81 protein-coding genes and 1 pseudogene (1 of these 82 cut by a window edge) are annotated in these 96,233 nt (G+C 71.3%); 46 read left to right on the plus strand and 36 right to left on the minus strand.

Annotated features, from left to right (window positions below; translation table 11 throughout):
• A protein-coding gene (locus ABTZ59_RS19445; RefSeq protein WP_351403228.1) for a DUF2510 domain-containing protein crosses the window boundary here: on the plus strand, positions 1–196 show its 3' end. Its footprint begins 836 nt before the window's first position; only the last 196 of its 1,032 coding nucleotides appear in the window; the start codon falls outside the window, past its left edge; its stop codon occupies positions 194–196.
• Positions 197–264: 68 nt separating this feature from the next.
• On the opposite strand, the gene ABTZ59_RS19450 is transcribed toward ABTZ59_RS19445, so the two are convergent.
• The gene (locus ABTZ59_RS19450) at positions 265–804 is read right to left on the minus strand and encodes a cupin domain-containing protein (RefSeq protein WP_503003149.1); all 540 of its coding nucleotides are present in this window, start codon (positions 802–804) and stop codon (positions 265–267) included.
• A gap of 181 nt (positions 805–985) precedes the next feature.
• Here ABTZ59_RS19450 and ABTZ59_RS19455 point away from each other — a divergent pair, with 181 nt between their 5' ends.
• The 12 genes and pseudogenes from ABTZ59_RS19455 to ABTZ59_RS19510 all read left to right on the plus strand — a co-directional run bounded on the left by ABTZ59_RS19455 (position 986) and on the right by ABTZ59_RS19510 (position 14,202).
• Positions 986–1,507 (plus strand): RrF2 family transcriptional regulator, encoded by a 522-nt coding sequence (locus tag ABTZ59_RS19455; RefSeq protein WP_351403234.1) that lies wholly within the window; start codon positions 986–988, stop codon positions 1,505–1,507.
• Positions 1,504–2,526 (plus strand): DsbA family oxidoreductase, encoded by a 1,023-nt coding sequence (locus ABTZ59_RS19460; RefSeq protein ID WP_351403238.1) that lies wholly within the window; start codon positions 1,504–1,506, stop codon positions 2,524–2,526. The genes ABTZ59_RS19455 and ABTZ59_RS19460 overlap by 4 nt, the downstream gene beginning before the upstream one ends.
• Positions 2,527–3,150: 624 nt before the next feature.
• Positions 3,151–4,782, plus strand: a complete 1,632-nt coding sequence (locus ABTZ59_RS19465) for an ABC transporter substrate-binding protein (protein ID WP_351403243.1) — start codon at positions 3,151–3,153, stop codon at positions 4,780–4,782.
• Entirely contained in the window at positions 4,779–5,846 is a 1,068-nt protein-coding gene (locus ABTZ59_RS19470) for an ABC transporter permease (protein ID WP_351403252.1), read from the plus strand. Before ABTZ59_RS19465 ends, ABTZ59_RS19470 begins: the two co-directional genes overlap by 4 nt.
• Positions 5,843–6,727, plus strand: a pseudogene (locus ABTZ59_RS19475) (ABC transporter permease); the annotation flags it as partial. The gene ABTZ59_RS19470 and the pseudogene ABTZ59_RS19475, both read left to right, overlap by 4 nt.
• 166 nt (positions 6,728–6,893) lie before the next feature.
• On the plus strand, positions 6,894–8,096 hold the full coding sequence (locus tag ABTZ59_RS19480) for an ABC transporter ATP-binding protein (protein WP_503003152.1): 1,203 nt from the start codon (positions 6,894–6,896) through the stop codon (positions 8,094–8,096).
• Positions 8,093–9,160 carry an ABC transporter ATP-binding protein gene (locus ABTZ59_RS19485; RefSeq protein WP_351403272.1) on the plus strand — a complete coding sequence of 356 codons (1,068 nt, stop codon included), beginning with the start codon at positions 8,093–8,095 and terminating at the stop codon, positions 9,158–9,160. Before ABTZ59_RS19480 ends, ABTZ59_RS19485 begins: the two co-directional genes overlap by 4 nt.
• A gap of 51 nt (positions 9,161–9,211) precedes the next feature.
• Positions 9,212–10,426, plus strand: coding sequence for an acyl-CoA dehydrogenase family protein (locus tag ABTZ59_RS19490; RefSeq protein WP_351403278.1), 1,215 nt, complete (start codon positions 9,212–9,214; stop codon positions 10,424–10,426).
• Between the two features lie 142 nt (positions 10,427–10,568).
• Positions 10,569–11,720, plus strand: coding sequence for an LLM class flavin-dependent oxidoreductase (locus ABTZ59_RS19495; protein ID WP_351403812.1), 1,152 nt, complete (start codon positions 10,569–10,571; stop codon positions 11,718–11,720).
• 101 nt (positions 11,721–11,821) lie between these two features.
• The gene (locus ABTZ59_RS19500; RefSeq protein WP_351403285.1) at positions 11,822–12,322 is read left to right on the plus strand and encodes a flavin reductase family protein; all 501 of its coding nucleotides are present in this window, start codon (positions 11,822–11,824) and stop codon (positions 12,320–12,322) included.
• A gap of 192 nt (positions 12,323–12,514) precedes the next feature.
• Positions 12,515–13,261, plus strand: coding sequence for an RNA polymerase sigma factor (locus ABTZ59_RS19505; RefSeq protein WP_503003155.1), 747 nt, complete (start codon positions 12,515–12,517; stop codon positions 13,259–13,261).
• The gene (locus tag ABTZ59_RS19510; RefSeq protein WP_351403290.1) at positions 13,261–14,202 is read left to right on the plus strand and encodes a CU044_5270 family protein; all 942 of its coding nucleotides are present in this window, start codon (positions 13,261–13,263) and stop codon (positions 14,200–14,202) included. The genes ABTZ59_RS19505 and ABTZ59_RS19510 overlap by 1 nt, the downstream gene beginning before the upstream one ends.
• A gap of 67 nt (positions 14,203–14,269) precedes the next feature.
• Here the strand turns inward: ABTZ59_RS19510 and ABTZ59_RS19515 are convergent, their stop codons facing one another.
• Positions 14,270–15,349 carry an alpha/beta fold hydrolase gene (locus tag ABTZ59_RS19515; protein ID WP_351403300.1) on the minus strand — a complete coding sequence of 360 codons (1,080 nt, stop codon included), beginning with the start codon at positions 15,347–15,349 and terminating at the stop codon, positions 14,270–14,272.
• 291 nt (positions 15,350–15,640) lie between these two features.
• On the opposite strand from ABTZ59_RS19515, the gene ABTZ59_RS19520 reads away from it, so the two are divergent.
• Together ABTZ59_RS19520 and ABTZ59_RS19525 are read left to right on the plus strand one after the other, a co-directional pair.
• Positions 15,641–16,609 carry an SDR family NAD(P)-dependent oxidoreductase gene (locus ABTZ59_RS19520; RefSeq protein ID WP_351403307.1) on the plus strand — a complete coding sequence of 323 codons (969 nt, stop codon included), beginning with the start codon at positions 15,641–15,643 and terminating at the stop codon, positions 16,607–16,609.
• A 122-nt stretch (positions 16,610–16,731) separates the two neighbouring features.
• A complete protein-coding gene (locus ABTZ59_RS19525) occupies positions 16,732–17,562 on the plus strand; it encodes an aldo/keto reductase (RefSeq protein WP_351403312.1) in 831 nt (276 codons plus the stop codon).
• An 83-nt stretch (positions 17,563–17,645) separates the two neighbouring features.
• Here ABTZ59_RS19525 and hypE read toward each other — a convergent pair whose 3' ends face one another.
• The 6 genes from hypE to ABTZ59_RS19555 form a co-directional block, all read right to left on the minus strand.
• Positions 17,646–18,635 (minus strand): hydrogenase expression/formation protein HypE, encoded by a 990-nt coding sequence (gene hypE / locus ABTZ59_RS19530; RefSeq protein WP_351403833.1) that lies wholly within the window; start codon positions 18,633–18,635, stop codon positions 17,646–17,648.
• Between the two features lie 118 nt (positions 18,636–18,753).
• Positions 18,754–19,896, minus strand: a complete 1,143-nt coding sequence (gene hypD / locus ABTZ59_RS19535) for a hydrogenase formation protein HypD (RefSeq protein ID WP_351403318.1) — start codon at positions 19,894–19,896, stop codon at positions 18,754–18,756.
• A 72-nt stretch (positions 19,897–19,968) separates the two neighbouring features.
• On the minus strand, positions 19,969–20,328 hold the full coding sequence (locus tag ABTZ59_RS19540) for a HypC/HybG/HupF family hydrogenase formation chaperone (RefSeq protein ID WP_351403323.1): 360 nt from the start codon (positions 20,326–20,328) through the stop codon (positions 19,969–19,971).
• A 61-nt stretch (positions 20,329–20,389) separates the two neighbouring features.
• Positions 20,390–22,846: a carbamoyltransferase HypF gene (gene hypF / locus ABTZ59_RS19545; protein WP_351403331.1), complete on the minus strand. Its 2,457-nt coding sequence runs from the start codon at positions 22,844–22,846 to the stop codon at positions 20,390–20,392.
• Positions 22,843–23,712 carry a hydrogenase nickel incorporation protein HypB gene (gene hypB, locus ABTZ59_RS19550; RefSeq protein WP_351403336.1) on the minus strand — a complete coding sequence of 290 codons (870 nt, stop codon included), beginning with the start codon at positions 23,710–23,712 and terminating at the stop codon, positions 22,843–22,845. The genes hypF and hypB overlap by 4 nt, the downstream gene beginning before the upstream one ends.
• On the minus strand, positions 23,696–24,118 hold the full coding sequence (locus ABTZ59_RS19555) for a hydrogenase maturation nickel metallochaperone HypA/HybF (protein WP_351403340.1): 423 nt from the start codon (positions 24,116–24,118) through the stop codon (positions 23,696–23,698). The genes hypB and ABTZ59_RS19555 overlap by 17 nt, the downstream gene beginning before the upstream one ends.
• Before the next feature lie 149 nt (positions 24,119–24,267).
• Between ABTZ59_RS19555 and ABTZ59_RS19560 the strand changes: the two genes are divergently transcribed.
• Positions 24,268–24,666, plus strand: coding sequence for a helix-turn-helix transcriptional regulator (locus ABTZ59_RS19560; RefSeq protein ID WP_351403343.1), 399 nt, complete (start codon positions 24,268–24,270; stop codon positions 24,664–24,666).
• A gap of 52 nt (positions 24,667–24,718) precedes the next feature.
• Here the strand turns inward: ABTZ59_RS19560 and ABTZ59_RS19565 are convergent, their stop codons facing one another.
• The 8 genes from ABTZ59_RS19565 to ABTZ59_RS19600 form a co-directional block, all read right to left on the minus strand.
• The gene (locus ABTZ59_RS19565) at positions 24,719–24,877 is read right to left on the minus strand and encodes a DUF6893 family small protein (protein WP_351403347.1); all 159 of its coding nucleotides are present in this window, start codon (positions 24,875–24,877) and stop codon (positions 24,719–24,721) included.
• A gap of 5 nt (positions 24,878–24,882) precedes the next feature.
• Positions 24,883–25,449: a hydrogenase maturation protease gene (locus tag ABTZ59_RS19570; protein WP_351403353.1), complete on the minus strand. Its 567-nt coding sequence runs from the start codon at positions 25,447–25,449 to the stop codon at positions 24,883–24,885.
• A gap of 1 nt (position 25,450) precedes the next feature.
• On the minus strand, positions 25,451–27,052 hold the full coding sequence (locus ABTZ59_RS19575) for a hypothetical protein (protein ID WP_351403357.1): 1,602 nt from the start codon (positions 27,050–27,052) through the stop codon (positions 25,451–25,453).
• On the minus strand, positions 27,049–27,687 hold the full coding sequence (locus ABTZ59_RS19580; RefSeq protein ID WP_351403364.1) for a DUF6084 family protein: 639 nt from the start codon (positions 27,685–27,687) through the stop codon (positions 27,049–27,051). Before ABTZ59_RS19580 ends, ABTZ59_RS19575 begins: the two co-directional genes overlap by 4 nt.
• Positions 27,684–28,430 (minus strand): DUF5947 family protein, encoded by a 747-nt coding sequence (locus tag ABTZ59_RS19585; protein WP_351403368.1) that lies wholly within the window; start codon positions 28,428–28,430, stop codon positions 27,684–27,686. Before ABTZ59_RS19585 ends, ABTZ59_RS19580 begins: the two co-directional genes overlap by 4 nt.
• The gene (locus tag ABTZ59_RS19590; RefSeq protein WP_351403376.1) at positions 28,427–29,380 is read right to left on the minus strand and encodes a NifU-related iron-sulfur-binding protein; all 954 of its coding nucleotides are present in this window, start codon (positions 29,378–29,380) and stop codon (positions 28,427–28,429) included. Before ABTZ59_RS19590 ends, ABTZ59_RS19585 begins: the two co-directional genes overlap by 4 nt.
• A 52-nt stretch (positions 29,381–29,432) precedes the next feature.
• Entirely contained in the window at positions 29,433–31,217 is a 1,785-nt protein-coding gene (locus ABTZ59_RS19595) for a nickel-dependent hydrogenase large subunit (RefSeq protein WP_351403383.1), read from the minus strand.
• A 153-nt stretch (positions 31,218–31,370) separates the two neighbouring features.
• The gene (locus tag ABTZ59_RS19600) at positions 31,371–32,459 is read right to left on the minus strand and encodes an NADH-quinone oxidoreductase subunit B family protein (protein WP_249950459.1); all 1,089 of its coding nucleotides are present in this window, start codon (positions 32,457–32,459) and stop codon (positions 31,371–31,373) included.
• A gap of 319 nt (positions 32,460–32,778) precedes the next feature.
• On the opposite strand from ABTZ59_RS19600, the gene ABTZ59_RS19605 reads away from it, so the two are divergent.
• The gene (locus tag ABTZ59_RS19605; RefSeq protein ID WP_351403390.1) at positions 32,779–34,359 is read left to right on the plus strand and encodes a substrate-binding domain-containing protein; all 1,581 of its coding nucleotides are present in this window, start codon (positions 32,779–32,781) and stop codon (positions 34,357–34,359) included.
• Here ABTZ59_RS19605 and ABTZ59_RS19610 read toward each other — a convergent pair.
• Both ABTZ59_RS19610 and ABTZ59_RS19615 read right to left on the minus strand, forming a co-directional pair.
• Positions 34,353–34,604 (minus strand): hypothetical protein, encoded by a 252-nt coding sequence (locus ABTZ59_RS19610; RefSeq protein ID WP_351403395.1) that lies wholly within the window; start codon positions 34,602–34,604, stop codon positions 34,353–34,355. The genes ABTZ59_RS19605 and ABTZ59_RS19610 overlap by 7 nt on opposite strands.
• Positions 34,605–34,620: 16 nt before the next feature.
• On the minus strand, positions 34,621–35,766 hold the full coding sequence (locus ABTZ59_RS19615; protein WP_351403402.1) for an inorganic phosphate transporter: 1,146 nt from the start codon (positions 35,764–35,766) through the stop codon (positions 34,621–34,623).
• A gap of 391 nt (positions 35,767–36,157) precedes the next feature.
• On the opposite strand from ABTZ59_RS19615, the gene ABTZ59_RS19620 reads away from it, so the two are divergent.
• The 4 genes from ABTZ59_RS19620 to ABTZ59_RS19635 all read left to right on the plus strand — a co-directional run bounded on the left by ABTZ59_RS19620 (position 36,158) and on the right by ABTZ59_RS19635 (position 44,766).
• Positions 36,158–39,058: a carbohydrate-binding protein gene (locus tag ABTZ59_RS19620; RefSeq protein WP_351403407.1), complete on the plus strand. Its 2,901-nt coding sequence runs from the start codon at positions 36,158–36,160 to the stop codon at positions 39,056–39,058.
• A 20-nt stretch (positions 39,059–39,078) separates the two neighbouring features.
• Positions 39,079–41,811, plus strand: a complete 2,733-nt coding sequence (locus tag ABTZ59_RS19625; protein ID WP_351403415.1) for a ThuA domain-containing protein — start codon at positions 39,079–39,081, stop codon at positions 41,809–41,811.
• Positions 41,812–41,980: 169 nt separating this feature from the next.
• Positions 41,981–43,408 (plus strand): polyprenol phosphomannose-dependent alpha 1,6 mannosyltransferase MptB, encoded by a 1,428-nt coding sequence (mptB, locus tag ABTZ59_RS19630; RefSeq protein WP_351403424.1) that lies wholly within the window; start codon positions 41,981–41,983, stop codon positions 43,406–43,408.
• The gene (locus ABTZ59_RS19635; RefSeq protein WP_351403434.1) at positions 43,405–44,766 is read left to right on the plus strand and encodes a glycosyltransferase 87 family protein; all 1,362 of its coding nucleotides are present in this window, start codon (positions 43,405–43,407) and stop codon (positions 44,764–44,766) included. The genes mptB and ABTZ59_RS19635 overlap by 4 nt, the downstream gene beginning before the upstream one ends.
• Here ABTZ59_RS19635 and ABTZ59_RS19640 read toward each other — a convergent pair.
• On the minus strand, positions 44,678–45,982 hold the full coding sequence (locus ABTZ59_RS19640; protein WP_351403441.1) for a PP2C family protein-serine/threonine phosphatase: 1,305 nt from the start codon (positions 45,980–45,982) through the stop codon (positions 44,678–44,680). The genes ABTZ59_RS19635 and ABTZ59_RS19640 overlap by 89 nt on opposite strands.
• A gap of 322 nt (positions 45,983–46,304) precedes the next feature.
• Between ABTZ59_RS19640 and ABTZ59_RS19645 the strand changes: the two genes are divergently transcribed.
• Positions 46,305–46,958: a DUF4232 domain-containing protein gene (locus ABTZ59_RS19645; protein ID WP_351403447.1), complete on the plus strand. Its 654-nt coding sequence runs from the start codon at positions 46,305–46,307 to the stop codon at positions 46,956–46,958.
• Between the two features lie 47 nt (positions 46,959–47,005).
• On the opposite strand, the gene ABTZ59_RS19650 is transcribed toward ABTZ59_RS19645, so the two are convergent.
• On the minus strand, positions 47,006–48,433 hold the full coding sequence (locus ABTZ59_RS19650) for a CAP domain-containing protein (protein ID WP_351403455.1): 1,428 nt from the start codon (positions 48,431–48,433) through the stop codon (positions 47,006–47,008).
• 192 nt (positions 48,434–48,625) lie between these two features.
• Between ABTZ59_RS19650 and ABTZ59_RS19655 the strand changes: the two genes are divergently transcribed.
• A complete protein-coding gene (locus ABTZ59_RS19655) occupies positions 48,626–49,495 on the plus strand; it encodes an aldo/keto reductase (protein WP_351403461.1) in 870 nt (289 codons plus the stop codon).
• 67 nt (positions 49,496–49,562) lie between these two features.
• On the opposite strand, the gene ABTZ59_RS19660 is transcribed toward ABTZ59_RS19655, so the two are convergent.
• On the minus strand, positions 49,563–50,600 hold the full coding sequence (locus ABTZ59_RS19660) for a ferric reductase-like transmembrane domain-containing protein (RefSeq protein WP_351403469.1): 1,038 nt from the start codon (positions 50,598–50,600) through the stop codon (positions 49,563–49,565).
• Between the two features lie 156 nt (positions 50,601–50,756).
• On the opposite strand from ABTZ59_RS19660, the gene ABTZ59_RS19665 reads away from it, so the two are divergent.
• Together ABTZ59_RS19665 and ABTZ59_RS19670 are read left to right on the plus strand one after the other, a co-directional pair.
• The gene (locus ABTZ59_RS19665) at positions 50,757–51,431 is read left to right on the plus strand and encodes a hypothetical protein (RefSeq protein WP_351403479.1); all 675 of its coding nucleotides are present in this window, start codon (positions 50,757–50,759) and stop codon (positions 51,429–51,431) included.
• A gap of 243 nt (positions 51,432–51,674) precedes the next feature.
• Complete coding sequence (locus ABTZ59_RS19670; RefSeq protein WP_351403483.1) at positions 51,675–52,301, plus strand: sigma-70 family RNA polymerase sigma factor; 627 nt, start codon at positions 51,675–51,677, stop codon at positions 52,299–52,301.
• A gap of 24 nt (positions 52,302–52,325) precedes the next feature.
• Here the strand turns inward: ABTZ59_RS19670 and ABTZ59_RS19675 are convergent, their stop codons facing one another.
• From ABTZ59_RS19675 to ABTZ59_RS19690, 4 genes are read right to left on the minus strand one after another with little or no spacing between them, the layout of a single operon-like run.
• Entirely contained in the window at positions 52,326–53,693 is a 1,368-nt protein-coding gene (locus ABTZ59_RS19675; RefSeq protein WP_351403490.1) for an MFS transporter, read from the minus strand.
• Positions 53,680–54,912 (minus strand): ATP-grasp domain-containing protein, encoded by a 1,233-nt coding sequence (locus tag ABTZ59_RS19680; RefSeq protein ID WP_351403493.1) that lies wholly within the window; start codon positions 54,910–54,912, stop codon positions 53,680–53,682. The genes ABTZ59_RS19675 and ABTZ59_RS19680 overlap by 14 nt, the downstream gene beginning before the upstream one ends.
• On the minus strand, positions 54,909–55,934 hold the full coding sequence (locus ABTZ59_RS19685) for a pyridoxal-phosphate dependent enzyme (RefSeq protein ID WP_351403838.1): 1,026 nt from the start codon (positions 55,932–55,934) through the stop codon (positions 54,909–54,911). Before ABTZ59_RS19685 ends, ABTZ59_RS19680 begins: the two co-directional genes overlap by 4 nt.
• 35 nt (positions 55,935–55,969) lie before the next feature.
• On the minus strand, positions 55,970–56,710 hold the full coding sequence (locus tag ABTZ59_RS19690) for a class I SAM-dependent methyltransferase (protein WP_351403498.1): 741 nt from the start codon (positions 56,708–56,710) through the stop codon (positions 55,970–55,972).
• A gap of 126 nt (positions 56,711–56,836) precedes the next feature.
• Between ABTZ59_RS19690 and ABTZ59_RS19695 the strand changes: the two genes are divergently transcribed.
• Positions 56,837–57,154: a DUF6191 domain-containing protein gene (locus tag ABTZ59_RS19695; RefSeq protein WP_351403504.1), complete on the plus strand. Its 318-nt coding sequence runs from the start codon at positions 56,837–56,839 to the stop codon at positions 57,152–57,154.
• A 25-nt stretch (positions 57,155–57,179) separates the two neighbouring features.
• Here the strand turns inward: ABTZ59_RS19695 and ABTZ59_RS19700 are convergent, their stop codons facing one another.
• From ABTZ59_RS19700 to ABTZ59_RS19740, 9 genes are all read right to left on the minus strand, one after another.
• Entirely contained in the window at positions 57,180–57,872 is a 693-nt protein-coding gene (locus ABTZ59_RS19700; protein WP_351403511.1) for an NADPH-dependent F420 reductase, read from the minus strand.
• Between the two features lie 127 nt (positions 57,873–57,999).
• Positions 58,000–59,220, minus strand: coding sequence for a sialidase family protein (locus ABTZ59_RS19705; RefSeq protein ID WP_351403847.1), 1,221 nt, complete (start codon positions 59,218–59,220; stop codon positions 58,000–58,002).
• Positions 59,221–59,222: 2 nt separating this feature from the next.
• Positions 59,223–60,020, minus strand: a complete 798-nt coding sequence (locus ABTZ59_RS19710) for an HpcH/HpaI aldolase family protein (protein ID WP_351403520.1) — start codon at positions 60,018–60,020, stop codon at positions 59,223–59,225.
• 100 nt (positions 60,021–60,120) lie between these two features.
• Positions 60,121–61,101, minus strand: coding sequence for an aldo/keto reductase (locus ABTZ59_RS19715; protein ID WP_351403527.1), 981 nt, complete (start codon positions 61,099–61,101; stop codon positions 60,121–60,123).
• The gene (locus ABTZ59_RS19720) at positions 61,098–62,009 is read right to left on the minus strand and encodes an ATP-binding cassette domain-containing protein (RefSeq protein ID WP_351403536.1); all 912 of its coding nucleotides are present in this window, start codon (positions 62,007–62,009) and stop codon (positions 61,098–61,100) included. Before ABTZ59_RS19720 ends, ABTZ59_RS19715 begins: the two co-directional genes overlap by 4 nt.
• Entirely contained in the window at positions 62,006–62,881 is an 876-nt protein-coding gene (locus tag ABTZ59_RS19725; protein WP_351403546.1) for an ABC transporter ATP-binding protein, read from the minus strand. Before ABTZ59_RS19725 ends, ABTZ59_RS19720 begins: the two co-directional genes overlap by 4 nt.
• A 3-nt stretch (positions 62,882–62,884) precedes the next feature.
• Positions 62,885–63,877, minus strand: a complete 993-nt coding sequence (locus ABTZ59_RS19730; protein WP_351403556.1) for an ABC transporter permease — start codon at positions 63,875–63,877, stop codon at positions 62,885–62,887.
• Positions 63,878–63,880: 3 nt separating this feature from the next.
• A complete protein-coding gene (locus ABTZ59_RS19735) occupies positions 63,881–64,810 on the minus strand; it encodes an ABC transporter permease (RefSeq protein WP_351403564.1) in 930 nt (309 codons plus the stop codon).
• A gap of 3 nt (positions 64,811–64,813) precedes the next feature.
• The gene (locus ABTZ59_RS19740) at positions 64,814–66,436 is read right to left on the minus strand and encodes an ABC transporter substrate-binding protein (RefSeq protein WP_351403583.1); all 1,623 of its coding nucleotides are present in this window, start codon (positions 66,434–66,436) and stop codon (positions 64,814–64,816) included.
• Positions 66,437–66,665: 229 nt separating this feature from the next.
• Between ABTZ59_RS19740 and ABTZ59_RS19745 the strand changes: the two genes are divergently transcribed.
• The 13 genes from ABTZ59_RS19745 to ABTZ59_RS19805 all read left to right on the plus strand — a co-directional run bounded on the left by ABTZ59_RS19745 (position 66,666) and on the right by ABTZ59_RS19805 (position 87,162).
• The gene (locus tag ABTZ59_RS19745) at positions 66,666–67,982 is read left to right on the plus strand and encodes a four-carbon acid sugar kinase family protein (RefSeq protein ID WP_351403595.1); all 1,317 of its coding nucleotides are present in this window, start codon (positions 66,666–66,668) and stop codon (positions 67,980–67,982) included.
• On the plus strand, positions 67,979–69,037 hold the full coding sequence (pdxA, locus tag ABTZ59_RS19750) for a 4-hydroxythreonine-4-phosphate dehydrogenase PdxA (RefSeq protein ID WP_351403604.1): 1,059 nt from the start codon (positions 67,979–67,981) through the stop codon (positions 69,035–69,037). Before ABTZ59_RS19745 ends, pdxA begins: the two co-directional genes overlap by 4 nt.
• A 34-nt stretch (positions 69,038–69,071) precedes the next feature.
• On the plus strand, positions 69,072–69,902 hold the full coding sequence (locus tag ABTZ59_RS19755) for a DeoR/GlpR family DNA-binding transcription regulator (RefSeq protein WP_351403609.1): 831 nt from the start codon (positions 69,072–69,074) through the stop codon (positions 69,900–69,902).
• A 505-nt stretch (positions 69,903–70,407) separates the two neighbouring features.
• Entirely contained in the window at positions 70,408–72,246 is a 1,839-nt protein-coding gene (locus ABTZ59_RS19760) for an AfsR/SARP family transcriptional regulator (RefSeq protein WP_351403616.1), read from the plus strand.
• Between the two features lie 65 nt (positions 72,247–72,311).
• Complete coding sequence (locus ABTZ59_RS19765) at positions 72,312–74,591, plus strand: TOMM precursor leader peptide-binding protein (RefSeq protein WP_351403624.1); 2,280 nt, start codon at positions 72,312–72,314, stop codon at positions 74,589–74,591.
• Positions 74,581–76,605, plus strand: a complete 2,025-nt coding sequence (locus ABTZ59_RS19770; RefSeq protein WP_503003168.1) for a TOMM precursor leader peptide-binding protein — start codon at positions 74,581–74,583, stop codon at positions 76,603–76,605. The genes ABTZ59_RS19765 and ABTZ59_RS19770 overlap by 11 nt, the downstream gene beginning before the upstream one ends.
• 87 nt (positions 76,606–76,692) lie before the next feature.
• Entirely contained in the window at positions 76,693–78,342 is a 1,650-nt protein-coding gene (locus ABTZ59_RS19775; protein ID WP_351403632.1) for a SagB/ThcOx family dehydrogenase, read from the plus strand.
• A gap of 20 nt (positions 78,343–78,362) precedes the next feature.
• Positions 78,363–81,173, plus strand: coding sequence for a lantibiotic dehydratase (locus ABTZ59_RS19780; protein ID WP_351403639.1), 2,811 nt, complete (start codon positions 78,363–78,365; stop codon positions 81,171–81,173).
• Positions 81,161–82,297: a lantibiotic dehydratase C-terminal domain-containing protein gene (locus ABTZ59_RS19785; protein WP_351403654.1), complete on the plus strand. Its 1,137-nt coding sequence runs from the start codon at positions 81,161–81,163 to the stop codon at positions 82,295–82,297. The genes ABTZ59_RS19780 and ABTZ59_RS19785 overlap by 13 nt, the downstream gene beginning before the upstream one ends.
• Positions 82,294–83,409 (plus strand): zinc metalloprotease, encoded by a 1,116-nt coding sequence (locus tag ABTZ59_RS19790; protein WP_351403657.1) that lies wholly within the window; start codon positions 82,294–82,296, stop codon positions 83,407–83,409. Before ABTZ59_RS19785 ends, ABTZ59_RS19790 begins: the two co-directional genes overlap by 4 nt.
• A 29-nt stretch (positions 83,410–83,438) precedes the next feature.
• Positions 83,439–84,458 (plus strand): ABC transporter ATP-binding protein, encoded by a 1,020-nt coding sequence (locus ABTZ59_RS19795; RefSeq protein WP_351403666.1) that lies wholly within the window; start codon positions 83,439–83,441, stop codon positions 84,456–84,458.
• Positions 84,455–85,210, plus strand: a complete 756-nt coding sequence (locus ABTZ59_RS19800) for an ABC transporter permease (protein ID WP_351403677.1) — start codon at positions 84,455–84,457, stop codon at positions 85,208–85,210. Before ABTZ59_RS19795 ends, ABTZ59_RS19800 begins: the two co-directional genes overlap by 4 nt.
• On the plus strand, positions 85,207–87,162 hold the full coding sequence (locus ABTZ59_RS19805; protein WP_351403686.1) for a TOMM precursor leader peptide-binding protein: 1,956 nt from the start codon (positions 85,207–85,209) through the stop codon (positions 87,160–87,162). Before ABTZ59_RS19800 ends, ABTZ59_RS19805 begins: the two co-directional genes overlap by 4 nt.
• A gap of 86 nt (positions 87,163–87,248) precedes the next feature.
• On the opposite strand, the gene ABTZ59_RS19810 is transcribed toward ABTZ59_RS19805, so the two are convergent.
• Positions 87,249–87,425, minus strand: coding sequence for a thiazolylpeptide-type bacteriocin (locus ABTZ59_RS19810; RefSeq protein WP_249950498.1), 177 nt, complete (start codon positions 87,423–87,425; stop codon positions 87,249–87,251).
• Between the two features lie 168 nt (positions 87,426–87,593).
• On the opposite strand from ABTZ59_RS19810, the gene ABTZ59_RS19815 reads away from it, so the two are divergent.
• Entirely contained in the window at positions 87,594–88,889 is a 1,296-nt protein-coding gene (locus ABTZ59_RS19815) for an amidohydrolase (protein WP_503003172.1), read from the plus strand.
• A gap of 33 nt (positions 88,890–88,922) precedes the next feature.
• Here ABTZ59_RS19815 and ABTZ59_RS19820 read toward each other — a convergent pair whose 3' ends face one another.
• Complete coding sequence (locus tag ABTZ59_RS19820) at positions 88,923–89,693, minus strand: FadR/GntR family transcriptional regulator (RefSeq protein WP_351403704.1); 771 nt, start codon at positions 89,691–89,693, stop codon at positions 88,923–88,925.
• 266 nt (positions 89,694–89,959) lie between these two features.
• On the opposite strand from ABTZ59_RS19820, the gene ABTZ59_RS19825 reads away from it, so the two are divergent.
• Genes ABTZ59_RS19825 through ABTZ59_RS19850 form a run of 6 tightly spaced genes read left to right on the plus strand, consistent with a single transcriptional unit; the run spans position 89,960 to position 96,032 of the window.
• Positions 89,960–91,333, plus strand: coding sequence for an MFS transporter (locus ABTZ59_RS19825; RefSeq protein WP_351403713.1), 1,374 nt, complete (start codon positions 89,960–89,962; stop codon positions 91,331–91,333).
• Position 91,334: 1 nt separating this feature from the next.
• Positions 91,335–93,062, plus strand: a complete 1,728-nt coding sequence (locus ABTZ59_RS19830) for a dihydroxyacetone kinase family protein (protein ID WP_351403722.1) — start codon at positions 91,335–91,337, stop codon at positions 93,060–93,062.
• A gap of 27 nt (positions 93,063–93,089) precedes the next feature.
• Positions 93,090–93,590 (plus strand): ribose-5-phosphate isomerase, encoded by a 501-nt coding sequence (locus ABTZ59_RS19835; RefSeq protein WP_351403730.1) that lies wholly within the window; start codon positions 93,090–93,092, stop codon positions 93,588–93,590.
• Positions 93,590–94,375, plus strand: coding sequence for a triose-phosphate isomerase family protein (locus tag ABTZ59_RS19840; protein WP_351403736.1), 786 nt, complete (start codon positions 93,590–93,592; stop codon positions 94,373–94,375). Before ABTZ59_RS19835 ends, ABTZ59_RS19840 begins: the two co-directional genes overlap by 1 nt.
• Positions 94,375–95,175: a sugar phosphate isomerase/epimerase family protein gene (locus ABTZ59_RS19845; RefSeq protein ID WP_351403744.1), complete on the plus strand. Its 801-nt coding sequence runs from the start codon at positions 94,375–94,377 to the stop codon at positions 95,173–95,175. The genes ABTZ59_RS19840 and ABTZ59_RS19845 overlap by 1 nt, the downstream gene beginning before the upstream one ends.
• Positions 95,175–96,032 carry a phosphogluconate dehydrogenase C-terminal domain-containing protein gene (locus ABTZ59_RS19850; protein ID WP_351403752.1) on the plus strand — a complete coding sequence of 286 codons (858 nt, stop codon included), beginning with the start codon at positions 95,175–95,177 and terminating at the stop codon, positions 96,030–96,032. Before ABTZ59_RS19845 ends, ABTZ59_RS19850 begins: the two co-directional genes overlap by 1 nt.
• Positions 96,033–96,233: the final 201 nt, after the last annotated feature.

Here is a 96,233-nt window from a genome sequence, read left to right on the forward strand (position 1 = left end):
CACGAGCAAGGGGGACGACGGCTATGTGCAGTCGCTCGCCTTCACCTCGCCGACATCACCGGAGCTGATGGTCCTCGTACGCTCCGGATTCGATGTCAACGACAAGGCACCGAAGCTGACCGTCATGGACGAGATCACCAAGGGGATCAAGGCGGCGGCGGGCACCGGTTCGGGAGGCAGCGGCCAGGGGGTCTGACCGCCGACGTCCACGCTTCCGCACCGGGCGGGCCGCTCCGAGCGGCCCGCCCGGTGCCGGCTTGCGCGTCAGTTCCTGGGCCGGCTCGCGTCCGGGTCGCGGCCCAGGACGTAGAGCTCGGGCAGATTGACCACGATCGCCTCCTGCGTGCTGCGGGCGATCACCACCACGGCCTCGTCGTCCGGGCTGGGGTTCTCCTCACGATGCGGGACGTACGACGGTACGAAAATGTAGTCACCGGGCGAGGTACGGATCCGGATCTCTTCCGGCGTACCGCTGGAGTCGTCCAGGAACACGAACTCCGGGTGCCCCTTCACCACATGGATCGCCGTCTCGGAGGCGCCATGGTGGTGGTTGGAGGACGCGGTGTCGGGCGCCACATGTGTCTGGCCCATCCAGATGCGCTCCGAGCCGACGGTGGATCCGCTGATCGCGGCGAAGCGCCGCATGCCACCTGTCTGCGCGGTATCGCCGTCGAGCGCGTCCGCACGGATGTGATGCAGCCGCGCGCGCAGCGGCAACGCACCGCGCGCCGTACCGTGTTCATCGTCGTGGTCCTGGTCCGGAAGGTCGGGATGGAACGCGTCGTGCTCGGTGTGCGAGGCCATGGAGATCCTGCTCTTCGGTGCCGCGGGCCGCGGGGGTGTGGTCCCGGCGCCGACCGTAGAGAGCGCGGCGAATGGATGTCAAGATGTGTCCATTACCGCCGAGCAGGCCGTTCCCGGTTGCCGGCCGGTGCTTCAGCGGATGTTCGAGCAGGCAGGGAACCCCCTCGGGAGAAGGTCGCACATGCAGATCTCGGCGAAGGCGGACTACGCGGTGAGGTCGCTCGTAGAACTCGCCGCCGACAGCGGACGACCCCTCACCTGTGAGGGCATCGCCTCCTCCCAGGACATCCCGTTCCGCTTCCTCAAATCGGTCTTCCGCGATCTGCGGCAAGCCGGTCTGGTCCGCAGCCGGCGGGGCTGTGAAGGGGGTTACTGGATCGGCCGCGACCCGGCCGCGATCAGTGTCGCCGAGGTCATGACGGCGGTGGACGGGGAATTCCTCACCCTGCGCGGCGCGCGCCCCGACACGCTGACATACCCCGGCGCGGCCCAAGGACTGCCGGACCTGTGGCGCGCCGTCGAGGCCGCCGCGCAGGCGGTGCTCGGGCGTACCACCATCGCGGAACTCGCCACGAAGGGGGCGCGGGAGGACGGCGCGGGCCGGGAGCCGACTCGGGAGCCGCGTCGGGAGCCGGGTCAGGAGCCGGGCAGCGAAGGCGGTCCGGCGCGCGATGTCTCCCCGACCGTATCCGCGTCCGCATGACGCCGGATGAGGTGATCCGCGAGACGCCGGAGTCGGTCCGGGTGGCTTCCGACACGATCCGTGCCACTCCTCGTGCGGACCGGCCGCTGGTCTCGGTCACCGAGTTCACCGACCCGGCCTGCCCCTGGGCCTGGGGCTCCGAGCCGGTGTTCCGGCTGCTGAGACTCACGCTCGGATCGCGCGCCCACTGGCGGCCCGTCTTCGGCATCCTCTTCGACGAGGACGACGACCCGGCCCCCGACCCGGCGGCCGAGGCCCGCTGGTACGAGCGGTTCATCCGCGAGGTCACGGTCCACACGGACGCGCCCTGCGCACCGAGGCTGCGCTGGCTGACCCGGTCCAGCCTGCCCGCCTCGCTCGCCGCCAAGGCCGCCGGGTCCCAGGGCCCCGAGGTCGCCGAGCGGGTGCTGCGCCGACTGCGGGAGAGCACGTTCGTCCTGGGGGCACCCGCCGACACTCCGGACGGAATCCGCGGTGTGGTACGGGGCGTACCGGGCCTGGACAGTGACCGCTTGCTGCGCGAACTGGCCGCCCGGGAGACCAGGGACGCGGTACGCGCCGACTGGGCCGAGACTCGTCGGCCTATCCCGGAAGTGCTCGGCCTCGAAGGGCCGGGACCGCATCCCGGCGGTGCCAAGGAGGCCGGGGACCACCGCCGTTACGCGCTGCCGACGCTGCTGTTCGACGGTCCGGGCGGCCGGGTGTGCGTACCAGGTTGGCAGCCCCCGGAGACTTATCTCGAAGCCGCTCGTACGGCGGCCGGGGACCGGCTCCCCCTCACCCCCGTACGCCTCCCCGCCGCGGCCGCGCTGGAGCGCTGGCGCAGTCTGACGGGACCCGAACTCGCCCTGCTCACCGAGGAGTCGACGGCCCCCGCCGAGGCCGTGCGCGTCGACACCGGGCATGGCCCGCTGTGGCTGCATCCTGACGAGGCGCATGCCCGTGAGCAGTCCTCGTTCGCGGTGAAAGCGCAGGTCGCCGGGGTCTCGGACGATGAGACACCAAGAGGTGTCCATTGACAGCGCCTCGCGGGACCGTGAGGATACTGGGCATGCGTTCGATGCATCCTGCCGTGGTCTGCCGCTACGTGGATTACCTGCGTACCTCCAGCGCCCTCTGTCGCTGACCGACCTGTCGAGGCCGGCCTTCCGAGGCCCTCGGCACCCCGGCCCTGCCCCGCTCCCCGGCGGCGCCCCCCGGTAACCCCGGGACACGCGACCGCGTGATGGGCCGGGGACGTACGCCGGTTTCCTCCGCCGGGCCCGTCGTCCTTCCTCGTCCGGGACTCTTTCGTCCGGGACTCTTTCGTCCGGCGCCCGGCCGGTGGCACTTCGCTCCGAGAACGGACTCTCCCGAGTCGCCGTACCCGCCCCGATGCCGCGGCGGTGCACGGCGTCGCCGCTCGTGCGCCACCGCGCCCCCGGCCCGCCCGCGCCGACCAGCGCGCCGCGCAACTCCCCTGACTCCATGGTCCGTTGCCCGGCCGCTTGCGGGTGGCCGTTTCTGTCCGACGCGGGCCCTCCCCGCCCTCCGCCCGTGTCCCGCCCGCTCCTCTCCCGTTTCGCCGGGGCCTCGCCCAGGCGTCCCACGGCCCCGCCCGCGTACCCGAGTGCACCGGTACGGCCCAGAAAGGTGGCGCACCCATGCCGATCCTCCGCACCCCTTCCACCACCGCCGGCGCGGACCGCCCGGCCACCGCACCGCCGTCCGCTCCGCCGTCCGGTTCCGGCCCCGGCACCGATCCAGGCCCCGCCCCCGGCCTCGGACGGCGGTCGTTCCTCGGACTCTCGCTCGGCGCGGGCGCCGCACTCGCCCTCACCGCCTGCGCAGGCGGCACCACCTCGTCGGCCGGCGCTCAGGGTGCCACCCTCAAATGGGGCTGGAACCTGACGACTTCCTGGGATCCGGTCACCTCCTCCGCCGGCTGGGACGTGCACTCCCTCTCCCTCGTCTACTCGGGGCTCACCACACTCGACCAGGCCGGGAACGCCGTTCCCGCCCTGGCCACCTCATGGAAGTACAACGCCGAGGGCACCGTCGTCACCTTCGCCCTCCGCCAGGGGCAGAAGTTCAGCGATGGCACCCCGATCGACGCCACCGCCGTGAAGAAGAGCCTCGAACGCGGCCGGGACCACGAGAAGTCTCTGGTCGCCTCGCAACTCGTCGGCGTCGAGCGGATCACGGCCGTCGACGCCCGCACCGTCGAACTGCGGCTCACCGAGCCCGACTTCCAGATACCGCTGCTCCTCGCCGGGAAGACCGGGATGATCGTCAACCCGAAGGTCTTCGAGAGCGACGCCGCGAGCCTCGCCACGGAGCCGGCCGGCTCCGGGCCGTACACCCTGGTCTCGTACGTCCAGAACTCGAAGGCCGTGCTGCGCCGCAACCCGGACTACTGGGACGCCGGCCGTGTCAAGATCGAGAACTTTGAGCTCTATCCGCTCCCCGAGCCGTCGACGGTGGTCGCCGCTCTCACCTCGGGGCAGTACAACGTGGCGCAGATACCCGGCCGTCAGGTGGAGGCGGCCAAGGCCGCGGGCCTGGAGGTCCAGGTCATCCCCTCCATGGTGGTGGCCGTGCTCGATGTCCATATCGGCAAGGAGCCCTACACCAACCCCGATGTGGTCCTGGCGCTGAAGTACGCCATCGACCGCGAGGAACTGGTCAGGACCGCGTCCTTCGGGCATGGCGACGCCACCCGTCAGCCGTTCCCCCAGGGCTACGCGGGCCATGACGACGCCCTGGACGAGCTCTACCCGTACGACCCCGAGAAGGCGCGGGAGCTGCTGGCGAAGGCGGGCCATGCCGATGGGCTGGAGATCACGCTGTCCGCCCAGAACGCCGAGGGCGTACCGGAGCTGATCCAGGCTCAGCTGAAGAAGGTCGGCATCACCGCCACGATCGAGACCGTCCCGGCGGCCCGCGCCACCCAACTCGTCTATGTCCAGCGGAGCAAGGCGCTCTACGTCGACCAGTTCGCCGGGCGCGAGTCCGCCACCCAGGGCTTCCAGGTGCTCTTCGGCAAGGAGGGCCTGATGAACCCGGGCCGTACCACCTCGCCGGAGCTGGAGAAGGCGCTCGACGAGGTCCGCCGCACGCCGCTGGACGCGCCCGACTATCCGGCCGTTCTCCAAAAAGCCACCGGGATCGCCGTACGGACCATGCCGAATGTCTTCCTCTACACCACGCCGCGCATCCTGGCGCGCAATCCCAAGGTCTCCGAGATCCCCGCGTACACCGTCGTCCAGCGGTTCGAGGGGGTCACCGTCTCATGACCGCGCCCGTACTGGCGGGGCCGTCGCGCCCCGCGCGGCTCGCGCGCGGGGGCGCCGTACGCCGACGGCTCGCCGGGGCGCCCCGGCCGCTCGGCCGGCTGCTCCTCACCACCGCCACGGTCTTCGTAGGAGCCTCGCTCCTCACCTTCGCCCTCGGTGCCCTGTCCGACGCCAATCCGGCCGCGGCCGTGCTCGGCGACCAGGCGACCCCGGCCGATATCGCCCGTATGGAGGCGCGGTTCGGCCTGGACCGGCCGCTGTACGCGCAGTATCTGAGCTGGCTCGGCCACGCGCTCACCGGCGATCTCGGGGTCTCGTGGTTCACCGGCGTCCCCGTCGCGGACAGCGTCGCGCAGGCGCTGCCGGTGGATCTGTCCATCGCGGGGCTTGCCCTGCTGCTCGCCGTACTGATCGGCGGTGGGGCCGGTATCGCCGCCGCGCTGAACAGCGGCGGACGGATCGACCGGGCCGTTACGCTCGTCTGCTCGGTCCTCGCCACACTGCCGCCCTTCCTCATCGGGATCGTGCTGATCGTCGTCTTCGCGGTGCAGCTCGGCGCACTGCCCACCGGCGGGTACGTACCGCTCGGGCAGAGCCCGGGGGAGTGGCTGCGGTACGCGCTGCTCCCCGCGTTCGCCCTCAGCCTGGACGCGGCCGCGTCCCTCGCCCGGCAGCTGCGGACCTCGCTCGTCGGGGCCCTGCGCGAGAACTATGTGACCGGCGCCGAGATGCGTGGTTTCTCGGCGCGGCGCGTGCTGTTCGGCCATGTCCTGCGCAACGCGGCGGGACCCGCGCTCTCCGTCCTCGGGGTGAGCGTGCCCGTGATCCTGGGCGGCGCGGTGGTCACCGAGAAGATCTTCAATCTGCCGGGAATCGCCCAGTTGTCGCTCCAGTCCGCCGAGCAGCACGACATCCCCGTCATCCAGGGAACGCTGCTGGTGACCGTCGCCGTCGTGCTCGTCGCCAACATCGGTGTCAACGCGGCGCTCAGCGCGCTCAACCCGGCGGCCCGCGGGGGCGCGGGCGGCGGCCGTGGCGCCGCCGCGGAAGGCGGGGCGTCATGAGAACCCTTCGCCGCACCTGGCGGCTGCCCTCGGCCCGGATCTCGCTGGCCGTGCTGGCCCTCGTCGGGCTGCTGGCGGTCGCGGGCGGCGCCCTCGCCCCGCACGATCCGCTGGCCCAGCACCCGGTGGACATGCTGCACGGACCCAGCGCCGCGCACCCGCTCGGGACCGACTACCTGGGACGTGATGTCCTCAGCAGGCTCCTGGCGGGCACGGGAAGTTCGATCGTCGGCGCCCTGGAGGCCGTCGGGGCGGCGATGCTGATCGGAATCGTGCCCGGGATCGCCTCCGTATGGCTCGGCAGGACCGTCGAATGGACGGCGCAGCGAGCCGCGGACACCTTGATGATCATGCCGTTCACGGTCTTCGCGATCGCCGTGGTCGGCGCGCTGGGCAACGGTATGCACCAGGCGATGCTGGCGCTGGGCGTGCTCTTCGCCCCGCTGTACTTCCGGGTGACGCGCGCGGCGGTGCTGGGCCTGAAGCAGGCTCAGTACGTCGAGGCGGCGGAGCTGATGGGCGCGAGCCGCTGGTGGATCCTGCGCACCCATGTCTGGGGCAAGATCCTGCCCACGGTGGCCGTCACGACGGCCCAGGCCGTCGGACAGGCGCTGCTGGTGGTCGCGTCCCTGACCTTCCTGGGGCTGGGTGTCCAGCCGCCCGCGCCGACCTGGGGCGGGATGCTCGCGTCCGACCTGGGTTATCTGGCGCAGCAGCCCTGGGCGCCGCTGATCCCGGGCGCCGCGATCATGATCACGGTCGGCGCTCTGAACATTCTCGCGGACGCGATACGCGACAGCGGCGCGGCGGCCGGCGATCCCCGGGTGCCGGCCCGGGCCCCGTCCCTCGGGACAGCGGCTCCGGTGCCGTCGGTGGGGGCGGCGGCTCCGGTCCCGGTCGCGCTACCGCATCAAGTCCCGCAGCGGGAGGGCGAGTTGACCGACGCATCGACCGACGAATCGACCGGTGAGTTGACCGACCCCGCCGCCTTCCCGGCGGGCCCCGCTCCCCGTACCACCCATGGCCACTCGGAGGAGGTCGAGCAGCGTGTCACCACTGGCTGACCACGACACGCCGCCCGTCGCGGTGTCAGGACCGGTCGACCCCGTACTGACCGTCGACGGGCTCGATGTCACCGTCCCCGGCGGAGCGCACGCCGTCCGGGACGTGTCCTTCACCCTCACGCGTGGCGAAGCCGTCGGGCTCGTGGGGGAGTCCGGCAGCGGGAAGAGCCTGACCTGCCGGTCCGCACTCGGTGTGCTGCCCGCCGGATGCGCGGTGTCGGGCGGCCGTATCACCCTGGGCGCCAACGGCACCGAACCGGCCGCCGATCTCACCGCGTTCACCCGTAAGCAGTGGAACGCGGTGCGCGGCAGCAGGATCGGCGCCGTGTTCCAGGACCCCGCCTCCTATCTCAACCCCTCGCTCACCGTGGGACGCCAGCTCGCCGAGCAACTGCGGGTGGTAGGCGGGCTCTCCCGTACGGACGGGCGCGGCCGAGCCGTCGAGCTGTTCGCCGCCGTCGGACTGCACCGCCCCGAGGAGGTCTTCCACCAGTATCCGCACGAGCTGTCGGGCGGGATGCTCCAGCGCGTGCTGATCGCCGTCGCCGTGTCCTGCGCACCCGAACTCCTCATCGCGGACGAGGCCACCACCGCCCTCGATGTGGTCATCCAGGCGGAGATCCTCGAACTCCTCCAGCGCCTGCGGGCCGAACAGGGCCTCGCCCTGCTCCTCGTCACCCATGACCTGGCCGTGGTCGCCGAGAGCTGCGACCGCGTCCTCGTGATGTACGCGGGCGAGATCGTCGAGGACGGTCCGACCGCCGAGGTGCTCGCCGCGCCCGCGCATCCGTACACCGAGGCGCTGCTGCGGGTCGCGTCGATCGGTGCGTGGGGACGCCGTGAGCTGGACATCATCCCCGGCCGGCCACCGGAGACCGGCGCCGTACTGCCCGGCTGCCGGTTCGCCGACCGCTGCGCCCACGCCGCCGCCCGGTGCACCGAGGGGCCCATCGCCCGCTACGCGCTGGACGACGGACACGGGGCCCGTTGCCTGCGCCCCGCCGGACTGCTGGACGAAGCGCCGCCCACGCGCCCCGGGGGCGACGGATCTCCCGCGGATGCCACAGCATCCGCCACCGCCACCACTGCCGCCACCGCCACCACTGCCGCCACCGCCACCACTGCCGCCACCGCCACCGCTTCCGCCTCCACACCCGAACCCACGTCGGAAGGAGCCTCCGCATGACCACCGTCCTGGGCCGGGACCTCACCACCCGGAAGGCAGAACCGGCCGCGTCACCAGGAGATCGGGCACCGCTGCTGGAAATCAGCACACTGACCGTGTCGTACGGCCGCCGGGCCACTGCGCTGCGGCGCGCCGGCACCACGCGGGTGCTTTCCGGCGTCGATCTCACCGTACGTACGGGCGAGATCCTCGGGATCATCGGCGAGACCGGCTCGGGCAAGACCACCCTGGCCCGTGCCACGGTCGCTCTGGTACGGCCAGAGGCGGGCAGCATTGCCTTCGAGGGCACCGATCTGGCCCGGCTCACCCGTCGTGAGCTGCGGGAGTTTCGGCGTACGGGACGGGTGCAGTTCATGTTCCAGGACCCGCTACGGTCCCAGGACCCGGAGTTGACGGTACGCCGGACAGTGGCTGAGCCACTCGCCGCCGTCGGCGCGCTCACCCGCCGGGAACGGGCCGAGCGTGCCGACGAGGCGCTGGCGCTGGTGGGGCTGGACGCGCAGGCGCTGGGATCGCGTATCCCCGGGCAGCTCTCCGGCGGCCAGCGGCAACGGGTCTCACTCGCCCGCGCCATCGTCACCCGGCCACGCCTGCTGCTCAGCGACGAGCCGGTCAGCGCGCTGGACGCCTCCAACCGCAATCTCGTACTGGGCCTGCTCGACCGACTCCGCCGTGAGCTGGGCCTCGCCGTCGTCGTCATCTCCCACGACCTCAGCTCGCTGGCGGGGATCGCGGACCGGGTCGCCGTCCTCTTTCGCGGACGTCTCGTGGAACAGGGCCCCATCGGTGCGGTACTTGAGCGTCCCCGGCATCCGTACACCGCGCTGCTCACCGCATCCGCGCCGAGCGTACGCGGTGAACACCGGCTGCCGCCCGCCCAGTTGAGGCCCGCGCCGGAGCGCGAGCCATGGCCGGACGACGAGGGCTGTGTCTTCGCGCCACGCTGCCGCTTCGCGGGACCGGAGTGCCGGGACGAGCCGCGTCCCGCCGCCGTCATGGGGGCCGGGCGGTCCCACGCCGTGGCCTGCCACCGCGCCGACGGCTGGCGAGCCCTGCTCGGCTGACCGACGCGGGAGACCCACCCCGCGATGCCTCCCGGAAGGAGAGCCACCCCCGTGGACGCGGAACCACCCCACGACCATCGAGTTCGCGCGCTGCCGCCCCTGGACCTCGGCCGGCTCCCCGCCCTCACCACCTCACTCGCCGCCCGTGCGGCCGAACACGACCGCGACGCCTCCTTCCCGGCCGAGGGGTTCGTTCTCGCCCGGGAGGCCGGGCTGCTCACCGCCACCGTGGCGGTCCGGCACGCCGGACCCGGGGCCGGACTCGCCGACACCGTTCGCATCCTGCGCGCGCTCGGGGCAGGGGACCCGGCCGTCGCGCTGGTCACCGCCATGACGCTGTTCACGCATGCCGCGGAGGCCCGCACCCCGGGCTGGCCGCCCACCGCGTACGCCGCGCTGCTCGACGAGGCGGCGACCGGAGTGGCCCTGGTCAACTCGCTGCGCGTGGAGACGCAGTTGGGCAGCCCGGTACGCGGCGGACTGCCCGCCACCACCGCCCGGCGCGAGTGCGGTGACTGGCTGCTGACCGGACGGAAGATCTACTCGACCGGCGCCGTCGGGCTCAGCCGCATGCTGGTCTTCGCGCGGACGGACGAGGACCCCGTACGTGTCGGTACCTTCATCGTGCGCGCCGGCAGCCCGGGGCTGACCATCGAACCGACCTGGGACCATGTCGGACTGCGCGCCAGCCGAAGCGACGATGTCGTCCTCGACTCCGTACCCGTACCGGTCGACGATGTCATCGCGCTCGACGAACCCGGCGATATCCCGGGCGCCCGGCCCGACGTGGAGACCGGCGCCTGGAACGCACTCGGGCTGACCGCCCTCTATCTGGGCATCGCGGGCGCGGCCAGGGACTGGCTCACCGGCTCTCTGCACGAGCGGGTCCCGACCGCGCTCGGGGCGCCACTGGCCACCCTGCCCAGGTTCCAGAGCGCGGTCGGCGAGATCGAGGCCGCTCTCCTGGGGGCGAACACGCTGGTCGACGCGGTGGCCGGGCGGATCGACGACGGCGACCCGGAGGCCGCGGAGCAGGCCGGCGCCATCAAGGTGCTCGGCACCCGCGCCGCCATCACGGCCGTCGAACAGGCCGTCGCGCTCACCGGCAATCACGGCCTCACCCGCGCCAACCCGCTCCAGCGGCACTACCGCGACGTGCTGTGCGCGCGGGTGCACACACCACAGGACGACTCCGTACTGCTCACCACCGGCCGCGCGGCGCTCGCCCGCGCGCTCGACCGCCGGTCCGCATCGAAAGGCGACTGAACCCATGCCGGATCCGACCGCACCATTCGCCCCCACGGTCCCCGCCACTCCCGAGTCCCCCGCCGCTCCTGTGGCGGCTTCCGCCCCGGTGATCCCCGCCGCCCCCCAGGGCCCGAACCCTCACGGCGTCGAGTTCATCGGCATGATCGGAACCCAGGACGCCTCCGAGGCCAGGCCGCCCAGCGGGCCCGTCATCGACCGTGATTACACGGACCGGTTCGCCCGCGCCCACGAGGACGCCGGCTTCGACCGGATCCTCATCGGCTACAGCTCAAGCAGGCCCGACGGCGCGCAGGTCGCCGCCTATGTCGCCGCCAGGACCGAGCGCCTCGGTCTGCTCGTCGCCCACCGACCCGGCTTCATCGCGCCGACGCTCGCGGCCCGTTCCTTCGCCACGCTCGATCAGTTCAGTGGTGGACGCGTCGCCGTGCACACCATCACCGGCGGCAACGACACCGAGCAGCGCAGGGACGGCGACTACCTGGACAAGGAGGAGCGCTACGACCGCACCGACGAGTATCTGTCCATCCTGCGCCGTGCCTGGTCGTCCGCCGAACCCTTCAGCCACGAGGGGCGTCATTACCGCTTCGAGGGGTATGGGTCCGAGGTCCTGCCCTGCCACCCGTCGGGCATCCCGCTCTACTTCGGTGGCTCCTCCGAGGCCGCCTATCGGGTGGGCGGCAAGCACGCGGACACCTTCGCGCTGTGGGGTGAGCCGCTCGCCGAGACCGCCGAGCAGATCGCGTCCGTGCGCGCGGCGGCCGTCGCCGCCGGGCGCACCGCACCCCCGGGTATCAGCGTGTCCTTCCGCCCGATTCTCGGCGCCACCGAGGACCTGGCCTGGGAGCGGGCGCACCGCATCCTGGCCACCATCAAGTCCGGTGCCGGACGGCCCTTCTTCGACCAGGCGCGCCACCACCAGGGGCAGAGCGGTCCGGCCGACGCCGGCCCCGCCAACGTCGGTTCGCAGCGGCTGCTCGCCGCGGCGGCCAAGGGCGACCTCCATGACCGCGCGCTGTGGACGCCGACAGCCACCGCCACCGGAGCGGGTGGCAACACCACGGCCCTTGTCGGTACCCCGGAGACCGTCGCGCGTGCGCTGCTCGACTATGTCGACATCGGTGCGACCACGCTGCTCATCCGTGGGTACGACCCGCTGGACGACGCGGTCGAGTACGGGCGCGAGCTGATCCCGCTCGTCCGTCAGGAACTCGCCCACCGCGGGACCAACGCGGCGGCCTCGCCGGTCGCGTCGTCCGCCCGGCCCGCTGACGCGCTCGGCAGCCACCGATGACCGAGCTGTTCGACCCGGCCGGCACCGCCCGGTCCGTGGCCGGGCCCGATCCCCACCGTCGAGACGGGCGACCTGTGACCATACGGATGAAGGGAAGCGGCATGACCATGTCCGCGGAACGCGGCGCGGCCACCGACGAGATACTGCGCCGCACGCTGCGGCGGCACGCGGCCGGGGTCACCGTGATCACGGTTCCAGGGCCGGCCGGCTTCACCGCGACCTCGTTCACCTCGGTCTCGCTGGAACCGGCGCTGGTCTCCTTCTGCCTCGGTCTCACGGCCTCCACGCTCGACGCCGTACAGCGCGCCGACCGCTTCGCCGTCCATGTGCTCGGCACCGAGAACACCACGCTCGCCCGGCAGTTCGCGCGCAGCGGCATCGACCGGTTCGCGGGGGTCCCCTGGACGGCGGACCATGACGGACTGCCACTGCTTCAGGGCGTTCCGGCCTGGCTCAGCGCCCGGGTGACACTGCGTCAACGCATCGGTGATCATGTCCTGGTGGTCGGCGAGGTCGAGTCGGGCGGCGGTCATGGCGAGGGGCAGGCGCTGGTGCACCACAACGGCGCGTTCGCCGCGCCGGTGGCGCTTCCACCGAACTGAATCCTGTCCGGCGGCCCATGGGCGTGCTGCCCACGGCCGTGCCGGTTGCCCGGATGTTCTCCGTGGCGGCCGGAGCGCGGAGTTGTGTCCGCCTTCCGGCCCTCACGGGGCGTCACGTTTTTGACGTTCACTGTTCAACTGGCCGACACCCACTCTGCCTGAAAACGTCCGTATGTGCGTATGGCATGAATCATGGCAACGCAGGACCGGAATCGGACAGAGACAGATGTGAACCATTCGCCCCGCGCCCGCATACGCGCCGGCGACCCGGCCGAATTCGGGCGGCTATTCGAAGATTACGCCGGAATCGTCTATCGCTATGCCATGCGCGTAACCGGTGACTGGGCCACCGCCGAGGATGTCGTGTCGCTGACCTTTCTGGAGGCGTGGAGGCTGCGCGAAAGGGTGCACCCCGAGGGGGAGAGCCTGCGTCCCTGGCTGCTCGGAATCGCCACCAATGTCCTGCGCAACAGCGCCCGCACAGCCAGACGCCATGACCTCGCGCTCGCCCGGCTCCCGGAACCGGAAGCCGTACCGGACTTCGCGGAAGGTCTGGCCGCCCGGCTGGCCGACAGCGAGGAACTGGCCGCCGCGCAGGTGGCGTTGGGCGGGCTCCGGCGTGCGGAGCGGGAGGTTTTCGCCCTGTGTGTCTGGGAAGGGCTCGACCACGCGGCCGTCGCCAAGGCACTTGGGGTGGCCGTCGGCACCGTACGCTCCCGGCTCTCCCGCGCCCGCGGGCGGCTCCGGCAACTCACCGAAGCGGAACTGCGCCGCAGCAGAGCCCAGCACCTTGGAGCCAAGGACAGCAGAGCCCACAGCGGCAGAGGCGAAAGCGGCAGACGCGACAGCGGCAGAAAGGATACGCAACGCTCCTCCTCCCGCGGACAGTTCATAGAGAGCCGCACTTCGGCGGTCGCGTCGGCACAGGAAGGAAATTGATGAGTTCCTTCTCGCGATGGCGGTCCCACGCCGGGCATGAGGAATCCTTTCCGCTCCCCCCGGCGCCACAATGCGAGGAACTCTCCGCCGAGCGGCGGAATCTCCTCAAGCAGCGTTTCTTGCGACAAATCACCCGGGAATCCGCGCCCGAGCCCTCACCCGTACGACCGGACCGTTCTGCCCGGCATCGGCCGGCCGGCCTCGTGGCCGCCCCCGCTCTGCTCGTCGCCGCCCTGGCCACGGTGACCACCCTCACGGGCGTGTTCCGCGGCTCCGCGGCCGACCACCACGAAGCGGTGCGGCTGCTGGACCGTATCGCCCTGGTGGCCGCCGAGCGCCCGGCCAGGACGGTGCGCGACGAGCAGTACGTGTACACGAGGATCAAGGGCTCGTGGCCGGTGTCGGACGAGGGCACGGACGTCTTCATCCGTGAGGACTGGATCGCGGTGGACGGCGAGCGGAACGGCCTCGCCCGGCAGGTGTTCGAACCGGGAAGCCCTTCGCTGGACTCCCGTCGCCCTGACGGGAGGATGGTGCTCGGCAAGGACCCCGAAAAGACCACTTACCGTGAGCTGGAGGCCCTTCCCACCGACCCGGACGCCCTGCTGGAGAAGATCGAGAAGGACACCGAGGGGCAGGGCCCGACCCCCGGCCAGGCGGTCTTCGAGGCCATCGCCGAGATGCTCCCGCAGTCGACCCTCCGGCCCGAGCTGAACGCGGCGCTGTACCGGGCGACCGCCAAGATCCCCGGGGTTGTCGTCAGACAGGGCGCCATCGACGCCGCGGGACGGTATGGAATCGGCCTCGCCTTCCACACGGACGGCGACGACGTCGTCTGGGTCTTCGACAAGGACCGGCTGACCTATCTCGGTACGAACAAGGTCGCGCTCCTCGACGTGGGCATCGCCGACGCGACCGACCAGCGGCCCCTCTCCCGCTGAGGGGCGGATCCACCCGCGCCTCCGCACCCCGATCTCGGTCCCTCCCCAACGGCCGGGGGTATCGGGCTCAGGACGTGGCGCTCGCACGGCGACCGGCGGCTCCAGTGGCTCCGGCTCCGCCGACCCCTCCGGCCCCGCCGACCCCTCCGGCCCCTCCCGCGGCTCCAGTTGCTCCGACGGCCGTGCCCAGCGTCTCCGGCCTGCTGGCGTACGGCAGTTCGTCGAGCGGCAGGTCGGTGCAGAACCGCGCCATGAGGTCGGCGAAGTCCGCGATCCGCTCCACCGGAGCCAGATGGTCGGTCTCGTCGATGGTCAGGAATCGCGCCTCGGGAAGCTGCGCGGCCACCTCACGTCCCATGGCGGGCGTGCACAGCGTGTCGTGTTCACCGGTCACCACCAGGCTCGGCACGGCGGGTACCGGCTCCGGCCGGTACCACTCGTGCCGCATCAGCCGGGTGTTGTGCTCCGCGGACTTCTTGAGCTGTTCGGGGTCCTGCCCGGCGATCTGCTGGTACACCAGCCGGGACACGGCGGCGTGCTTGCGTACCCGGCCCGTGCCGGGCGGCGACATGAAACGGTCGGCCAGCTCACGGGCGATGGTCTCCGTCTCACCACGGTCGATCATGACGGACCAGCGCTCCATCGCCGCCGCGTAGTCCGCCGGGATCCGGGTGGTCATCCCGACCAGCAGCAGCCGGGCGAGCATCCCCGGATAGTGCTGGGCGAAGCGCAGACCGACCGCGCCGCCGTAGCAGGCCGCGACCAGATTGACGCGCGGTACGTCGAGCGCGGTGAGCAGATGGCGGACGGTCGCGGCGAGGAAGTCGACGCCGTAGTGCGCGGGCAGGAAGTCGGCCGTTCCGTACCCCGGCAGATCCACGGTGATCACCTGGCCCAGCGGAGCGAGCCACTTCTCGTGCCGTACCCAGGAGTGGCGGTCCTGGGACGAGCCGCCCAGCACGAGAAGGGGCTCGGTGAGCGCGGTGCCGTGATCGACGATGCGGCAGGTGTAGCGGAAGCCGTCGAACGTCAGATCGCGCTCGTCGACCGGGCCGTCGGGACCGCCTTCCTCGGCCGGCTGCTCCGGGATCAGCTGAGGGACCAGGGGCGAGTCCTGCTCCTGGGCGAGAACGGCATCGATGGGCATGGATCACTCCAGAGCTACGGAACGGACAAGAACGTCCCTGCCTAGCAGTTGACCCGGCCCGTTCACGTATCGCTGACCCGATCGTGGGCGGTTCGCGCCCCACTGCCCGCTGGTGGATTCGACAGTCGCTCAGCAGCACGGCGAATCGGCGCCCCGGCGGGTGCGCCCACGGCCCGTGGGGGCATCCCGGCATCGCCGACTTCCCGGACAAACCCGTCGCCGGGGTGAACCTTACGAGGTCCGGCCGGTGCTCTTGACTTCGAGTGCGCTCCAATTCGTAGCCTTTCGGTCATGACAACCCCACAGCACACGATCGGATCCGGTTTCGGAGCCCGCAGCACCACCCAGGACGTGCTGCGCGGCATCGACCTCAGCGGCGACCTCGCCGTCGTCACCGGCGGATACTCGGGCCTCGGCCTGGAGACCACCCGCGCCCTCACCGGCGCCGGGGCCCATGTCGTGGTGCCCGCCCGGCGACGCGAGATCGCCGAGAAGGCGCTCGACGGCATCGACGGCGTCGAGGTCGACGAACTCGACCTCGCCGATCTCGACAGCGTCCGCCGGTTCGCCGAGCGCTTCCTCGCCTCGGACCGCTCCATCGACATCGTCATCAACAACGCGGCGGTCATGGCCTGCCCCGAGACCCGGATCGGCCCCGGCTGGGAGGCGCAGTTCGCGACCAACCACCTCGGTCACTTCGCGCTGGTGAACAGGCTCTGGCCGGCGATCGTCCCGGGCGGCGCCCGGGTCATCTCCCTCTCCTCGTCCGCCCACCGCAATTCACCCATCCGGTGGGACGACATGTGGTTCGCGCACGACTACGACAAGTGGCAGGCCTACGGCCAGGCGAAGACCGCCAACGCGCTGTTCGCCCTGGAACTGGACGCGCTCGGCCGGGACTCCGGCGTACGGGCGTTCTCGGTGCACCCCGGCGGCATCCTCACCCCGTTGCAGCGCCATCTCCCCAAGGCGGAAATGGTCGCCGCCGGCTGGATCGACGAGGCGGGAAACGCGGTGAACCCCGTGTTCAAGACCGTGGAGCAGGGCGCCGCCACCCAGGTGTGGGCGGCGACCTCCCCCCAGCTGGCGGGCGCGGGCGGCGTGTACTGCGAGGACTGCGACATCGCCGAGCCCGCCTCCGAGGACGTCTCGGTGCCCGGTGGCGTACGCGCCTACGCGACCGACCCCGACCAGGCGAAGCGCCTGTGGCGGCTCTCGGCCGAGCTGACCGGAGTCAACGCGTTCGCGGCGACCGCGTGAGCGGACTCCTCCGCCGCAGGGACCCGCTCCGTCTCACCGGCCGACCCCGGCCCGTCGCGCCCGGCGTCCCGCCCCGTGCCAGGCCGGGCGGACCGGGACCCGCGAGTGAAAGCGAGAGATCTGTGATCAGGACCCCGGTGCACACGCTCAATGACGGCACCGCTCTGCCGGCTGTCGGCCTCGGCACCTATCCGCTCGACGACGAAGCGAGCGAGAAGGCCGTCGTCGGCGCGCTGGCGCTCGGTTACCGGCTGATCGACACCGCGCTGAACTACTGCAACGAGACCGGCACTGGACGGGGTGTCGCGCGCGCCGGGGTGCCCCGCGAGGACATCGTCGTCACCACCAAGCTGCCGGGTCGGCACCACGGTTACGAGGAGACCCTCGCGTCCTTCGAGGAGTCCCGCGCCGAGCTGGGCCTCGACTACGTGGATCTCTATCTCATCCACTGGCCGCTGCCGCGCGTGGACAAGTACGTCGATTCCTGGAAGGCGATGATCAAGCTCCGGGAGGACGGGCTCGTCCGGTCCATCGGGGTCTCCAACTTCACCGCCGCGCACATCGAGCGCCTGGAGGCGGAGACCGGTGTCCTGCCCTCCGTCAACCAGATCGAGATGCATCCCGCCCTTCCCCAGGAGGAACTGCGCGCCTGGCACACCGCCAAGGGGATCCGTACCGAGAGCTGGAGTCCGCTCGGGCAAGGCAGCCGGCTGCTGAAGGACCGGGAGACCGCGGCGATCGCCGAAGAGCACGGCGTCACCCCGGCGCAAGTGGTGCTGCGCTGGCACACCCAGCTCGGCGCCGTACCCATCCCGAAGTCCGCGGACCCCGGCCGTCAGCGGGAGAATCTGGACATCTTCGGGTTCGAGCTGACGGCCGGTGAACTGGCCAGGATCTCGGCCGGTCCGCATCGCAGGCTCGGTGGCGATCCGGAGCACCACGAGGAGTTCTGACGGTCGGCGCGCGCCGCGACACGTTCTGCCGGTCGGCGCACGCGCCGCTGCCCGGTCCCGCCGTGTGCGGGCAGCGGCGCGCGTCAGCAGATACGGGGGAGTTGCTCGCCCAGCGGCGTGTCCACCACCCGGGTGCCGCCCAGACCCGTGCTCGCCACGACCATGCCGGGGTGGTCCGTCGTGCACGTGCCGATCGCCACCGCCCCACGGCCCCGTGGATGTGCTCGCATCGCCGCCAGCACCTCGTCGGCGTGGGCCGGCGGTACGAACGCCACGAGTTTGCCCTCGTTGGCGACATACAGAGGATCGAGGCCCAGGAAGGCACACGCGTTGGCGACGGAGTCCGGCACCGGAAGGGCCCGTTCCCGCAGGGTGATGCCCACCCCCGCCGCCGACGCGATCTCGTTGAGCGAGGTCGCGAGCCCGCCGCGGGTCGGATCCCGCAGTACGTGCAGATCGCGGCAGACGTTCAGCATGGCCTGGACGAGCGAGGCGAGCGGCGCCGTGTCGCTCACGATCTCCACCCCGAACTCCAGACCCTCCCGGACGCTCATGATCGCCACGCCGTGCTCACCGATCGGACCGCTGACGATGATCACATCACCGGGCGCGGCACGCCGTGGACGGATGTCGATCCCGTCGGGGATCAGCCCGATGCCCGCCGTGTTGATGAAGATGCCGTCGCCGTGTCCCGCGTCCACGACCTTGGTGTCGCCCGTGGCGATGACCACCCCCGCGGCCCTGGCGGCGGCTCCGAGCGCCTCGGCCACCCGGCCGACCGTGGCGAGTTCGACCCCCTCCTCCAGAATGAACCCGCAGGACAGATAGGCGGGCACGGCGCCCATCATGGCCAGGTCGTTGACCGTCCCGTTGACCGCGAGATCGCCGATGCCGCCGCCGGGAAAGAACAGCGGACGCACGACATACGAGTCGGTGGAGAAGGCGAGACGCGCTCCGCCGAGGCTGACGGTCGCGGCATCGCCCAGCTCCGCGAGGACATCGCCGCCGAACGCCGGCGCGAAGAGATGCTCGACGAGTTCGGCCGAGAGCTGTCCGCCTCCACCGTGCCCCATGACGACCTTCGCGTGGTCACGGAGCGGGGCGGGACAGGTCCACCCGGAGAAGTCGGCGGGGGCGGGCGGCGCTTCGGGCAGGACGGTGTCCGCCTCGCTCAGCCGGAGCCCGGTCGTCTCAGCCAAGGGAAGTCACCTCTTCGCGCGTACCGGCGGTGCCCGCCGCGTCCGGTGTCGCCAGCCTGCGGTACAGGAAGTACGCGGCGCAGGCGCCCTCGCTCGACACCATCGTCGCGCCGAGCGGATTGCGCGGGGTGCAGGTCGTGCCGAACGCCTCGCACTCATGCGGTTTGATCAGCCCCTGAAGCACCTCACCACTGCGGCACTCGGTGGATTCCTCGGTATGCATCCCCGTCACCGAGAAGCGGTGCTCCGCGTCGTACTGCCGGTACGCGGGGGACAGCCGCCAGCCGCTGGCCGGGATCATCCCGATACCGCGCCAGGCCCGGTCGGTGACCTCGAAGACATCGGCCAGCATGGCACGCGCGGCCGGACTGCCCTCCGCCTGGACCGCGCGTGGGTAGGCGTTCTCGACGGTGTGCTCGCCGGCCTCCAGCTGGCGTACGGCGCGCCGGATGCCCTCCAGGATGTCCAGCGGCTCGAAGCCGGTCACCACGATGGGGACGCGGTGCCGCTCGGCGAGCTCGGGGTACTCACCGAGCCCCATCACCGTGCAGACGTGACCGGCGGCGAGAAACGCCTGCACCCGGCAGTCGGGCGAGTTCATGATGGCGTCGATCGCCGGGGGCACCCGGACGTGCGAGACCAGCAGGCTGAAGTTCGCGACGCCGAGCTTCCTGGCCTGGTAGACCGTCATGGCGTTGGGCGGGGCCGTGGTCTCGAACCCGATCCCGAAGAAGACCACCTGACGGTCCGGATTCCGCTGGGCGATCCTGAGCGCGTCGAGCGGGGAGTACACGACCCGTACGTCCCCGCCCTCGCTCTTGACCTTGAACAGATCGCGGCCACTGCCGGGCACCCGCAGCATGTCGCCGAACGAACAGAAGATCACATCGGGCCGGGAGGCGATCTCCAGCGCCTTGTCGATGGTGTCCAGGGGGGTCACACAGACCGGGCAGCCGGGGCCGTGGATGAGTTCGATGCCCTCGGGGAGCAACTGGTCGATGCCATGGCGGATGATCGAGTGGGTCTGGCCGCCGCAGACCTCCATCAGCGCCCAGGGGCGGGTGGCGGTGGCATGGATGTCGTCGAAGAGGCGCCGGGCCAGTTCGGGATCGCTGAATTCGTCAAGATACTTCATCTCATGGTCTCTTCCGTCAGGGCTCAGGGCTCAGGGCTCAGGAATGGGGGTTCAGCACGTGGCACTCGGCGTTCAGGGCCGCGGACCGAGGGGATCGGGGACCGCGGAGCCGGCCCCCGGTGACCCGGGGGACGGTGGAGCCCCGGCGGGACGCTCGGCCCCCGCCTCCCGCGCGGCCCGTCCCCACGCATCGCCGAACTCCTCCTCCAGAACGCCCAGATTCTCGAAGAGCCGCAGCGTCCGCCGCGCTGATTCCTCGTCGAGCCGCTGGAGCGCGAAGCCGACATGGACGATCGCGTAGTCACCGACCTTCATCTCCGGCACATACTCCAGACAGACATCCTTGATGACGCCGCCGAAGTCGACCTGGGCCATCCGGGTTCCTTCGCGCTCCTCGATCTCCAGCACTCTGCCGGGCACGGCAAGGCACATCGCTCCTCCTTCACGTCAAGCGGTGGTCAACGGGCCATCGGCCCAAAACCCGGCCGATGGCTCAGTTCGTCGTCCGGGCGGCGATCATCAACTGGCCGAGCGCCAGCCCGCCGTCGTTCGGTGGCACCGTGCGGTGCCGCAGTACGGTGAATCCGTCGCGCTCAAGACGCTGCGCACAGCCGCTGGTCAGCAGGGCGTTGCAGAACACCCCGCCGGTCAGCGCGACGGTGGTCAGGCCGGTACGCTCACGGGCCGCCCGGCACACCTCGTGCGCCAGCGATACCACCGCGCCATGGAACCGGGCGGCCACCGTGCTCGCGTCCGCGCCCGCCCGCAGGTCCTCGACTGCGGCGGCCAGTACCGGCGCGGGGTCGGCAGGCAGCGGCGCGTCCCCGGACCTCGCAGCGGCGGGCAGAGCGAACCGGTAGCCGGAGGACCGTATGTCCCCGGCCGCCGTCAGCGCCGCGTGCTCCAGCTCCATGGCCGCCTGGGCCTCGTACTCCACGCGGTGGCACACCCCGGCGAGCGACGCGACGGCGTCGAACAACCGCCCCATGCTGGAGGTGGGTACGCAGCTGATCCCCCGGTCGAGCTGACGCTCCAGCAGCCGCCGTTCGGCGGGCGGGCACGCGGCGACACACGGCAGCTCCTCGGACCACGGCAGACCCGCCGCCCGCAAATGGGAGAGCGCCATGCGGTACGGGTTGCGTACGGCCGCGTCGCCGCCGGGCAGCGGCACATACGCCAGATGCGCGAACCGCCGGAAGCCGTCGTAGTCCGCGATCAGCACCTCGCCGCCCCACACGGCGCCGTCGTCGCCGTAACCGGTGCCGTCGAAGGCGACACCGATCACCGGCGTCGAGCCGTCCAGACCGTGTTCGGCCATCGTGGACGCCACATGCGCGTGATGGTGCTGGACGCGGCGCACCGGGCGGCCCTCCGCGCGGCGCTCCGCCCACTGGCCGGAGCGGTAGCCGGGGTGCCTGTCCGCCACGAGTACCCGAGGGGTGACCGACGCCAGCTCCGAGAGCTGGTCCACCGCGCTCTCGAAGGCGGTCAGCGTCGCCAGGTCGTCCATGTCGCCGACATGGGCCGACAGCCACGCGTACCGGCCCTCCGCGACACAGAAGGTGTTCTTCAGGTCCCCGCCGACCGCGAGTGCCGGTTCCACCGGGACGGGCAGGGTGACCGGAAGCGGCGCGTAGCCGCGGGAGCGCCGTACGGGAAGCTCCTGGCGCGCGCAGATCCGGACCACGGAGTCGTCGCACGGCACCCGCACCGGCCGGTCGTGCGTCAGCCAGGCGTCCGCGAGGCCGTCCAGCCGGATCAGCGCCTCCTCGTCATCGGTGACGATGGGTTCGCCGGAGCGGTTGCCGCTGGTCATCACGAGCACCGGCGGGCCCGCCGGATCGCCGGGCAGACCCAGCAGCAGATGGTGCACGGGCGTGTAGGGCAACAGCACCCCGAGGTCGGGACTGCCGGGCGCGACACCGTCCGTGACGAGTGACCAGGACCGTGACCCGGTTCGGGCCGTGCCGTGCGACCCGGGCCCCGAGCTGTCACGGCGCCGCAGCAGGACGACGGGCCGGCGCCTGCCCAGCAGCAGATCGCGCTCCAGCGGGCTCGTGAAGACGAGACGATCCACCGTCTCCAGCGAGCCGGCCATCACCGCGAACGGCTTCGCGCCACGGTTCTTGCGGGTGCGCAGCGTCTGTACGGCGGAGGGATCGGAGGCGTCGCAGGCGAGGTGATAGCCGCCGAGCCCCTTCACCGCCACGATCGCTCCCGCCGCCAGGAGCCGGCGCGCCCCGGCCAGCGCGTCCTCACCGGTCGGTGGCGTGCCGGTGGATCCCCGGGTGATCAGGGTGAGCCGGGGACCGCACGAATGGCAGGCGACCGGCTGGGCGTGAAAGCGCCGGTCGGCGGGGTCCGCGTATTCGCGCGCGCAGTCGGCGCAGAGCGGGAACGCGGCCATGGTGGTCTGCGCCCGGTCGTAGGGGAGCCCGGTCACCATGGTGAACCGGGGGCCGCAGTGGGTGCAGCTGATGAACGGATGGCGGTAGCGGCGGTCGCCCGGGTCCACCAGTTCGGACAGACAGTCGTCACAGGTCGCGATGTCGGGGGAGACGAGGGTACGGCCGCCGCCGCCCGCCGAGGGACGGATGGCGAACCCGCTGCCCCCCGCCGTCGGTACGGTACGGAGCTGGACGGATTCGACGAGGGCCAGCGGGGGAGCGTCGCTGGCGAGCCGCTGACAGAACGCCGTGACATCGGGGCCCGCCCCCTCCACCTCCGTCTCCACACCGTCCGCGTTGTTCGTGACCCAGCCCGTCAGGCCCAGTTCACTGGCGAGCGCGTATACGAACGGCCGGAAGCCGACGCCCTGGACGACACCGCGTACGACGACACGGCGGCGTTCGAGGGGAGCGACGGGGGTGTCGGTGCCGATACCCGCGTCGGTGTCGGCACCCGCGTCGGTGTCGGCACCCGCGTCGGTGTCGGTGACGGGTCGGCTCATGGCGTGTCTGCCGCTCCGGCGACCGGGAGGGAGGCCGCGGCGGGGTGTTCATGGGAAGGCCGGCCCCCGTGCGCGGCCTCGTGTCCGCGTCCGTCCCCGTCGTGCACGTGCCCGTTCTCGTGCTCGTTGTGCGTATGGCCGTCCTCGTCGCCGTGATGGTGGTGCAGATATCGTTCGTGCTGGTGCGCGAGTACGGGCCGGTGTACGGGAGCCCCGTCGGCGACCCGGAGGATGAGGGCCAGCAGTTCGTCCACCCCCGCGCCGGTACGCGCCGAGGTCTCCAGCACCGGCACGCCGGGGTTCACCTGCCGCACATTGCGGTGGAACGTCGCCGCGTCGAACTCGACCGCCTCGGCGATATCCGTCTTGGTGATGACCACGAGATGGGCCAGGCCGAACGCCGTCGGGTACTTGAGCGGCTTGTCCTCGCCCTCGGTGACGGAGCCCAGTACGATCCGCAGGCTCTCCCCGAGGTCGTAGGAGGCGGGACAGACCAGGTTGCCGACGTTCTCCACGAAGAGCACCCGGGTGTCCCGCGGCAGCCAGCCGTCCAGACGTTCCCGGAGCATCCCGGCCTCCAGATGGCACAGTCCGTCCGTGAGCACCTGCTTGACCGGCGCCCCGGCGCGGGCGAGCCGCCGCGCGTCGTTCTCGGTGGCCAGATCGGCGGTCACCGCGGCGACGGCGACGCCCCGGGCGACGGCACGGGCGAGCAGCAGCTCCAACAGCGCCGTCTTGCCGCTGCCCGGACTGGACAGCATATTCACCTCCGCCGTTCCACGGGCGGCGAGATGCTCACGCAACTCCGCGGCGCCGGCATCGTTCTTGGCCAGCACGGCTTGGCGCAGATCAACCACTCGGCACATGGGTTGCCTCCTCGGGCGTATCCCGATCGTCACCGCTGACCGCGCTCGGCGCATCCGAGGGATCAGTGAGGACGACCTCGGCGATCTCCAGCTCCCGTCCCGACAGCAGTTCGCCGAGCGGGCGCGCGCACTCGGCGCACCACAGCATCGGCGGCATGCCGGTGTCACTCTCCCGGCCGCAGCCTCCACAACGAGCGCGGCCCGGGACGGTCTCCATCTCCAGCCGGGCCCCGGCGAGTACGGTCCCCTCGCTCGCCAGCCCGAAGGAGAACCGGAGCGCCTCCGGCACCACACCGGCCAGCTCGCCGATCCTCAGCCGCAGCGAGGTGACGTGACCGCCGCCGTTGGTACGGACGGCCTCCTCCACCTGGGCGACCACGGCGGTGGCGATGGACAGTTCATGCACGGCTCTCACCTCGTCAAGGAGTCCCGTCCGGCCCGGCGGGGCCCCGGTCGCGCCGCCGGCGACGGCTGGCCCGGTCGGACCGGGCTGGTTAGCGTGGGAAGGGGCCACTCACCGCACCGTCGCACGGCCACCCGCAGGAGATCGCCGCCATGACGACGCACGACACCGAACGCCGGGCTCTGATGACCCCCGTCATCCTGCTGCTGCTGTCCGAACGGCCCGGACACGGATACGAACTGACCCAGCGGCTCGGCGCGTTCGGCTGGGCCGAGGCCGAATCCGCGCATGTGTACCGGCTGCTGCGCGGCATGGAGAGATGCGGCCAGATCTCCTCCCAATGGCGGGCGTCGGCCTCCGGGCCGGCCCGCCGCGAGTACGAGATCACCGCGGCCGGGTCGATGAGTCTGGCGCTGTGGTTCGTCCGGTTGGGGGAACTGCACAGCTCGCTCCATCTGTTCCTGGAGCGCTACATCCAGCTGAACGGCCCGGATCTCGCCGGGAGCGACGTCGGAGCACGGCCGCTGTCCGGGCACCCGCCCGCTCACTGACCCGCCCGCTCACTGACCCGCCCACTCACTGACCCGCCCGCCGGCCGGTTCGTCACATGCGCCGCATGCGCAGATAGCGGCGCAGGTCGGGCACGGATTTCGCCGTCTCGTACGCCACTGCGGCCATGACCACCCCGGTGCAGACCCACAACCAGGTCAGGTCGGCGTCCTTGGTGTGGTCCATCCCCTTCATCGGACGCGTCGAGTGCATGGAACTCATCTCCTTCGGTGTGCCGTGCTGGGGACCGCGCCCGGCGGGCGCCGTACGAGGTCGAGTACGAGGTCCGCCGCCGGTCCGACGGCGGCGGCCACCGGCTCGCTCAGCCCGATGCCCTCCTCGGCCGAGAGCGGCTGGCAGCCGACCACCTGCACATGCTCGGGGAGGGTGCCGCCCGCCCCGGCGTGCAGATCCCTGACCAGCCTGAGCACCGCCGCCGGGTCCATCCCGTGCCCGTCCAGTCGGGCGGGCGGTGCCCCTTCCGGTGCGGTGTCCGCCGGGTCCACCTCGATCACATAGACCGTTCCCGGGGGAGCGCCGCGGTCGACGGTGTCGACCAGGACGAGTCTGCGGTAGCCGTCCAGCAGCCGGTAGGCCAGATGGACCCCCCGGATGCCCGCGTCCATGAGATCGACGCCGGGCGGCAGCGGCCGGCCGGTCAGCCTGCGGACGGCCTCGACGCCGAACCCGTCGTCGCCGAGGAAGACATTGCCGATGCCCGCGATCAGGGTCCTGCCCTGCGAACTGTCCGGCAGCGGTACGGAGACGGAGTCCGTGGTGGCCATGTCAGCCCCTTCCTTCGCCGTCCGTCGCGGGCGCCCGGGCGGGCTCCGGCACGGGATTGGCCAGGGGATCCGGCAGGGCATCCGGCACGGCTTCCACCAGGGGTTCCACCTCGTCGGGGCGGAAGTAGAGGAACCGGCCCTGCTCGCGCCGTACATCGGTGCCCGGATCCCCGTCCACGGTGACCGCGATATGGGTCTCGCCGTCGAAGTCCTCCAGCACCGCCTCGACCGTCGCCGGGCGCCCCGCGAGGAAGATGTCCTGGGCGTCGGACCTGCGCTGTCCCGGCTGGAGCAGCACCCTGCTCCCGGCGGCGAGGACCTGTCCGTCAACGGTGACCGCGCCCTTGCCCGGCGCCGATGCCGCGTCCTGGGCGGGGTCCCACCAGGGCAGTCCTGGGCCGGTGGGCAGCCGGAGCCCGGTGGTGGGGGACAGGGCGGACGGCGGCATGACGGCCAGATCGATACCGGGGTCGTCCGAGGACAGCGCCCCGCCGGGGACGTCACCGGCCGTGGTACGCGCGGCCGGACCCCTCGTCAACTCGCCGGTCACCTCGCGCAGTCCGCGGATCGCGCCGTGCAGCCGCTCCCACACCTCGGCCGGCATACCGTCCACCAGATCGATCACCTCGGCGGCGCGGGCATCCGTCCCGCGCGCCTCGCGCTTCTCCCGTTCGGTGAGCGCGGCCGTACGCAGCGAGAGGATCTCGTCGATCTCGGTGGCGTCGTAGAGCGGACCCGGACTCTCCGCCGCGACCTCGGGATGGTCGTCGAGGATGATCGGCGACGACAGCATGACCTCGTCCCGGCCCTCCCCGCGGGCGAGCGCCGGCCAGGTGTGTTCATTACGGCAGGTACGCGCCGCCGGCCGGGCCCACTCCGGCGGATCGGCCATCGACAGGAACCGTCCGCCCGGCAGCCCCAGCAGCAGATGCGCCCCGATCAGGCTGTGCGGCAGGGCGGATTCACGATCGTCCCGCTCGCGCGGGCCGGGTGCCCAGGTGGACACATTGTGTACGGTCGCGGTCAGCCGCAGCGCCCCGTAGGGACCGGGCAGCGGCTCGGTGGTGAGCCGGATCTCGCCCGCCAGCGGCCGGCTGTGGCGTACCAGACGTCCGACGACCCGGGCCGCGCCGCCGTGCACCGGCTCGTGCTCCACCCCGCCCGGCAGCTCGAACCGCAGCGTGTGCCCCTCCCCGGTGAGCCGGCCGAGCGGTACGTCGAGTTCGACGCGCTCCTCCTCGCCCTCGTCCCAGGGCACCAGCACCCGGTCGGGCAGGTCGAGTTCGGCCACCTCGGTCCAGCTCTCGCCGTCCGGCGACAGGCGCTCGACCGAACGGCGGCGCACATGGAGGAAGCGCAGCTCCACGAGGAGCCGGTCGGCGCCGCGGGGCTCCAGGAGGCATTCCGTACGCTGCCAGGCGTGCTCCCCGTTCGCGTCGCCCCAGGCCGGCGGCACCAACACGCCGAACTGCCAGCGCAGTTGGTTCTTCCGAGCGGAGGCGCGGTACGGATACAGCACATACCCCTCGAACAGCAGCGCGTCCGCGACCCGGCGGGCCTCGGTGAAGCCCGCCGTCACCCGGTCCGCGGCGTTCCCGGTCATGGCTGCCCTCCTTCGGCGGTGCGCAGCAGCTCCTCGAAGACCCGTTCCCAGGAGGGCAGGGCCCGCCGTGAGCGATAGCGGCGCAGGGATTCCAGACAGTCGTCACGCACCCGCAGCCAGCCCGAGCCGGGGAAGTACTGCTCGATCATGTTCTGCCAGACCTTGACCGGCAGCCGGAAGGCGGTCTCCTTGTGCCAGGGGACCGGCTCCGCCGTGAAGCCGCGCTCACCGGTGAAGACCGTGCCGGAGAACAGCAGCAGGAGTGGGATCTCACCGTCCGCGAGGGCACGGAAGTACTTGGCGGACGCCACCTCCATGTCGTACGTACAGGCCACCGGCAGCTCGATCTCGGTGGCGCCCGTGAAGCCAGGCACGGTCACCGACGCATGGGCGAACTGGAGTGGTTTGAGGGTGCTGCTCCACCGGTCGGGCTCGCCGAAGAGATCGCCGAGCATCTCCATCTCGGCCGGGGTGTAACGCCGTTGGACGGGCTCGATCCGGAGCTGGCAGCGCAGCGCCAGGGCGTGCACCCGCGCCCCGTCGGCCGCCTCGATCCGCAGCCGGAACAGCAGGGTCGGGCCGGCGCCGTACGGCTCCGGCCGTACATCGAGACAGGAGAACTCCAGCTCGGTCATGGGCCGTCCTCCTCCTGGGCCGGCGGGCGGGCCTTGGCCCGGACCCGGGCGAAGAACTCCGTCAGATCCGCGCGTGCCTCGGCGCCGCCGTCGAACCCCTGCCAGTGCAGCCGCATCCGGCCCACCAGCTCGTAACAGGCGTCGATGGGCACCAGATAGCAGTCACCCGGGCCCAGCCCCTCCGCGTCGCGCTCGCGCCGGATCAGCAACGCCTCGGTGTCCGGCCGCAGCAGCGCCGCCAGCCGGCTGTGGCCGAGCACATCGCGCCAGGTCCCCGGATCCAGCTCGCTCTCCGTGGCGCCCGCGGGGCTGGGGTAGAACGCGGCCGGCCGGTCCAGCGCGGAGTTGCGGAAGAAGAAGGCGAGACCGACCGGGATCTGGAGCCGGTTCCAGCTCTCCTCGTCCAGGGTGAAGTCCGGGTCCTTCAGATACCGGTCGGGCACCGCGCGGAAATGGCCCGCCCCCGCGCCCGGCCGGGTGAACAGCAGATAGCAGCCGGTGCAGGCGCACATCAGTGACCGCTTACGGGTGTCGACCAGATGCCGGTGCTCACCGGACAGCGGCTCGGCGCACAGCTCGCAGCGTTCCCGCGCGGGCGGCGGGCGGCGGGTGAACCCGCGCAGCCCGGCCGGGGCCGACCGGGCGCCCGGTCCGTCGAGGGGCCGCGGTCTCGCGCCCCGCCCTCCCGTGGTCTGCTCCGCTGTGCCGGGGGCGCCCCCGGCCGCGGCGCGCCGGGCCGTCATGTCCCCGTCCCCAGCAGGATGCCCGGCAGCGCCACCCGTACGGAGCCGTTCTCCTCCAGCAGCGGTACGGGCTCCAGATGGCCGCGCTCGCCCAGTCCGGCCCGCCGGATGTCGTACTCCGCCGCGCAGGACGGACAGCGCAGCCGTTCGCCGTCCACCCTCGCCCCGCCCAGCCGGCCCGCACAGCCGGGACAGTGGTCGCGGTACGCGTACAGATTGCCGGGCAGCCGGATGAGCAGCAACGGGATGGTGCCCGCGCTCTCGTACACGGTGGACTCGCCGTCGGCGAGAGCCGGCAGCCGCGTCAGCGACTGCCACTCGGCCGCCGCGCCCGTCGGCGGGATGCCGTCGGCCGGCACCGCGCGTTCGGGGGTGTCACCGGTCGGCGCGTCCGGGGGCCGGGTCGTGATCTGGAGGAGCCTCGTCCGCGGCTGTTCCTCCGTCACGCCCTCCACCTCCACCGTCGAGATCTCGGGGACGCGCCGGGCCACGGCCTCCTCGATCGTCCAGCGCACGGTCTGGGCGGAGGACGGACAGCCGTCACAGCTGCCCCGCAGCCGCAGCCGGAGGGTGAGTCCGTCCGCTCCCTCGTCACCCTCCGGGTCGATCCCGGCGATGTCCACATCGCCCGCGTGCGACCCCAGATACGGGCGGACCTCGTCCAGTGCCCGCCCCACCCGGGTCAGCGTGTCCTCGGGGTGGAGGTCGTGCAGCACCAGCAGTCCGCCGACGAGTTCGTCACCGCCGAGCAGGGTCAGCGGGTCGGTGCCCTCCGGCGCGTCGCGCAGCAGCTCGACGACACGGGCCAGCCCGCACCCGTAGAACTCGACGATGCTGTGCACGAGTTCGTCCGCGAGATCGCGCCCCGCGGGCCCCATCGATCTGCCGAGATCATCGAGCAGCGCGGCGATATGCTCACCCGTCTGCCGCTCCTTGGCCGTTGCTGCCATGTCACGGTGCCTTTCCTCCGCTGGGACGGCCCTCGGGGTGGATCCGGGTGGCTCAGCCGGCGAGCCCGCTGAGCCCGGTGGGCATATGTGTCTCCTGGATGGTCCTGCCACCGCCGACGTACATATGGACGCCGCACGGCAGACACGGGTCGAAGCTGCGCACCGCCCGCATGATGTCGATGCCCTTGAAGGAGTCCGGGGGGTTCTCCTCGAAGATCGGGGTGTTCTGCACCGCGTCCTCGTACGGGCCCGGTGTGCCGTAGGAGTCACGCACGCTGGCGTTCCACGGAGTGGGCGGGTACGGGTGGTAGTTGGCGATCTTGCCGTCCCTGATCACCATGTGGTGGGAGAGCACACCGCGTACCGCCTCGCTGAAGCCGACGCCGATCGACTCGTCCGGTACGTCGAAGCTCTCCCAGGTCTGGGTGTGACCGGTGCGGACCTCCTCCATCGCCCGCTCGGCGAAGTGCAGCGCGCAGGCGGCGGCGTAGGCCTGGAAGTAGGTGCGCGCGCGGTTGCGCTCCAGCGCGTTGCTCCACTGGGGGATCCGCCACTCGAAGGTGGTCTCCGGCTTGGTCATGGTGCGCGGCAGATTGATCTCGACGCTGTGTCCGGTCGACCGCACGTAGCCGAAGTCGACCAGTCCCGACAGGGCGGTGGACCAGAGCCGGGCGAGGGGGCCGCCGCCGGTGTCCAGGGCGAGGTGCTGCGTACCGTCGAACCAGCGCGGCGACATCACCCAGCTGTACTTGTCCTCGAAGTTCCGCTTCTGCGGTGCGGGGATGGTGTGCTGGTTCCACGGATGGCGTTCGTCCACCGGGTTGCCCAGCGGGTCGCGCTCGACGAACTTCTCCTGGCCCGCCCAGTCGTCGTAGTACGAGCTGCCGAGCAGGATCCGGATGCCGAGGTTGATGTCGACGAGATCGTTGGTGATGAGCTTGCCGTCGACGATGATGCCCGGTGTGACGAACATGCGCCGTCCCCAGTCGGACATGTTCCGGTAGGTGAAGTCGCAGTGCTCCGGGTCGTTGAACGCGCCCCAGCAGCCCAGCAGCACCCGCCGCCGGCCGACCTCCTCGTACCCGGGCAGCGCCTCGTAGAAGAAGTCGAACAGATCGTCGTGGAGCGGGACGACGCGCTTCATGAACTCCACGTAGCGCGTCAGCCGGGTCAGATAGTCCGTGAACAGCTGGATGGTGGCCACGGTTCCGACGCCGCCGGGGTAGAGCGTGGAGGGGTGGACATGCCGCCCCTCCATCAGACAGAACATCTCCCGGGTCTCCCGGCTGACCTGGAGCGCCTCACGGTAGAACTCGCCCTCCAGCGGGTTGAGCGAGCGCATGATGTCCGCGATGGTGCGGTAGCCGTGGTCGCCCGCGTGGGGGGCCTCGGTGCGCTCGGCGAGCTCCAGGACGCCGGGGTTGGTCTCGCGGACCATCTTCTCGCAGTAGTCCACCCCGACCAGGTTCTCCTGGAAGATGTTGTGGTCGAACATGTACTCCGCGGCCTCGCCGAGGTTGATGATCCACTCGCCGAGGTGCGGGGGCTTCACGCCGTACGCCATGTTCTGCGTGTACACCGAGCAGGTCGCGTGGTTGTCGCCGCAGATGCCGCAGATCCGGCTGGTGATGAAGTGCGCGTCCCGGGGGTCCTTGCCCCGCATGAAGACGCTGTAGCCGCGGAAGACGGACGAGGTGCTGTAGCACTCGGCCACCCGCTTCTGCTTGAAGTCGATCTTCGTGTGGATACCGAGGCTGCCCACGATCCGGGTGATCGGATCCCAGGACATCTCCATCAGGCCGTTGCTGTCCTTGGCTCGCTTCGTCGTCGGCGCCATGGGGTGCGCACCTTTCCTCAACGGTGGGGGGAACGGATCACCACGGGGTGGGACCACGAGGTGGGACCACGGGGATGGATCGCGGGGCTCGCGGGGATGGATCGCGGGGTTCGCGGGACTCGACCACGGGGCTGGTTCACCACGCGGAGGGGTTCACCACGGGGGCTGGTAGCCGGTCAGGACCTTGTCGCCCTTGCGCCGCCACTTCGGTTCCTTGTCGACGGTCCTGGCCGTGACTCCGCGCAGCTTGCGGATGACCTTGCCGTAGGCCCCGCTGGCCGCCGCCGACACATGGCCGCCCGGTGGCTCGTCCATGAAGGGCATGAACTTGTCCGGGAAGCCGGGCATCGTGCAGGCGATACAGATGCCGCCGACATTGGGGCAGCCGCCGACGCCGTTGATCCAGCCGCGCTTGGGGACATTGCACTTGACGACCGGGCCCCAGCAGCCCAGTTTCACCAGACACTGCGGTGAGCCGTACTCGGTCGCGAACTGGCCCTGCTCGTAGTAGCCGGCCCGGTCGCATCCCTCGTGGACGGTCGCGCCGAACAGCCAGGTCGGGCGCAGTTGTTCGTCGAGCGGGATCATCGGCGCGGATCCGGCGGCCTGGTAGAGCAGATACAGCAGAGTCTCCGAGGCGTTGTCCGGGTGGACCGGACAGCCGGGGATGCAGACGATCGGGATGCCCGCCCCGGACTTCCAGTCCCAGCCCAGATAGTCGGGCACCCCCATCGCACCGGTGGGGTTGCCCTCCATGGCGTGGATGCCGCCGTACGTGGCGCAGGTGCCGATGGCCACGACCGCCAGCGCCTTGGGGGCGAGCCGGTCGATCCACTCACTGGTGGTGATCGGCTGCCCGGTCTCGGGATCGTCGCCGAATCCACACCAATAGCCTTCGCGCTTGATCGATTCATTCGGAATGGATCCCTCGATGACGAGCACGAAGGGTTCGATCTCCCCGCGGTCCGCCTTGAAGAACCATTCGACGAAATTGTCGGCGCCCTGCACGGGGCCGCACTCGAAATCGATCAGGGGCCAGTGCACCGCCACCTTGGGCAGTCCGGGAAGGGCGCCGAGGGCGATTTCCTCGATGCTCGGCTGGCTGGCCGCGGTGAGTGATACGGAGTCCCCGTCGCAGCTCAGACCCGCGTTGATCCAGAGGATATGGACCGTCGGGTCTTCTGTCTCGTTCTCTCCGCCGGGAGTCGCGTTGCCCTCGGAGACCGGTGTGGCGGTATCCATCATCCCCTCCTCGCGGGAATCGGGGTGAGGCCTCCGGGGAGGGGTACGCACAGGAATGGCGAGCCTCTCCCACGAGCCTCCCCCCATGGATAACCGCAAAGGGGGGCTTTGGGTAAGTGCGGGATGGACCTATGAATCGTTCCGCGAACGCGCCCACATGAGGACCGGGTCTTCGCCGCCCCGCTGAACCTTTGGTGAACGAGGACACACGGAGCAGCGAAGTGGGCGGCCCGTCGCCCACGGCGACCGTACGGTGACCGGACGATTTCATCATCGGTCGCTTGTTCGAGTCCGGGTTTTTCGAGGGGGGCGCACGGCCATGGAATGGCTCAGCGCGGAAAACATCATCGCTATCGGTACCGCGGTCCTCGGTATCGTCGCTTCACTGGGGGTGCTCTGGTACGAGCGGCGCGTACCACGGCGCACCCGCATCGGCTACCGGGTCCAGCTGGACACCCCGGTGAGCAGCGCCGAGCGCACCGGCCGGGCCGGGGTCAGGCTCGGCCTCTTCCAGGACAACCCGCAGCTCTCCGACGCCACACTCGTCCTGCTGCGCATCGAGAACGACGGCTCCCAGAGCATCGCGGACGCCGACTACACCGGACGCGAACTCCACGGTCTGACAGCGGAGTTCACCTCCCGCACGATCCGGGGCATCGCGGTCACCGCACCGGGCGGAGCCGACCATCTGCTCGACCACTTCACCCCGTCCGCCGGGCTGCGCTACGCCGACGACAGCGTCTATCTGCCCCGGGTGCCGCTCAACCGCGGCCAGTACTTCAAACTGCTCGTCCTGCTCACCGGGGGTCAGGTCGGCGACGCGATACAGGTCACCGGCGGCATCAGGGACGGCGGGATCTACCCGAACCGCGGTATGACGCCCGACGACGCCCTGCCCGTGTTCAGCAGGGCCTCCCGGCTGATCATCGTGCTGCTGACCGTCTGTGTGGTCGCGCTCGCCTCGATCATCGTCGTACGCGACGACGTCCGGCCGCCGATGGGGTGCGCGACGGGCGAGCTGACCATCACCGGCTCCACCGCTTTCAACCTGGTCGCCCAGGAACTCGCGGACAAGTACGAGAAGGACTGCGCCGGTTCCACCGTGCGCGTCGACTCGCACAGCAGTCGCGAGGGCATCCAGGAGCTCAACGAGCGCGGCGCCGCCGCGAAGGGCGGGTCACCCGCGCTCATCGCCCTCTCCGACGGCCCCAAGACCGACGGCTTTCCCCGGCTGCGGGAGAACCCGGTCGCCGTCTCCGTCTACACCCTGGTCGTCAACGACTCGGTCGAGCTGCCCGGTCTGACGGCCGATCAGGTGCGCCGCGTCTACCGCGGTGACCTCACGCGATGGAACGCGCCCGAGCTCGGCGGTCCCGATCTGCCCATTATCCTCGCCAGCCGGAAATCCGGCTCGGGGACCCGTGACATCTTCCAGCGCACCGTGCTCGGCGGTGAGTTCGAGCAGGCCGTCTCCTCGGCCGACTGCCGCCGGAAGGACGACGGGCGCGCCCGGGTCTTCCGCTGCGAACTGGACAGGACGGACCGGGTCCTGTCCACCGTGGCCGCCACTCCGGGGGCCATCGGGTACACCGAGCTGCGCTCGGGCAGCATGCCGAAGGGGCTGCATCCGCTGAGTCTGGACGGACAGTACGCCTCCGTGGACACCATCGCCGACAGTACCTATTCGTTCCGGGAGATCGAGTACGCGTACACCTACGGGAATCCGCCCGCCGATTCCCTTGTGTCCAGCTTCCTCAACTATCTGCTGCGCGGCAGCGGCCAGGACGTGGTCCGTACGCATGGCCATCTGCCGTGCTCCTCGCCCAAGGGGCAGAGCGTCTGCGTCGGCGTACCCCCGGGCGAGGACGCGGGCGGCGCCTCGGGCGGGGCCGCTCAGTGAAACTGAGGGACGATCAGATAGAGCCCGTACGCGACCGCCGCCGCGCAGGCGAGGAAGCAGAGCGCGGCGACGGCCTTCGCCCCCGCGGTCGGCGGACGGACCCGGGCCCCGTCCCTGGGCCGCACGCCGTTCACGTCCCGTGGTGTCAGGGCACGCACGCCCAGTGAGAAGACGATCACGACCCCCACGGTGGCGCCGATGCTGACGAGGGCCACTTCCCCGAGGTCGTTCCAGTTCACAGCCATGCGGTCCCTGCTCCCTTCAGGCCTTCGCCCTGGCGGCTCCCGAGCGGACGGTCACGGTGCGCTCCTCGTTGACATTGCCCGGAGTGACGGGATGCCGCCGGGAGACGATCACGATGAAGACGGCCACGGCCGCGGCGGCCAGGGCGATGACGATGGTGCCGATGGTTCCGCCGTGGACGACCATCACGGCGGCGAGCGCGCCGACGGCCGCCGCGGCCGGCAGGGTGATGCACCAGGCGATGAGCATCCGCCCCGCGATTCCCCAGCGGACCTCGGCCAGCCGCCGGCCGAGGCCCGCGCCGAGGATCGCACCTGAGCAGACCTGGGTGGTGGAGAGGGCGAAGCCCAGATGGGCGGAGGTGAGGATCACGGTCGTGGCGGACGACTCGGCGGCGAACCCCTGGGGGGCGCGGATATCGGTGAGGCCCCGGCCCATGGTCCTGATGATCCGCCAGCCGCCGAGATAGGTACCGAGGGCGATGGCCAGCCCGGCCGAGCCGATCACCCAGAGCGGTGGTCCCGAGCCCGGCGCCAGCGCCCCCACGGAGATCAGGGTGAGAGTGATGACGCCCATGGTCTTCTGGGCGTCATTGGTGCCGTGCGCCAGCGAGACCATCGAGGCGGAGACGACCTGCCCCAGCCGGAACCCCCGGTCGACGGAGGCGCCCCGGCCCCGGACGGTCAGCCGGTAGGCGAAATAGGTGGCCGCGAGGGCGGCGATCCCGGCCACCACCGGTGAGGCGACCGCCGGAAGAACGATCTTCTCGATCACCTCGTCGAAATGTACGGCGTCGCGCCCCGCGCCCACCCACACGGCGCCGATCAGCCCCCCGAACAGCGCGTGCGAGGAACTGGAGGGCAGTCCGAGCAGCCAGGTGGTGAGATTCCACAGAATGGCACCGATCAGCCCGGCGAAGACCATGCCCGGCGTGACCAGGGCGTCGTTCACGATGCCGCCGGAGATCGTTCTGGCGACTTCGGTGGAGAGGAACGCGCCCGCGAGATTCAGTACACCGCTGATCAGTACGGCGACCTTGGGGCGCAGCGCTCCGGTGGCGATCGAGGTCGCCATCGCGTTCGCGGTGTCATGGAATCCGTTGGTGAAGTCGAACGCCAGAGCGGTCAAGATCACCACCGTCACAAGAAAAGTGATGTGGTCCATTCATCGCATACAAGCGCAGATGCCGGTGTCCGGACGCCGGGGGGAGCGAGGACACCAGGCGCTTCCTCCCAAAGGATGAGTGGATCAGCCACTTCCCGCCGTGCGCCGAGGGGGGCGCCCGGGGGCGTGCCCGAACGGGCTCCCGGGGCGCGACCGGGATTTTGACACGGCCTTGACAAATTATGGCGGCGTTGCCAGCATGCAAAACTCTCGCGAGTTTTCGCAATCCGTCGATGCCGCACCGAAACACTCCGCCAGAACGATTCCACTGCACCACGGGTGACGGGACATCACCCGCGCACGCAGGCTTCGCACCCAGTGAGACGGCAGCGTGGTTTCGCGTGCCCGCATGCCTGGCTCACGCCCCCCACCAGGTCAGGAAGGAAGCTCCATGTCTGGACCGTCAGCACTGTCAGGGCCGCCGAAACGGAGGCGGACATGGTCGAGATGGCTCACCGCTCTCGCGTTGATCGTCGCGGGCGGTGCCGTCACAGGACCCGCCGCGGGCGCCCCCGCCCCCGACTCCGCCGCCATGGCGGCCGCCGCGCCCGCCGCCCCCGCGGTCATTCCGCCCGGCGACTACCAGCAGGTGCAACTGGCGCTCGGGCCAGCCGAGTTGGGCGAGGCCATGTCGCTCGCGGTGCTGCCGGACCGCGCGGTCGTGCATACCGCTCGCGACGGCACGGTGCGATTCACCGACGCCGCGGGCAACACCAAGACGGCCGGGAAGCTCGACGTCTACACCCATGACGAGGAAGGGCTCCAGGGCATAGCCGCCGACCCCGGCTTCTCCTCCAACCGCTATCTCTACCTGTACTACTCACCCAAGCTGAACACCCCTGGCGGCGACGCCCCGGTCACCGGCTCGGCCGCCTCCTTCGAGCCGTGGAAGGGCCATCTCAATCTCTCCCGGTTCACCCTGAAGACCGACGGCACCCTCGATATGGCCAGCGAGAAGGTCGTCCTCGAAGTGCCCAACGACCGCGGCCAGTGCTGCCACGTCGGCGGGGACATCGACTTCGACGCCGCCGGGAACCTCTATCTGACCACCGGTGACGACACCAACCCGTTCGAGTCGAGCGGCTACTCACCGATCGACGAACGGACCGACCGCAACCCGCAGTTCGACGCCCAGCGCTCCTCCGGCAACACCAACGACCTGCGCGGCAAGGTCCTCAGGATCAAGCCGACGGCCGCCGGCGGCTACACGATCCCGGCCGGGAACCTCTTCGCCCCCGGTACCGCGCAGACCCGCCCCGAGATCTACGCGATGGGCTTCCGCAACCCCTTCCGGATGTCGGTCGACAAGGCCACCGGGATCGTCTACCTCGGCGACTACGGACCCGACGCCGGAGGCACCGACGGGGGCGGGCGGGGACCCAGCGGTCAGGTCGAGTTCAACCGCATCACCGCACCCGGCAACTACGGCTGGCCGTACTGCACCGGCACGAACACCGCCGCCGAGACCTACGGCGAGTACACCTTCCCGAGCGGTCCCACCGGGGCGAAGTACAACTGCGCCGGAGGCCCGGCCAACAACTCCTTCCGCAACACGGGCCAGGCCACGCTGCCCCCGGCCAAGCCGAGCTGGATCAGGTACGGCGGCGACGCCGGCTCCCCGCCCGAGTTCGGCGGCGGCTCCGAATCACCCATGGGCGGACCGGTCTACCGCTACGACGCGAATCTGAACTCAAGTGTGAAGTTCCCGCAGTCCCTCGACGGCCGCTTCTTCGCCGGTGAGTACGGCCGCAAGTGGATCAAGGCCATCGAGGTGAAGGCCGACGGATCCCCCGGCGTCATCGAGGCCTTCCCCTGGACCGGCACCCAGGTCATGGACCAGGCCTTCGGCCCGGACGGCGCGCTGTATGTGCTCGACTACGGCACCGGCGCCGGTAACCAGGCCCTCTATCGCGTCGAATACCTGGCCGGCAGCAACCGCAATCCGGTCGCCGTCGCGGCGGCGGACAAGACCTCCGGGCCCACCCCCCTGACCGTCGCGTTCTCCTCGCAGGGCAGCTCCGACCCCGAGGGCAAGGCCCTCACCTACGCCTGGGACTTCGGCGACGGCTCCACCTCCACCCAGGCCAACCCCTCCCACACCTACACCACCAAGGGGACCTTCCGGCCGACGCTGACGGTCAAGGACCCGGAGGGGCTCACCGGCTCGGCGAGCCTGGTGGTGACGGCGGGCAACACCGCGCCGACCGTCAATCTCACCGTCCCCAAGGACGGTGAGCTGTTCTCCTTCGGTGACACCGTGCCCTTCACCGTCACCGTCACCGACCCCGAGGACGGTGCCATCGACTGCGCGAAGGTCAAGGTCACCTATCTCCTGGGCCATGACGAGCACCGTCACGCGATCACCTCGAAGAACGGCTGCACCGGCACGATCGCGGTGCCGACCGACGGTGAGCACGACAGCGCCGCCAATATCTACGGTGTCTTCGACGCCGAGTACACCGACACGGCGGGACTGACCACACACAGCGCCCGTATCCTCCAGCCCCGCCACCGGCAGGCCGAGCACTTCTCGGCCCAGTCCGGCATCCAGGTGGCCGCGCACGGCCCCGCCGAGGGCGGCAACACCGTCGGCTTCACCGACAACGGCGACTGGATCTCCTTCAAGCCCTACGCGGTGGGGAACGCCAACAAGATCACGGCCCGGGTCTCCTCCGCCGGCCCCGGCGGCACGATCGAGGTACGTACCGGATCGGCCACCGGCACGCTGCTCGGCACGGTGACCGTACCGAACACCGGCGGCTGGGAGACCTTCACCGACGTCTCCGCCAATCTGACCAACGCACCGGCCGGGACAACGGAGTTGTTCCTCGTCTTCAAGGGACCCACGGGACAGGGCAACCTCTTCGACGTGGACGCCTTCACCTTCGCCACCGGCACCGGTGCCACCAGCCAGACGGTGGAGGGGGAGTCGTACACCTCGTCCCAGGGCGTCCAGATCGCCGACCATGCCCCGGCCAGCGGCGGCAAGACGCTCGGCTACATCGACAACGGTGACTGGGCGGGATACGCGTCCGTGCCGACGGCCGGGACCAAGACCTTCAGCGCGAAGGTCTCCTCGGGCGGCGCGGGCGGCACCATCCAGATTCGCTCCGGTTCGGCGACGGGCGCACTGCTCGGCTCCGTCGCCGTCCAGCCCACCGGCGGCTGGGAGACCTTCACCACCGTCTCCACCGCCCTGACCGGTACCGCCGCCTCCGGAGCGCTGTTCCTCTCCTTCACCGGCGGCGCGGGCTCCCTGTTCGACATCGACACCCTCACCCTCACCAAGTGAAGTGCCGGAAAGGGACCGTGATGTTCCGTCAACCCCCACGCCGACCGTCCGCCGGCCGACGCCGGATACCGTCGGCTCTCGCCTCGGCCCTCGTGGCCACCCTCGCCCTCATCGGGGCGTTCCTGACACCGGCCGTCACCGCGCAGGCCGCCGACCCCGCCTACAAGGTGCTCGTCTTCTCCAAGACGGCGGGCTTCCGGCACGACTCCATTCCGGCCGGTACCCAGGCAATCCGTGATATCGGTGCGGCCAACAACTTCACGGTGACGGCCACCGAGGACGCCGCCGCCTTCACCCAGGCCAATCTGGCTCAGTTCAAGACGGTGGTGTTCCTCAGCACCACCGGCGACGTACTCAACGACGTCCAGCAGTCGGCCCTCCAGTCGTACCTCGACGGTGGCGGCGGCTATGTCGGCGTGCACGCGGCGGCCGACACCGAGTACGGCTGGCCGCAGTACGAGGGGATCGTCGGCGCCTGGTTCAAGAGCCACCCGGCGATCCAGCAGGCCACGCTGAAGACCGAGGACCGGGCCCACGCGGCCACCGCCCACCTCGGGCAGACCTGGTCCAGGACCGACGAGTGGTACAACTACCGGACCAATCCCCGTGCCAACGTGCGTGTGCTGCAAAGTCTCGACGAAAGCAGCTACAGCGGCGGGGAGATGAGCGGCGACCACCCCATCACCTGGTGCCACCCCCAGGGCAACGGCCGGTCGTTCTACACCGGTCTCGGCCACACCGCCGAGTCCTACGCCGACCCCGCCTTCCGCTCCCTGCTCCTGGGCGGAATCCGGTACGCGGCGGGCTTCGCGAAGGCCGACTGCCGGGCGGAGAGCGGCTACACCCCGATCTACAACGGCTCCACCACCGGCTGGTCGCAGGCCGGTCCCGGCAGCTTCACCAACACCGACGCCACCCTCACCTCGACGGGCGGCATGGGGCTGTTCTGGTACCGCGCGAAGGAGTACAACGCGTACTCCCTCAAGCTCGACTGGAAGATGCAGGGAGACGACAACTCCGGTGTCTTCGTGGGCTTCCCCGCCTCCGACGACCCCAACTCGGCGGTGAACCAGGGGTACGAGATCCAGATCGACGCCACCGACACCGCCGACAGAACTACGGGCGCGGTCTACGGCTTCAAGTCGGCGGACATCGCCGCCAGGGACGGCGCGCTCAACCCGCCGGGGGAATGGAACGGCTACGAGATCCGGGTGGAGGGGGAGCGGCTCCAGGTCTTCCTCAACGGCGTGAAGATCAATGACTTCACCAACACCGACCCCGCCCGGTCCCTGGCGCAGGGCTACATCGGCATCCAGAACCACGGCGCCGGCGACGATGTGTCCTTCCGCAACATCCGGATCAAGGAACTCGGCGGCACCGGCACACCTCCGTCGACCTTCGAGGGCGAGTCGTACACCTCGTCCTTCGGGGTGCAGCCCGCCGACCACGCCTCCGCCAGCGGAGGCAGGACCCTCGGCTATATCGAGAACGGCGACTGGGCCGGCTACGCACAGGCATCGCTCACCGGGACCAGGACGTTCACCGCGAAGGTCTCCTCGGGCGGTACGGGCGGCACCATCCAGGTCCGCTCCGGATCAGCCACCGGACCAGTGCTCGGCTCACTGGCCGTACCGAACACCGGCGGCTGGGAGAACTTCCGTACCGTCTCCACCACACTGACCGGCACCCCGACCGGACCGGTCTTCCTCACCTTCACCGGCGGGGCCGGCTCCCTCTTCGACATCGACACCTTCACCCTGGAGAAGCAGGCGGTGACCGCCGCCCTGTCGTCCAATGTGCATCTCTTCTACTACCCGTGGTACGGCAGCCCCGTGAAGAACGGCGGCTACCGCCACTGGCAGCAGGGCGGCCGTACCCCGCCGCAGGACATCGGCGCCGACCTCTACCCGAAGCTGGGGGCGTACGACTCCGGTGACTTCGCCGGGGCCGTCGCCCAGCACATGCGCTGGATCAAGCAGTCGGGCGCCGGTGTCCTCGTCTACAGCTGGTGGGGGAGGGGCGGTTACGAGGACACCCTCGCCAAGGGCGTGCTGGACGCCGCCCAGCAGCAGGGTGTCAAGGTGGCCTGGCACATCGAGCCGTACGCGGGGCGCACCGCGGCCTCCGTCGTCTCCGACATCCAGTACCTCAACTCCACCTACGGAAGCCATCCCGCCTACTACCGCGACGCCGAACACAACAATCGCCCGGCCTTCTACATCTTCGAGAGCCTGAAGATCACGGACTGGGCCGCACTCGACCAGGTCACCCAGAACAACACGGTCCTGGCGCAGACCACCGACACCTCCAAGATCGCGCACTTCTCGGGCCTCTACACCTACGACGGCATCGCGGGCGCCACCGCCCCCGGCTGGAAGCAGGCCGGTGACTACGCCAAGGCCAACGGTCTGATCTGGGCGCCCTCGGTGGCACCCGGCTATATCGACGATCGCGCGGTACCGGGCAACACCACCCCCACGGTCGGCCGGGACAACGGCGCGGCCTACGACAAGCAGTGGAACAACGCGCTCGACCCGGCCATCGGCGGATCGCCCACCTGGGTCTCCGTCACCTCCTTCAACGAGTGGCACGAGGGCAGTTCGATCGAGCCCGCGGCCGCCAACCCGCCCGCCGGTTTCGGTTACCAGACCTTCTCCGGCGCGTACGGGAAGACCGGGGCCGAGGCGGAGACCGTCTATCTCGACCGCACGAAGTACTGGGTGGGCCAGTTCGACGCACGGCGCGTGCGCTGACGCCGTGACCGGCTGATCCGTCACCCGCTGCCCGCCGCGCGGCGGACACCGTACGGGCCCCGGCATCCCGCCGGGGCCCGTACCGGCTTAAGACAGCGGCTATTCGCCTGCCACCCGGCCGTGGTGATCACGTCGTCTTCCGGCCACCCCCTCCTGCGAGCCTCCACAAATGCTCGCCCTGAACGCTGATGTGGACCCGAACCGATGCCGGACGCTGGGGCTCGCGGGGTCCGTCGCGCTCACCGTCGGCGGGCTGACCGCGGGCGCGCTGCCGGTACGCGACGCGCTGCTGCCCTCCTCGGGCCGGGCCGCCCTGGGCGTGCTCTTCGCGTACTTCGGTCTCGTCCTGCTGATCGCGGCCTGGTGGTGGCTGGGCCGCGCGGTACGCCGGCCCCGCCCGCCCGCTCCCCGGGAACTGCTGGTGACGCTCGCGATCTGGGCGGCGCCCCTGCTGATCGGACCGCCCCTGTTCAGCCGCGACGTGTACAGCTATCTCGCGCAGGGCGCGATGGTCGACGCGCGGATCGATGTGTACACCCATGGGCCCGCGCAGCTGGGCGGCCCGCTCGCCACCGAGGTCGCGCCCGTATGGCAGCACACCCCCGCGCCATACGGCCCGGTCTTCCTCGCCATCGCCGCCAAGGCGTCCGATCTCGCCCATGTCGACATGTCCGCCGGGGTGTTCGGCATGCGGCTGGTCGCGCTGCTCGGGGTCGCGCTGATGATCGTCTTTCTGCCGCTGCTCGCCGATCGCTGCGGCGTCGACCGGTCCGCCGCGCTCTGGCTCGGCGCGCTCAACCCCCTCGTACTGCTGCATCTCATCGCGGGAGCCCACAATGACGCCCTCATGCTGGGCCTGCTGGGCGCCGGACTCGTGGCGGCTCTCGGCGGCTGGCCGGCCAGGGCCGCGGTCCTTGTCGCGCTCGCCGCGCTGGTGAAGGCGCCCGCGGCGCTGGGGCTGCTCGCGGTGGCCGCGCTGTGGTCGGGCCGGCTCACCGGCCGGGCGCCCACGGTCAGAGCCGCCGCCCTCACCTGCGTCATCGCCCTGGCCACCACCGCCGTGGTGACGGCCGCGACCGGCACCGGCTACGGCTGGCTCAGCACGCTGTCCACCCCCGTATCCCCCGACAACTGGTCACTGACCAGCGCGCTCGGCAGGCTCAGCGGTGCGCTGCTGGACGCCGTGGGCAGCGGACTCGCCGACCGGGCCGTACCGGCGTGGCGCATGTTCGGTCTGCTGGCCACCGCCGCGGCCCTGCTGGTCCTCTGGCTGCGCCGGGTCCCCTTGGGGCCCGTCTACGCGCTGGCGCTGAGCCTGCTCGCGGTCTTCGCGCTCGGCCCGGCCTTCCGACCGTGGTACGCGCTGTGGGGGCTGTTCCTGATCGCCGCCGCCGCGCCCGAAGGACGGGTACGGCGCTGGGCGGCGGGCGGCAGCGGAGTCCTCGCCCTCGCCTTGTTGCCCAGCGGATCCCCACCCGACGCCATGCAACTGACACTCGCCGTGGGCGGCGGCGCGCTCGCCCTGATCGCGCTGTACTGGATGTTCGAGATGTCCGGCTCCGGCACGGTCCACTCCCGGACGCGGGTGGCGTCATGAGGCGGCCGCGCTCCATCCTGACCGGCACCGGCGGACGGCCGGCTCTCGCGGCGCTCCTCGTCGTGGCCACCGCCGTCTTCCTGGCCACCGTTCCCCTGCACCGCGGCTTCTTCGACGTCGGTGTCTACTACGGCACGGTCAACGACTGGATCCACCAGGAAGGCCGGATCTACGACTATCTCCGGCCCGGTACGCACTACGGCTTCACCTATCCGCCCTTCGCCGCCGTCGTCATGCTGCCGATGGCGCTGGTCTCCTGGCATGTGGCCATCGCCATCAGCACCGTGCTGAGCGTCGTGGCCTCGGTGCTGCTGCTGCGCTGGCTGGCCACTCCGGCCGTGCGGCGCCTGGTCGGGCAAGGCGTGGAACCGGGCCGTGACGGAGAGCCGGCGCGACGGGAGCGACGACCGTGGTTCGTGTTCGTCGTGGCCGGGTGTCTGTTCGCCCTCTTCGAGCCGGTCCGCGACACCTTCAGCTTCGGCCAGGTCAATCTGCTGCTCGTCGCGCTTGTCTTCGCCGACGCGCGGCTGCTCGCCACCGGGCGCGGCCGGTACGCGGGCATCGGCATCGGGCTGGCCACCGCGATCAAGCTCACGCCCGCGCTGTTCATCGGCTATCTGCTGGTCACCGGCCGTCGACGGCAGGCCGCGGTGGCGACGGGTACGGCCGGCGCGGCCACCCTGCTCGCCGCCCTGGTCGACCCCGGCGCCTCCCGGGCCTTCTGGACCGGCGCCCTGTGGGACACCGACCGGGTCGGCTCGCTCAGCTATGTCTCCAATCAGTCGCTGCAAGGTGTCCTGGCCCGGCTCCAGCCGGAGCATCCGAGCCGACTGGTGTGGCTGATCTGCGTCCTGGCCGTCCTCGCCGTCTGGGCGTACCGCTCCCGCGCGGCGGTGCGCGACGGCGACGACAGGACCGGATTCGCCCTGACCGGCCTCGCCGCCTGCCTGGTCTCTCCCGTCACCTGGGTGCACCACCTGGTCTGGCTGGTGCCGGCCCTGCTCATCCTGACGGACTCCGCACTGAGCAGGAACCCGGGCGAGCGCAGGCGCTCACTCGCGGTGTGCGCCGCGCTGTATGTCGTCCTGTGCAGCAGCGTCGTCTGGCTGTGGCGATGGGACTCGACCGGCCTGGACGCGTTCCTCGGCGCCAACATCTATGTCTGGATCACCCTCGGCCTGCTGTTCGTGGTCGCGAGCCCGGAGAGGAGCGCGCGATCCGCGGCCGCGCCGGGTGCCGGACGGCTGCCCGGGGCCACGGCCGCCGTCGTCACCGACGGGGTGGCCGCCACTCGATCAGCAGGAGTGTGGCGTCGTCGCGCAGTTGATCCTTCTGGTGATCCAGGATCGAGTGGATGATCCGGCGCAGCGTCTCGGGGGCCCGCTCACCGGCCGCCGCCCCCCGGATGATGGAGTCGGTGAAGCGGCGGAGCCCGAGCCGGCCTCCGCCCTCGACCCTCGCCTCTGTCACGCCGTCCGTGTACAGCAGCACCCGGTCGCCGGGTTCGAGCGGCATTTCGTAGGCCGCGCGCGGAGCCGTGGAGAACTGCGCGGGCAGCCCCATCGGAGGCTGCTCGGGCCGCTCAAGCGCCGCGTCGAGCACCCGCTGCCCCCGGATGAGCAGCGGCGGCGGATGGCCGCAGTTGCACCAGCGCAGGAGCCCGTCCGCCAGGTCCAGCTGCGTGATGACGCCGGTGCAGTACTGGTCGGGCAGCCACTGGCCGAGCGCCTGGTCGATGGTGTCGACCAGCTTGGGCAGGTCGGCTCCCGCGCGGCGGGCGTTGCGGCAGCCCGCCACGGCCACGGTGGTGGTCAGCCCGGAGGCCAGATTGTGGCCCATGGCGTCGAAGATCGCGGCGTGCAGGGTCGACTTGGTCAGTGAGTGATCGAAGGCGTCACCGCCGATGTGGTACGCGGGCTCCAGCACCGCGGTCGACACGGCGTGGTCGTTGCCGATGGTCCGCGGCGGCAGCAGAGCGCGCAGCATCTCCGCGGGCAGATCCATGGGTTCGGTACGTGACCGTCGCGCGATGCTGTCGCTGTAGGCGCGCTTCGAGGTGATCGCCATCGCGAGCACGGACGCGAGCATGCGACAGCGGCGCAGCCGGGTGGGGTCGAGCGCCACCGTCCGGATACCGAGGATGCCGAGCCGCTCCGCTCCGTCGACCAGCGGCAGCCAGGCCATGAGCCCTCCCTCGGGGCTCTCCTCGACACGGAGATCGATTGTGCGATAGGCCCACCCCGCGGTCGAGGTGTCCACCGCGATGGTGGACAGTCCATGCGTCAGCGGGGTCAGATACCGCTGCTGGAGGTCGACGAGATAGATGACGATGTTCTCCACGCCGAGCAGCGGCGCGCACCGGTCGACCAGGACGGGCAGATCCATCGGCGCCACGGTGTGGACCTCGGCGAGCAGCGTGTGGAGCAGTCGCTCCGTGGCGGCGGGTACGTCGCCGGGCGTGGGAACGGGAGCGGGCGTGGACGTGTGCGCCGGCGCGCGAGCGGGCGGGTTCACGAACGGGGGCACGGCCGCGAGTGCGGGATCGTCGCCGGGGGCGGGGGATCCGGTCGCCATCGCCGATCACCTCCTCCTCTGAAGTCTCACACCGCCACCGTGGTTCCGCCCGGCCGGACAGGGCGGGGATCCCGTGCCGGATCCGGTGCCGGATCCCGTGCCCCGGCCTCGGACAAGAGCGCTCCCCGCTTTTCCGGGTATACGTACGAGGGGCCCGACGGGCATACGCGCGAGCGATGGGCAGGTGAGCAGGGTGTCCGATCACTTCCGGATCTTCAGGACGGCGTCCCAGGAGCGGGGCCGGGACGAGGACAAGATCGCTGAGGGGGAAACGGGCAGGTCACGACCGGCGCGAGCCGGAAGGGCATGGCGGCGCGGCGCCATGGCGGCATCCATAGGGCTGCTGGCCGTCGCGACCGCGGCGTGCGGCGGCGGTGGCGGCTCCGGCGGATCCCCGGCGTCGGCCCCCGAGGGCTCCGGCGGACCCGCCTCCTCGGCCCCGTCCGCGGCCGCCCCTGTGGAGAGCGGCGGGGACGGGGCCCCGAGTGGGACCAGCGCGCCGCCCTCGTCCATGGCCCCGGTCCAGTCGGCGCCCTCGGCGGGACAGAGCGGTACGGGGCAGGCGGCCGCCGCGCCGTCGCGGTGTACGGCGGACCAGTTGGGGCTGAGCCTGGGCGCGCCGGACGTGGGCGCCGGCAACATCCGCTACGACCTGCGGCTCGTCAACAAGGGCGCGGGTGCCTGCGCACTGCGAGGCTTCCCCGGCGTCTCGCTGCTCGCGGGTGACGGCGCGATCATCGGCAAGCCGGCCACCCGCGAGGGCGAGCAACTGCCCGCCGCGACGCTCGCTCCCGGAGGTACCGCGGATGTCACCCTGCATACGCTGAACAAGGGCATCAAGGGTTCCTCCTGCTGGGCCGCGCCCAGCCTCCTCAGGATCTATCCGCCCGGCTCCAAGGACGCCATGACGCTGCGGACTTCGCAGCCGGTCGTCTGCGGCGACACCTTCACCGTGACAGCGGTGCGCTCCGGCTGAGCGACCCCGGGCCCTGGCCGGCGGAGCTGTCCGAGCGTCCATGGCCCTCAGACCTGGCCGAAGAGCTGCGTCCAGTAGGTCCCGGCCGGTCCGCCACCCGCGAAGCCGACTCCCAGGTGGGTGAAGTCGGGCTTGAGGATATTGGCCCGGTGTCCGGGGCTGTCCATCCAGCTTTGGACCACCTCCCGCGGATCGCGCTGGCCGCAGGCGATGTTCTCACCGATGCCCCGGTGCGCGGCCCCCGCGGCGGCGGCGCGGTCCCAGGGCGCGAGCCCTTCCGGAGAGGTGTGCGAGTAGAACGCGCGCGCGGCCATGTCCGCGCTGTAGGCCTGCGCGGCCGCCGCCAGCTCCGCGTCGTCGGCCAGCGGACGGAGCCCGGCGCGGGTCCGCTCGGCGTTGGTGAGGGAAAGGACTTCCGCGACTGTCCGCAGCAGACCCGCCGTGGTGAACGGCGCCGCCCACAGGGCCGTCCAATAGACGTCCCCGGAGCGGGAGTCGTGGTGATGGGCGATGCCCGCGTCCGTCAGCGCCGGGTCGTGCAGCGGTCGCCGGGTCGCCCCGTCGCTCAGGCAGTACTCGATGAACTCGGCGGCGGTACGCGGACCGGAGACCAGTTGCTGGTCGATACGGAGATAGCGGTAGCCGCCCGTGGTGATCCGCTGGAAGACCGAGAGACCGCCGGGGCCCTCCGCGCTCAGCCGTCGCTGTCCGGCCATCACCGCCGCGTGGGCCCGCGCGGCGGCGGAGAGCCGCCCGTCCAGGGTCACCGGCGCGACACCCGCCCCGAGCCTGGCGGCCCGGACGAGCCCGACGAACTCCGCCTCCATACCGCCCGCCGGAACAGCCGGTACCGCGACGGCCGGCACGGGACTGGCAGAGCCGGGAAGGGCAGAGCCGGGAAGAGCAGACGCGGGACTGGCGGACGCGTGCACGGTCCGCGCGGGAACGGGCGATGGCGCCACCGGGCCGGGTGACGGGGATACGGAACCGGTCGCCTCTTCCGCGACCTCGACACCGAAATCACGGGCGATTCCGGCCAGTCCGTCCGCGTACCCCTGACCGAGGGCGCGCAGCTTCCAGGTGGCGCCGCGCCGATAGATCTCCGCCAGCAGCAGCACTGTCTCGTGGGTCGGGCGCGCGGGGGTGAACCGGGCCAGGACGCGTGCGCCCGCTCCGGCGACCGTCAGTACGGGGACGGGCAGCCGACCGAGGGGGGTGCCGGGCTCGGCGGGACTGACGACCACGGTGACCCGGCTCGCGCCCACCCGCAGCCGCCGGGGATCCACCCCGATGCCGTCGGCGCGCAGCCGGGCACCGGGGGCCGACGGCTGGTTGTAGAAGACGAAGTCGTCGTCACCGGCGACCTTCCCGCCGTCACCGGTGATCAGTACGGAGAGATCGAAGGGGCCCGCGACCCGGAACCACAGCTCCGTGTCGGGCAAGGGCATGTTTCCGCCGGGGACCAGCTCGTTCATCGGTACCGTCCGTCCGGATCGGGATCGGGTCGGGGCACATCGGCCCGGTGTGACGCTGCCCAGGGAACGTCGCGGGAGGGCCCGACGGTTCCGTATGGGCGCGAGGGTCGCGAACGGAGGAGAATGGGAGCGGAACGCGGGACTCCGCCGAGGCGGGGACAGGAGAACGAGTAGTCCACCCAGGAGCTGATCATGACTGGCATCCAGCGGCCCGCTCGCGCGTCCGGCACGTTCCTCCTCGGCGGCGATCTGCCGGTCACCCGGCTCGGCTACGGCACCATGCGGCTGACCGGCCCCGGCATCTGGGGAGATCCCGAGGATCCGGCGGAGGCCGTGCGGGTCCTGCGCCGCGCTGTCGAGCTGGGTGTCAACTTCATCGACACGGCCGACTCGTACGGCCCCTTCACGGCGGATCTGCTGCTCAACAAGGCCCTGCACCCGTATCCCGATGATCTGGTGATCGCCACCAAGGTCGGATTGACCCGCACCGGGCCCGATGAGTGGGTCCCGGTGGGGCGTCCGGAGTATCTGCGTCAGGAGGTCGAGCTGAGTCTGCGTCATCTCGGCGTGGAGCGCATCGATCTGCTCCAGTTGCACCGCATCGACCCGAAGGTGCCGCTCGACGAGCAGTTGGGCGCGCTGGTGGCGTTGCAGGGCGAAGGCAAGATCCGGCACCTGGGATTGAGCGAGGTCTCCGTCGCCGAGTTGGCGGAGGCCGGGAAGATGGCGCGGATCGTGTCCGTGCAGAATCGCTTCAACCTCGCCGACCGCGCGGCCGAGGACGTGGTGGAGTACGCGCGGGCCCAGGGGCTGGGTTTCATCCCCTGGTTCCCGCTGGCCACCGGCGCCCTCGCGGCCGCGGACAGCCCGCTGTCGAAGATCGCCGCCGAACGTGGCGCGGCGCCCTCACAGCTGGCCCTGGCCTGGCTGCTGCGGCGCTCGCCGGTCATCCTCCCGATCCCGGGTACCTCCTCGGTGGCGCATTTGGAGGAGAACACCATCGGCGCCACCCTCGAACTGACCGATGACGAGTTCGAGAGGCTCTCCCGCGCGGCCGGGTGAGTCGTGCTCGCGCTCAGGTCCCGTCCGGTCGATCTTCGGGGGCCCGCGAAGATCGACCGGACAGGACCTAGTCGTGATTGTGGGTGGAGGACGTATCGGCCGGAGGGATGGTACGACCGCCGTCCCTGCCGCTGAGGACGACCGCCAGGATCGCGACGACGACGGCGGCCACGGCGAGACGTCCGACGAGCCGCAGGGACCAGCCCGACCAGCCGCGAAGGCCCGCGCCACCGGCATCGGGGCGTGACAGCAGCTCGGAGCGACGGGCGGGACGCAGCAGCCGTAGGAGCAACAGCGCCGCGATGGGCAGTTGCAGCAGCCAGACCGAGGTGCGGAACCATCCGTCGTACCAGACGTTCGTTCCGTACAGCAGGGTGTGCCAGACGCTCAGGATGTAGACGACGATCACGAAACGGTGCAGGACGCGCCATGTCTTGGGGCCGATGCGATGTCTGACATAGAAGAGCAGCCCCAATGGAATGGCCAGGTACAGCGCGGCCTGGCCGATCGGTATCGCGAGCTGTCCCGTGCCCGAGTCGTAACCGCCCGGCACGAACGCCTCGATGAAGGCCGTCCACAGCCGGGAGTTCCACCGCGCGGTGTCGTGCCGTACCAACTCGGCGGCGAACAGCAGGGCGTGCGCGGCGATCAGCGCGATCGTGTTGAGGCTCGTCGTGCGGTGCAGCCGCTCCAGTCGGGGCCCGGACAGCGGCAGCCGCTTCGGGCGGGGCCCGGAGAGCAGCAGACCGAGGATCACGGTGCCCCACGCCCACAGCAGCGCCGACCAGCCGAACGCCTGGCTGAGGAAGTACATCCAGAAGCCACCCGCGTCCGCCATGAAGGGCATCACGGACACGGTCGACGAGGTCTTCGCCCGGATCCGGGCGTAGAGCAGCGCGAAGATGGCGGCGGTCACCACCAGCGCGATCAGACCGTCGGGGACCGAGGCCCTGAGGTCGGACCGGAGGGTGGACCGGCGAGTCCGCTGGTCCGGGGTGGTGGCGGGCTCCTCGGCCGATGTGGCCGGTGTGACCGATGCGGCCGGCGCGGCGGGTGCGGCCGGCTCGCTCGGCTCGGGGGCGGCGGACGCGGGGGACGACTTCATACCGGAGCAGTCGGTCGCCGGACACGGAAAGTTCCCGCCGACTTCATGTGACATGGATCACATCTCTTGGTGTCGTTCTATAACGGGCGAACCATCGACGTATCCGGATCACAGGCTCTTTTCCTGGGCTCGGCTCCGGGTGACACGATGTCAGCCATGGGAGCCGGACCCGCATTCCGCCTCACACGTGCCGCGACCTTCGCGGTCGTGTGCGTAGCGGTGTCCGGTCTCGGCCATGCCCTGCGCTCCGAAGCCCCCTTGCCCCGGCCCGCGTTGGCCCTCGCCCTGGTGGTGGCGGGCGGCGCGGGATGGTGGCTGGCCGGGCGGGAACGCGGGGCCCCGGCCATCGCCGCGGCGAGCGCGGTCGGGCAGCTCATCCTGCACACCCTGTTCAGCTGGACCCATACGCTGCCACCACCCGCCGGGACGGCGCCCGCCCTCGGCGGTCCGGGCGAGGGCCGTTCCGGCACGGCGATGGCGCACGGTCACTCCGGGATGAGTGAGGCGCCGCCGGATGTCCTCGCCCAGGTCCTGGCCTACGACGGCCATTCCCTGACCTCGGGCATGGCGATGGCCCATGTCGTCGCGGGGCTGCTGTGCGGCTGGTGGCTGTGGCGCGGCGAGTCGGCGGTCCTCCAACTGGGCCGCACACTCACGCTGTTCGTCGCCGCTCCACTGGTGCTCGCCTGGCGGGTGCTGACCGGCGGCGTGTGCGCCCCGCCGCGCACGCGGATCCGGACCCCGGGCAGGCCGCGCCGCGGGCCGCGCCCGCTCGTCCTTCTGCGCGGCATCACCCGCAGGGGTCCGCCCGTCCTCGCGTCCCTCCGCTGACCCTTCGTCCGTCCCCGCTGTGCCGCGCGCGGCCGAGGGTCTCTTCAGGCACCCATGCGTGCCTGCCCACAGGCATGCCGGTCGCCCTGGCGCGGGGGACCGGCCACCGAGAGAGCCGCGCGGACCCCCGCGTCCGGCGTGGCCCCGCGAGGACACGAAGGATCACCCGCCATGTGCCCTGTTCCGACGATGAATCCCCCTGTCCGCGGCGCGAGACCGGCCGCTCCTCCCACTACCCCCACCATGTCCCGGGCCGCCCCGGAGGGCAGCTCACCGGGCGTCAGATCCGCACACCGCGATCTCCAGATCACCGCCTGGGCGCTGGCCGCGGGCACCGGCGACCGCGAGGCCGCCGAACGGTTCGTGCACGCGACATACGACGACGTACGCCGGTTCGTCGCGCATCTCAGCGCCGATGTGCCCGGGGCCGACGATCTGGCCCAGGAGACCTATCTACGGGCACTGACCAGCCTGGCGAAGTTCGCCGGCCGCTCCTGCGCGCGTACCTGGCTGCTGTCGATAGCGCGGTGTGTGGTCATCGACCGCTACCGCGGCGCCGCGGCCCGGCCCCGGCTCGCCGACACCGCCGACTGGCAGCACGCCGCCGAGCGTGTCCAGCCGCGCCATCTGCCCGGCTTCGACGAGGGCGTCGCGGTGTTCGACGCGCTGGGCGCGCTGGACCCGGCGCGGCGGCAGGCGTTCATACTGACCCAGTTGCTGGGGCTCTCCTACGCCGAGGCCGCCGACGCCGCGGGCTGTCCCGTCGGTACGGTGCGCTCACGCGTCGCGCGAGCGCGCCGGGACCTCACCGCCGTATGGCTGGCGGACCGTGACCCCGGGCTGCCGCCCGTTCGCGTGGCGTCCCGGTAACGGACGGCCCGGTCCGCGCCGCCCTCACGCCGGGGTACGGCGCGGACCTCCGTCGGCGGACGCCCGCTTCTGCGGCCGGGTGCGGGATCCGTGGTACCGGCGGCGCACCGCACCGGCCAGCGGGACCAGCAGTACCGGCAGGACCAGGGCCTGGAGCGCGACCACGAACCAGAAGCCCCGCGCCGACCCCATGTTCTCGGCCGCGCCGTACAACTGACCGCCCGCCACCCCGCTCGCGAACGCGCCGATCCCCGCCGCCAGCCGCTGCCGGCCGAACACCACAGCGGGCGCCGCCGACGAGCGGGCCAGCGCCTCCAGATCGTTCTTGAGGAAGAGCACGATCTCACCCAGGCAGATCAACACGGCCCCCACACCGATCCCCGCCCGCCCACCGGCACCGATCACGGCCGTCCCGGCGGCCATCGCGCCGAAGCCCACCCGCATCGCGCGCCGGTAGGAGAGCCCGGCGATCCACTCCGACAACAGGGGCTGCGCGACCACCAGCAGACACGCGTACCCCATCAGCACCCCGCCGTAGAACGAAGCCGATGTACGGGGGACCGCGTAGAGCGCCAGATAGTGCTGGAAGAACATGAAGACGTACACGCTCAGTACGGTCACCACGAACGGCAGCCCGCCCCAGCCGGAACCCCCGGCCGGGGCGGCGGAATCCCCGTCCTTCGACGGACCGCTCGCGGCGGGCGCGGCGGGCCCGGCGGGCGCGGCCGGCAGCAGCGCGTGCCCGAGCCCGACCACCGCGAAGAGCACGGTGACACCGGCGAACAGGGCGCCGGGCGAGGTCAGTACGAACGGCGCCGCGGCCGGCGGGCCCAGCGCGATCCCCGCGTTGAACGCCGAACCGCTCGCGGACAGCAGCCGGGGCCGCTCCGCCTCCGCCGCCCCCTCCACCAGATACGCCTTGTTGGCGGGGAGATACAGCGCCGCCCCGCACGACACCAGGAACAGCGCGCCGATCGCGGCCCACGGACTGTGCAGCCCTGGCACGAACGCGGCGAACCCCGCCGTGCGCACGGCCAGCGCCACCAGCATGGTGGCACGCAGCCCGATCCGCCGGGCCAGGGCGCCGCCCGCCACACCGCCGGAGAACTGCACCAGCGAGGCGACGGCGAGCACGAACCCGACCGTCCCGAGCCCGAGCCCGAGCCGCTGGTGCAGCAGCACCGACATGTACGGCAGTACGGCGAAGCTGCCCAGGGTGATCAGGAACGAGCCGACCAGCAGGAACGACCGTGGACCGGTCGGCCGCCATCGTCCGGCGACGCGCCCGTGACCGGCACCGGCCCCGCTGCCGTCCTTCCTGCCATCGCCCTTCTCGCCAGTGCCCTTCTTGCCGCCGCCCCGGCGCGTCGGCCCGCGCTCACCGCCCGCCATCGGCTTCCAGGACGGGGCGCACGCGTGCGGCGGCGCTCGCGGCCCGGTGCAGCGCCAACTCGGCGGTGGCCGCCTCCGCCAGCACCATCCCGGTACAGCCACGCTGGTCCGCAACGGTGTGGATCTCGTCCCCCGGCGCCCTGACCGGATACCAGCGCACCGCCCCCGGATAGGCATCCAGCTCATCGAGCCCCCGCCAGCCCGCGAGCGTCCCCGGCCGGTCCGGATAGACGAGCACGAAACCGCAGGCGGCGCCGGAGTGGCCGAGTGGCTCATCCATGAGCCGTGGACGACGCCCGAGCGCGCCCTCGATCATCGCCTCGTACACATTCGTCCGCAGCGACCGGCACAGCGCCTCCCCGACCAGGGCGCCGCCGATCCTCCGGTTGATCTCGACCAGTTCGGGGCCCTGGCCGGTGAGGATGAACTCCACATGGGCGAAGCCGCTGTCATGACCCGCCGTCCGCAGCACACGGCCCACCCATGCCTCGATCTCACCTTGCTCGCCCGGGGGCAGCGCGACGGGAAAGGCGGCGGCCTCCTCCCGCACGGCGATGTCCCGCGAGGTCTGCCGGCTGAGCACCCCCAGCAGCCGGGTCTCCCCGGCCCAGCTCAGCGTCTCCGCGCTGTAGAGCGGCCCGGCGAGGAAGGATTCCGCGAACAGCGTGCCGGTAAGAGGCTGTTGGGCCGCCTCGCCGAGCGCGGCGCGCAGCTCCTCCTCGTCCCTGACCACCCAGACGTTACGGGAGGAGGTGCCCGCGGAATCCTTGAGGACGAGCGGTGGCGCGAGCGTACGAAGCACCTCGCCCGCGCTGTCCGGATCCGGCGCCACCGGTACGGCGGGGCTCTTGCTCAGCCCGTGGCGGTGCAGCAGCTCACGTACCCGTGACTTGTCGCGGAGCAGCCGTACCGCCTCGGGATCGGGCCCCGGCAGGCCGAACTCGGCCGCGAGACCGGCGGCCGGGACACTCCAGGTGTCCGTGGTGTTGATCAGACCGGCCAGCCCGGGCAGGGTCGCCAGCACCCGCCGGGTCTCGGCCAGGTCGAAGGTGTCGACCTGGACGACCGACAGCGGCGCGTCGTCCGGCAGTGTCTCCAGCTCGTGCCAGTACACCGACAGGTCGCGGGTGAGCAGGGTCAGCCCGTGCCCGGCACCGGCGGCCGCGGCGGCCATCCGGGCCAGTCCGAACGACAGTGACTCCAGCGCGGCGATGGTCATAGCGTGTCTCCCTCCGAGCCGACTTCGGCCCCCACGGGCTCCTTGTGCGGGCGTCGCGCCCATTCCATGACCGACCAGGGCGGTCCGAGGTCGTCGAGGGCGTGGATCCGGCGCGGCCGGAGCGTACGCAGGTCCAGGGCCTCGGTGTGCCGGGCGAACACCCGCTCCACATAGCGGTGTCCGGTGTCCGCGCCGATGACGAGATGCTGTCGCCCGGGATCGCGCTCCGCCTCCCACGAGGCGACCAGATGCGCGGCGCCCGTCGACAGCCCGGCGAACACCGCGTGTTCACGCAGCAGCCCCACCGCACCCGCCATGGCATGCCGGAAGTCCACCCAGTGCATCGTGTCGTACAGCTCGTGCCGGACATTGCCGAACGGGATCGAGCTGCCGATCCCCGCGATGATCGCCTCCGGATCGCTGAAGCGCTCGCTGCCGAACGTCACACTCCCGAAGGGCTGGATGCCCACCAGCCGCACCGCCCGCCCGGAGCCGTTCCCCGGCTCCCGCAGTGCCCGGACCAGACCGCCGGTGGAGGCGCCGGTGCCGACGGCGCCGACGACGGTCAGCGACCGGTCGGGCAGCGCCGCCGTGACCAGCTCGGCGAACTCCCGGTAGCCCGTGTAGTGCACCGCGTCGTGGTACTGCCGCATCCAGTGGTAGTCCGGCCTGCGGGCCAGCAACTCCCGTACATGCCGCACCCGCCGCTCCTGGTCGAGCCGCAGACTGCGGGACGGGGGCATCTGGTCGACCGTCGCGCCCAGCACCTCCAACTGCGCCCGCATCACCGCGTCGACCGTGGTGGACGCCACGATGTGACACCGCAGTCCGTATCGGTGACAGGCCATCGCGAGCGCCAGCGCGTAGATCCCGCTCGAACTGTCGATCAGCGTCTGACCCGGCACGATACGGCCCCGCCCGAGCAGTGCCCGGACCGCGCCGAGCGCCGCGTAGACCTTCATCGTCTCGAACCGCGCGAGTACCACATTGGGGCTCAGCCGGATCAGGTCCGGGGCCTTCATCGCGTCGGTGACATGCTCGTGCACGCGTACGTCCGTCACTTCCGTACCCCCCTGACGATCAGCCGGCGGGAGTGCTGGTCATAGACACCGCCGTCGAAGCCCCCGAAGCACTCGACCTCCGTGAATCCGGCCGCCACGAAGAGATCGTGCAACTCGGCGGCGCTGTAGAGAAAAGAGGTGAGCGACGCCGTACGGGCCGAGGTGCCGCGTACCAGCGTCCAGTCGGTGCGCAGCCGGCGCCAGCTGTCGAGCACCACATCGCGCTGCACCACATAGGAGCCGTCGGGCAGATCCACCGCCTGGGGCCGCCCGATCCAGCCGGCCAGCACCTCCTTGCCCATCACATCGACCACGAGCCGGCCGCCGGGGGCGAGGGATTCGCGGGCGTTGCGCAGAACCCGCAGATTGTCGTCGGGATCGTCGAAGTAGCCGAAGGAGGTGAAGACGTTCAGTACGGCGTCGAAGGAGCCGGGCTCCACGAAGTCGAGCATGTCCGCCCGCACCAGCCGCACGTCCGCGCCGGCCTCCGCGCAGGCGGCCCGGGCCCGTTCCAGCATCGAAGGACTGAGATCGACACCGGTGACCGTGAAGCCGCGCCGCGCCAGCGGCACCAGGAACAGCCCAGGACCACAACACAGATCGAGCACCCGGGATCCGGGCGGGAAGTCGAGGAGCGGTGAACTCGCCACGAGATCGGCGGCCTGCTCGGCGCGGCCGGGAGAGAACATCGTGGGCGCGAAGTCGGACCAGAGGGAGTCGTCCTCGTACCACTGCAAACCGGCTGTCCTCCTCCGGAGCCTCACCGGCCCCTGACATGAGCGCTGGTAGTCGCTTTCGTGTCAGTAGTCGGCCATCGCGCCCGGCTGGTTCCCGGCGATCGAGGTGACCCGCACAATGGAGCGATGGAGTCAGTGGTGTTCATGACGCTTCCCGGGCTGGTCATCGTGCTGACCTTGGTGGCCTTCATCGACCAGTCGCTGCTGCGCGCGGGGCGCGCGGGCCTGCTGCCCTGGCGCAACAGCGCGCGACAGGGACAGATCTCGGCCACCGGGTTCGAGCAGCTGCACGCGAGTTTCTCGCCGGGCAAGCAGCACGAACTGAAGGAGCGGCAGTCCTCGCTGCTGCTCAGGGCCGACGAGGAGGACGGCGCCCCGCCGCACCGGACCACGGTGGATCTGGACGGCGGGACGGCGGTCATACGGATGCCGGACGCGCGGTAGCGGACCCCGGGCCGGCGCGAGGGGATCAGCCGCGGGTCGCGGCGGCCAGGGCCGTGCGGAGCGTCGCGGCGTCCGCGCTGCTGCCCGGGTCGTCGGCGTTGATGCCGAGACCCTGCGGGTTCTGCGCGTACGGCACGACATACGCCGGGGTGTCGCGCTGGAAGCGCCAGCTGTCGGCGAGGGTCCCCGCGTCGACGGCGTCGAACCCGAGGAGATCGAGCAGCCGGGTCGCGGATGCCTTCGCCTCGGGGTCGTCACCGGCGATCGGGAGGGCCGAGCGGTCGGCCGCGCCCGTGGGCCGGGCGAGTGCGGCCAGATGCTTGAAGAAGATGTTGTTGAACGCCTTGATGACCTGGGCGTCCGGCAGATGCCGCTGGAGGAGTTCGCTGGTGGTGGTCTCCTCCGCGTCCAGCTCGGCGATCCGCCCGTCGCGCTCGGGGTAGTAGTTGTTGGTGTCGAGAACGACCTTCCCCGCCAGGGGTGCCACCGGCACCTGGCGGTAGTTCTTCAGGGGGACGGTCACCACGACCCAGTCCCCGGCCGCCGCGGCCTCCGCGGGCGTCGCGGCCCGCGCCCGCGGTCCCAGCTCCGCCACCAGCTCGGCCAGGGTCTCCGGCCCGCGTGAGTTGCTGAGGACCACATCCAGCCCGGCCGCGGCGCCGAGCCTCGCGAGGGTGCTGCCGATGTGTCCACTGCCGATCAGTCCAAGAGTGCTCATGCCGATCCCAGCCGCACAGCCGGCCGCGGTATTCCCGCCCGTCCGCGACAGGCCACCAATGGCTCAACGGTTGTCCGTGCCGGGTGAGTCGTACCAGATCTTGGTGAGACGTGGGGACCTCAGTGGCTCATACCCTGCCGGCCGTCCACCCCTCGCCGCGCGCCCAAGCGGGGCTCAGACGCAGGTACTTGATGACACGGCGATGGTGCGTGAAGGCGATGTGCAGTGTCCCGTCGGGGGACCGGGCGATGGACGGATAGGACAGTTCGCGGTTGAGGCCGTCACGGGAGTTGTTGGTGAGGCAGTAGCCGTCACCCGTCTCCAGATCGTGGCGCACCGGCCAGGAACGCCCGCCGTCCGACGAGAACGAGAGGGTGAGCGGGGCGCGCGGAGCGCCCCAGAAGGCGGTGTCGGCCGACAACGAGGGCGTGCTGCCCGTTTTGGTGTCGTCCATCGGCGCGGTGTCGCGCACACCGTCGTCGTCGATCTCGTCGTATAGCGAGATCCGCCGTTCGGTGGCATCGGCGGCGCTGCTGTGGTTGTGCACGAGGGCGAGCCGGCCGTCGCCCAGCGGGACGTACTGGAGCGAGGAGTTGTTGTTGGGGACGGCCAGCGGCTCCGGCGCCGTCCAGGTCTCCCCGTCGTCCCGCGACCGGCAGCGGTGGACATGATCCGCCCGTCGGCTGCGGAACAGCGCGAGCGCCGAGCCGTCCGGCAGCGCGTGGATGTTCATGTGCACCAGTCCGGTGGAGCCGGGCACCGGCCGTTCGTCCCAGGTCGCGCCCGCGTCGTCGCTGACCATGACCGAGCTGGTGTCCCGGCCGCCCGTCCACCGCTCGCCCGGCGTGCTGACACAGCGGAACACCGGCAACAGCCAGCGCCCCGACGGCAGTACGGCCACCGGCTGCCGTACGAAGACCCCGCCCCCGGACGTGGCGGGGAACAGGACCCGCGAGGGGCCCCAGGTCACGCCGTTGTCCCGGCTGATCCGCCGTCGTACCTCCGCCGTGTCCTGGTGGCCCGCCCGCTGCGCGGTGTGCAGCAGCCACAGCTCGCCGGAGGGCGCCGGGAACAGTACGGGGTTCTGCTCGGAGCGGGTGGCGTCGTCGGAGAGCCGGACCGGCGCGGACCAGCCCCCGGCCTCCGGGGTGAGCCGGGAGAACCAGACGGAGATGTCCGCGACGCCCTCCTGCGTACCGGCGAACCAGACGCAGCCCAGATCCCCGCCGGGCAGCACGGTCAGATTCGCGGCGTGGTTCTGCGCGGCGGGCGCGGCCAACGAGGCTTCGGTACGGCCCGGTTCGCCGGGATGAGGGCGCAGGACACCGTCGGCGACCGGGTTCGTCATGGTCACCGGGCCTCTTCGGGGCCACGGGCGGCGGCGAGGTGGCTGCCCGCGATCTGTTCCAGATGGGCCAGATCACTGGAGACGGTGGCGAAGGTGAAGCCCTCCGCCAGCCGCCGCGCCGCGCTGGCGCCGTCCGCGTTGTGGATACCGGCGGCGATTCCGGCGGCGGCCGCCGTCTCGCGTACGGTGACGAGCGCGGCCTCGAACCGGTCGGCGACGGCGGGGTCGGTGGAGGTGGCGCCACCCAGGGCGATCCGCAGATCGGACGGGCCGACATAGACACCGTCGAGTCCATCGGTCGCGCAGATCTCCGCGACATTGGCGAGGCCGTCCGCCGTCTCGATCATCGCGAGCACGACGGTCTGCTCATGTGCCTCGGCCGGGTCGGGCCCGATCCGCAGCCCGGAGCGCATCGGGCCGTAGGAGCGGCGGCCGAGCGGCGGGTAGCGTACGGCGGCCACCGCGTCGGCGGCGTCCTGGGCGGTGTCGATGAGCGGGACGATGACCCCGGCCGCCCCCGCGTCCAGCGCGCGGCCGATCGGCGCCGGGTCGTTGGCCTCGGTGCGCACCAGACCGACGGCGGTGCTCCCCTTGGTGTCGATGGCGGTGAGGGAGGCGAGCAGCCCCGCGTACTCGATCAGACCGTGCTGGGCGTCCAGCGCCACGTAGTCGTAGCCGAGGCGTGCGATGCGCTCGGTGGAGACGGGGGAGTCGAGGACGGACCAGTAGCCGATGAGCTGTTCGCGGGCGCGCAGAGCGGTGGCGAAGGCGGCGGGCGTACCGGACGGGGGGCGGGTCATGGAGGTCCCTTCGAGGTGGGGCGGGATGGCCGGTCCGGGGGTGGGCCGGGTCAGGGGTGCGGGGGACGGGCGGGGCGGGGCCGGCGCCGGCGGGCCGGGGTCAGCGGTTGTACGCGGGCATCGGGCCCCGCAGCCGGGCGCCGACCTCGTCGCAGGCGGCGCTCACCCCGGCGGGCAGCGGACCGGCCCCCGCGGCGGCGATATTGGCCCGTAGCTGCTCGGTGCGTGAGCCGCCGAGCAGCAGCGCGTCGGTGGAGGGCCTCTCGAGCAGCCAGCGCAGCGCCAGTTCGGTGAGGGCGATCCCGGCCTCCTCGGCGATCCCGGTGAGCTGACCGACCGCGGCGAACAGCCGCTCGTCCCAGTAGCGCCGCCGGTACATCGAGGCCAGCTTGGAGTCCCCGAACCGGCCTGATTCCGGGGTCTGCCCGAACGTATGACGCCCGGTCAGAAGGCCGCCGCCGAGCGGGTTGTAGACCATGGTGTGCAGCCCTGTGACGGCCGCGTACTCCACGTACTCCTCCTCCAGTCGGCGCGCGAGCAGATTGTGCAACTGCTGGGCGATCACGGGGCGCGGCGCACCCACGTCAGCCCCCGTACGGACGAGTTCGGCGATCTGCCAGGCCGCGTGGTTCGAGACTCCCAGCGCGAGGATCTTTCCCTCGGCGACGAACTCGGCGACGGCCGCGAGGGTCTCCGCGAGCGGTGTCGCGCGGTCCGGCTGGTGCAGATAGAAGAGATCGACCCGGTCGGTGCCCAGCCGTGTGAGGCTGCCCTCCAGCGCGGCGCGCATCCCGGCGGCGGAGAGCGGGGCGTGCTCGCCCTGGTCGGGGTGGGGGATACCGGCCTTGGTGGCCAGCACGATCCGGTCGCGACGGCCCGGCAGCAGCGTGGCGAGGATTCGTTCGCTCTCGCCACCCGCGTAGCCGTTGGCGGTGTCGACGCCGGTGATGCCCGCGTCGAGCGCGGTGTCGAGCATGGCGGCGGCGCCCGCGCGGTCGACGGTGTCGCCGAAGGTCATGGTGCCCAGGACGAGCCGGGACAGCGGGACGGGGAGCTGCGGCAGGGAGATGCCGGTGGTCACGGGTGGATGCCTTCCGATGCGTGGGTGGCCGGGTGGATGACTGTCCGGGTGGCTGAGCCAGTCGTGTCGCCGTCGGCCGCGGCGCTGAGCAGCCCGCGGGGTTTCACGCCCTGGATCGCCGTGGGATCGAGGGCGGCGCGGCGCAGCGCCCGGGTGTAGGGCTCGGCCGGTGCGGCGAGTACGGCGCCGGTCGGGCCGCTCTCCACGATCCGGCCCGCGTTCATCACCAGCACATCGGTGCTGATCTCGCGCACCACCCCGAGGTTGTGCGCGATGACGAGATAGGCGATACCGGTCTCCGCCTGGAGTTCGCGCAGCAGCTCAAGCACCTGCGCCTGTACGGAGACATCGAGCGCGGACGTCGCCTCGTCGCACACCAGCAGTTCGGGCCGGGAGGCGAGCGCGCGGGCGATCCCGATGCGCTGACGCTGACCCCCGGAGAACTCGGGCGGCCGCCGGTGCAGGGCGGTGGCCGGCAGTCCGACGCGGTCGATCAGCTCGGCCGCGCGCCGCGCGCGCTCCGCCCTGTCGCCGACGCCCGAGAGGCGCAGTGGCTCGGCCACGATCTGCTGGGCGGTCAGATGCGGGTCGAGCGAACCGTACGGATCCTGGAAGACCATCTGCACGCGCCGCCGCAGCGGACGCAGCCGCCGCTCGGGCAGCCCGGCGATATCCGTACCGTCGAGCACGATCCGGCCCGAGGCGGGCTTCAGCAGCCGTACGAGGGCGCGCGCGAGGGTGGACTTGCCGCACCCCGACTCGCCGACGACCGCGAGCGAGGCGCCGCGCTCCAGCCGGAAGCTCACCCGGTCGACCGCGCGGAACGGGCCCCGCGCGGTGGGGTATTCGACCACGAGGTCCTCGACGCTCAGCAACGGACCGGCGCCGGTGGTCCGGGCAGGAGTCATGTCCGCGCTCCCGGCGTCGTGGCCGGCGCGGGGGAGTCCTCGTCCCAGGCACCGAGCCGGGGCACGGCGGCGAGCAGATCGCGGGTGTACGGCGCGGCCGGCCGGTCCACGATCTGCGCGGCGGATCCCGACTCCACGAATCTGCCCTCCCTCATGACATGGATACGGTCGGAGACGACCCGGGCCACCCCCAGATCATGCGTGATCATCAGCATCCCGAGGGACTCCTGTTCCTGTAGTTCCATCAGCAGATCGAGAACGCTCGCCTGCACCGTGGCGTCCAGCGCGGAGGTGGGCTCGTCGGCGATCAGCAGCTCCGGTTCCCCGGCGAGCGCGACGGCGATCAGCATGCGTTGCAGCATGCCGCCGGAGAACTGGTGCGGATACGCCTTCCAGCGCGTCTGGGGCCGGGGGATACGGACCTGGGTCAGCAGATCCGTGCCCCGCTCCCTGATCGCGGCGCGGGACAGTCCGGGGTGCCGCAGCCGCAGCGCGTCGCCGAGCTGCCGGCCGATCGTATGGACCGGGCTGAGGGCCGTCATCGGGTCCTGGGGGATCAGCGAGACGGTGCGTCCGCGCACGTCGCGGGCCGCGTTCGGGTCGGCGAGGACATCGCGTCCGGCGATCCGGACGCTGCCCGACAGCACCGCCAGCCCCTCGGGCAGCAGCCGCAGCACGCCCATGGCGGTGGTGGACTTGCCGGATCCGGACTCGCCGATGAGGGTCACGGTCTCGCCCCGGCCGACGGTGAAGCTCACCCCGTCCACGGCGCGGACCACTCCGTGCGCGGTGATGAGCTCGATCCCCAGGTCCTCGACGTCCAGCAAGGGCCCATCCGTCGGCGAAGCGGCCTTCGGCGGAACATCTGTCATGGCTCAGGCTCCCTTCTTGACGCGCCCGGCGCGCGTACCACGCGGCACACGCGCTCCGCGCGGCGGCTTCGTCGTGGGCGTACGGTCGCGCAGCCCGTCGCCGAGCAGGTTGACGCCGACCACCAGCAGGGCGATGACCAGACCCGGCAGGGTGACCAGCCACCAGGAGGTGGTGATGTAGTCCTGGCCGTCGGAGATGATCCGGCCCCAGGTCGCGAAGGGCCGCTGGGGCCCGGCGCCGAGGAAGCTCAGCGCGCTCTCCAGCAGGACGGCCTGGGCGAGCAGCAGCAGGACCACCAGGCTCGCCGGACGGATGACATTGGGGATGACATGCCGGCCGAGGACCGACCAGCCGCGCAGTCCGAGGACCCGGGCCGCCGCGACATACGGTTTCTCCCGTTCCACCAGGACGAGGGAGCGGGTGAGCCGCGCGACCTCGGGCCACTGCGCGACCGCGATCACACAGGTGATGACGGTGACGGACGGGCCGAACAGGGCGACCACGAGCAGCAGCATCATCAGCAGGGGCAGCGCGAGCTGGGCCTCCAGCAGCCGGGAGACGACCGCGTCGACCCAGCCGCCGAAGAATCCGGCCGCGGAGCCCGCCGCGACACCGATCAGTCCCGAGACGAGGACGGCGAGGATGCCGACCGTGAGCGACACCTGCCCGCCGTGCAGCACACGGGAGAGCAGATCGCGGCCGAGTTGGTCGGTGCCGAACAGATGCCCCTCACTGAGCGGGGGAAGCCGGCGCCGGGACAGATCCTGTGCGTCGGCGCCGGGCAGCGGCAGCAGACCCGCGAGGGCGACCGGCAGTACCACGAGCGCGGTGCAGACGGCCCCCGCCCGCAGTTTGAAGCGGGCGCCACGCCGCTGCCGGGTGGCGGTGGCACGGGCGAGATCGCGGGCGGTGACGGAGCTCGGCCGGGTGCCGGAGGTGGCGGCGCCGGCGGGCGCGGCGCCCGGGGAAGCGGCGGTACGCGGGGCGGTGGTCATGTCTCAGGCCGCCTTTCCGAGGCGTACCCGCGGATCGAGCAGCGGGTAGGCGAGGTCGACGAGGAGTTGGACGAGGATCGCGAGGGTCGCGGTGACCAGCACGGTGGCCTGGATCAGCGGATAGTCCCGGGTCTCCAGCGCACGGACGACGAGCGAGCCGACGCCGGGCCAGCCGAAGACGACCTCCACCACGACGACGCCGTTGAGCAGCGCCGCGAACCGTGTGCCGATGGCGGTGAGCAGTGGCACCCCCGAGTTGGCGAGGGCGTAGCGCCAGGTGAGGGCGCGCTCGGAGAAGCCGCGCGAGCGGGCGACGGTGAGATACGGGGAGCCGAGCGCGGTGGTCATCTCGCGCCGTACCAGCCGTGAGATCAGGGCGAGTTGCAGGATGGCCACGGTGACCGTCGGCAGGACGAGTCCGCTCCAGGAGGTGAATCCGGAGGCGGGCAGCACGGGAAGGAGCACCGCGAAGACGGTCAGCAGCATCACGCCGGTCCAGAAGTCGGGCATGGACTGACCGGTGATGGTGAGCACATTCACGCCCAGCTCACGCTTCGAGTCGGCGCGGCGCGCCATCCACACACCCAGTGGTACGGCGACCACGGCGGTGACGGTGATCGCGGAGACGGCCAGCGTGATGGTGTACGGCATCCGGTCGAGGACCACGTCGAGGGCCGGGGCGTGGAAGGAGTAGCTGGTGCCGAGGTCTCCGGTGAGCAGATCGCGCAGGAAGATGCCGTACTGCGTGAGCAGCGGCTGGTCCAGGCCGAACTGGGCGCGGATACGGGCGAGATCGGCGGTGGTCGCGGTGGGGCCCGCGTAGGCGGCGGCCGGGTCCCCGGGGGCGAGACGTACCAGCAGGAAGACGGTGGTCAGGGTGAGGAAGACGGTCAGCAGGCTCTGGCCGAGCCGTTTGGCGAGATACGTCGGCACTGCTCAGCCCTCCAGCCGTACGGCGGACAGGTCATAGGAGTTGATCGGGAGCAGCGACATGCCCCGGACGCGGGTCCTGCGGGCGAGCAGTGTCTTGGGCGCGAAGGCCCACAGGCTGGGCCAGGTGTCCCAGATGGCCTGCTGCACCGCGGCCAGCCGCTTGGTGCGCTCGGCGTCGTCCACCTCGGTGGAGGCGGCGGTGAGCTGCCGCTCCACGTGCGGGATCACGTACCCCATGAAGGCGTCCCGGGTACGTTCCTTCGCCGCCGTGCCCCCGTACATGCCCTGGAGGGTGGTGAGGGCCTGGCCGGTCGGGCTGCCGTAGCCGTTGCCGATGACATCCCAGTCGCCGGCCCGGCCCTGACGCCAGGTGAGGATGTCGCCGCCCGGCTCGAACTGCTGGAGCGTGGCGCGTACACCGACCGCCTTGAGCATGTCCAGGACGGCTTCCATCACGGAGGTGTCGGCGGCGAACTCCCCCGACTCCCAGATGATCCTGATCCGCAGATCCGTCGCGCCCAGCGACCTCAGCAGCGCGCGTGCCTTACCGGGGTCGTACGCGTACGAGCCGGTGCGTACCGCGCCTTCGAGGGCGAGCGGCACCACACCGCCTGCCTCCTCGGCGGAGCCGTTGAGCACGTCGTCGACCAGCGCGTCGCCGTCGATGGCGTAGGTCAGCGCGCGCCGCACCCGGGGATCGGCGAGCGCGGTGCCCTCGGGCTTGCGGAAGTTGTAGAAGAGCTGACACATCCGGACGCCCGAGGTCTCCTCGACCTGGACGCCGGGCAGGCCGGTGAGCTGCTCGGCGGAGTCCGGGGTGAGGGTGTCGACGACATCGAGTTCACCACTGCGCAGCGCGACGACCCGGCTGGACTCCTCAGGTACGAACCGGACCCGTACGGTCTCGATCCGCGGCCGGGCGCCCCAGTAGGCGGGATTGCGCCCCAGCGTGTACTCGCCGGCGCCCGCGTTGGCCTTGAGCACGCGGTACGGGCCGGAGCCGAGACCGCCACGCAGTTCCTCGGGGCGGTTCGCGGCGGCGGGGGTGATGTGGATGCTGGCCATCAGCCGGTCGAGCACCGGCACGGGCTCGCGGGTGTGCAGCAGGAAGGTGCGGGGGCCGGTCTTCTCGACGGTGGGCAGCTCGGGGAAGAGACCGAGCAGGAAGGAACCGTTGACCTTGCCGTACATCCGGAGAGCCGTGGCGACGTCCTCGACGGTGACGGGGCTGCCGTCGGAGTAGCACACACCGTCGCGCAGCCGCACGCTCCAGGCGGTGGGTTCGGCCATCTCGAACCGGTCGGCGAGGATCAGCCGCGGCTTCATTCCCGGCCCGATACGGGTGAGCGCCTGCCGCACCGCGCGCTGCACGGTGACAGCGGCGTCGAACTGGTTGAGCTTGTTGTCCAGGCTCACCAGGGAGCGGTTCAGACCGAGGGTGAGGGTGCCGGGGCCGGGGGCCCCGGTCGGACCCGCGCAGGCGGCCAGCGGGCCGAGGGCCACGCCCGCGCCACCGGCGGCGCCCCAGCGCAGCAGGGTACGGCGGCCGAAGCTCTCACGTGCGGGCTCGGGCGAGGACTCACGCGGGGGAGCGTCGGGAGGAGCGCTCTGAGGAGTAGGGGTCATCGTCGACCTTCTCGGGTGCTGGGAGGCGACCGGCTCAAGCTGTCGATGCCGGGCCCGGCGGGCGCCGGGGCGTGTTCCCGGAGTCCGGTCTGTCCGGCGGCGACAGGTGTCGCGCCGCACAAGGTGGCATGGTTGCGTGTTTCGCGCAAGGGGTCTCGCGCACTTCGCGCAACGTATGTCATCATCAGGCACCGAGGCAGCCTGTCCGGGCCGCCCGGAGGAGGTATCCGTGGTCAGCAACCCCCGAGGCGGACGTGAACCGTGCCGCGTGCTCGCCCTCGCGGACGATCTGTCCGGCGCCGCCGAGACGGCGGCGGCGCTGCGCCTCCCCGGCCGGATCGACCTGGGGCCGGCGCCCGTGGACCTCCCCGCCCCGGGGGAGGCACTGGTCCTCGATCTCGATACCCGCCGGCTGCCCGCCGCCGAGGCCGCCCGTATCGTGCGCGAGGCCGTGCGCGGCGCCGGCGTCGGCACCGTACTCATCAAGAAGACGGACTCCCTGCTGCGCGGCAACCTCGCCGCCGAGGCCGCCGCCTACGCGGAGGGTGCGGGCGGGCTCGTGATCGCCTCCGCCCTGCCGGTGGCCGGGCGCACCGTCCGCGACGGCGTCGTCCATCTGCGGGGCACCCCGCTGCACGCCACCGACGCCTGGCGCGCCGAGTCGCTGCCCGCACCGACCTCGGTGGCCGCCGCCCTCGGCGACCCGCGAACGGCTGTCGTACCACTGGACGCCGTACGCTCCTCCCGGCGCGAACTCACCGGCCGGCTCCGCGACCTCGTGGCGGCCGGGCTGTGGCCGGTCCCCGACGCCGAGACGGACGCGGACCTCGACGCGGTCGTCGCCGCCGCGCTGCCGCTCGGACCGGACATACGGCTCATGGGAACCGGCGGACTCGCCGCCGCACTCGGCCGGGTGCTCGGCGGCGCTGACATACCGTCACCGCGCGGCCCCCTTCGGCCGCTTCGTCCATTGCTCGTCGTGGTCGGCACCGCGGAACCCACCGCCGTTGCGCAGATCGCGCAACTCACCGGGGCCGGGGCCCGGCACACCGCACTTCCCGCCGCCCTGCTCGCCGAGCCGGGCCCGCCGCTCTCCTTTCCCGTCGACGCGGACGGTATTACGGTCGTCAGCGTCGACAACTCGCCCGGGATCCTCGCCGGTTCCGCCCGTCGCGTGGTGGCGGGGCTCGCCCGTGCCGTCGCCGCCGTGCCCCACCCCGTCGATCTCGTCCTCACCGGGGGCGAGACCGCGCGGCACGTCCTGGACGCGCTCGGTGTCACCCGGCTCCACCCGGTGGGACAGATCCACCACGGAGCCGTGCACTGCCGCACCGACGACGGCCGCCGGGTCGTCACCCGCCCCGGCAGCTACGGCGACCCCGGGTCCCTGCTGCGGATCGCCCACGCCCTGCGGCCGGGTCACCCCGCCGTACCGGGCGATCACTCTGCCGTACCGGGCGATCACCACGCCGTAGTTGGCGGGGCGTCCGCCGCGTCCGTCCCCCCATCGTCCGTGTCATCCGCACCACAAGGAGAAGTCCAGTGAACGCAGCCCCGACGACCGCCCCCGTGGAGGCCACCGCGCTGACGGAGACGGCCGGTACACCGCTCCCGGTCATCGCGGTCACCATGGGAGACGGCGCCGGCATCGGCCCCGAGGTGATCGTCCCCGCGCTGCTCCACGCCGACACCGTGCGCCGCTGCCGACCCGTTGTCATCGGCGATGCCGAACGCCTGCGCCAGGCGGCCCGGATCCTCGGTGTCACCTGCGAGATCGTCTCCGTCGAGACCCCGGCCGACGCCGTGTCCTGCCCCGGCCGCATCCATGTCATCGATCTCGGACTGCTCCCCGCCGACCTGCCCTGGGGCCGGCTGTCCGCCGTCGCGGGCGACGCCGCGTACCAGTACGTACGGGTCGCCGCCGAACTCGCCCTGCGCGGTGACGTCCAGGGCATCTGTACCGCCCCGCTCAACAAGGAGGCCCTGCACGCGGGCGGCCATCTCTACCCCGGACACACCGAACTCCTCGCTGATCTCACCGGGGTCGAGGAGGTGTCGATGATGCTGTCCACGCCCAAGGTGAAGGTCATTCATGTCACCACCCACATCGGGCTGATCGACGCCGTACGCCGGATCGAACCCGGACTCGTCGAGCGGACCGTGCGCCGTGGCCACGAGGCGATGGTGCGGGCCGGTGTCGCGAAGCCCGTCATCGGGGTCTGCGGCATCAACCCGCACGCGGGCGAGAACGGCCTGTTCGGCTACGGCGAGGAGGAGGAGAAGATCGTCCCGGCCATCGAGGTGCTGCGCGCCGACGGCATCGACGCCGTCGGACCGCTCCCCGCCGACACCGCCTTCTTCCTCGCCTCGCGCGGCGACTACGACCTGATCGTCGCCATGTACCACGACCAGGGCCATGGCCCCGTCAAGGTCATGGGCATCGAAGCCGGTGTCAACCTGACCGTGGGACTGCCGGTCATCCGTACCTCCGTCGACCACGGCACCGCCTTCGACATCGCGGGTACCGGCCGGGCCGAGGCCGGTAGCATGGTCGAGGCGCTGCGCCAGGCCGCCGAGATGTCCACCACCGCGGCCCGTTGACCCCCGATCGTCCGCACCGGAGGACAGAAGACTGATGTCTGCGATCGGATCGAAGGCCCGGCGCGATCGAATCGTCCATCTCGCCACGACCACGGGGCTGGCCAGTGTGGAGGAGCTGTCCCAGTTGTTCGGGGTCACAGCCTCCACCATCCGGCGCGATCTCGCGAAGCTGACCTCGGACGGACAGCTCGCCCGTACCTACGGCGGTGCCATGGCGCTGGCCGCCCACCCCGAGGCGTCGCTGCGGCAGCGCACGGGCGAGGCGTTCGAGGCCAAGCGGGCGATCGCGCGGTGGGCCGCGGCGGAGGTTCGGCCCGGGGAGTCGCTGCTGCTGGACGCGGGATCCACCGTCGGCGCGCTCGCGCACGAACTGCGCACGGCGAAGGATGTCACCGTCGCCACCACGGGTCTGACGGCCCTTCAGGAGCTGGCGGATGTCGAGTCGGTCCATGTCGAGTGCCTGGGCGGCACATTGCGCCCACTGAGCCAGGGGTTCGTCGGACCGCTCACCGAAGCGGCCCTGGAACGGCTCACGTTCGACCGGCTCTTCCTGGGCACGGACGGCGTCTCGCCCGAGTACGGCATCTGCGAGGCCGATCTGCGCCAGACGCGCCTCAAGGAGCTCATGGCCCGGCGCGCCGACCGGGTGTACGTCCTGGCCCACGCCGCGAAGCTGGGCCGCCGGCCGTTCCACACCTGGACCCCGCTCCGGCCCGACTGGACGCTGGTGACCGACGCCGGAGCGGACCCCCGCGTCGTCGAGGGGCTGCGCGCCCGCGGGGTCACGGTCGTCCTGACGGAGGCGGAGTACACGACGGAGGCGGAGTACACGACGGAGGCGGCGCACGCGGGCCCGGCGGGCTGACCCCGACGGCCGGTGCGAGGGAGGTCCCGCGGAGCGCGCTCCGCGGGACCTCCCCTTTGTCTGTATTCGCGACGGCGAGCCGTATTCACACTCAATAAGTGCTTCTTTCCGGGTTGGTTCGCCGTTCGGGAATGCCGCGGGACCGGAGGGTCGACTTTCCATGGGGGAGTTACTAGGATGCCCAACAAGTTCTGGTCGCCGGTATTGTTTTGGAAACAGCCGTACGCGTTCCGTCGATCTATTCATCCGTTGGTAAAGCAATGTTAATTTCCTTTGGAGCAGCGGTACGTATCACTCCGTTGAGCTGGCCCTCGTCCGTGGCGGTGAACCAGATCAGCAGCGTGGCTACGGGGGAGTAGGAAATCAGTGGGGCCTGGCAGAGGTCTGTACCAAAGAAAAGAGCGCAGCATTTCCGTCCACGAATGTCCCGATGTTGTGGGGTGCCCCGGATTCGGCACTTTCATGCATCGCGGACGCGAGTACTGATTCGGGGGGCAGAGGTCGCGTGCGTTTTCAGCTTTTGGGCCCTTTGAGTATTGCCGAGGGTCATGACGTTGTTGTTCTTAAACCGTCCAAACCGTCCAGTCTGCTGGCGGCTCTCCTCCTTCACCCCGGATCCGTCGTGTCCACCGGCTATCTGCTGCGCGCCCTCTGGGACGACGACCAGCCGGCCACGGCCAGGGCCGCGCTCCAGAGCTGTGTCCTGCGACTGCGCCGGATCTTCGCCAAGTACGGAGTCACCGGCAATGTCATCGAGGCGGTGCCCGGTGGTTACCGCATGAACGCCGACGCCGACACGCTCGACCTGGTGCGGTTCCGCGCACTCGTACGGGAGGCGGACGACGCGGGCGACGCCGAGGGCGAGCTGTACCGGCTCAAGGAGGCGCTGACGCTCTGGCAGGGTCCCCTGCTGGCGAATGTGCCCTCCCCGATGCTGCACCGCGACGAGGTGCCCGGGCTGACCGAGGAGCGGCTGCGTACGCTCGAACGGGCCTGCGACATCGAGCTCGCGCTGGGCCGATGTCGTCAGGTACTGGTCGACCTCTGGGAGGCCGCTCGCCGACACCCCGGTCGCGAACGGTTCTCCGAACAGCTCATCGAGGCGCTGTACCGCACCGGCCGGCAGTCGGAGGCGCTTTCGGAGTACCGCAGTGTGAAAGGCCGGCTGAAGGAAGAACTGGGCATCGATCCCGGCCCGTCGCTCCAGCGGCTCGAACTGTCGATCCTGCGCGGCGATGACCTCGGCCCACTGGCGCTGGACCCGGGGTTCGACCGGACGGCGCCCCTGCCCGGCGGCGGCGCGCCGCCGCTCGCGGCGCGCACGGAACCCCTGGCGATCGCCGCCCCGGCTCCGGCCACCGTGCCCGCATCGGCTCTGCCGCCCGTACCGCCCGCGCCCGCCGTACGGCCGGTGCCGCCTGTGCCGTCCTTCACCGGCCGTACCGCCGAACGGGCGGCGATCAACGCCCGTCTCACCGCGGGATCCCCGGACACAGCCGTCGTGGTCCTCTCCGGAGCCCCGGGCATCGGAAAGACGGCGCTGGCCCGGCAAGCCGCCCATGACACCCAGGACAGCTTCCCCGGCGGCGTGTTCATCCTGGCCATGACGCGTGAGGACGGTTCCCCCGTCACCCCGGCCGAGGCGCTGACGCACCTGCCGCCGCCCGGAGCCGCCGATGGTGCGACGCTGCTCGTGCTCGACGATGTGACCAGCCCCGACCAGGTCCGTCCGCTGCTGCCCGCCGCGGCGGGCAGCGCCGCGATCGTCACCAGCAGACGTGGTCTCGCCGGACTGATGGCCACGCACGGCGGCAGCGTGCACCGGCTGTCCACCCTGGAACCGGCGGAATCCCGGCAACTGCTGGCCGCCGTACTCGGCGCCGACCGGGTGGCGGCGGAACCGGAAGCCGCGGCCGAACTGGGCCGTATCTGCGGCTACTTCCCGCTCAGTCTCCGGATCGCGGCCGCCCGGCTGCTCACCCGCCCCGGGCTGCGCATCGAGGACTGTGTCGCCTGGCTGGCGGAGGATCTGCCGGCCAGGCTCTCCCTCGCCGATGATCCCCGGCTCTCCGTACCGCAGGTGTTCGGCGGTGCGCTGCGCCGGCTGGAGCCGCGCTGGCAGGAAGCCTTCCACCGGCTCGGCGACCACGAGGGGCTGCTGCTCCCCTCGCACGCGCTCGGCAACTCACCCGAGGCGGAAGAGGCGTTGGAGCGTCTCGCCGACGCGGGGTTGCTCGAAGAAGGGCCTCCTGGCCCGTACCGCATCCATCGACTGCTGAAAATCTACGCGCGTCAGCAGGCGCGTGAGAGCCAGCACAGCCAGGCTGCGACAGCACGCCACTGACGGGCGACGCCCGAACTCCACCACGATCAAGCCACCTTGACCAAGCATCCAGGGGTGTCATTCTCATGGGCTCAGCGACTTACGAAACCGTTGCCTCGACCCGCCCGCGCATCCGTCGCGACGTGCTGTTCACCGAGACACCGGAGGGGGTGCTCTTCCACAACGCCGACGGCGGGTTCCAGCTGACCGCCAAGTCCGCCTACCGGTTCGCCACCCTGATCGTCCCGCATCTCACCGGCGACCACTCGGTCTCCCAGATCTGCGAGGGCCTCGGTGACCAGCAGCGCTCCATGGTCGGCGAGTTGGTGAAGAGCCTGTACGAACGGGACTTCGCCCGGCCGGTCCCGACGACCGAGGGCGAGGCGCACGACACAGCGCCCGACATCGCCCGGCGCTTCGCGCCGCAGATCGCCTACGTCGACCACTACTCCGACGACGCCGAGCGCCGCTTCCACCGCTTCCGTACGGCACGGGTGGCCGTGCTCGGCGACGACCTCGTGGCCCGTTGGTGCGTCCTCAGCCTGATCCGCAACGGCTGCTCGACCATCGGTCTTCAGCCGGGACTCGGAGCCGAGAACATCGAGACCATAGAGGCAGAGGCGCGGGAGGCGGCGTCCGACGGCTGCCCCGTGGACCTTCCGCGGATCGGGGCGGACGACCCCCTGGCGCCCCTCGGCTGGGCGGATCTCGCGTCGTACGACCTCGTGGTGGTCACCGGCGGCCCCGCGGCCCCGGGCCGGCTGTTCCCGCTGCTGCGGGCCGGCGTGCCCGAGGGCCGTACGCTCCTGCCGGCCTGGTCCTACGGCGAGCACGCCGTGGTGGGACCGCTGATGACGTCCGACACGGCCGGCTGCTGGTCCTGCGCGGTGCTGCGGATCGGTTCCCACGACGGGGCCGCGGCCGCCGCGGACATCTGGAGCGCTCTGGCCCTGCCCGGGACCGTACCGGCCGGTGAGCTCCCCAGCCGCCCCCTTGCGGCGATGATCGGCAATCTGCTCGGTTACGAGATCTTCCGTATCACCACCGGCGCGCTGCCCGCCGAGACCGCCGGCCGGCTGATCATCCAGGACATGAAGTCCCTCGATGTCACGGCCGAACCCCTGCTGCCGCACCCGCGCTGCCCGTTCTGTGCCGGGGCGGCGCAGGACGACGCACCGGCCGGCGCGGATCTCCCGCTCGATCTCCCCGTGGACCTCACGACGGTGGGGAGCGCCACCCCGCCGATGCCGACGGTCGACACGGCCCGGGAGGCCGACGCCCTGGTGGAGGAGTTGAACCGCCGCTCGGTCCTGGTCCGGCCGCGCGCCGGAGTCTTCGGCCGCTTCGCGGACGAGCCCCTCACGCAGATACCGCTCAAGGCGACCCTCGTCGAGTTCGGCACCGGCCACGGCGCCTCGCGCCGAGTCGCCGCCTTCGACGTGCACCATGTCGCGGGCGCCCGGCTGCGGGCGCTGAACGCGGCGGCCGGCGTGTACGCGGAGCATGTCGTGCCCACCACCGGCATTCTGACGGCTCGTCAGGTCGAGGAGGCCGGCACGAGCGTGCGCGCTCTGGGGCCCGCCGCGCTGACCCTCTTCGGCGGTGCGGGTACGGGCACGGGCGCCGGCGGTGAGCGGGTGACGGCCTGGACCCGGGCCGTCTCGCTGCTCACCAAGGAGCGGATTCTCGTCCCGGCCGCGGCGGTTCGCACCTTCGGCCCGCACAACGCCGACCGGCTGTTCGACCCGACGCGCGCCGGAACCGGCGTGGGAGCCACGGTGGCGGACGCCGCCGCCGACGGACTGCTCTCCGCCTTCGCCCATGACGCGCTGTGCCGCACGCTGCGGGGCGGTACGGCGAGCAGGGTGCCGCTGAAGCCGCTCGCGGAGGGGGAGGGGGCCGATGCCGAACTCACCTTCCTCATCCGGTCGGCGGCCATCCTCGACATCGAGGTGGACCTGCTCGACCTGGGCGAGGGCGACCGCTCCGGGGTGCATGTGCTGCTCGCCCGGGGAGCCGGACACTGGGCGGTCGGCAGCGACACCGGCGCCCGGGGCGCCGCGGTCGCCGCGCTGCGCGATCTGCTGGGACAGGTGCAGCTGGGCCGGGAGGAGACGGCCGCGCCGTTCGATCTCGGCGACCCGCTGCTGCGTGACCTCGACGCGACGACGATCCATGCCGCGGACACCGAGGGCACCGAAGCCGTCGTCTCCCGGGCGGTGACCGACTGGTCCGAGGTGCTGGACCGGCTCCGTACGGCGGGACGCGACGCCCTGATGGTGGACACGAGCTCCGCGGACCTGGCCGGCGCGGGCATCAGCACCGCCCGCGTGTTCCTCACCACGGAGGCAACCCGTGGGGCTTAGCACTCTCGATGTCCGCCCGGCGGAGGGACTGCTGCGGCAGGCCCTGGGGCGGCTCGGCGGACCTGAGGTGAGTATCGGCGCGCTCGGTACGCACGACGCGTTCGCCGCCGGAAAGGACGCCCTCGAAAGGGACGCCCTCGAAAAGGGCGCCCCCGAAAGGGACGCCGCTGACCGGGACGCTGTCGAGCGGGAGACGACCGGGCGGGACGTCACCGCGTACCGCGACACATCCGTCCCGGTGCGGCTGTACGGCGCGCACGCCGTCATCGGGCCCCTGCCCGGTGCCGACGGCGCGCCGGCCCCGGCCTGCTCCCACTGTCTGGCCCGCCGCTGGCAGGCCGTGCGGTCGGTGGCCCTGCGCGACGCCCTCGAACTGGGCGGGGAGACCCGGGCGGCGGGCGAGTGGCCCTACGCCACACCGTTCGCGGCGGACGCCGTCGCGGCGCTCGTCACCGCACTGTGCGAGCGGCCACCCGTCCCCGCGGGCCCGTTCCCCGAGATCAGGCTGGTGGATCTGCGGACCCTGACCGTCCGCCACTACCCGCTGGTCCCCGACCCCGAATGCCCGCGCTGTTCCACACCCCGTACCGACACCGCCGACGACGCCCGGATCACCCTGCGCCCCGCCCCCAAGCACCGTCCCGGCTCCTTCCGGCTGCGGCCCATCGAGGCGTACGACATCGACGTCGCCGCGTTCGCCAACCCGGTGTGCGGCGCGCTCGGGCCGTCCGTGGTCCATGACGTCTCCTCCACCTCCACCTCCGCGACCATCGGCTGTTTCTCGATGCGTTCCGGCGAGTATCTGCGCGAGACGTTCTGGGGCGGCCACGCCGACTCCTTCGGCCACAGCAACCGGATCGGTGTGCTCGAAGGCATGGAGCGTTACGCCGGGATGCGGGCGCGCTCCCGGATCACCAGCGTCACCGGAAGCCTCGAAGAGTTCGGTGCCGATGCCGTCGACCCCCGTGACGTGGGCCTGTACGCGCCGGACTTCTACCGCGCCAACCCACGGGTCCGCCCGTTCGCGGCCGACCGGGAGATCCCCTGGGTATGGGGCTACTCCCTGCGTGACGAGCAGCCGAGACTGGTCCCCGAGGTGCTGACGTACTATCACGCGCCCGGCCTGGAGAACCGGTTCGTGCAGGAGAGCTCCAACGGCTGCGCCTCCGGGGGCTGTCTGGAAGAGGCGATCTACTTCGGGCTGATGGAGGTCATCGAGCGCGACGCCTTCCTGCTCTCCTGGTACGGGCAGCAGCCGCTGCCCGAGATCGACCCGGCCACCAGCACCCGCGACTCCACCCGGCACATGGTCGACCGGCTGGCGATGTACGGCTACCGGGCGCGGTTCTTCGACACCCGGATCACCTTCCCGGTCCCGGTGGTCACCGCCGTGGCCGAGCGCTTCGACGGCGGTCCCGGCCGGATGTGCTTCGGCGCGGGCGCCGGGCTCGACCCCGAGTCCGCGTTCGACTCGGCGCTCTGCGAGATCGCGACCGACGCCGTGAACCTGCGGGAGCGTACCGAGCGCGACGGGCCCCGGCTGCGCGCCATGGCCGCGGACTTCGACCTGGTGACGGCGCTGCATGACCATCCCCTGGTGTACGGCGTGCCGGAGATGGGCGAGCACGCAGGCTTCCTGCTGAACCTCGACAGCCCGCATCGTCGCGGTGTCGCGCCCGAACCACCGCGCGCGGTGAGCGAGTTGCGCTGGCCGGACCCCTCCGGCGCGATGGCCGCCGGGGACCTCCGCGAGGATCTGCGCCGCTGTGTCGACGCGGTGACCGGAGCCGGCTTCGACGTGGTGGTGGTCGACCAGACCATGCCCGAGCAGCGCACGCTCGGGCTGCACACCGTCAGTGTGCTCGTCCCCGGGCTGCTGCCGATCGACTTCGGCTGGTCCCGGCAGCGCGCCCGCACCATGCCCCGCCTGCGCACCGCACTGCGTCAGGCGGGACTGCGCGAGCACGATCTGGGGCCGGACGACATCAACCCGGCCCCGCACCCCTTCCCGTGACCCGCCGTGCGGTCCAGAAGCGTGCACTCCAGAACCGTCCCGTCCACAACCGTCCAGCACAGCACCACCAGCAGAGAGGAGGGTCCCGTGGGCTACGCCCATGACTATGCGGCCGAGATCATGCAGCGCGGCCGGATCCCGATGGAGCCCGCCGATTTCGTCCCCGACTGGGCGGATCGGCCGAGGAAGGCGAAGTTCTACCCCGGCGTCGAGTCCTTCCCGCTGCCGGACACGGACTTCCCCGAAGGGGCGACCGTGGCGGCCGGCTGTACGCGTACCGACGAGCCCCACGAACAGCGGCCGTTCACGCTGGACTCGCTCTCCGGGATGCTGCGCGACTCCTACGGGCTGACCGGACGCCGGCTCGGTGTCCAGACCAATACGGACCTCGCCGCGCTGCCCCACTACACCCAGGCGAACTGGTCCCGTGGCACGGCCTCCGGCGGCGGTCTCTACCCGGTCAGCGTCTACTGGGTCTCCGGCCCCAGCGGGCCGCGGCCGCCGGGTGTCCACTACTACTCGGCCCCGCACCACTCCATGCAGCGGCTGCTCGCGGGCGATGTGACCGGCGAGGTGCGTGCGGCACTCGGCGAGGGGGCCGCGGGCGCGGACCGCGACCAGTTCCTCGTCCTGGGGATCAAGTACTGGCAGAACGCGTTCAAGTACAACAGCTTCTCCTTCCACGCGGTGAGCATGGATCTCGGCGCGATCGTCGGCACCTGGCGTATCTGGGCACGCGCGCAGGGGCTGAGTGTCGAGCCCGCGCTGTGGTTCGACGAGGAGAGGCTGAGCCACGTGCTGGGTGTGCCCAACGAGGAAGAAGGCATCTTCGCCGTCGTCCCGCTGACCTGGGAGGGCGCCGAGCCCACCGGCGGGCTCGCCACTCCCGACCTCGCCACCCCCCGGCTCTCCACCGCCGCGCTCCCCGACGTCCCCGCCGTCCGGCACACCGATGTCGAACGCTCGCGCACGGTGCTGCGCTTCGAAACCCTCCAGCGGATCCACGCGGCGACGGTGGAGGCCGCCACCGACCGCCCGGAGCCTGGCGCGCTCGAACCGGCCGCCGCGATCGCGCCCACCGCAACGGGCACGCCCGTCGTTCTGCCGGAGCCCGAGCTGCCGCCGGTGAGTGTGCGTGACGCGCTGCGGGAGCGGCGCAGCAGCTTCGGGCGCTTCGACGCGGCCCGCCCGGTCACCACCGCGCAACTGGCCGCCACCCTCGACGCCTGTGTCGCCGCCTCGCTCGGCGGCGACACGGAACAGCCCGCGGCACCGGACGGCTCGGCGTCGCCCGGACTGGTCACGCTGTACGCGTTCGTCAACCATGTCGAGGGCGTCGAGCCCGGCGCGTACGCCTACGATCCCGTGGACCACACGCTGCGCCCGGTGGTGACGGGCCCGCCGGGACCGTTCCTCCAGCGCAACTACTTCCTCTCCAACTACAACCTGGAGCAGGCCGGTGTGGTGATCGTCCCCACCATCCGCACCGCCGCCGTCCTGGACGCGGTGGGGGACCGGGGCTACCGGCTGGTGAACGGCACGATCGGGGCCGTCGCGCAGACCTTCTACACCGTGGCCTCCGCACTCGGGCTCGGTGCGGGCGTCGCGCTGGGCTTCGACAACATCTCGTACATCGAGGAGCTGGACCTCGAACGCACGGGTGAGAAGCCCCTGTTGATCATGCTGCTCGGCAATGAGCGGCCACGGCCCGCCGACTTCCGCTACGAGATCGGCTGACCGGGATGGGGGAGCGAGTGATGACACCGGACGCGGATACGACGGACGTCGGCTGGGAACCCGGCCGCCGGTTCATGCTGCGCGTGGCCGGACTGCCCGTGGAGTCCGTCCAGGCGCTGCGCTGCGGCGACAGCCGTCAGTGGGCGGACGACGTCCTCGCGGCCGAGGACCGGCTACGGAACCGGGCGGCCGGGCTGAGCGATCTGCTGCACGAGGCGGTGGGTACCACCGACGTCGCCCCGGACGGGGCGGGCGCGAGCCAGCGCCGCGAACTGCTCGGCCTGCGCCGCCAGATCTTCAACAACCGGCTGCCCGCCGACCCGGACGCGGCCGTCCGGCTGGTCGCCGGAGTCGACCCGCGCGCGGCGGAGGCGACCGCCGAGTGGCTGCGGGACCGCCGCCATCTGGAGAAGCTGCGGGCCGAGGGCGCGCCCCTGCTCGCCGCCGACCTCGACAGGACCCGGGCCGCGCTGCGCGGGCTGCTCGCCGAGGACCGGCTGCGCTGCGGTCTGCTGCTGGCCTCCCCGACCCTGGAGGGTCAGCTCGACGCCTATATCGACAAGGCCGAGGCGGGGGCCGCGGCCGGCGTGTCCCCCGACAAGCGGATGCGGAAGATCGAGCGGTCGGTGCTGTCGTATCTGTACCGCACGGCCTGCAAGACCAGCCCCTTCAGCACCTTCACCGGTGTCGCCACCGGCGTCTTCCACGACGGCCGGGACGAGCGGCAGGGCCGCGACACCTCGGACGCCACCATCCGGATCGACGACGAGTGGTCCAGCCATGTGCGGCTCAATGTCGTCGTGCTGGGCCGGTTCGCCGAACTGATCCTCGCCGACCCGGCCCGGCGGGGCGATCTCCCCGTACGGCCCGCCTCCGGCTGGGAGCGGGACGACGACCGGATCCGGTACGTACGCCAGTGGATCAGCGCGGGCGACGACTCGGCCGCGGTCACCTTCGACGCGGTCAAGGACCGGCTGTTCTTCCTCCGCCGCAGCGGCACGCTGGACCGGCTGCTCAGTCTGTTCGAGGGGCGGGACGAGCTGCGCTACGGCGAGCTGGTGGAGTGGCTCCGTACCGAGCACGACGCCGAACCCGCGCAGTGCGAGACCTATGTGGCCGCGCTGCTCCAGCTCGGCCTGGTACGGGTGCCGTGCCTGGACACCGATGTCCACAGCCCCGATCCACTGCGCTCCTTCCAAGATGAGCTGCGCACGCTCGGGCGTCCCTGGGCCGACCGGCTGGCCGCCGCCTTCGAGGGGCCCGTACGCGCCATCGACCGCTTCCCCTCCGCCGGCCGCGCCGAGCGGGTGGAACTGCTGCGTGAGCTGCGCACCGGACTGCGCGAGGCCCAGGCCCAGTTGGGGGCGGCGCAGGCCACACTGCCGCAGACCCTGCTCTACGAGGATGTCAGCGCCGGCCGTGAGGTGAGCTGTGGACTCGGCGCCTGGACCGGGCCGGCCGGCGGGGCGCTGCGCTCCGTCGAGCGCATACTCCCCGCCTTCGATCTGACACTTCCTCAGCGGGTCACCTTCAAGGGCTTCTTCACCGCGCGCTACGGCCGTGGCGGCCGGTGCGACGACCTTCTGGGTCTCGTCCACGACTTCCACGAGGACTTCTTCGACCAGTACCTCTCGTTCGCGGGCAAGCGGCGGCCCTTCGACGACCGGGGCGAGTACGTGCCGGAGGAGAACTGGCTCGGGCTGCCGGGTATCCGCGCGATCGACGCGGCGCGGCGCGCCTTCATCGACCGCATGCGGCAGCTCTGGCAGGAGCACGCGGACGCGACGGAGATCCGGCTCGGCGAACGGGACCTGGGGCTCGTCGCGGACGAACTCGCCCCGCTCGCGACCGACTTCGCACCGCAGTCCCACCATCTCCAGCTCACCGAGGGCGAGAACGGCCCGCTCGTCGTGCTCAACCGCTCGTACGGCGGACTCTCCTTCCCCTTCAGCCGTTTCACCCATGTCTACGACACGGACGACACGGACGACACGGACAGCCCGGTGGAGCGGGCCGGAGCCTTCTCGCGGGGGCTGCGCGACACCGCCGCGGCCGTCACCCCCGACGGAGCGGTCCTGGCCGAGATCACCGGAGGAGCGGTGACCAGCAATCTCAATCTGCACAGCCCGCTCACCGACTACGAGATCGTCTGCCCCGGAGAATCCAGCACCGTCCCCGAGGACCGACAGATCCACCTCGACGACCTTTATGTCGAGCACGACGCGGAGTCGGACCGGCTGGTACTGCGCTCCACGCGGCTCGGCCGTGAGGTCATCCCTGTCTATCTCGGCTATCTGGTGCCGCTCGCGCTGCCCGAGATCCCCCGTACGCTCCTGCTGATGTCCCCGACCTCGATGGCGCCCCTGGACGTCTGGGGAGGTGTCCCGACGGGCGAGGCGCACGAGGGCGTGACCACGCGGCCCCGGGTGCTGCACGGTGAGGTCGTCCTCAGCCGCCGCAGCTGGACCACGACGGCCGGGGCGCTGCCGGTCCGCCGGCCCGGTACCGGCGATGAGGAGTGGTTCCTCGGCTGGCAGCGCTGGCGCCGCGAACACGCCCTTCCCGACCAGGTCTTCGCCACCGTGTCCAGCGGGCCCCGGGGCGGCGCGGGGGCCAAGCCCCAGTACGTGGACTTCGACAGCCTTCTCTCCCTCTCCGCCCTCGAAGCGCTGCCCACGCACCCGGACGACCGGGTCGTCCTGCGGGAAATGCTCCCGGGGCGCGACGGACTGCATGTCCGCTCCGCGCGTGGCAGCCATGTGGCCGAGCTGGCCGTGGAGACCTTCACCTCGACCCGACGCAGAGAGGGCGCACCGACATGTCAGAGCTGACCCCCGCACCGAGCCCGGCACCGAGCCCCACGCCGGGCCCCGCCGCCGACTCCGCGCCCGCCCCCGTCCCCGCCCCGGGCGCGGCGGCCGACTGGCAGGCCATCCACATCTTCTACGCGGCCAATCCGCAGCCCCTGCTGGTGAATTGCGTCCGCCCGCTGGTGGCCGAGCTGACCGCCGACGGCCTGCTGGCCGGCCACTTCTTCATCAACTACTGGCTGGAGGGGCCGCATGTCCGCCTCCGGCTCAAGCCCCTGAACGCGGCGGCCACCCCGGAGGTACGGCGTCGCGCAGAGGAGGCCATCAGCGGCTTCCTCCGTACCCGCCCCGCCCTCTACGAGGTGGACTCCGGTTTCCTCAACGAGTTCTACAACACCCTCTTCGAGATCGAGTTCCCGGAGGGCGACCGCGGCGCGTTCATGAGCGAGGACGGCCGGATGAACCTGCGGCCCAACAACTCCTTCTCGTACGAGCCGTACGAACCCGAGTACGGCAAGTACGGCGGCCCGGCCGGGATCGAGCTGGCGGAGTGGCACTTCGCGCACTCCAGCGATCTCGTCATGGACGCCTTCCGCACCATGAACCTGCATCTGCGCACCGTGCTGCTCGGCACGTCCGCCCAGCTGATGATGGTCATGGCCGGCTGCTTCCTGCCCGAGCGCGAGGAACTGGGCGGCTATCTGGACCGCTACTACGAGTTCTGGCACAACGCGTTCCCCGGCACGGGCTTCATCGGGTCGAAGGAGTACGACAAGAACTACGCCGAGATGGCCCCCGGCCTCGGCCGCCGCTTCGAGGGAATCCGGCGCGCGGTCCGCACCGGCGAACTCGGCACGCTGCCCGCCTTCCTGCGCGGCTGGGCCGAACACTGCCTGGAACTGCGCTCCCGCGCCGAGGAGCTGACCGTGGGCGGCGAGCTGGTGTTCCGCTCCTGGGACGGTACGCGCGACGAACGCGTCACCGATCCCGCCGTGGCACTTCCGCTGCTGCTCTCCCCGTACATGCATATGACCAACAACCGGCTGCATGTGACGATCCGTGACGAAGCGTATCTTTCCCATGTGCTCGGCCGGGTCCTGCGCGAGGACACCGTCGCCCCACCCGCCCCGGCGGCGACCCCATGACCGCAGCCTCCGGGGAACTCCTCTCGCACCGCCCGGCGCTGCGCCCGGGCATCCTGCTGAGCCCCGCCCTGCTGCACGGCCCCGCCACCGTGCATCTGATCAAGGATCCGGAGGGCGGCGCCGCCTTCGAGGTCGGGGCGAAGGAGTTCTTCCTGATCTCCCGGCTCGACGGCAGCCGCAGTCTGGCGGAGATCGGGCAGGAGTACGCCGAGACCTTCGGCAAGCGCCTCGGCGCCGCGCACTGGCAGCGGCTGCTGCAACTGCTGGGCACCAGAAGCCTGCTGGCCGGAGCACCGCCCCGGCCGGCAGATGCCGGCACCGCGCCGGGCAAGCCGTACAGCGGCACTGCGCTGCGGGGCACCCTGCGGCTGGTCGCCGACGCCGACGCCACCACGGGGCGCCTGCACGGCCTGCTGCGTCCCGTGCTGCGGACCACGGTCCTGCTTCCGCTGACCGTCCTCATGGTGGCGATGGAGGTCCTGCTCGCGACGGCGCTGCCCGAACTGGCCGACGACACCTGGTGGCTGTTCCATCAGCCCGTCGCGCTGATCGCGGTCTTCACCCTGCTCTGGCTGAGCACGGCCCTGCACGAACTGGCCCACGGGGTGAGCGCCCAGCACTACGGGGGTACGGTCAGCGAGATCGGGCTGCGCTGGCGGCTGCCCGTGGCCGTGATGTACTGCACCGTCGACAACTACCGCTATCTGCGCTCCCGTTGGCATCAGCTCGCGGTCGCGGGCGCGGGTGCCTTCGCCAACCTGCTCTTCCTGCTGCCGTTCCTGGCCTGGTGGGCCGCGCTCCCCGAGGGGGACCCGACCCGCCGAGTACTGTCCGGACTGCTGCTGCTCGGCAGTGCCCAGGCACTCGTCAATCTCCTGCCCCTGCCCCCGCTCGACGGCTACGCGATGCTGAGCCACGCACTGCGCGTCTCCGGTCTCGCGCCGGAGAGCGGGCGCTATCTGCGGCTGTGCCTCAGCGACCGGCCGGCCGCCGCCGCGTACCCGCGCCGGGCCCGCTCCGTCTACCTCGGCTACGGGGTGGGGTCGGCCCTGCTCGTCCTTCTCCTGGTGGCGGCCCTGGCAACAGGCCTCTACTTCCTACTAGTTCACTGACCCACAACCCCCGAGGGGCGCAGAACCACATGAGCGAGGCCAGGACCATGGCGTCCGTGCCGCACGAGGCGGCCACCGAAGCGGCGATCGTCGTCGACGACGTGCGCAAACGATACGGGGACCGGCAGGCGGTCGACGGGGTGTCACTCCAGGTCGGCCGCGGGGAGTTCTTCGGACTTCTCGGCCCCAACGGCGCGGGGAAGACCACCCTCGTCGAGATCATGGAGGGCCTGCGCCAGGCGGACTCCGGAACCGTCTCGGTTCTCGGCCAGTCCCCCTGGCCGCGGAATGTGGCGCTGCTGCCGCGGCTGGGTGTCCAGACCCAGTCCTCCGCCTTCTTCGTGCGCCAGACCGCACGCGAACACCTGCGTACCGTCGCCGCCCTGTACGGGGCGAGCGGCGCCGACGCGGACAGCACGCTCGGTACCGTCGGGCTGGACGACCAGCGCGATGTCATGGTCGAGAATCTGTCCGGCGGCCAGCGCCAGCGCCTGGCCATCGCCTCGGCCCTGGTGCACGGCCCCGAGCTGATCTTCCTGGACGAGCCGACCGCGGCCCTGGACCCGCAGGCCCGCCGCGATCTGTGGAAGGTGCTGCGCGAGCTGAAGAGCGAGGGCCGCACCATCGTCTACACCACCCACCATCTCGACGAGGCCGAGGCGCTCTGCGACCGGGTGGCGATCGTCGTGGCCGGCTCGGTCGTCGCGCTGGACTCCCCGCACCATCTGGTGACCGCCGCCGGGGCGCCGACCCGTCTGCTGATTCCGGCCGAGCGGATGAGCCGGCAGGACGCGGCGGCCATCCCGGGGGTCGACCGGGTCACCGAGCAGGGCGGCTCCCTCGTCCTGGAGACGGCCGAGTCCGGGAAGGTCCTCCAGGCGGTTGACGCGCTCGGCGGTCTGGAGGGTGTGCAGACGCGCACCGCCACGCTGGAGGACGTCTATCTCGAACTGACCGGAACCTCCGACACCACCGTCAGCACCGACACCACCGTCAGCGCCGGCCCCACCGGCAGCACGGACACCAACGACACGGAGCAGCAGGGATGAGCGCGTACGCAGCACTGACGGCGGCCGGCTACCGGGCACAGGTCCGGGACAAGGCCACCCTCTTCTTCACCTTCGCCTTCCCGCTGCTCTTCCTGGTCGTCTTCGGACTGATCTTCCGGGGCCAGGAAGTGGAGGAGACCGGCCGCCCCTACATCTCCTACATCGCACCGGGCGTCATGTCCTGGGGCGTGGCCAACGCCGCCGTCTTCGGAGTCGCCTTCACCCTGATGCAGTGGCGCCGCGACGATCTGCTGCGGCTGATCCGGATGACCCCCACCCGGCTGCCGTCGGTTCTCGGCTCCCGCTATGTGCTCGCTCTCGCCGTGGGGGTCTTCCAGGCGGTGGTGTTCATCGCGGTGGCGATGCTGCCGCTGTTCGGTCTCGAACTGAACGCCCGGTGGCCGCTGGCGCTGCCCGTGCTGGTGCTCGGCATCACGGCGTTCCTCACCATCGGCGTGGTCATCGGGTCGTACGCCAACACGCCCGAGGCGGTCGCGGCCATCGCCAACTGCCTGATGGTGCCGATGGCCTTCCTCTCCGGCTCGTTCCTGCCGCTGGACATGATGCCGTCCTGGCTCCAGACCATCTCGCGGGTGCTTCCGCTGCGCTATCTCAACGACGCGGTGTCCGCCGCCCTTTCCGGCCGGGGGGAGCTCGGGGACATCGCCCTCGGGTGCGGGGGACTGGTCGTCTTCACCGTCATCTTCGGGGCGCTGGCCGTGAAGACGTTCCGCTGGAGCAACTCCACATGACCACCACGATCACGACCGACGCGACGGTGGACGGCGCTCCGCTGGAGGCCGCGCGCGAGTTGCTGCGGCGGGAGCTGACCGTACGGCTCGCCCCGGCCACCGCGCCGACGGTGGTCCCGCTCGGCGCCGGTGACGTGCTCGGCCACCGGGGCGAGGACCGCCACGCCGCCGTACGCCCCGGGGCCACCGTCCATCTCACCTCGGGGGCCGTGCTGGTGGGCCCCTGGGGCGGCGACGGCACCACCTCCGCCTGCGGCCAGTGTCTGGCCATGCGCTGGCAGCGGCTGCGTACCCGCACCCAGCGGGACGCCCTGGAGACCGGATCGCGTACCCGCGCGGCCGGCCTCTGGCCCCGGCTCACTCCGTACGCGCTTGACGCGGTGGAGGCGCTGCACCGCGCGGTGTTCCTCTCGGGCACCGTGCTCCCGCCGGGCCCCGGAGCCGCCGACCGTTCACTCCCCCAGGTCTCCCACCTCGATCTCGCCTCGCTCGAAGTGCGGACCTATCCGCTGCTCGCCGATCCGCTCTGCCCGCACTGCGGGCCACGGGGCACGGACGGCCCGGCGGACGACGGCTTCGGTCCGGTGAGCCGGCCGAAGCCCGCCCCGGACACCTACCGGCTGCGCCCGGCGTCCGCGTACCCGATGCCGGCCTTGGCGCTCGCCAACCCGGTCTCCGGCGTCCTCGGCGCGGGCACCTGGATCAATGTCACCTCGCCCACCACCGCGCCGGTCGCGGGCAGCGTCTTCATGCGCGGCTACGCGGGACTGACCGATGTCACCTGGAGCGGCCAGGCCAACGGCTTCGACGCCAGCCGCGATCTGGCCTATCTGGAGGGCCTGGAGCGGTACGCCGGTACCCACCGGCGCACCGGCACCACCCTGCTCACGGCGGCCTACAGCGACCTCGGCGAGGCAGCCCTCGACCCCGCGAGCTGTGGCTTCTACTCGCCCGAGACCTACCGTGACGACCCGATGGTCAGCCCCTTCGACCCCGACAGGCCCATCCCCTGGGTCTGGGGCCACTCCCTGCGCGACGAGCGGCCGGTGCTGGTTCCGGCCCGGCTCGTCCACTACAGCGCGGGCCTCGCCTCCGACAACTTCGTCTTCGAATGCTCCAACGGCTGCGCGATAGGCGGCTGTCTGGAGGAGGCGATCCTCGGCGGGCTCCTCGAACTCATCGAGCGGGACGCGTTCCTGGTCGCCTGGTACGGCGCCACCCCGCTCACCGAGATCGATCTCGGCTCGCTCGACAACCGTACGGTCCGCACCATGATCGACCGGGCCGCGCTCCAGGGCTATGACGTCCATGCCTTCGACAACCGGATCGATCTCGGCGTACCGGTCGTCACCGGCCTGGCCGTACGGCGTGACGGCGGCCCCGGCACCTTCTCCTTCGGCGCCGGTGCGAGTCTGGACCCGGCGGCGGCTCTGGAGGGGGCGCTCTCCGAGGTGCTCACGTATATCCCGCATCTGCCCCGGCAGGTGGCCGAACGCCGGGCCGAACTGGAGGCCATGGCCGAGGACTTCGGGAAGGTGCTGCATCTCAAGGACCATGCCCAGCTCTATGGGCTGCCGAGGATGGCGGAGCATGTCCGTACCTATCTGGAGCCCGCCGCGGTGCGGTCGATGACAGAGGTCTACCGCGACTGGGAGGAGCGGGAGCGGCCGCGTACGGGCGACCTGCGTGACGATGTGGCGTACTGCCGCGACGCGTTGGCCGGGGCGGGGCACGATGTCATCGTCGTCGATCAGACCACCCCGGAGCAGCACCGTATCGGGCTGCGCACGGTGGCCACGATCGTCCCCGGCCTGCTGCCGATCGACTTCGGCTGGTCGCGTCAGCGCGCACCGCGTATGCCACGACTGCGCAGCGCCGCGTTCCGGGCGGGGCTGCGCGAGCGGGAACTGACGGAGGCGGAGATCCGGCTCGTGCCGCATCCGTTCCCCTGATCAGGGGCGGTGGCCGGACACAACGGAGCGGGCGGCACTCGCGGAAGTCGCGGGTGCCGCCCGCCCGTTGTGCGGAGCGCGGAAGATCAGGCGCTGCAGGAGGTGGTGCTGGTGGTGGAGGAGCAGGTCGACGTCGAGCTGCAGCTGGTGGAGCCCGCGAGCACGACCTCGCTGGCGTCCGAGTAGTCGGAGATCTCGAAGGTCTCCGACTCCAGCTCCATGATCTCGTCGGCGAGGGAGGCGAGGAGGGTCTTGTCAGCCATGGTGACTCCTAAACGAGAAGGCAGGGCCACCGGGCTTTCCCCGGCGGTCCCTTGTCGTGCCAGGGATATTCCAGCCGACCCCACTTCCACATCGGCAGGTCTTCCACTGACCAGTTGTGTCAGCGGTCTGTTGGTCACCCGCCGTGCTCCTGCCGCAGGATGGTGCGGGTGAACCACGTACCCGTCGCGTACCCCGGTGAGAACACGCCTGTCCTGGACGGGGTGCGGCGGATTCTCCGTCCCGCGGTCGCCCTCTATCTGGACCTGCACCGCCATCCCGAGCTCTCCGGTGAGGAACGGCGCACGGCCGGCCGGCTGGGGGAGTGGCTGACGGAAGCGGGCTACGAGGTGACGGCCGGCGTCGGCGGCCATGGCGTCGTCGGCGTTCTGCGCAACGGGGACGGCCCGCGTGTGCTGATCCGCGCGGAACTGGACGCGCTGCCGGTCACGGAACGGACCGGGCTGCCCTACGCGAGCGAGGGCCCGGTCATGCACGCCTGCGGCCACGATCTGCATCTGGCCGCGGTGGCGGGCGCGGCGTCATTGCTGGCCCGCGCCAGGGACCGGTGGCGCGGGTCGGTCGTGATCGTCGGCCAGCCCGCGGAGGAGACCCTCGCGGGGGCGCGGGCGATGCTGGAGGACGGGCTGTACGAGCGTTTCGGCCGGCCGGACGTGGTCCTGGCGCAGCACTCCGCCCCACTGCCCGGCGGCATGGTCGCCCATGGGTACGGTCCGATGCTCGCCGGAAGCGTCGGCTTCGAGGCCGTCGTCCACGGCCGGGCCGGTCACGCGGGCACCCCGCAGCTGGCGGTGGATCCGCTGGTCACCGCTGCGGCGGCGGTGCTGCGGTTGCAGAGCGTGGTGTCGCGCGAATGCGCCCCGACCGAATCCGCCGTGCTGAACGTCGGGTCGTTCCACTCCGGATCCGGCGGCAATGTCATCCCCGACCGGGCGACGCTCGGCATCACCGTCCGCGCCATGTCGGAGCGCGCGCTCGACCGGATGGCGGCCTCGGTGGAGCGGATCGTACGGGCGGAGTGCGCCGCGTCCGGCTGCCCCCGCGACCCGGAGATCACGATTGTCTCTCGCTCCCCGGTGACCCATCCCGACCCCGGGGCCACGGAGCTGGTACGCGACGCCCATCTGCGGCTCTACGGCCGTGAACGGGTGGCGCTCTGGCCGCCGGCCATGGCGAGCGAGGACTTCCCGCTGTACGGGGACGCGGGGGTGTCCGTGCATGGAATGGCGGGGATTCCGCTCGCCTACTGGATGTTCGGCACGGTGGGCCCGAAGACATGGGCGCGCACCCCCGGATCGGCGGAGGAGAAGCTCGCGGCTCTCCCGCCCAACCACTCGCCGGAGTTCGCCCCGGACGTCCGTACCGCGCTGCCCGCCGGGATCACGGCGATGACGGCCGCGGCGCTGTGCTGGCTGAAGGGCGGCGCCGGACCCGGGGTGGAATGACGGCGGTTGGGCGAAGGCGGGGCTCGCCGGCGGTCAGCCGGCGGGCCGCTCGTCCGAGCCGATGGACTCCCGCAGTCGCGCGTTGGCCATACGCATGTGCTCGGCCATCGCCTCGTTCGCCGCGTCGGGGTCGTGCGCGCGGATGGCCTCCAGTACGGCGTCGTGCTCGCAGAGCGTGCCGCTGACGGTGCCCTCCAGATCGCTGACCCGCTCCATCCATACCTGGAGCAGTGCGCGGATGCTGTGCAGGATGTCGCTGAGCACCGAGTTGCGCGCGATGTTCGCCGTCTCCAGATGGAAGGCGATATCGGCGTCGATGAACGCCGCGGCATCGGTGCCCGCGTCCCGCATCCGCTGAAGATGGTCTTCGAGCCGCGCCACATCCTCCTCGGTGGCCCGCTCCGCCGCCAGCCGCGCCGACACGCCTTCCATGTGCGTGCGCACCTCCACCAGATCCTGGGTGCGCCGCTGGCCCAGCATCAGGCCCCAGTTGATGGCGCGCGGCAGGAACTCCGAGGTTCCCTCGCGTACATACGAGCCCGAGCCGGGGCGGATCTCGATGATGCCGAGCACATCGAGCGCCGAGAGCGCGCCGCGCACGCTGGAGCGCGCGACCCCCAGCGCCTCGGCGAGCTGGCGCTCGGCGGGCAGCCGGGTGCCGGGCTTGATGTCGCCCGCGGACAGATGGTCGAGGAGCCGCTTCGCGACCTCGCTGACCGAGGACTCACGCACCACCGGGCGCAGCAGCTGGGCGAGATCCGGTGAACCGGACGGATGCTGATCGGGCTGACTGGTCACGGTCACCAGTACACCAGATGGGTATTCCCGCTGCTCACGGGTGTCCCTAAGCACCCTCCCGGCGCGTCGCGAACGGCTTTGTCAAGAGAGATGTAGGTCACTCGAAAAGTGACCCTCGCCACATTGGTCAATTGGTGACCAATTTTCTTCCGGGGGTTACGTTGAAGACACATCAGTCGGTCGAGCGGGTGCCGCGCCCGGTTTCAGCCACGATCGCTGCCGACTGTGCCCCCAGTCCGGACAGAGCTGTCCGGCGCAGCCGAGGAGTCGCCATGGGTGCCACCGCGTTGTCGTCCGCGCCATCCGCCGTGGAGAGATCAGCGATCAAGAAGGTCTCGATCCGGCTTGTCCCCTTCGTGGCCCTGATGTTCTTCGTGAACTATCTGGACCGCACCGCCGTCTCGTTCGCGGAGCCGAACGGGATGGGGACGGATCTCGCGCTCACCGCCGCGCAGTTCGGATTCGCCTCCGGCGTCTTCTTCATCGGCTACATCGTCCTCGAAGTCCCCAGCAATATGGCGCTCCACCGCTTCGGCGCCCGCCGCTGGCTGGCCAGGATCATGGTGACCTGGGGCATCGTCTCCCTTCTCTTCACGTGGGTGCAGAACAGCGAACAGCTCTATGTCCTGCGCTTCCTGCTGGGCGTCGCCGAGGCCGGGTTCTTCCCCGGCGCGATCCTCTTCCTGAGCCAGTGGGTGCCCACCCGGCACCGTACGAAGGTGCTCGCGCTGTTCTATCTCGCGCAGCCGCTCACCACCGTCCTGGGAGCCCCGCTGGCCGGCTGGCTGATCGGCCACCACGGCCTGTTCGGTCTTGAGGGCTGGCGCGTGATGTTCCTCTTCGTCTCGATCCCCGCGATCCTGCTCGGTGTCGTCGCCTGGTTCTATCTGATCGACCGCCCCGCCGACGCTCCGTGGCTGTCCACCGCCGAGAAGGAGTGGCTGACCGGCGAACTCGCCGCGGAGAACGCCACCAAGACCGGGAGTGCGGAGCGTGGCCATGGCCGTGAGGCCCTGAAGGAGGCCTTCCGCAGCGGCCGGGTCTGGGTGCTCGCGATGGTCTACTTCGGCTTCATCTACGGCCTGTACGCGCTCGCCTTCTTCCTGCCGACGATCATCGAGGGGTTCCAGGAGAGCTTCGGTACGTCGTTCAGCGTGATGGACAAGGCGCTGATCACTGCCATTCCGTATCTGCCGGCCGCCGTCGTCCTCTTCTTCTGGTCCCGGAACGCCACCCGGCACTCCACCCGCACCTGGCATGTCGCGGGCCCGGCCGTCGTCGGTGGAATCTCCATCCCGCTCGCGCTCTACATGAACTCCCCGGCCGCGACCATCTCCGTCATCACCGTGACGGCCTGCGCGATCTTCGCCGCGCTGCCGGTCTTCTGGTCGATCCCCTCCCGCTTCCTCACCGGCGCGGCAGCGGCGGCGGGCATCGCCCTCATCAACACGGCGGGAAATATCGCGGGCTTCGCCGCCGGCTATGTCACCGGCTGGCTCAAGGACTTCAGCGGCGGCTACACCCTCTCCATGTTCGTCGTGGGCGGCTTCATGCTGCTGTCCGCCGCACTGATGGTCGCCCTCTCCCGACGCCGGCCCGCCGGCCCCTCCCACCCCACGGACCAGTCGCTTCTTGAGGTGCACTGACATGACCCGCCTGTTCAACGCTCCCGCCGCCTTCGCCGACGAGGCGCTCGAAGGCTTCGTCGCGGCCCACCGCCGCTGGGTACGGCCCGTGTCCGGCGGGGTCGTACGCAGCGCACCGACACCCCGGGGCCAGGTCGCCGTCGTGATCGGCGGCGGCTCGGGCCACTACCCGGCGTTCTCCGGTCTGGTGGGCCCCGGGCTGGCGCACGGCGCAGCGGTCGGCAATGTCTTCGCCTCGCCGTCCGCCCGGCAGATCCGCACCGTCGCGGAACACGCCCACGCCGGGGGCGGAGTGCTGCTGATGTTCGGCAACTACGCGGGCGATGTCCTGCACTTCGGGCAGGCCGCCGGGCAGTTGAACGCGGTGGGTATCGAGACCCGCTGTGTCTCCGTCACCGACGACATCTCCAGCGCGGACCGGGCCGACCAGGACAAGCGGCGGGGCATCGCCGGTGACCTCCCGGTGTTCAAGGCCGCCGCCGCGGCGGCCGAACAGGGTCGCGATCTGGCCGGGGTTCTGGCCGTCGCCCGGCACGCCAACGCCCGTACCCGCTCCTTCGGGATCGCCTTCGGCGGCTGTACGCTGCCCGGCGCCGACCACCCCCTGTTCACGGTCGACGAGGGCAGGATGGCGGTCGGCCTCGGGATCCACGGCGAGCCGGGCATCGGCGAGCGCGAGGTGCCCAGCGCCGACGGCGCCGCCGAACTGCTCGTCTCCGCGCTGCTCGACGAACTCCCCGAGGGTGTCACGAAGCCAGGGGGCGAGCGCGCCGCCGTCATCCTCAACGGGCTCGGCACCGTCAAGTACGAGGAACTCTTCGTCGTCTACCGGCGGGTGGCCCAGCTCCTGGCCGAGGCCGGTGTCGAGGTCGTCGACCCCGAGGTCGGCGAGCTGGTGACCAGCTTCGACATGGCAGGCGTCTCGCTCACCCTGTGCTGGCTGGACGAGGAGCTCGAACCGCTGTGGACCGCCGGCGCCGACACCCCGGCCTTCCGCAAGGGCGAGGTCACCGCACCCGTCGCGGGACCCGCCCAGGAGATACGGACCGACGAGCGGGGCGAGACCGTTCCCCCCGCCACCGAGGTCTCCCGTACCTCCGCCGCCACGGCCGTCGCCGCGCTGCGGGCCGTCAAGGAAACGGTGGACAGGCATGCCGAGGAGCTGGGCCGTATCGACGCCGTCGCCGGAGACGGTGACCACGGCATCGGGATGCGCCGCGGCTCCGAGGCCGCCCACGCGGCGGCCGTCCGCGCGGCCGAGGCCGGTGCCGGCGCGGGTACGGCGCTCGGCGCCGCCGCCGACGCCTGGGCGGACAGGGCAGGCGGCACCTCCGGCGCGCTGTGGGGCGTACTGCTCCACGCGGTCGGCGCCGCGCTCGGCGACACCGAAGCGCCCACCGCCGGGACCGTGGCGCACGGCGTGTCCGAGGCATCCGCCGCGGTACGCCGGCTCGGCGGCGCCGAGGTCGGTGACAAGACGATGGTGGACGTCCTCGTACCGTTCGCCGACGTCCTCGCCGCAGCCGTCGCCACCGGCGCGGCGCTCCCTGACGCCTGGCACCGCGCCGCGAGCGCCGCGGAGGACGCGGCGAAGGCCACCGCCGGTCTCGTCCCCCGTGTCGGACGGGCCAGGCCGCACGTCGAGCGATCCCTCGGGACCCCGGACGCCGGCGCCCACTCCCTTGCCCTGATCGTCCGCTCCGTGCACGGCGTACTCGCCCCGCACTGACCCCCACCCACCGAGGAGCAACACCCCATGAGCGACAAGCTGCGGATCGTCGTCGGCTCGGACGACGCCGGCTTCGACTACAAGGAAACACTGAAGAGGGACCTTCAGCGGAGCGATCTGGTCGCCAGCGTCACCGATGTCGGTGTGGACGCCGACGGACACACCGCGTACCCGACGATCGCCATCGCCGCCGCCGAACTGGTCGCGCGCGGCGAGGCCGACCGCGCGCTGCTCGTCTGCGGCACCGGCCTCGGGGTGGCGATCGCCGCCAACAAGGTCAAGGGCATCCGCGCCGTCACCGCCCATGACTCGTTCTCCGTCGAGCGCGCGGTCCTCTCCAACAACGCGCAGGTCCTCACCTTCGGCCAGCGCGTCGTCGGTCTGGAGCTGGCCCGCCGGCTGGCCGGCGAGTGGCTCACCTACCGCTTCGACGAGTCCTCCGCCTCCGCCGCCAAGGTCCAGCTGATGAACGACTACGAGACCGACGACGCGACCGCCGAAGCGACCGACGAGGAAGCCGCCGCCTGATGCCCGCCACCACCCTGCTCGGGGTGAGTCTGAAGATGTACTTCGGGCATCACGAAACCCTCAACTGGGCTCGCCGCGTCGGCGACATCGCCGCCCGGCACCCGGCCGTCACCGAGGGCCGCACCGAGCTGTTCGTCCTGCCGGCCTTCCCGGCGATCGTCCCGCTGCGCTCACTTCTCGCCGGTACGGGCGTCCGCGTCGGCGCGCAGGATCTCGCCACCGACGACCGGGGCCCCTACACCGGAGAGGTCTCCGGTCCGTATCTCAAGGAGATCGGCTGCTCCTACGCGGAGGTCGGCCACGCCGAACGGCGCCGGCTCTTCGGCGAAGGGGACACCGTCGTCGCGGCCAAGACCGCCGCCGCCCTGCGTAACCGCCTCACCCCCGTGCTCTGCGTCGGCGAACTGGACCCGGCTGGCCCCGCAGAGGCGGCCGACCGTACCGTCGCCGAGCTGGCCCGGATCCTGGACACGGCCCAGCACGACGGCGGCGACGCCGGTGAGGTCGTCGTCGCCTATGAACCGCAGTGGGCGATCGGCGCACCGAGCCCCGCCTCCCCGGAACACATCACCACCGTCTGCGCGGCCCTGACCTCCTGGCTGGCGGCGCGCCCCGGGTACGCGGGCAGCCGGGTGATCTACGGCGGAAGCGCCGGTCCCGGACTCCTCGGCAGGCTCGGAGAAGGCGTCGACGGACTGTTCCTGGGGCGTTTCGCTCACGATCCGGACGCCGTCGAGCGGATCCTCGACGAGATGAGCGACCGCACGGCGAAGGCGGGTGGCTGATGGCGTACGGACTCAGCACCTACGCGTACTTCTGGCGTCTGTCGTCCCGCGCGCCGAAACCCCTCACCGTCGAGCGGATGCTCGTCAACACGCGTGAACTGGGCGGCGATGTCTTCCAGATCTGCGACTACCCGCTGATCGAGACCTTCGACGCCGCCCGGCTCGCCGACATCCGCGCCACCGCCGAGGACCTGGGCATCACCCTGGAACTGGGCACCCGCGGTATCGGGCGGGACCATCTCGCGCGCTATCTCGAACTGGCGGGCACGCTGGACGTCACGCTCGTCCGCTCGATGATGAACACCGCCGATCACCGGCCGGACACCGCCGAGGCGACCGCGCTGCTGCGCGCGAGCGTCCCCGCCTACGCCGACCGGGGCGTCACGCTCGGCCTGGAGACCTACGAGCAGGTCTCCACCGACGACCTCCTCACCGTCATCCGCGCGGTCGACGATCCTCACCTGGGGGTCGTGCTCGATCCGGGCAACTGCGTGGCGCGGCTGGAACACCCCCGGGACGTCGTCGAGGCGACGGCTCCCCATGTCGTCAACATCCATGTCAAGGACTTCGCCTTCACCCGGCGGGACGGCTGGGTCGGCTTCACCTACGCGGGCTGTCCGCTGGGTGAGGGACAGCTCGACCACGCCCATATGACCGCGACCGTACGGCCCGATCAGCGCGGGATCAATCAGATCGTGGAGCACTGGCTTCCGTGGCAGGACGACGGATTCGAGACCACCGCCCGGATCGAGGACCGGTGGACCCGGCACTGCATCAGCACACTTCAGAGGAGCGAGTAATGGCCATCGAGAACAAGACCGTCGCCGTCATCGGTGCCGCCGGAAAGATGGGCAGGCGCGTCTCCGACAACCTCGTCAAGAGCGACTTCCGGGTGCTGTTCGCCGAGAACTCCCCCCAGGGCCAGGAACTGATCCGGAGCCTCGGCCGTGAACTGACCGAGTCCGCCGAGGCCGCCGCACAGGCGGACGTGCTCATCCTGGCCGTGCCGGACGTCGTGCTCGGCGTCGTCTCCGAGCAGCTCGTCCCGCTGATGAGGCCCGGCTCCGTGCTGCTCACCCTCGACCCGGCCGCCGCCTACGCGGGTCTGCTCACCCGCCGCGACGATGTGCACAACGCCGTCGCCCACCCCTGCCATCCGTCCGTTTTCCTGGAGCGCACCACCAAGGAGGAGTACGCGGACACCTTCGGCGGAATCGCCGCGCCGCAGGAGGTCGTCGCCTCCTTCGAGGGCCCCGACCCGGGCGTCCAGGAGCTGGCCGAGTCCGTGATCCGCACCATGTACGCCCCGGTGGTCGATGTGCACTGGGTGACGGTCAAGCAGCTCGCCGTCCTGGAGCCGACCCTGGTCGAGACCATCGCCTGCATGGTCGGGGCGCTGCTCACCGAGGCTCTGCACGAGACCGTCCACACCGTCGGCGTTCCCGAGAAGGCCGCCCGCGCGATGCTCCTCGGCCACACCCAGGTGGCGCTGGCCAACACCCTCAAGGGCGACAACCCGTTCTCCGACGCCTGTCTGATCGCCATGGACTACGGCCGCGAGTCGATCGTGAAGGACGACTGGAAGAAGGTCTTCGAGGACGACGAGCTGGACAAGGTCATCACACGCATGCTGCGGATCAAGGAGATCAAGCGCTGACGACGTCCGCCACCGCTCGGACGGCCTCCCCGGCGCACCCGCCGGGGAGGCCGTCCGTATATACGGGACAGCACATACCAGGCTCAGCACATGGGGGGCTCAGCGTCCTAGGTGTATTGATCCGCAGCGTTGTTTACGCGGCTGATCGGGGGCTGGCCTGCGAGTGCGGTGTGGCTGCGGTGGTGGTTGTAGGTGTGGAGG

Origin of the sequence: Streptomyces sp. NPDC094034 (genome assembly GCF_040303865.1) — a bacterium.
GTDB lineage: Bacteria > Actinomycetota > Actinomycetes > Streptomycetales > Streptomycetaceae > Streptomyces.

Excerpts from the sequence above, each read along its gene's own strand:
- ABTZ59_RS19660 (WP_351403469.1), bottom strand. The coding sequence starts at position 50,600 with ATGAAGTCGTCCCCCGCGTCCGCCGCCCCCGAGCCGAGCGAGCCGGCC.
- mptB (WP_351403424.1), top strand. The coding sequence starts at position 41,981 with ATGCTCGCCCTGAACGCTGATGTGGACCCGAACCGATGCCGGACGCTG.
- ABTZ59_RS19580 (WP_351403364.1), bottom strand. The coding sequence starts at position 27,687 with ATGACCGAGCTGGAGTTCTCCTGTCTCGATGTACGGCCGGAGCCGTAC.
- ABTZ59_RS19790 (WP_351403657.1), top strand. The coding sequence starts at position 82,294 with ATGACCGCAGCCTCCGGGGAACTCCTCTCGCACCGCCCGGCGCTGCGC.
- hypF (WP_351403331.1), bottom strand. The coding sequence starts at position 22,846 with ATGAGCCGACCCGTCACCGACACCGACGCGGGTGCCGACACCGACGCG.
- ABTZ59_RS19515 (WP_351403300.1), bottom strand. The coding sequence starts at position 15,349 with ATGCCCATCGATGCCGTTCTCGCCCAGGAGCAGGACTCGCCCCTGGTC.
- ABTZ59_RS19605 (WP_351403390.1), top strand. The coding sequence starts at position 32,779 with ATGGAATGGCTCAGCGCGGAAAACATCATCGCTATCGGTACCGCGGTC.
- ABTZ59_RS19640 (WP_351403441.1), bottom strand. The coding sequence starts at position 45,982 with ATGGCGACCGGATCCCCCGCCCCCGGCGACGATCCCGCACTCGCGGCC.
- ABTZ59_RS19570 (WP_351403353.1), bottom strand. The coding sequence starts at position 25,449 with ATGGCCACCACGGACTCCGTCTCCGTACCGCTGCCGGACAGTTCGCAG.
- ABTZ59_RS19470 (WP_351403252.1), top strand. The coding sequence starts at position 4,779 with ATGACCGCGCCCGTACTGGCGGGGCCGTCGCGCCCCGCGCGGCTCGCG.
- ABTZ59_RS19655 (WP_351403461.1), top strand. The coding sequence starts at position 48,626 with ATGACTGGCATCCAGCGGCCCGCTCGCGCGTCCGGCACGTTCCTCCTC.
- ABTZ59_RS19665 (WP_351403479.1), top strand. The coding sequence starts at position 50,757 with ATGGGAGCCGGACCCGCATTCCGCCTCACACGTGCCGCGACCTTCGCG.
- ABTZ59_RS19830 (WP_351403722.1), top strand. The coding sequence starts at position 91,335 with ATGACCCGCCTGTTCAACGCTCCCGCCGCCTTCGCCGACGAGGCGCTC.
- ABTZ59_RS19540 (WP_351403323.1), bottom strand. The coding sequence starts at position 20,328 with ATGTGCCTTGCCGTGCCCGGCAGAGTGCTGGAGATCGAGGAGCGCGAA.
- ABTZ59_RS19755 (WP_351403609.1), top strand. The coding sequence starts at position 69,072 with ATGTCTGCGATCGGATCGAAGGCCCGGCGCGATCGAATCGTCCATCTC.
- ABTZ59_RS19850 (WP_351403752.1), top strand. The coding sequence starts at position 95,175 with ATGGCCATCGAGAACAAGACCGTCGCCGTCATCGGTGCCGCCGGAAAG.
- ABTZ59_RS19680 (WP_351403493.1), bottom strand. The coding sequence starts at position 54,912 with ATGACCATCGCCGCGCTGGAGTCACTGTCGTTCGGACTGGCCCGGATG.
- ABTZ59_RS19495 (WP_351403812.1), top strand. The coding sequence starts at position 10,569 with ATGATCGGAACCCAGGACGCCTCCGAGGCCAGGCCGCCCAGCGGGCCC.
- ABTZ59_RS19835 (WP_351403730.1), top strand. The coding sequence starts at position 93,090 with ATGAGCGACAAGCTGCGGATCGTCGTCGGCTCGGACGACGCCGGCTTC.
- ABTZ59_RS19705 (WP_351403847.1), bottom strand. The coding sequence starts at position 59,220 with ATGACGAACCCGGTCGCCGACGGTGTCCTGCGCCCTCATCCCGGCGAA.
- ABTZ59_RS19465 (WP_351403243.1), top strand. The coding sequence starts at position 3,151 with ATGCCGATCCTCCGCACCCCTTCCACCACCGCCGGCGCGGACCGCCCG.
- ABTZ59_RS19780 (WP_351403639.1), top strand. The coding sequence starts at position 78,363 with ATGACACCGGACGCGGATACGACGGACGTCGGCTGGGAACCCGGCCGC.
- hypB (WP_351403336.1), bottom strand. The coding sequence starts at position 23,712 with ATGTGCCGAGTGGTTGATCTGCGCCAAGCCGTGCTGGCCAAGAACGAT.
- ABTZ59_RS19460 (WP_351403238.1), top strand. The coding sequence starts at position 1,504 with ATGACGCCGGATGAGGTGATCCGCGAGACGCCGGAGTCGGTCCGGGTG.
- ABTZ59_RS19810 (WP_249950498.1), bottom strand. The coding sequence starts at position 87,425 with ATGGCTGACAAGACCCTCCTCGCCTCCCTCGCCGACGAGATCATGGAG.
- ABTZ59_RS19505 (WP_503003155.1), top strand. The coding sequence starts at position 12,515 with ATGGCAACGCAGGACCGGAATCGGACAGAGACAGATGTGAACCATTCG.
- ABTZ59_RS19510 (WP_351403290.1), top strand. The coding sequence starts at position 13,261 with ATGAGTTCCTTCTCGCGATGGCGGTCCCACGCCGGGCATGAGGAATCC.
- ABTZ59_RS19805 (WP_351403686.1), top strand. The coding sequence starts at position 85,207 with ATGACCACCACGATCACGACCGACGCGACGGTGGACGGCGCTCCGCTG.
- ABTZ59_RS19685 (WP_351403838.1), bottom strand. The coding sequence starts at position 55,934 with ATGAAGGCCCCGGACCTGATCCGGCTGAGCCCCAATGTGGTACTCGCG.
- ABTZ59_RS19785 (WP_351403654.1), top strand. The coding sequence starts at position 81,161 with ATGTCAGAGCTGACCCCCGCACCGAGCCCGGCACCGAGCCCCACGCCG.
- ABTZ59_RS19675 (WP_351403490.1), bottom strand. The coding sequence starts at position 53,693 with ATGGCGGGCGGTGAGCGCGGGCCGACGCGCCGGGGCGGCGGCAAGAAG.
- ABTZ59_RS19560 (WP_351403343.1), top strand. The coding sequence starts at position 24,268 with ATGACGACGCACGACACCGAACGCCGGGCTCTGATGACCCCCGTCATC.
- ABTZ59_RS19615 (WP_351403402.1), bottom strand. The coding sequence starts at position 35,766 with ATGGACCACATCACTTTTCTTGTGACGGTGGTGATCTTGACCGCTCTG.
- ABTZ59_RS19720 (WP_351403536.1), bottom strand. The coding sequence starts at position 62,009 with ATGACTCCTGCCCGGACCACCGGCGCCGGTCCGTTGCTGAGCGTCGAG.
- ABTZ59_RS19795 (WP_351403666.1), top strand. The coding sequence starts at position 83,439 with ATGAGCGAGGCCAGGACCATGGCGTCCGTGCCGCACGAGGCGGCCACC.
- ABTZ59_RS19740 (WP_351403583.1), bottom strand. The coding sequence starts at position 66,436 with ATGACCCCTACTCCTCAGAGCGCTCCTCCCGACGCTCCCCCGCGTGAG.
- ABTZ59_RS19800 (WP_351403677.1), top strand. The coding sequence starts at position 84,455 with ATGAGCGCGTACGCAGCACTGACGGCGGCCGGCTACCGGGCACAGGTC.
- ABTZ59_RS19695 (WP_351403504.1), top strand. The coding sequence starts at position 56,837 with ATGGAGTCAGTGGTGTTCATGACGCTTCCCGGGCTGGTCATCGTGCTG.
- hypE (WP_351403833.1), bottom strand. The coding sequence starts at position 18,635 with ATGGGGCACGGTGGAGGCGGACAGCTCTCGGCCGAACTCGTCGAGCAT.
- ABTZ59_RS19725 (WP_351403546.1), bottom strand. The coding sequence starts at position 62,881 with ATGACAGATGTTCCGCCGAAGGCCGCTTCGCCGACGGATGGGCCCTTG.
- ABTZ59_RS19840 (WP_351403736.1), top strand. The coding sequence starts at position 93,590 with ATGCCCGCCACCACCCTGCTCGGGGTGAGTCTGAAGATGTACTTCGGG.
- ABTZ59_RS19650 (WP_351403455.1), bottom strand. The coding sequence starts at position 48,433 with ATGAACGAGCTGGTCCCCGGCGGAAACATGCCCTTGCCCGACACGGAG.
- ABTZ59_RS19825 (WP_351403713.1), top strand. The coding sequence starts at position 89,960 with ATGGGTGCCACCGCGTTGTCGTCCGCGCCATCCGCCGTGGAGAGATCA.
- ABTZ59_RS19595 (WP_351403383.1), bottom strand. The coding sequence starts at position 31,217 with ATGGCGCCGACGACGAAGCGAGCCAAGGACAGCAACGGCCTGATGGAG.
- ABTZ59_RS19645 (WP_351403447.1), top strand. The coding sequence starts at position 46,305 with ATGGCGGCATCCATAGGGCTGCTGGCCGTCGCGACCGCGGCGTGCGGC.
- ABTZ59_RS19565 (WP_351403347.1), bottom strand. The coding sequence starts at position 24,877 with ATGCACTCGACGCGTCCGATGAAGGGGATGGACCACACCAAGGACGCC.
- ABTZ59_RS19585 (WP_351403368.1), bottom strand. The coding sequence starts at position 28,430 with ATGACGGCCCGGCGCGCCGCGGCCGGGGGCGCCCCCGGCACAGCGGAG.
- ABTZ59_RS19520 (WP_351403307.1), top strand. The coding sequence starts at position 15,641 with ATGACAACCCCACAGCACACGATCGGATCCGGTTTCGGAGCCCGCAGC.
- ABTZ59_RS19710 (WP_351403520.1), bottom strand. The coding sequence starts at position 60,020 with ATGACCCGCCCCCCGTCCGGTACGCCCGCCGCCTTCGCCACCGCTCTG.
- ABTZ59_RS19625 (WP_351403415.1), top strand. The coding sequence starts at position 39,079 with ATGTTCCGTCAACCCCCACGCCGACCGTCCGCCGGCCGACGCCGGATA.
- ABTZ59_RS19500 (WP_351403285.1), top strand. The coding sequence starts at position 11,822 with ATGACCATGTCCGCGGAACGCGGCGCGGCCACCGACGAGATACTGCGC.
- ABTZ59_RS19590 (WP_351403376.1), bottom strand. The coding sequence starts at position 29,380 with ATGGCAGCAACGGCCAAGGAGCGGCAGACGGGTGAGCATATCGCCGCG.
- ABTZ59_RS19600 (WP_249950459.1), bottom strand. The coding sequence starts at position 32,459 with ATGGATACCGCCACACCGGTCTCCGAGGGCAACGCGACTCCCGGCGGA.
- ABTZ59_RS19620 (WP_351403407.1), top strand. The coding sequence starts at position 36,158 with ATGTCTGGACCGTCAGCACTGTCAGGGCCGCCGAAACGGAGGCGGACA.
- ABTZ59_RS19845 (WP_351403744.1), top strand. The coding sequence starts at position 94,375 with ATGGCGTACGGACTCAGCACCTACGCGTACTTCTGGCGTCTGTCGTCC.
- ABTZ59_RS19700 (WP_351403511.1), bottom strand. The coding sequence starts at position 57,872 with ATGAGCACTCTTGGACTGATCGGCAGTGGACACATCGGCAGCACCCTC.
- ABTZ59_RS19635 (WP_351403434.1), top strand. The coding sequence starts at position 43,405 with ATGAGGCGGCCGCGCTCCATCCTGACCGGCACCGGCGGACGGCCGGCT.
- ABTZ59_RS19455 (WP_351403234.1), top strand. The coding sequence starts at position 986 with ATGCAGATCTCGGCGAAGGCGGACTACGCGGTGAGGTCGCTCGTAGAA.
- ABTZ59_RS19485 (WP_351403272.1), top strand. The coding sequence starts at position 8,093 with ATGACCACCGTCCTGGGCCGGGACCTCACCACCCGGAAGGCAGAACCG.
- hypD (WP_351403318.1), bottom strand. The coding sequence starts at position 19,896 with ATGAAGTATCTTGACGAATTCAGCGATCCCGAACTGGCCCGGCGCCTC.
- ABTZ59_RS19450 (WP_503003149.1), bottom strand. The coding sequence starts at position 804 with ATGGCCTCGCACACCGAGCACGACGCGTTCCATCCCGACCTTCCGGAC.
- ABTZ59_RS19610 (WP_351403395.1), bottom strand. The coding sequence starts at position 34,604 with ATGGCTGTGAACTGGAACGACCTCGGGGAAGTGGCCCTCGTCAGCATC.
- ABTZ59_RS19730 (WP_351403556.1), bottom strand. The coding sequence starts at position 63,877 with ATGACCACCGCCCCGCGTACCGCCGCTTCCCCGGGCGCCGCGCCCGCC.
- ABTZ59_RS19765 (WP_351403624.1), top strand. The coding sequence starts at position 72,312 with ATGGGCTCAGCGACTTACGAAACCGTTGCCTCGACCCGCCCGCGCATC.
- ABTZ59_RS19575 (WP_351403357.1), bottom strand. The coding sequence starts at position 27,052 with ATGACCGGGAACGCCGCGGACCGGGTGACGGCGGGCTTCACCGAGGCC.
- ABTZ59_RS19670 (WP_351403483.1), top strand. The coding sequence starts at position 51,675 with ATGTCCCGGGCCGCCCCGGAGGGCAGCTCACCGGGCGTCAGATCCGCA.